Here is a 113393-nt window from a genome sequence, read left to right on the forward strand (position 1 = left end):
CGTCACCGGCCTGCCCGCCCAGCGCCCGGGCCTCCTGCGCCACCGCATCGGCGATACTCTCCCCGCGCCGCCCGGCCGCGGCGGCGGCACGCACGACCCGGGCGGCGTCCGGCTCCGTCGGGTGCCGTGACGGCGCCCCGGTTTTCGGTCCGGCGCCCGCGCCTGCGGGCTCGTCCGGCAGGAGATAGCCCCAGGCGGACACCGCGGACACCCCGGCGGACAGCAGCACCGCGAGGCGCTGGGTCACCGCCGCCACTTCTTCGATCGGCGGTTCGCCGCGCCTGCTCACGCGGGCTCCACGACCAGGTGGCCGCGCGCACCGAGGGCGAGGCGCCCGATCTGGGCAAGTCGCCTGGATCCGGCCGAGCGCTCGAGGTGCAGCACCAGTCCGATGGCGCTGACCGCCTGCCGGGCCACCGCCTCCGCGGTCATCCCGGCGAGCGCGCCGAGCGCCTCCAGCCGCGCCGGGACATCCTCCAGCGAGTTGGCATGCAGCGTGCCGGCGCCGCCGTCGTGACCGGTGTTCAGCGCGGCCAACAGCTCTCGGACCTCTTCGCCGCGGCATTCGCCGAGCACGAGGCGGTCCGGCCGCATCCGCAGCGCCTCGCGCAGGAGGCCCTGCAGGCCGATCCGGCCGGCGCCCTCGAGGTTCGCCTGCCGCGCCTCCAGCGCCACCACATGCGGGTGCGCGATCCTCAGCTCGGCGACGTCTTCGATCGCGACGATCCGTTCGTCCGGCGGAGCCTCGCCGAGCAACGCCGCCAGAAGCGTGGTCTTGCCGCTCCCGGCCGCGCCGGTGATCAGCAGGTTCTCCCGGTCGTGCACGGCGGCGCGGAGCCTGGCGACCTGCGCGGTTGCCTCTTCCCCGGCGCCGAACAGGCCGGCGGTCGCCAGCGCGGCGAGGCCAAGCCGCTCGGCACGGGGAAGCCGGATCGAGAGCAGGGTGCCCGTGCTCGAGACGGGCGGCAGCACGGCGTGCACGCGGATGCCGTCGGCCAGGCGCACATCGACGCAGGGCGTCGCCTCATCGAGGTGTCTCCCGCCGAGGGCGATCAGCCGAACGGCCAGCTCGCGCAGCGCATGCTCGTCGCAACGCCAGCCCGGCTGGTGGACCAGGCCGCGGCCCGAGTCCAGCCACAGGCCCGCTTCCCCGTTGACGAACAGGTCGGTGACCGGCCCGGATGCCGCGTACCCGGCCAGCGGGCCCAGCCCGGAAACATCCGCAGACGCAAGCTCCGAGGCATCCGCAGAAACAAGCCCCGACACGTCCGCCGAACCGCCAGCCACCGGATGCCGGGGTGCCGGCGCCGCGAACGACGGGACGGCGACGAAAGGGATGGACATGCGCCGAAGTTACGCCGTGTTACGCGGGAGCGGGGGCACCGGGACTCTTCACCGGGCGGCCGCGGCACGGCCCGGCTGGGGAGGAGGGGCCCCGGCCGGCGGGACGGCCGTCAAAAAGAGCCGTCAAAAAGAGCCGTTAAAAAGAGGGGGGCGGCACCTATTGGGGGGAACAGGTGCCGCCTCGGCAACGCGCTGATTGGGGGGAACCATGCGCGCTGCTGTTCAGAACTTTCGTTCAGACGCGTATCAGTTTACGCATTCTGGGAGGAAGCGCAAGTCCTCTGAGTCCCCATAAATGAGGACACGATTTGACCGGCTCCCAACAGTCATTGTGAGGGCCGCCGGAGACCTCGGGGTAGCCCCCCATCCGAGGGCACTGTCGGCGCGGTAGGGTACTTCCCGGGGGCCCCAACGCGCCTGAGTAACTTCCTCGCAAAGGAGCGACACCAGAACCATGAGCGTCCAGATCGATCATCTCCTCAACGAAACCCGCCACTTTCCGCCCACTCCCGAGTTCGCCGCGCAGTCGGTCTCGAAGCCTGAGTTGTATACGGATGCCGCCGCGGACCGCCTCGGATTCTGGGCCGACCAGGCCCGCGAGCTCCTGCACTGGCACAAGCCGTTCACCAAGACCCTCGACTGGACCAACCCGCCCTTCGCCAAGTGGTTCGAAGACGGCGAGCTGAATGTCGCGTACAACTGCCTCGACCGCCACGTTCTGGCCGGCAACGGCGACCGCGTCGCCCTGTACTGGGAAGGCGAGCCGGGCGAGACTCGCGCCATCACCTACGCCGAGCTGACCGCGGAGGTCAAGCGGGCGGCCAACGTGCTGATCAAGCTCGGCGTGACCGCGGGCGACCGCGTCGCCGTCTACCTGCCGATGATCCCGGAGGCCATCGTCGCCATGCTCGCGGTGGCCCGCGTCGGCGCCGTGCACTCCGTGATCTTCGGCGGCTTCAGCCCGGAGAGCATCAGCGCGCGCATCGACGACGCGGATGCCGTGCTCGTGATCACCGCCGACGGCGGCTACCGCAAGGGCAAGGTTTCGGCTCTCAAACCGGCCGTCGACGAGGCCCTGGCCAGCGGCGAGTCCTACGTGCGGAACGTGCTCGTGGTCAAGCGCACCGGGCAGGACGTGGACTGGACCGACCGCGACCTCTGGTGGCACGAGGAACTCGCCTCGGTCGAGGCCGAGCACGAGGCCCAGCCCTTCGCCGCCGAGAACCCGCTGTTCATCCTCTACACGTCGGGCACGACCGGCAAGCCCAAGGGCATCCTGCACACCACAGGCGGCTACCTCACCCAGGCCGCGTTCACCCACAAGAACGTGTTCGACCTGCGCCCGGAGACGGATGTCTACTGGTGCACCGCCGACATCGGCTGGATCACGGGCCACAGCTACGTCACCTACGGCCCGCTCGCCAACGGCGCCACCCAGGTGCTCTACGAGGGCACCCCCGACACGCCGCACCCCGGCCGCTGGTGGGAGCTGATCGAGAAGTACAAGGTGACCATCCTGTACACCGCGCCCACCGCCATCCGCACGTTCATGAAACTCGGCCGCCAGATCCCGCAGAAGTTCGACCTGTCGAGCCTGCGGGTGCTCGGGTCGGTGGGTGAGCCGATCAACCCGGAAGCCTGGATGTGGTACCGCGAGGTCATTGGCGGCAATAAGGCCCCGGTCGTCGACACCTGGTGGCAGACCGAGACCGGCGGGATCATGATCTCCGCGCTCCCGGGTCTCACGACCACCAAGCCGGGCGCGGCCCAGGTGCCGATCCCCGGCGTCACGATCGACGTGCTCGACGACGACGGAGCGCACGTCGGCCACGGCAACGGCGGCCTGCTCGTCGTGACCGAACCCTGGCCGGGGATGCTCCGCGGCATCTGGGGCGACCCGGAACGCTTCAAAGAAACCTACTGGGACAAGTTCGGCAACAAGTCCCTGTACTTCGCCGGCGACGGCGCCCGCCTCGACGACGAGGGCGACATCTGGCTGCTCGGCCGCGTCGACGACGTGATGAACGTGTCGGGCCACCGATTGTCCACGGCCGAGATCGAATCGTCGCTCGTGGCGCATCCGATGACGGCGGAGGCGGCCGTCGTAGGCGCCTCGGACGAGGTGACCGGCCAGGCCGTCGTGGCGTTCGTGATCATCAAGTTCAGCCACCTGGACGACACGTCGCACGCGGACATCGCGGCGACCCTGCGCGCCCACGTCTCCCAGCAGATCGGCGCGATCGCCCGCCCGAAGCACATCTTCATCGTGAAGGAGCTGCCGAAGACTCGTTCGGGCAAGATCATGCGCCGCTTGCTGCGCGATGTGGCCGAGGGCCGTGAGATCGGCGACGTGACCACGCTCGCCGACACCATGGTGATGCAGTCGATCAGCAACACGATGAAGTAACGACTCCGGGATCTCGATACTCCTGTTGAGGTCAGGCGGAGCTCGTTGATGTCAAGCGGAGCTCGGCCGTCCGGCGGATTCCCTGTGGCTAACTCAGGAGATTCGGGAGCGGCCCGCTCAGTGCCCGCGGACTAGTCCGGCGGCTGGCCCCGACGTTCCGGATTCTCCTGAGTTAGCCACACGCAGGCGGAGATCAGAGCGCTGACAGGCTCGATCACCGATCCGGTGGTCGAGCCTGCCCGGACCGGTCAGGCGAAGGCGACGACCAACTCGACCTCGACCGGGGCGTCCAGCGGCAGCACGGCGACGCCGACGGCCGACCGCGCGTGCCGGCCCAGGTCGCCGAAGATCTCGCCGAGCACCTCGGAGGCGCCGTTGATCACGCCGGGCTGGCCGGTGAACGACGGGTCGGATGCGACGAAACCGGTGACCTTCACGACCTGCGTGATCCGGTCAAGCGACCCGATGACCGCCTTGATCGCGGCGAGCCCGTTGAGCGCCGCGAGGCGCGCGTACTCCCTGGCGTCGGCTGCGGGGACGAGCCCGTGGCCGTCGCCGACCTTTCCGGTGGCCGACAGCGCGCCGGACACCATCGGCAGCTGGCCGGAGGTGAAGACCAGCGAACCGGCGATGACGGCCGGAACATACGTGGCCAGCGGCGGAACAACGGTGGGAAGGTCGATGCCCAGCTCGGCCAGGCGTGCCTCGATCTGCGACATGATCAGGCTCCGCTCACGGCGGCGGCGACCGGGCGCTTGAGGTAGGCGACGAGCCCGCCCTCCGGGCCGGTGACGACCTGCACGAGCTCCCAGCCATCAGAGCCCCAGTTGTTCAGGATTGCTGCTGTGTTGTGGATCATCAGCGGCGTTGTGAGGTACTCCCAGGCTGGCATGTGTCTCCGATTCAGGCGGTTTTTCAGTTTTGTCCCTTACGCTCAAGTGTATGTCTGCCAAAAAACGTACGGTTAGCGGGGCTCTCGGCGGCTTCATCGGTTTCGTCGCCATGAGTGCTGTCGCTGGGGTGCTCGTCACCGCCGCAATCACCCCCGCAATCGCCGTTTCCGGCATGGCCGCGACGAACACGATCAACGTCTTCGAGAACCTGCCCGACTACCTGGCCATCGACCAGCTGTCGCAGAAGAGCAACATCTACGCCACGAACAAGGAAAAAAAGACCGTGCTCCTGGCGTCGTTCTACGACCAGAACCGGGTCGAGGTCGAGTCGGATGCGATCAGCCAGTTCGCCAAGGACGCCGCGATCGCCGGTGAGGACCCCCGTTTCTACGAGCACAACGGCGTCGACCTGCAGGGCACCGTGCGCGCCACGGTGAAGACCGTCTCCGGCAGCGGAACCCAGGGTGGATCATCCATCACCCAGCAGTACGTCAAGAATGTGCTCGTGCAGAAGTGCGAGGTCATCGACGACAAGGAAAAGCACGACGCGTGCTACGACACCGCCACGAAGACGACGCCGGACCGCAAACTCAAGGAAATGCGCCTCGCCATCGGCGTTGAGAAGAAGTACGAGAAGGACGACATCCTTCGCCAGTACCTCAACATCACCGGCTTCGGCGGCACCGTCTACGGCATCGAAGCCGCATCGAACTACTACTTCGGCACCACCGCGGCAAAGCTCACCCTGCCGCAGGCGGCCAGCCTCGTCGCCATCGTGAACCACCCGGTCAAGTTCCAGCTCGACCGGCCGAAGAGCGAGACCAACGGCGCGGCGAACGGGTATGCGGCCAACAAGGACCGCCGCGACTACATCCTCGGCGAGATGCTCAAGCACAAGAAGATCAGCCAGAAGGATCACGACGCAGCCATCAAGACGGCGGTCGAGCCGAAGATCACCGAGCCGAGCACCGGATGCCAGACCGCGGGTTCCAGCGCCTACTTCTGTGACTACGTCGCGAAGAAGCTGCTCAACGACCCCACCTTCGGCGAAGACCGGGAGACCCGTCTGCTCAACTTCCGCCGCGGCGGATACAACGTCTACACGACCCTCGACCTGGACCTCCAGGTCGCCGCGATCGACACGATGAACAAGCACGTGCCCAAGGTCTGGAGCGGCGGCGACGTCGGCGGCGTCGTCTCGAGCGTGCAGGTGGGCACCGGACGCGTGCTCGCGATGGTGCAGAACAAGGACTACAGCCAGGACCCGGCCGTGCAGGCCACCGGCCGCAACTATTCCGGCCTGAACTACAACACCGACAAGACCGAGGGCGGCTCGCTCGGTTTCCAGCCCGGATCGACGTACAAGGTCTTCACGCTGGGCGAGTGGCTCAAGGAGGGGCACACGCTCAACGAGCGCGCCGATTCCCGCCGCAAGGCCGACTGGGGAACGTTCCAGGACAGCTGCGACGGCCCCATCAGCTTCCCCGGGTTCAACCCGCGCAACGACCAGAACGAGGGCGGCAGCAACTACAGCGCCCTCCAGTCGACGGTCGGCTCGATCAACACGGGCTTCATCGGGATGGCGAAGAAACTCGACCTCTGCGGCATCAAGAAGACCGCCGAGGCCTTCGGCGTGCACCGCGCCGACGGTAAGGACCTGGAGAAGGGCGCCAGCGCCGTGCTCGGAACCAACGAGGTCGCACCGCTGACCATGGCCGTCGCCTTCGCCGGGATCGCCAACAAGGGCAAGACCTGCTCCCCCGTTGTGATCGACCGGATCACCGGCCCGGGCGGCGATGAGCTGCCGGTGCCGAAGTCGAAGTGCACCCAGTCCGTCACCCCGGATGTCGCCGCGGGCATGACCTACGCCATGCAGCGCGTCATGACGGACGGAACCGGCCGGAGTTCCAACTACGGCACCTACCCGAACGTGCCGATGATCGGCAAGACCGGAACCACGGACGGCGCCAAGGACACCTGGATGAGCGGAGCCTCGTCCAAGGTGGCCACGGTGGTCGGCGTGGTCAGCGTCACCGGAACGCTCAGCCAGCGGAAGCAACACTTCGACAACGGCGAACAGGTCTCGCTTGCCCGCCACGAGATGTGGCCCGACATCATGTCGGTAGCCAACGCGAAGTACGGCGGAGAGTCCTTCCCCGAACCCACGTTCAAGCTCATCCAGGCGCCCCAGGCGACCGTGCCCGACGTGCGCGGCAAGTCGATGGACGAAGCACGTGCCATCCTCTCCGGCGCCGGGTTCGACGCCGTGGACGGCGGCGACGTCGACTCCGAGATGCCCGCCGGCACCGTGGCAGGCACCGACCCGGCCGGCGGAACCCGCACGGCCCGCGGCTCCACCATCACCATTTTCACGAGCAACGGCCAGCTGAAGATCCTGCCGGACGTCGTCGGTAAGACCGAGGCCGAGGCCACGGCCGCGCTGGCGGGATTCAAGGTCAATAAAAAGGAAGAGGCCGTCACCGATCCGTCGCAGGTGGGCAAGGTGATCTCGATGGATCCGGGTGCCGGCACCGGGATGAAGTCGGGCGGTGCTGTGACGATCGTCGTCGGCAAGCTCGGCGCCGAGCCAGGCAAGAAACCATGACCCGGGGACGCCTCGTCGGATCGGCCGCCGTCGCGCTAGGCGCGGCGGGCCTGGCCGCGCTCGCCTGGGGCGCCCTGGTCGAACGCAAGCGCTTCACCCTGCGCGAGATCTCGGTGCCCGTGCTCGCGCCCGGCTCCGACCCGATCAGGGTGCTGCACCTGTCCGACATGCACATGGCACCGTGGCAGTCCGAGAAGCAGGAGTGGGTGCGCGGGCTCGCCGAGCTGAAGCCCGACCTCATCGTCAACACCGGTGACAACCTCGGGCATGAAGACGGCATCCCGGGCGTCGAGTATGCCCTGGCGCCGTTCGCCGGCATCCCCGGCGTCTTCGTGAACGGCTCGAACGACTACGTCGGCCCGCGCCCGCTCAACCCGTTCACATACTTCGGCGGCCCGTCCGTCCGCAGCCAGTCGCAGCCGCGGGCACTCGACATCACCGGCCTGCACGGCGTCTTCGCCGCGCTCGGCTGGACCGACATCGACAACGCGGCCGTCGCGCTCGAGCTGAACGGGACCCGCCTGGAGTTCTTCGGCGTGGACGACCCGCACCACGGCCTGGACCGGCTCGACCTCATCACGCGGGCGATCGACGACCTGCGTGCGAACGACCCGCTGGCCGACGAGACGTGGCCGGACCCTGGGAAGGCGCCCGAACCGCGGCCCACCGTCACGATCGGCGTCAGCCACGCTCCGTACCAGCGGGTGCTCAACTCCTTCGTGAACCACGGCGCGCAACTGATCCTCGCCGGGCACACCCACGGCGGCCAGGTCTGCGTGCCCGGCTTCGGCGCGCTCGTCACCAACTGCGACATCCCGCGCGCCCAGGTCAAGGGCCTGAGCCTGTGGGACTCCGGCCTGCACACGTCTTACCTGCACGTGTCGGCCGGCCTCGGCACCTCGATCTACGCCCCCGTGCGGTTCGCCTGCCCGCCCGAGGCGACACTGCTCACCCTCATCGGCGCCTAGCCGATCCGCCGGGTCGCGAGCTCCGTCAGCGGACGCCCGATTTTCGATCTATACTTGTGGAGGCCCACGGGCCATCGGGGTATGGCGCAGCTTGGTAGCGCGCGTCGTTCGGGACGACGAGGTCGCAGGTTCAAATCCTGTTACCCCGACAGCAGTACAGAAGGGCCGCACATCGTGCGGCCCTTCTGCTTTCTCCCTGTGAGGGGTCGCAAATCGACCTTCGTTGGGCCTGGGAAGGTCGATTTGCGACCCCTCACCGGCGGGATACCGGCGGATGCAGGGCGAGGGTGTCCCGGATCAGGCGCAGCAGCATCCGTCGGTCGGCGAGCTCGTCGGCGGCGATCTCGACGACGTGCCAGCCCAGAGCCGTGAGCCGGGCGACCCGGGTGCGGTCCTTGCGCCACCGATCCGGCTCGCTGCGATGGTAATCGCCCTGGTACTCGAAGATGACCCGGTGCACGGGAAAGCAGAGGTCGGCCCGGGCGATGACCCGGCCGAACGCATCCGCGATCGGATGGTTGACCGCGAGGCCCAGGATGCCGGCGCGAACGATCGTCACGCGGATGACCGACTCGGGCGGCGACTCGGCACGGTCCTCCAGCAGCCCCAGCGCTTCCAGCAGGCGCGCTCGCCAGCGCCGGGCCGGGTGGCGGTCGGCGGCGGCCGCCAGGTCCGCGCGGCCGGCGAGCGGATGCCGGTGGTGGATGATGTAGTCCCCCGCGGCCACGAGGTCCTCGACGTCGAGGACGGCGGCGAGGTCGCACCACGTGCGCGCGGCCGTGGTCAGCCGAAGCCCCTGCCGCTCGCCAACGTCATCCGGGCCGAGTTGAAGCTTGTGGCCGATGGATCCGGCGGCCCGGCACGCGCGCATCGGCGCCGGCATGCCCACGTGGAGCTGCGGCGCCCGGGCCAGCCTCGGCGGGAGCGGGTTGCCCAGGATCAGGGCGGCCGTGACCGTGCAGAAGAACGCGTCGTCCGGCATCCGCAGCTGGAGCGCCCCCGCCCGCTCGTAGACCGAGAGCGGGGAGTCGGGCGAGCGGATGCCGTGGAACGGACGGGCGAGGTCCGGGCCTCGCAGCCGACCCTCGCCGATACCCCGGGCGGCGGCCGTTCGGGTGGTGAATGAGCCGTCGCGGAGCTCTGGCGGGAGCGGAAGTCGGGAGGCCACGCGCCCAGAGTGCCGCATCCGGAGCCTCGGGGTCGGGGTTATCCACAGGCGCCGCCGGCGGCCGGCGCGTGAGGGGTCGCAAATCGACCTTCGTTGGCGCCGGGAAGGTCGATTTGCGACCCCTCACGGGAAAAAAGGGTCAGGACACCCGGGCGAGCGCGGGGGCTGGCGCGGGAGCGGGGGCGCGGAGGGCGGCCACGATCTCGAGGGAGCGGATGCGGCCGGCGAGCGTCGAGGCCTGGGAGCTGAGCATCAGCTCGTCCGCGCCGGTCGACTCGAGCAGCGCGGTCAGTTTGGCGTCCACCTCGGCCGGGGTGCCGACGGCCTGGCGCCGGTTCCGGGCCTCGATGAAGTCCCGCTCCGGCGGCGAGAACTCGTAGGCGAGCGCCTCGGCGATCGACACCGGCTCGGGCTTGTGGCCCTGGCGCATCCGGAGGAAGGTGAGCAGCCCGGGCAGCGACTCCCGGCGCACCACCTCGGGGTCGTCGTCGCTGACCAGGCCGACGGCGATCATCGTGTGCGGCGCGGTGAGGAAGCGGCTCGGCTCGAACCGCTCGCGGTAGATGGCGAGGGCGGCCTCCGTGTTCTCGCCGGCGAAGTGGTGGGCGAAGGCGAACGGCAGTCCGAGGGCTGCGGCGACCTGCGCGCTGAAGCCGCTCGAGCCGAGCAGCCACATCTGCGGGGCGTCGCCGAGCCCGGGGTAGGCGGTGATGGTGCGCATCGGGTTGGCCTCGTCCATGCCGCCGTGGAAGAAGCCGATCAGGTCCACGAGCTGCTGGGGGAAGTCGTCGACGCCGAGGCCCTCGGTGCTGCGGCGCAGGGCCATCGCGGTGGCGCCATCCGTGCCGGGCGCCCGGCCGATCCCGAGGTCGATCCGGTCGCCGTACAGGGCGCGCAGGGTGCCGAACTGTTCGGCCACGACGAGCGGGGCGTGGTTGGGCAGCATGACGCCGCCGGAGCCGACCCGGATGCGCTCGGTGCGGGCCGCGATGCCCGCGATCAGCACCGGCGGGGCGCTCGAGGCGATCGCCGGCATGTTGTGGTGCTCGGCGACCCAGAACCGGTCGTAGCCGAGGTTTTCCGCGGCCTGGGCGAGGCGGATGCTGCCGGCCACGGCCTCCGCGTTGGTTCCGCCGGCGGGGCGGGCGGCCAGGTCGAGCACGTTGATCGGTAGCGTTTTCATCCCTCGGTGCAACCGGGGGCCCGGCCGGTTGATTCCCGCCCGTGACCAAATCGAAACGCCCGTTCCACCCCCGCGGCCCTCCCCTCCCGGGGGTAGGACGGTAAACTCGCCTTTGGCCAAGGAGGTCCACACGATGAGAAAAAAACTGTTCTCTGCCGCTGTCTGCGGTTCCGCATTATTGCTCGCCATCACCGGGTGCAGCACCACGTCCGGCAACGGAACGAAGGATGACGGCGCGACCGGATCCGGCACCGGAGCGGACTGCGTCATCAAGTCCGCCGTGCCGATCTCCGCGGCCTTCAGCCTGACCGGAGCGGCAGCGCAGTACGGCGCGAGCCAGAAGAACGCGCTCGAACTCGCCGTCGAAGACCTGAACAAGGTGGGCGGGGTCACCTACGAGCTCACCGTCGAGGACGACGCGACCGACCCCAAGCAGGCCATCCAGGTGTTCGACACCCTGATCGCTTCCGGCGCCGCCGTCATCATCGGCCCGACGCTGTCGAACACGGCCAAGCAGACGAACCCGATCGCCCAGGACGCCAAGGTCCCCGTGCTCGGTGTGTCCAACACCGCTGCCGGCATCACGGAAATCGGCGACTACATCTTCCGGGACTCCCTGACCGAGGATGCCGTCATTCCGCAGACCATCAAGGCGGCCGTCGAGACCCTCGACGTGAAGAAGGTCGTCGTGATGTACAGCAACGACGACGCCTTCACCGAATCCGGCTACCAGGCCTTTGCCGCGGCTCTCAAGGACGAGGGCGTCGACATCGCCGACACGCTGACCTTCTCCAAGGCCGACACCGACTTCCGCGCCCTGCTGAACAAGGCCAAGAAGTCCGACGCCGACGCGATCGTCGTCTCCGGCCTGATCGACGCGGCCGTGCCGCTGGTCACCCAGGCGCGCGAAATCGGCATCGACACCCCGATCATCGGCGGCAACGGCTTCAACTCCCCCGCCCTGATCAAGGGCGCCGGAAAAGCCGCCGAGGGCGTCATCGTGGGTGCCGCGTGGAACTCGGCCTCCGACAACGAGCAGAACGTGAAGTTCATCGAGGACTACACCGCGAAGTTCGATGCCGCCCCCGACCAGTTCTCGGCGCAGGCGTATGCCGGGCTGCAGATCATCGACCACGCGGTTCGCGCCGAGTGCTCGGCGGAGCGCGAGGCCATCAAGGCGGGGCTCGGTGACATCACCGACGTGCCCACCGTGCTGGGCGACGTGAGCCTGAACGAAAACCGCGACGCCGTGCACGACGCACTCGTGCAGGTGGTCAAGGACGGCAAGTTCGCCATCCTGGAGTAGCCTGACCCGCGCACCCCGCTCCGCCTCGCTCAGGTCGTGTGCCGCCCGGATTCCGGGCGGCACACGACCGATAACAGGGACGTCACCATGCAACTCTTTCTCGACGGGATCTTTCTCGGTTCGATCTATGCGCTGTTCGCCATCGGTTTCACGCTGGTGTTCGGCATCCTGGACCGGCTGAACCTGGCTCACGCCTCGGTCTTCACGGCCGGCGCGCTGGTGGGGATCGAGGTGGTGTCGCGGTTCGGGATTTCGATCTGGCTGGCCATCCCGCTGGTGCTCGTCCTGGGCGCCCTGCTGGGCGTCCTGATCGAACGGATCGCGTTCCGGCCGCTCGCCGGACGGCACGATGCGCACTTCGCGGGGCTGATCTCCTCGATCGCGTTCGGGGCGATCATCCTCTCGCTGCTCCAGGCGCTGTTCGGAGCGGACACCCGGCGCTTCCCGGCCGACGCGTTCCCGCAGGCCCGGTTTGAGATCCTCGGCGCCACCGTCTCCCTGCTGCAGGTGATCATCCTGGTCATCAGCGTGTCGCTGATGGTCGTGCTGACCTGGCTGGTCGCCAAATCCAAGCTGGGCCGCGGGATGCGCACGATCGCCGAGAACCCCCACGCCGCCGCCGTGCTGGGGCTGAACGTGGGCCGGATCAGCAGCACCACCTTCGCCATCTCCTCGGCGCTGGGCGCCGTGGCCGGTGTGCTGTTCACCCTCAACGTCAACGCCGCCCAGCTTGGAATCGGCCACGCGGTGGAGCTCAAGGCCCTGGCCGTGATCGTCGTCGGCGGGATGGGATCCCTGCCCGGCGCCCTGGTCGGCGGCCTGATCCTGGGCCTGTCCGAGGTGCTCGCCGTGAATTACATCGGCAGTTCCTGGCGGGACATGGTGGCGTTCGGGCTGCTGTTCCTGATCCTGATCCTGCGGCCCCAGGGCCTGTTCGGCGCACGCAAGACGCGGGAGGTCTGATCATGTTGGTGGAATACAGCTCACTGATCACGTTGATCGCGCTGACGGCCATCCTCGCCTTCAGCTTCTACGCCGTGCTGATCGCCGGCCAGCTCAGCCTGGCCCAGCTCGGGCTGGCGTCGCTCGCCGCCTTCACCTCCTCCCTCGTCGTGCCGGACGAGCCCCTGTTCGGGTTCATCCCGCCGCTGGCCGTCGGCATCGTCTTCGGCATGTGCGTGGGCATCCTCGCCGCGTTCATCCTCGGCCTGCCGGTGATCCGCCTGCGCGGCGTCTTCCTCGCCATCGCCACCCTCGCCTTCGGCGAAATGGTGCGGATCTTCCTGATCAACCAGACCTGGACCAACGGCGCCCAGGGGCTGGGCTTCCCCAAGCTCGTCGGCATCGAGGTCGCCTGGATCGCCCTGATCGTGGTGGCCTACTGGTTCTGGCGCCTGTCCGGATCCCGGATGGGGCGGGCCTTCGCGGCCATTCGCGAAGACGAGCTGGCCGCCACCACCATGGGGATCAACGTGGCCAGGTACCGGATGGCGTCCTTCGTCATCGCGGGGGCCGTGGCCGGCCTCTACGGCGTGCTCCTGGCCTACTTCTCCCGGTTCGCCGACCCCAACGAGTTCTCCTTCACCGCGGCCGTGGACGGCCTGGTCACCGCGGTGGTCGGCGGGGTGACGCTGTTCGTCGGCCCGCTGCTGGGCTCCGTCTTCCTCTCCGTGCTCCCCGAGCTGCAGCGCCTGCTCGGCATCAACGCCGGCTGGATCCGCCCCACCATCTCCGGGGTGCTGCTCCTGGTCGTGATCCTCTTCCTGCCCGGAGGCCTCTCCGGCCTCATCCCGCGGCGGAAGTCCGCCAAACGCCTGGTCGCCAACCCGGCCCTGCGGCCCGACCTGCCTGCCCTCCCCGCGCCCGGCACGGAACTGGTGAGCCTGCAGGGCATCGGCAAGTCCTACGGCGGGGTGCACGCCGTGCGCTCCGTCGACCTCAGCGTGCAGGCCGGGGAGGTCCTCGGCCTGATCGGTCCCAACGGCGCCGGCAAGACCACGCTGGTGAACATGGTCACCGGGCTGACTCCCCCGAGCACCGGCACCGGGGTCGTGCTCGGCGCGGCCCTGACCGCCGGCACCAAGGCTCACCGCCTGGCCCAGTCGGGAGTGGCCCGCACGTTCCAGCAGATCAAGCTCTTCAACCGGCTCTCGGCCCTGGAGAACGTGCTCGTCGGCGGCTACCGGATCACCCACGACACGCTGCTGCGGCGCCTGCTGTTCCTGCCGTCGGCCAGGCGGTTCGAGCGGGAGGCCGTGGCGATGGCATCCGCCCAGCTGATCCGGGTGGGGCTCGGCGACAAGGCGGCCAACGCCGCCGGAGACCTGTCCTACGGCGACCAGCGCCGGCTGGAGATCGCCCGCGCGCTGGCCTCGCATCCGTCGCTGCTGGTGCTCGATGAGCCGGCGGCCGGCATGAACCACGTCGAGGCCGGACGCCTGTCTGAGCTGATCAGGTCGCTGGCCGCCGACGGCATCGCCGTGCTGGTGATCGAGCACAATGTGCGGATGATGCTGGCCACCTGCGACCGGATCATGGTGCTGAACTTCGGCGAGGTCATCGCCTCGGGCAAGCCCGCCGACATCGCCCGCGACCCCAAGGTGCTGGAGGCGTACCTCGGGTCGGCCGGCAATGATGCCGACGTGGAAGCGGCATCCGTTCTCGCCGCAGAGAACCTGGCCGAGGTCGCCGTCGAACTGGCCAGGGAACACGAACAGGGTCCGGATGCCGTGATCGGCGACGACGCCGAACCGAACGGCGCGGCCGAACCGGAGGACAAACGATGAGCGACCCGATCCTGAGCGTGGAGGGCCTGCAGGTCAACTACGGGCGAGTGGAGGCGGTGCGCAACGTGTCCTTCGAGGTGGCGACCGGCGCGCTGGTCACCCTCGTGGGCGCCAACGGCGCCGGCAAGACCTCCATTCTCAATGCCGTTTCCGGGCTCATCCGCCCACGCCACGGTGTGATCAAGTTCAAGGGCCAGGACATCACCAAATGGCCGGCGCACCGGCTGGTGAAGGCCGGGCTGGTGCAGGTGCCCGAGGGGCGGGAGATCCTCGGCACGCTGACCGTGGCCGAGAACCTGAGCCTCGGCGGCTGGCACCGCGGCAGCACCCTGAACGCGAATGTGGCCCGCGTCTACGACCGCTTCCCGGTGCTCTTCGAACGACGCAGGCTCCACGCGGGGGCCCTCTCCGGCGGCGAGCAGCAGATGCTCTCGATCGCGCGGGCGCTCATCGCCGAGCCCGAGATCCTGCTGCTCGACGAACCGTCGATGGGACTCGCGCCAAAAATCGTGGATGAGGTCTTCTCCGTGATCGAGGAGATTCGGAGCACCGGAACCACGGTGGTCCTGGTCGAGCAGAACGCGCGGCGGGCCCTCGCGGCGGCGGACTTCGGTTACGTGCTGGAGACCGGGGAGATCACTCACTCGGGTCCCGCCCACGAACTGCTCGCCGACGAGAAGGTGATCGAGGCGTACCTGGGCCTCGACTAGCGAGCAGCCTCCGAGCGATCCCGGATCCGCGACCACTATGGCGCCGTCGACGGTTCTGCTAGGGTGCCGTCCAGGGTGATGCGGCCATGCTGCGGCACCGGAACGGGAGCAGCCCGCCCGCGGCGGTGGAGGTGACGGAGTGAGCGGTGTCGACACGGTGCAGCGCAGCGCGCTTCACCACAGAACGCTGTTCCTGACCTTCTCCTATCTGGTCGTGCTCGCGCTGATCGCGTTCTGGCCCAGCCGGGTCGACCGCGACGCCGGGGACCTGCTCGGCTCCGTCGTCGGCTGGCTCCATCGGCACGGGGCGCCCCGCTGGATGCACTACGACGTCATCGAATTCGGGGCGAACATCGCGCTGTTCGTGCCGGTGGGGCTCTTCGTGGTGATTCTGGCCGGTGCCAGCCGCTGGTGGCTCGGGCTGGTCGTCGGGTTCACCGCCAGTTGTGTGATCGAACTCGGTCAGCTCGCCTTCGTGCCGGCCCGATTCGCGACGGTGAACGACGTGGTCGCGAACACGGCCGGCGCCACCGCCGGGGCGGCCGCCGCCGTGCTGCTGCTGCTGGCCCTCGGCGTGCCCGCCGACCGCCGGCTGTAGCCGGGCACCCTCCGGGCCGCCGCTACTCGGCCGCTCTCGCACCAGATCCGTGGCCAACTCAGGAGAATCGGCACGCGGGCAGGCAGGTCCCCCGTGTTTCCGGGCGGCCGACGAGGCGCGGCACCGGATCTCCTGAGTTCGCCACGGCGGGAGCCTGACAGTGTCGGCTGGTGCCGGGGAGGCACGCGCTACGGACCGGTGAGGAGGCCCCGGAGCTGCACGGCGGTGGGGTTGGCGGGATCGAGCGAGAGCGCCCGGTCGGTCTCCGCCACGGCACCGGAGATGTCGCCGAGCAGGTAGCGCACGACGGCGTTCTGCACGGCAACCGCGGAATCCTTCGGGGCGAGTTCCGCCAGGGCCTCGAGCGTCCGTCCGGCCGCGGAGGTATCCCCCGAATTGAGCTGGCCGACGGAGAGCGCCCGCTCGGTGGAGACGGTGGCCAACGGCACCTCGGCGCTGAGCACGACCGCGAGCCAGAGGCCCCACGCGCCCAGGGCGATCGTGCGGACGCCGGACCACAGCGACCGGGTCACCCCCAGCCGCAACCGCAGCCGGCCCCCCACCCTATTGGCCGGGGCGCCGGCTCCGAGGGGGGTTTGCGCCCTCGCGCGCACCCAGACATGGGCCCCCAGAAATGAGGGCACTCCGCAGCGCCAGAGGGCGAAACCGGCGCGGAGAGCTGATACTAAGGGAATGGCCAACACGCGCGTCCGTCGAACGCTCGCGCGCGGGCGGCGCACCGTGCGGCACCACACCCCATCGGTGAGGTCGCGGATCGTGGTGTCGATCCTGGCCGTGGCCGCCCTGGGCCTCGCGGCGTCCGGGGTCGCGGCCTACCTCGTGCAGCGGGAGGGCGTCGTCGCCAGCATCGACGCGCGGCTCCTGCGCACGGTCCCCGACCTGAAGGCGATCGCCTCCGGCGCGACCACCGGCGGCGATACGACCACCGGCACCGGCACGGATACCGACACGGGCCCCGGCCCCGCTTCCGCAGGCGGCCCCGGCCCCACCGCGCTCGCCACCACGGGCGCCGCCGTGTCCTCGCCGCTGACCAGCGTGGATGCCATCCTGCGGGTGGCCATGAAGCAGGTCATCCCGGCCGCGAACGAGAGCGTCCTCGGACTGATCGACGGCAAGCCGGCACTGGTCCCGGCGGCGAACCTGCCCTTCCGGATGGACGAGGACGCCGCGTTCGTCGCGCGGATCCTGGCCGAGGCCGACCCGACCCAGGTGGTGATCGGCACGGCCACGGGCACGGAGCAGACACTTCGCTACCTGATCGTTCCGGTCAGCGCCGCCGGTGACCCGAGCTCGGGCCTCTACGTCGCCGCGTTCGACCTCGACGCCGAGCTCGGCCTGGTCGCCGAGTCCTTCCAGACCTTCGTGCGCGTGGCCCTGGCCGCCCTGATCGTCGTCGGGCTGGTCGCCTGGGTCGTTGCCGGCCGGCTGCTGCGCCCGATCCGGCTGCTGCGGGATGCCGCCGCGGGCAGCACCAACGCCGCCGACCTCACCGAGCGCATCCCGGTGACCGGCCACGATGACGTGTCCGAACTGGCCACGGCCATCAACGGCATGTTCGACCGCCTGCAGGCCTCCTCGCTGAGCCAGCGCCGGCTGCTGGATGACATCGGCCACGAACTCAAGACGCCGATCACGATCATCCGCGGCCACCTCGAACTGCTCGACATCGCGAATGTGGGAGAGGTCAGGGCCACCCGGGAACTCGCCATCGACGAACTCGACCGGATGTCCACGCTCGTCTCCGAGATCTCCCTGCTCGCGTCGTCGTCCGGGCCGAACTTCGTCGAACTCGCCGAGGTCGACATCGAGTCGCTGACCGCCTTCGTGGGCGCGAAGGCATCCGCGCTCGATCCGGCGCGCACCTGGCGCACCGAGTCGGTCAACGTGCTCGCGCAGATCGACTCCCGCCGGATCACCCAGGCCTGGCTGCAACTCGCCGACAACGCCGTCAAGTATTCGACCCCGGGGACCCCGATCACCATCCTCGGCGAGGTCGCCGAGACCCCGGCCGGACCGCATCTCAACCTGTCGGTTCAGGATGCCGGGCCCGGCATCGCCGTCGAGGTCCAGGAGCAGATCTTCGAGCGCTTCCGCCGGCTCGAATCGAGTCGGGGCGTCTACGGCTCCGGGCTCGGGCTGTCGATCGTGTCGGCGATCGCGGAGGCCCACGGCGGCTCCGTGCTGCTGCAGAGCGCGCAGGGTGCGGGATCCGTCTTCACCATCAGCATTCCCCTCGTCGCCGAGGCGGCCATCCCCGAGGCCCTCGTGGGCGCGGAAGCATAAGGAGCACCAGGTGACCAGGATTCTCATTGCCGAGGACGAGTCGCGCATTGCATCGTTCGTGGAGAAGGGGCTGCGCGCGGCCGGCTTCTCGGTGACGATCGCCGACGACGGCCGGGCCGCCGTCGCCGAGGCCGAGACCGGGCAGTACGACCTTCTGGTGCTCGACGTCGGCCTGCCCGGCCTCGACGGCTTCGACATCCTCGAAACACTGCGCGGCCAGGGCAACCGGATCGCCGTCATCATGCTCACGGCACGGGACTCGGCCGCCGACACCCTGCGCGGGCTCGAAGGCGGAGCCAACGACTACATGTCCAAGCCGTTCCGCTTCGACGAGCTGCTGGCCCGGGTGCGGCTTCGGCTGAGGGACGTCCGCCCCGACACCGCCGGCACCCTGGCATCCGGTGATCTCGAACTCGACCTGAAGACCCGGCGGATCCGTGTGGCCGGGCGCCCCGTCGACCTCTCCGCGCGCGAATTCGGCCTGGCCGAGGAGTTCATTCGCCACCCCGAGCAGGTGCTCAGCCGAGAACAGCTGCTCAGCCGGGTGTGGGGCCTCGACTACGACCCCGGCTCGAACGTGGTTGAGGTGTACGTGCGCTACCTGCGCGCCAAGATCGGCGCCGACCGGATCGAGACCGTTCGCGGCATGGGGTACCGCCTGAAATAGAAATGGCCGGGGAGCGTCCAACCCGATGGTCGCTCCCCGGCTCTGGCTACTGTCGGCGCGGTGCGCCGGCAGAGTGTGTGTGGCTAGTCGTCCGACTCGTCTGAATCGTGCGAGTCACCGGAGTCCTCTGAGTCCTCGGAGTCCTCGGAGTCTTTCGAGTCCTCTGCGTCCTCTGAGTGGGTCGCTTCGTCTTCGCGCTCGGCCTCGTCGGCGTCGTCCGACTCGTGGTCGACCTCGACCGCGTCATCCGGCTCGACGGCCTCGACGGAACCGGAGGAGTCGGATTCCTGCTCGTTCGCGTCGGCGTCATCGCCGTCGTCGTCCGAGGACGAGTGCTTCGTGCCGGCGTCTTTGGCTGCGTCCCTGGCTGCGTCCTCGGCGTCCTTGGCCGCATCTTTGGCTGCGTCCCTGGCGCTCTTGGCAGAGTCGCGGGCCTCGTCCCTGGCGTCCTTGGCCGCATCGCGGGCTTCGTCGCCGGCCGCGTCGTCATCCGCGCCGGATGCGTCGTCCTCCGGCGTATCGGTGGACTCCGTCGTCCAGCCGAACAGTCCGTGGGCGTTCGGGTTCGCGTGCTCGAGGGCGTTCTCGCTGGCGTGCTCGGAGGCGGGCCCGACGCCGCTCACGGGCATGACCTGGCCCGGGGCATCCACGGTCGTCAGGGATGCGGTCGTCGCATACGCGCCGCCGGTGGCGAGCGCCACTCCGAGCAGGCTCGCGGCCCCGGTCATGAACAGCTTCGTTGATTTCTTCATCGTGATGCGCTCCCGTTTCTTCCCGAACCCGATCGGGTCATTGGGGCAACTCTGGCGACGGGAGATGAGGCCACCCGGAGAGCGGGATGAGAGATTTCTCATCCTCGAGGCGGGCCTCGGCCGCCGGACCCGGGTGCCGGACCTGGGAGACGAATATAACCCGGCCTGTCTCGAGGCGCCAGAGGGGCTTACCCCGGCACTATGGGCGCGGCTTAGACTGGTGCCGGAAAATACTCGACGGCACGGGCACCCTGAAACCCGGCCGGGCTTGGGCGGTCGGAAGGCAATCGGTGGGGAAATTCATGCGCTGGGCGCTGGTGCCGCTCATGACGGCCTGGGCCGCGCGGACGGGCGCGAGCCTCGGGCATGTGCCCCGGCCGACGGATGCTCCCCAGGCGCGATCCGCGGGCGTCGATAGCGACCGCGTGCTCGTCTTCGGCAGCGGTCCGGCGGTCGGGTGGGGGGGTGCTCAGCCACGATCTCGCCCTGCCGGGTTCCCTCGCCCGGGCACTGTCGGCCCGCACCGGGCGCGGGGTCGACGTCGAGGCCCTCTTCAGCCCCCAGACGACCGCACGTTCGGCGGTGGCGGACCTCGACGACCGCGACCTGGGCCGCTACGACGCCATCGTCGTGACCCTCGGCGGCAATGACGCTCTCACCCTTACCTCGGTGCGGGCGTGGCGCCGCGAACTGTCCGCGTTCCTGAGGCTGCTCGTGCGCACCTCGGGGCGCAGCACGCAGGTCTTCATGCTGGGCGTGCAGCCCATTCGATCCGTGCCCGGGTTCGGCGGGCCGTTCGGCACCATCGCCGACCGGCACGCGGCGGTGCTCAACGAGGCGACGGCAGTGATGTGCCGGGCGCTTCCGCGCACGACATTCGTTCCGTTGACGGCTCGGCCCGGCGTCGCAGCAGACCGGTTCCGCACGGCAGAGGACTACCGCCACTGGGCGGGGATCCTGGCCGCGACCATGGCCGGCCCGCTCGACGCCGAGCATGCCAGGGGCGCACGCCCCGCAGCGGAGAGCCCGGGCGGCGACCACGCCCCGTGAGCCTCCGGCGAGCGCTCCGGCCAGGGCGGGACGCCGCCCGGGAACACGCGGCCCACGCCCAGCCCGGTCGGATTACCCTCGATACATGAGCAGGATTGCGGAGCGCTGGCGGTCGCACCTCCTCACGACTTTTTCCGGCAACTCCGAGGGTCGCCCGCACTGGGTCGGCCCGATCGAAGAGGGCGATGACGCCGGCTACTTCGGCCCGGGTTCGGCGGCCTGGGCCGTGCACGGCGGGATGGCGACGATGGTCGCCGGCATCCGTGCCCTGCTCATGCAGACGCTGCACCCGGGCGCAATGGCGGGCGTGCACGACTGGTCGCGGTACCGTGAGGACCCGCTCGGGCGGCTCGGCGGCACCATCCAATGGCTGATCACGGTGACCTTCGCCGACACGAAACTGGCGGGGCTCGAGTCCTCGCGGGTGGCGCGCTTCCACGACCGGGTCGCGGGCACCTACCTCGACGCGCGGGGTGTCGAACGGCCATATGCGGCGGGCGACCCTGAGCTGCTGTCCTGGGTGCATGTGGTGTTCACCGACGCGTTCCTCGCCTGCGAGCAGTTGTGGGGCGGCGACATCCCCGGCGGCGCGGATGCCTACGTGCGCGAATGGGCGATCGCCGGCGAGCTGGTGGGCGTGCCCACCCCGCCGCGCTCGGAGCGGGAGCTGCGGGCGCAACTAGCCGCCTTCTCCGAGGCCGGGACGCTCAAGAGCGACGAGCGCGTGGCCGAGGCGGTGCGCTTCATCCGCAATCCGCCGCTGCGTCGCTCGATGATGCCGGCCTACCGGGTGATGTTCGCCGGAGCGGTCGCGTCGCTGCCGGAGGAGTATCGCCGGATGCTCGGGCTCCGGCGGTCGAGGCTGCCTGCCGTGTGGGCGACGGGCGTGGTGCTCGGGGCGGTGCGGATGCTGCTCGGCAGCCGCTCGACCTCGGAGGATGCCGCGCGGAAGCGGATCGCCCGCCTGCAGACCCGCCGAGATTGACACTTGCGGTCGAGTTGCCCCCGCGCACCGGGCAAACTCGACCGGAACAGGCAAAGTCGGCGCATCCCCCGCTGCGCTGGAAGGGAACCGAGGCGGCGAAAACGCCTCACGAGGGCGCGATCGAGGCGTTTTGGTTGCGTCCCCGTGAGTGGTGTGGTTTCCCGCTCGTGAGCGTTGCTCCGGCAACGTGAAGAGCCACCGTGCGTGGGACGGCGTCCACCTCCGCGTAGCGATCAATAAGTTCCTCATTATCAAGGCTCCCCATTTGGACAACCAGGATGACGACGAATTGACCGAAACCGACACCGATTCTCTGGACGAGTATTACGCCATCTCAAACGGCACCGACCGGTGCGAGGCTGCCGGGCTCCGTGACGACGCCCCGACACACCATGCTCGCGCCCCTGACCCGACCGTCCCCCGGCAGACCAATGCGCCTATTGCAGGATTTGCAGAATAGAGCTCCAGCAAGAACGTCCACGGATTCACCCCCCACCTACGGCTGGTAGCCGCCGGCGTCCGCGTTGTGGCCCGGTGGGTTTCCGCTGATGAGCGTTCTCTCTTGTGAGCTGTTCACCATCGGGGTCGAGGCACGCAGGCGGCCTTGCGATCGTCAGCGGTCGCGAACTGGTCATCCGGTTTCTGCTTGGCGGGGTTGACCCCGGCGCCGTCACTCGTCTTCGCTGGGCTTCCTTTCGGCGACGTTTTCGGCAACTGCTGGCAGGTCTGCCTGTTCCATGTTTTCGATGTGAGTCAAGGACGGGTACGGACCTACTTCGGTTTCGCCCTCCACTGACATATCGCCAATCGGGGTGCCCACGGCCGGTTTGCCTGGCTTCGCGGACTGGGACGTCCCGCTTTCATCAGATACTGGTGTCGCCATTTCTTCGCTCATGGTGGACCTCCGCACGTCGCTTCGCGAACGCTTCGCGAACGCTTCGCTGCTGGTGAGAATATGCCTGCGGTCAGCGCGCGTCCAGTGCACGATTCAACGGTTGCCGCGGCGGGTGTGGGCATTGCGATCTGGACTGATGGTCCTGGCAATTCTGCGACTGGCACAACAGGAACGCGGATTTCAGCTCGGTCCTATCGAGCACCTGTGAGCCCAAACAGCAGCCGCAGGAACCAGGACCAGCCTTGCATCGTGGCTTCGGCGGGGTTCAGACGCCTGTTACGCGCCTCGGCGACCCGACATCGAGCGCACCAAGAACGCAATCACCGCTATCACCAGAAGGATCACACCCACCCACAATAGGAAGTTCAGGGACGGCACAAATCCTCCCGTCAGCAAGAGGACGAGCGCGATGATAGCCACGACGATGAGCAGCATGTTCATGGTGTTCCTTTCCGTTGTTCCCGGAAGGTCCGGGCAATGGAGTACCGGGTGCGTTCGCTATTTCTTGAACATGTCTTTCACCTGTTCGCCGGCCTGCTTCAGACTCGCCTTGGCCTGGTCGGTCTTGCCTTCAGCCTCGAGCGACTTGTCCCCCGCGATCTTGCCCGCGCTCTCCTTGATCTTTCCCGCGGCCTTCTCAGCCGCATTCTTGATCTTGTCAGCCTGACTCATAGTTTCCACCTCTCATCAGTCGAAGACAGTGAGGCCGCGCCGACAGATCGAATCTTCAGCGTTCTGGGCGAGCCCCTTTCCGGCGACGATACCCTCGCGTCAGGGTTGCAACAATGGGGCTGGACACCGGCTCCCGCTTCATCCACCGGCAATTCCGGGGAGCTGAAGGTGCCCTACGCCCGCGCGTTGGCGCCGGAGATGGTCGCGACGGCCCGCGCGCAACGCTGGGAACCGATCGAGGTCATCAAGGCCCTCTTCGTCGAGGAGGTCGCCGGTCGATCCCGGTCCATGCTCGCCACCCGTCGGAAGGCCGCCGGCTTCCCGACCGGGAAGACGTTCGACACCTGGGACGAGTCCGCGTCCTCGATCCCGGTGCCGACGCAGCACGTCCTGCGGACCCTGGAATGGATCGGTCGGAAGGAGAACGTCGTCGTTTGCGGGCCGAGCGGCACAGGGAAGACGTTCTTCCTCGAGGCCCTCGGCCAGCAAGTCGTGGAGGCCGGGATGCGCGTTGCGTGGTTCCGCCTCGAGGACCCAGGCGCGCTGGTCCGCGCGCACCGCTCCGACGACTCCGTCGGCCGCGTGGTCGCCCGGATCCTCCGCGCCGATTTGATCGTGGTCGATGACATCGGGCTGCTCGAAGTGGGTGCCGATGCGGCGGAAGGGCTCTATCGGCTCGTTGACGCCGCCTACGAGAAACGCTCCATCGCCGTGTCGTCGAACCTGCACCCGGGCGGCTTCGACGCCCTGATGCCCTGACGCCCTGATGCCCTGACGCACATGGTGGATTCAACCGGTCGTCGCAACACCTCGATTATGGAGGTATCGGATGGGTCGGCCAGCGGATTGGATGAAAGAGCTGACGGGCAGGTCGCCAATGAAGTCGCCGGGTGCTCCGTCGCTTCGTCGGGAGGTTGAGCGGAAGTTCTGGGGTCAGATAGCAGAAGGGCTAACCAGCGAGAACGCTGCGACTGCGGTCGGCGTGTCGCAGGCGGCTGGTAGCCGCTGGTTCCGGGAGCGTGGCGGTGTGCCGCCTTTTGAGGTGCCCAGGTAAACAAAGCGGTGGCCCGTCTTTGAAGACGGGCCACCGGCGGTTGTTGCCCAAGAAAGGTTCCTGGGTGTGTGCCTTATTCCAGGACGCCGCAGGCGGCCGGGTCCGTCGCTTCTGCAGGCAGGTTCGGGTCCAGTTCGCTTGCACCTCGGCTGAAGTCATAAGAGCCGTTGCCGTTGTAGTCGATGCCGTGGATCACGACGACGCCTTCGCCTTCGCGGATGGAATCTGCGATCTCTTTGGCCGTTCCGGTTCCGTTGGGGCCCGGGTAGCCCGTTCCCGCCACCTTGGTGATGCGGATGTTATCGCGGCTGTAGTGGTAACTGCCATCCGCAGACACCGGGAAACGGGTCACGTCCAGGAAGCTGGCGGGAGTCGTGTCGCCCGTCGTAGTCAGCGACACGACGACCGGTCCGTACGCCGGAATCCCTTCCACGGTGTTTAGGCGGCCATCACCGTTGCTGTCCAGTGCCAGGGTGGGGCACTCGTTCAGCGCTTGGTTGCCGTAGTGGATGTGCTGCGCGTGCGGAGCGTCTGGTGTTAGCCCGGAAGCGTGCACTTCTATGTGCTTGATCTTCTGGTTGCGAACTACTGCGGTAGCGGTGCCGGATGCCCCCGAGCCGTTTAGCTCCGTGAGATTGGCGGTCAGCGTTACCGTTTTGTCGGCACCTGTGGCTTGATCACTGTGCGCTTGAGCTGCGCCGGATCCGAGTGCAGCCGCAGCGAGTAACGCAACGGTTGAGGCTCCGAAAATCCCAATGGAATATCGTTTCACGATTGTCTCCTTGGTTAGCGGCCAACGAGGAGGTCCCGTTGGTCGTGGGTAGTTCGTAACAAACACTAATGAGGTTTGGTCATCTTAAGGGATTTTAGTGCTTTCCCGCCCACGGAGTCGGAGCAATGCTCGTTTGACGCCGAACCCCCTTGGAACTGGGCCATCCGCTCGCGCACAGCCATTGATACCGTGCACAAGAAGACACTCATTGAGTGTCACAATCGCGGACGATCGGTGGTCGGCCGTTGTCCAGGAGGGCAACTCTAGCTGTCGCCTGGCCAACCTCCCTACAGTCGGGATCGGCGAGAAACACCCTGTGATCACCATCTCCGTCCGGCGCAGGTCACGTCCCGCACGGTGTTGAGAAGCTCCACCACTCAGCGGGACGTGACCCGTTTTTGTTAGAATCGTCGGATGCCTTCAGCCGGTTCGACCCTCGCCTCCACGGTTTTCCGCTGGTTTCGCGACCGGTTTCGCCCATCCCGCGGCCCGTCCGACGGCGCATCCCGCGGCTCGTCCGACGGAGCATCCCACGGCCCATCCCACGGCCGGTCCCGACGGATCGCCCTCGGCCTGATCGTCGGCCTCGTCGGCCTCGCAGCCATCGGCGTCGTTGCCTCGACGCTCACCCTCGGCGCGGATCCGGAGAACGAAACCGTGCGCGTCACCCGTCCGGCGGAGGGGTCACTGCGGGTGCTGTTCGCCGGGGACTCGATCACGTACGGGCTGTCGGCCGAGGACAAGGACCTCGGGTACCGGCCGCTGATGGTCGATGCGCTGTCCGCGGGCGGGCCGGTCACCGAACTTCGGGCGAACAGGGCCGGCGCCGACACGGGCGTGGTGTCCGGCATCCTGAACGCGCCGGCCAACCTCGACCTGGCGATCATCGAACTCGGCACGAACGACGTGGTCGAGAAGACGCCGCTTCCCCGGTTCGAGACGGTCTACGGTGCGCTTCTGGACCGCATCCGTCACGAGTCGCCGGCCGTGCCGCTGCTCTGCGTCGGCACCTGGGGCAGCGAGGGCGGCGCCGACGGCTCGGATGCCTACAACGCGGTCATCGAGGACGAATGCGGCGAGCGCGGCGGCGCGTTCGTCAGCCTGTACGGGCTCTACCCGGTGGAGGCAAACCGTGGCCCGGCCGGACGGGACGTCTTCGGCGGCACCAGCGACAACTTCCACCCGAACGACCGCGGCTACCGCGCGATCGCCGAGCTGCTCCTCGCCCGCATCAGCGTCGACTGACCGGCCCCTCCCCCGCCGAGATTGGCACTTGCGGTCGAGTTGCCCCCGCGCACCAGGCAAACTCGACCGGAACAGGCAAACTCGGCGCATCCGGGGCGCATCCTTGGCGCACGCTCGGCCCCGCGCCGATCGGAACTCGGCGAGAGTGGGCGAGAGTCGCCGATCGTGCCGAGAATCGCCGGTGCAACGGGGACTCTCGGCAGGAACGGCGACACTCGGCGCATCCGGGGCGCGGGGTGGCGGGGGTTCAGCCGCCCAGCGCAGCCGTCCCGCCCAGCGCAGCGGCCGCGGCCCCGTCCGCCTTGCCGAGGACGGTGAGCACGTAGACGAGCATGATGGCCACCCAGACCCACATCGGCGCGAGGCTGGCGCCGGTCAGGCGCCGCACGGTGACCGAGCGCCCTACCACGTAGGCCCCGGGTGAGAGGATCGCCCAGGCCCAGTGGAACGGCCGGTCCAGGCCGTCGCGCAGCAGCTGCCGGTGGTCGAGGTAGGCCAGCACGACGCTGCCGATCGCGATGCCCCAGCCCAGCAGGGGCGACGACGTCTCGGCGGAGGTGAGCGCCAGGAACGACACCACGGGCAACAGGGCGATGGCCCAGATGTAGTTGTTGAAGACGGATGCCTGCGCCCCCGCCGCCAACGCGCCGTCGATCCCGTAGGCGTTCCGCTCGGGATCATGCAGGTGTTCGGTCCACTGGTCGCCGTCCCACCATCGCTTATGGGGCAGCCCGGCGGGATCGGCGTACCAGCCCCGCTGGGTGGGGACGTCTGGCGAGGCGTCGCTCACGATGGCTCCTTGCAGGTCGACTCCGGCAAGTCTACGTCGGCGGCTACTTGACGCTGCCCGCGGTCAGGCCGCCGATCAGCCGCTTCTCGATCAGCATGAACAGCACGACGACGGGGATGATCGCCACGACGGACACGCCGAAGACGTAGTGCCAGCTGGTTTCGTACTGACCCACGAACTTGGTCAGCGCCACGGCCAGGGGCTGGTTGCCCGCGGTCGACATGATCACCAGGCTCGCCGCGAACTCGTTCCAGCAGGCGACGAAGGTGAACACGATCGCGGTCACGATGCCGGGCCAGACGAGCGGCAGGTTGATCCTGAAGAGCACCGCGAGGCGCCCTGCCCCGTCGATCTGGGCCGCCTCGTCGATCTCCTTCGGCACCCCGGCGAAGAAGCTGTGCATGATCCACACGGCGAAGGAGAGGTTGAACGCGGCGTTGATCAGGATCATCGCCAGCCAGGTGTCCGAGATGCCGAAGAAACTGAACTGGCGGAAGAGCCCGGAGGTGAGCACGGCCGGCTGCAGCATCTGCGTGACGATGACCAGGAACATGAACACCATCCGCCCCGGGAAGTGGAACCGGGCCGTGTAATACGCGGCCGGGAGGGCCACCAGCAGCACCAGCAGCGTGGCGAAGACGGCGATGATGATGGTCGAGACGAGGTTCTGCACGAGCGGCGTCTCGGGCGTCGACCACATGGTGAGGTAGTTCTCCCAGCGCCACGCGGTGGGGAAGTAGGTGGGGTTCACGGATCGGATCTCGCTCTTGGACTTCACCGAGCCGAAGAACATGATCAGGTACGGGATGACGAAGATGGCCAGGACCACGGCCCCGGCGAGCATCCTGAGCAGCATGGTCCGAAGCGGAACCTGGTCGGCCGTGAACCGGCGCCTCCGGGCGCCATTCGGCGCCTGCGCGATGACGGTCACAATCACAGCTCCTTCATGGGCTTGACGAGCTTCACGTAGATCGCGACGATCACGATGACGATGAGGAACGCGATCACGCTGAGTGCGCTGGCGACGTCGATCTTGTGCTCGTTCTGGATGTACTTGAAGATCATGGTCATCACGGTGTCTGCGTCGTAGCCGGGGATCGACCCCGTCATGATCTTCAGGATCGGCAGCGAGTTGAAGACATTGATGATGTTGATGAGAACCGCCACCGACAGCGCCCCGCGCAGCTGCGGCAGCACAATGGCGACGTAGGTGCGGATGCGTCCGGCCCCGTCCATCTTCGCGGCCTCGAGCACGTCGGCCGGCACCGTTGCCAGGCCGGCGAGGATCGTATAGGTCGTGAACGGGAGGGAGACGAAGACCGCGATGCCGATCGACCAGACGAACGCGCTGGTCGCGTTCTTGGTCCAGCCGTAGGGAGCGTCGATCAGGTTGATGTCGACCAGGAACTTGTTGATGATGCCGATGTACCCCTCGAGCCCGTAGTACACGACGAGGGTGGTCATCACGACGCTCGCGGCCCAGGGGATGAGCACGGCCATGCGAACGATCTGGCGGCCGGGGAACGCCTTGTTGAGGAACTGGGCGAGGGCGAGGGAGGCGAGCACCGCGATCGTCACGACGGCGAAGACCCAGATCACGGTGCGCACCATGATCCCGCCGAGCGGCGCGAAGGCGAACAGGGTCTCGTAGTTCTCGAAACCCACCGAGCCCTTGTCGACGCCGCTCAGGCTGATGTCCCGGGTGGAGTTGTAGATCATCACGACGGCGGGGAACAGCACGACGCCGAAGATCAGGATGAGCGCCGGCCCGATCCAGGGCAGCGCGGAGAAAAGGTCGGTGAGGCGGGTTCCCGCCGCCGCACGTGCTCGCACGACCCCCGCGCGGGGACGGCCGTTGGCCGCCCCCGTGGGGACCGGTGTTTCGTGAATGCTCTGAGTCATGTCGTCAGGGGTCATTTCGTCAGTCACCGGTATTCGTTCGTCGTCGTGCAATGCGTTGTGCGTGGTGCGTTGTGCGGGACTGGCTAGCCGGCGTCGGCCTTGGCCTGGATCTCCGACAGCACCGCCTGGGCGTCCTTACCCTGGGCGAGCTGGCCGACCAAGCTCTTGAAGGCCGCGTTCGTCGCGTCCCACTTCGGGTTGGTGCTCGGGTAGAACTGCGCGTCCGGCAGCATCTCGAGGAACGGAAGGAGATCCTCGTTGCTGTCCATGGCGGACGAGCCCGACTTCGTGGTGGGGAGGAACTTCTCGGCCGTGACCCAGGGAACATACTGGTCTGCCGAGTAGAAGAAGTCGAGGAACTTCGTGATGGCGGCCTGCTTCTTGCCGTCATTCTGGAAGGCCATCAGGTGGTCAGCCACACCGAGGGTGAACGGCTTGCCGTCCATCGTCGGGATCGGGTTGACCGAGTACTTCATCTCCGGGTTTCCGTCGGCGATCTGGCCCACGGTGGGCGGGAGGCCGATGATCATGCCGATCTTGCCCTGCACGAAGACGTCCATCAGCGGGCTGCGGTCGGTCGCGCCGGCATCCGGCTGGGTTGCGCCGGCTTCGACCATCTTCTGGATGAACTCTGCGCCCTTGAGGTTCTCCGGGGTGTCGACCGTGATCTCCGTCGCGTCACCGAAGCCGCCGCCTGCGCCGTAGAACCAGATTGCGCTCTCGGCCTGGGCCTCTTCAGAGCCGAGCGGGAGTCCGTAGCCGGCCACCCCTCCGCCGATCTTGGACACCTTCGTTGCCGCGGCGAGCAGCTCGTCCCACGTCGCGGGAACCTTCGTGACGCCGGCCTGGGCCAGCAGGTCTTCGTTGACGAACAGGGCGCGCGCCGACGCGAGCAGCGGTGCTCCGTACTGCACGCCGTCCACCGATGCGCTCTCGACGAACGAGTCCTGGAAGTCGCCGAGGGTGTCGGCCGAGACGACGTCTTCGATCGGGTAGAGCAGCTCATCGGCCGCGAATCCGGCGAAGGGGCCGCCGTTCATGATGTCGGGGGCCTTGTTGCCCTGCACCTTCGTGGTGACGACGTCGTTGAGGTTGTCCCAGGACTGCACCTCGAGCTCGACCGTGATGTCCTTGTTGGCCGCTTCGAAGTCCTTGATGACGGTTTCCCACAGGCCCTGGGTGTTGTCGGAGTAGCTGGGGACCAGCAGGTTCAGGGTGGTGGCTTTTCCGTCGGCTCCATCGGATGCCGTGCCGCCGCCGAAGCCACAGCCCGCGAGCGACACTGCCGCCAGCGCCGCAGTGGCGACGATTCCTCCCATACGCAGAGACTTCTTCATCGTGGTGAGTTCCTAACCGTTTGTGATTGATAGTGAGCGTTTATTCAACTGATGAATCATTATCATTCAGAAGTAGCCACAGCCTGTCGGTTTCGGCCGGGCAAATCAATCCATGTTTTGTGATCGTTACACGTCGTTAATAATCAAGAATAGACTTTTAGTGATTATTAGTGGAGGTTTGTAGTCATTACCAATCACAAATCAGATTGTTCCGCAACCTTCGAGGAGTCCCGATGACCGCGACCGCCGAACACATGGCCGTCGAACTGGCCTCACAGCCCGAGACCTGGGCGCGTGCAGCCGGGATGACGCGCGAGCAGGCGTTGCTGCCCGCACCGGGCCTCCGGGTCGCCGTCGTGGGCTGCGGCACCTCCTGGTTCATGGCCCAGTCCTACGCGGCCCTGCGGGAGTCCGGCGGCCAGGGCGTGACCGACGCGTTCGCGGCATCCGAGGCCTTCGTCAACCGGGACTACGACGCCATCATCGCCCTGACCCGGTCCGGAACGACCACGGAAGTGCTCGAGCTGGTGCGCGCCCACCGCGGCGCGGCGCCCATCATCGGCATCGTCGGCGACACCTCCTCGCCGCTCGTCGACGAGGTGGACGAGGTCATCGCGCTGCCGTTCGCCGACGAGCAGTCGGTCGTGCAGACGCGTTTCGCCACGACCGCCCTGGCGCTGATGCGGTCCTCCCTGGGCGAAGACCTCAGCGGCGCCATCGCCGACGCGGAACTGGCCATCGCCGACGACCTGGACGACGCCCTGGTCAACGCGGAGCAGTACACGTTCCTCGGTCGCGGCTGGAGCGTCGGCCTGGCGCACGAGGCCGCCCTGAAGATGCGGGAAGCGACCCAGTCCTGGACCGAGTCCTACCCGGCGATGGAATACCGCCATGGTCCAATCAGCATCGCGGCCCCGGGTCGTGTGGTCTGGATGCTGGGGACGCCGCCCACCGGCCTCGTGCGGGATGTGGCGCAGACCGGCGCGCGTTATGTGTCCAGCGCGCTCGATCCGATGGCCGAACTCGTGCGGGTGCACAGGCTCGCCCTGCTCCTCGCCCGGGCCAGGGGACTCAACCCCGACCTCCCCCGCAACCTGACCCGATCTGTCATTCTCGACTCGTGACTCTGATCCCCTCTCCTGACCGGCCGCAGCAGGCTGACCGGCCGCAGCCGCTCGGCCCCGGAACGGCCGTCGCCGCGTTCGACGTGGGCGGCACGGACATGAAGGCCGCGCTGTTCGACTCGTCCGGGCGGATGCTCGGTCTGCGCCGCACGCCCACGCCGCACCGCGGCGCCGAGACCGCCGAAGCCGTGCTCGAGCGTGTCGAGGAGCTCCTGGCCGAGTTCGCGCACACCTTTCCGCACGTGCGGCCGGCCGGCATCGGCCTGATCGCGCCGGGCGTCGTCGACGACGACCAGGGAATCGTGCGAGAGTCCGTGAACCTGGACTGGAACGACGTGCCGTTCCGGCGGCTGCTGGAGGATCGGCTGCACCTGCCCGCGTCGTTCTCCCACGACGTGCGCGCCGCCGGCGAAGCCGAATTCCAGCTCGGCGCCGCCCGCGGGTTCGGCACGGTCGTCGTGATCATCGTCGGCACGGGCATCGCCGCGTCCCTCGTCGTCAACGGCCGGGCCCACGTCGCCGGCGGTTACGCCGGCGAGCTCGGGCACTCGATCGTCGACCCCCGGGGCGCACGGTGTGCCTGCGGGGCACGCGGATGCCTCGAAACCGTTGGCTCGGCCGGCGCCATCAGCCGGCGCTACGCCGAGGCGACCGGCCAGGAGCCGGTCGGAGCCCGGGAGGTGCTGGCGCTGGCCTCGACCGGCGATCCCGCCGCCCGCAGGATCTGGAACGAGGCCATCGACGCGCTCGCGCTCGGCATCGCCCAGGTCACCGCGATCCTGGCCCCGGAGGCCGTCGTCATCGGCGGCGGGCTCGCCGAGGCCGGCGACGCCCTGTTCGTCCCCCTCCGCGAACGGGTCGACGCGCTGCTCAGCTTCCACCGCCGGCCCCTGGTGTTGCCGGCCCTGATCGGCGAGAACGCCGGACTCATCGGCGCCGCCCTGCGCGCCCGGGCCGCGGCCGACCGCTCGGGGCAGGCGTCATGATCGTCACGGTCACGCCCAATCCGGCCCTCGACCTCACCTACCGCCTCTCCACGCTCACCCCCGGCGAAACGCATCGCGTGCCGGCGGCCGCCGTGCGCGCCGGCGGGAAGGGCCTGAACGTCGCCCGGGTGCTGCACCAGCAGGGCCACCCCGTGTTGGCCGTCTCCCCGGCCGGGGCCGCCTCCGGCGAGGAGTTCGCCGCGGAGCTCCGGGCCTCCGGGCTCCCGCACCGGCTCGTCCCCGTGCTCGCGCCCACCCGCCGCTCGGTCGCCCTCGTCGACGAGGGACAGGGCCGCACCACGATCCTCAACGAGTACGGCGAGAACCACACCCCGGCCGAATGGCTGGCCCTGGCCGACGCCACCGCGGCGGCGCTTCCGGGCGCCACCTGCCTGGTCTGCTCCGGCAGCCTCCCCCCGGGCGCCGACGTCGACTTCTTGCCGAACCTCGTGGCCCTGGCGAGCGCCCGCAGCCTGCCAAGCGTGATCGACACGTCCGGCCCCGCGCTCCTCGCCTCGGCCCGGGCCGGGGCGACCGCGCTCAAGCCGAACCGGCAGGAACTGGCCGAGGCCACCGGCGAGCCCGACCCGGTGCGCGGCGCGCGGATGCTGCTCGAGCACGGCGCCGGGATGGTCCTCGTCTCGCTCGGCGAAGAGGGCATGCTCCTGCTCACGGCCGCCGAACCCGGCCGGCTCTGGCGAGCGCGGCTGCCCCGCGTGCTGCCGGGCAACCCGACCGGGGCCGGCGACGCGGCCGTTGCGGCCATCGCGTTCTGCCTGGCCACCGGACTCACCGACCCGGCCCAGATCATCCGCCGGGCCACCGCGTGGTCGGCCGCGGCCGTGCTCATGCCCCTGGCCGGCGAAATCTCCCCCGACCACGCCGCGCTGGCCGATGAAATCCAGGTCGACGAACTCCCAGCCGACTTCCAGATCGCCGAACTCCCAGCCGGCGATATCCCGATCGAAGGACCCCGATGACCCTCACCCCCACCCGAGAGCTGATGCGCTCCGCCGCGACCGGCGGCACCGGGATCGGCGCCTTCAACGTCATCCACCTGGAGACGGCCGAGGCGCTCGTGGCCGCGGCCGAACAGGCAGCTCTCCCCGTCATCCTGCAGATCTCGCAGAACTGCGCGAGCTACCACGGCGGGCTGAGGCCGATTGCGGAGGCCACCCTGGCGATCGCGCGCGCCGCGGCGGTGCCCGTGGCCGTGCACCTCGATCACGCCGAGGACGAAGCGCTCGCCTGCCTGGCCGTGGACCTCGGCTTCGGTTCGGTCATGTACGACGGGGCGCACCTGGACTACGACGAGAATGTGGCCAGCACGGCCCGCGTGGTCGCCTACGCCCACGCGCGCGGCGTGTACGTGGAAGCCGAGCTGGGCACGATCGGCGGCAAGGGCGGCGCCCACGCGCCCGGGGTGCGCACCGATCCCCACGAGGCCGTCGCCTTCGTGCGGGCCACCAATGTCGACGCCCTCGCCGTGGCCGTCGGGTCGTCCCACGCGATGACCAGCCGCGTGGCCGCGCTGGACCTCGAACTCATCGCCCGGCTGCATGCCGCCGTTGCCGTGCCGCTCGTGCTGCACGGGTCATCCGGTGTCTCCGACGAGCAGATCGTCGGCGCGATCTCGGCCGGCATGACGAAGATCAACGTGTCGACCCACCTCAACGGCTTCTTCACCGCCGCAATCCGCGACTACCTGGGCGCCAATCCGACCGTTGTCGACTCGCGGAAGTACGTCGCGGCCGGTCGAGCGGCCCTCACCGGCGAGGCGGCAAGGATGCTGCGGCTGTTCTCGCTCTCACCGGCGATAGATTTACAGAAGCCATGAGGAAGAACAGGAACCCATGAACCGCGCCGAGCGACTCAACGCCGTGCTGGCCCTGCTCGCCGAATCCGGCCAGCTCGAGGTCGACGACATCATCACCCAGCTCGACGTCTCGGCCGCAACGGCCCGCCGCGACCTCGACACGCTGGCCGCCCAGCAGCTGCTCACCCGCACCAGGGGCGGCGCGATCGGGCAGACCGTCGCCTATGACCTCCCCCTCCGGTACAAGAAGGAGCAGCACGCGCCCGAGAAGCAGCAGATCGCCCTGGCCGCCAGCGCGCTCGTCTCCCCCGGCGACGTCGTCGGCCTGTGCGGGGGCACGACGAGCACGGCGATCGCGAGTGTGCTCGGCGCCCGCGCCGATATCATGGAGGCCTCCCCGAACGCCAACCTCACGATCGTCACAAACGCCCTGAACATCGCCGCCCAAATGGCCATGCGCCCGCAGGTGAAGACGGTCGTCACCGGCGGCGTGGTGCACTCCCGCTCCTACGAGCTGGTCGGGCCGTACTCCGACGTCGTGCTGCAGCAGGTCACCATGGACATCGCCTTCATCGGCGTCAACGGCATCGATCCGGCCGTCGGGGCGACCGTTCACGACGAGCGGGAGGCCGCGGTCAACTCGCTGATGGCGCGCCGGGCCACCCGGGCCGTCATCGTCGCCGACTCCAGCAAGATCGGCCGCACGGTTTTCGCCACGCTGGGCGACCTCGGGATCTTCAGCACGCTGATCACCGACGCCGGCATCACGCCCGAGCAGGTCGCCGCGTTCACCGACCGCGGCCTCGAGGTGATCGTCGCGTGAGCGCCCACATCATCCATTCGGCCCGTCTCGTCTCCGGCGGCAGCACCACCGCCGACGCCTGGGTCTCCTTCGAGGGCGACACCGTCGCCGCCGTCGGCACCGGCACCGCCTGGCGCGCGCTCGGCATCGACCCGGCATCGACCACGGATGCCCGCGGCCGCCTGCTCACCCCCGGCTTCATCGACATCCACTGCCACGGCGGGGGCGGGGCGTCGTTCGAGGATGGCGAGGAGGCGATTGAGACCGCGCTCGGCCTGCACCACCGTCATGGCACCACCCGGATCGTTTTGTCGCTCGTGACGGCGAGCCAGGCCGACCTCGAGTCGAGGCTCGCCGTGATCGCCGACGAGACCGAACGGAATCCGCTCGTTCTCGGCGCTCACCTCGAGGGGCCGTTCCTCGACGACGCCTTCCGGGGCGCGCACGATCCCGCCCTGCTGCGCGCGCCGGACCCGCAGTCGATCGACCGGCTGCTCGAGGCCGGGCGCGGGCACATCCGCCAGGTCACGCTCGCCCCCGAACTGCCCGGCGCGACCGCCGCGATCCGCACCCTTGTCGGCGCCGGGATCGCCGTTGCGGTCGGGCACAGCGCCGCGGACTACAGGGAGGCGATGGCCGCGTTCGACAGCGGCGCGTCGATCCTGACCCATGCCTTCAACGGAATGCGCGGCATCCACCACCGGGCTCCCGGCCCGGTCGCAGCGGCGACCCGATCGCCGCAGGTGACCCTCGAGGTGATCAACGACGGGGTGCACGTGCATCCCGAGGTCGTGCGGCTCGCCTTCGCCGCCGCGCCCGGGCGGATCGCGCTGATCACCGACGCCATGGCCGCGGCGGGGTCGTCCGACGGCCGGTACCGGCTCGGCACGCTCGCCGTGACCGTCACCGACGGCGTCGCCCGGGCCGACCGGGGCGGCTCGATCGCGGGGTCCACGCTCACCCTCGATGCGGCGCTGCGACGGGCCGTGACCGAGGTGGGTGTCACCCTGGAGGACGCGGTGACCGCCCTGACCGAGACCCCGGCCCGGGCGATCGGGCGCGCGCACGACCTCGGGCGGCTCGCCCCCGGCTACGCGGCCGACGCCGTGCTGCTGGGCGACGGCTTCGAGGTCGACGCCGTGTTCGCGGCCGGCCGCCGGCTGCACTGATCGGGCGTGCCGAGACGATGACGCTCGTCGAAATCTGCGTGGACGACCTGGCCGGCACCCTCGCGGCCGAAAGCGCCGGCGCCGACCGGGTGGAACTCTGCGCGAACCTCGCCGAGGGCGGGACAACGCCCAGTTTCGGCCTCATCGCCCGGGTGCTCGAGTCGGTGACGACCCTCGGCGTGCAGGTGATGATTCGACCGCGGGGCGGCGACTTCGTGCACTCGGCGAGCGAACTGTCGGTGATGCTCGCGGATGTTCGCGCCGTGCGGGACCTCGCCGCCCAGGCGCCCGCTCCGGTCGGGCTGGTCTTCGGCGTGCTGACCGCGGCCGGCGACATCGACATCCCGGCGATGCGGGAGCTGATCGCCGCGGCGGAGGGGGTGCCGGCGACCTGCCAGAAGGCCTTCGACGCGGCCCGGGACCTGTTCGCCGCGCACGACGCGCTCGCCGGGCTCGGCGTGGTGCGCATTCTCACCTCCGGGGGCGCGGCCACGGCCGCGGAGGGGGCCCCGGTGCTGCGCGAGCTGATGGCGAGGGAGCCCGGGGGTCCGGTCATCCTGGCCGGCGGCTCGGTGCGCGTGGCGAATGTCGCCCGGCTCGTCGCGGACACCGGGGTCACGGAGGTGCACCTGCGCGCCCAGGTCCCCGGACCGCGCGGTGACGGCGGGCTGGTCACCGACGCCGCCCTGGTACGCGCCGTCATAGCCGAGCTGGGCGCCACCCGGCCCTGACCCGGCGCGCGCAGCGATCCGCCGCCCACATCGATCCGGCGCCCACGACGCGCCGGGCGCGCACTCCCACGCGCCTGCGATTCACCGGCAACGGCCCCCTCCCTGCAGCATTCGCGCAGCCGGGAGCAGTACCGTTGAAGCCATGTTCGGCAGGGACCGGGTCGACCAGGACAGCGGCCGGGTGCACCACACCGATCAACCAGAAGGAGATTCAGTGTCGAATCACGATCATGAGCCATGCGCGGCAGAACACCTCGAGGTGCGTCATCTGTCCGACCACGAGTGGCGCGTGGGCGACCGGCGCCGAGACGAGCGGTCACCCAAAAAGGTGCTCGGCTACATCCGGCAGCGCGGTTTGAGTTTCGAGGTCATGAATATCGAGGCGCCGCGCCGGCACTACCTCTTCGACCGTTTGGATGCGGCGATCGCATCGTTCACCACTGTCTCGTCCCGCTGACGAGACCCCTGGGCGCGCCCGCGCACCTAGGCTGGACAACGTGGCGCCCTCACCGGGGCGCAAACGATCTGCAGAACGACCGGTGGGAACGACTGGGTGTCACGGCCCGAGCGAAGGAGCTTGCGTCATGGCAACAATCGGATGGATCGGCCTCGGCAACATGGGCGGCCCGATGACCGCAAACCTCGTGAAGGCCGGGCACGCCGTGCGTGGGTTCGACCTCAGCCCCGCCGCGCTCACTGCCGCCGCGGCATCCGGGCTCACCCCGGCCACGAGCATCGCGGATGCCGTCGCCGGCGCCGACGTGGTGTTCACCATGCTCCCCAGAGGCGAGCACGCTCTCGCCGTGTACCTGGGCGAGGGCGGCGTGCTCGAATCGGCCGCGCCGGGCACCCTGCTCGTGGACTCCTCCACCATCGACATGGACTCCGCCCGGAAGCTGCACGATGCGGCCGCCGAGGCCGGGTTCCGGTTCGTGGACGCCCCGGTGTCGGGCGGGATCAGCGGCGCGGAGGCCGGAACGCTCACGTTCATGATCGGCGGCGATCCCGCATCCGTGGCCGCTGCGAGCGTGTTCATCGAGCCGATGTCGGCCAACATCATCCCGACCGGGGCCGCGACGACCGGCCAGGCCGCCAAGATCTGCAACAACCTGATGCTGTTCATCAACCTCGCCGGGGCCGCAGAGGGCGCCGTGCTCGCCGATCGCCTTGGGCTCGACAAGCAGGTGTTCTGGGACATCGCGTCGGTGTCGTCCGGGGACAGCTGGGCGCTGCGCACCTGGTATCCCGTCGCCGGGGTGGTGCCGTCATCGGCGGCCAACCGCGACTTCGCGCCCACGTTCACGGCCGAGCTGGCCAACAAGGACATCAACCTGGCCGTCGCCGCGGCGAACGCCACCAACACCCCGCTGGAGATCGGCGAGCACGTGCAGCAGCTGATGCAGCGGCTGATCGACGCGGGCGAGGGAGCCCGGGACTGCTCCGCGATCGTGAAACTGGTCGACGGGACCCTCGGCGCGACTGCCGCGTCGCCGGCCGCTGCCACGGACCCTGCCCCGACACCGGCGCCTCACGCATGACCCTGCTCGAAAGCGCGATCATCCTGGTCGCCGGGGTCGCCGCGGGCATCATCAACGTGGTGGCCGGCGCCGGCACGCTGATCACCTTCCCGGTGCTGCTGGCGCTGGGTGTTCCGCCGATCACCGCGAACGTGTCGAACACCGTCGGCCTGATCCCCGGGTCGGTCGCCGGCGCCTACGGTTACCGTCGCGAGCTGGCCTCCCAGTGGCGCCCGGTCGCCTGGATGGCGCTGTTCTCCGCCATCGGCGGCATCAGCGGCGGGCTGCTGCTGCTCGTGCTCCCCGGGGACGTCTTCTCCGCCGTCGTGCCGTTCCTGCTGCTTCTGGCCGCGGTGCTCTCGGCCATCCAGCCGCGCGTGGCCCGGTGGGTGCGGCGCAAGGCACCGGCCGCTCCCGCCGGCTCGGTGCCGACCGAATCCTCGGTACTGACCAAAACGGATACCCGGCCGCTCACCCTCGGGCTCGTGCTCGGGGTGCTCGCCACGGGCGTGTACGGCGGCTACTTCGGCGCGGCGCAGGGCGTGGTGCTGCTCGCGCTGCTCGGCATCCTCTGGTCCACCGACATGCACCGCGCCAACGGCGCCAAGAACGTGCTGGCCGGGGTCGCGAACCTCGTCTCGGCGATCATCTTCATCACCAGCGGCACCGTCGACTGGCAGATCGCGATCCTGATCGGCATCGGCGCCGCCACGGGCGGCTGGCTGGGCTCGCACATCGGCCGCCGCCTGTCCGCGCCCGTGCTCCGCACCATCCTCGTGGCCGTCGCCGTCGTCGCCGCCGTAGTCCTCTTCGTGACCTGACCCGGCCTGACCCGGCCCGGCCTGACCGATCTCCCAGGCGCCCCGACTCGCGCCCCAGACCCGCTCGCCGAACTGTGACTTTGGCACCTTCCCACGCCCAACGAAGGTGCCAAACTCACAGTTCGGCGGAGGACGGGTGGGGTGAAAGAGGGCGAAACGGATGCCGGGTCGCGGCGGCCGGAGGAGGCGGGGCTAGATGCCCTGCCAGGCCGGCTTGTTCGCCCAGGCGTAGCGGTAGTAGTCGAGGTTCGCGAGCATGCTCGCCGCCGCCTCGTCGACGACGACCGTGACGTGCGGGTGCAGCTGGATGGCCGAGCCGGGCTGGCTGGCCGTGACCGGCCCCTCGACCGCCGCGGCGATCGCCGCGGCCTTGCCCTCGCCGACGGCCAGCAGCACGAGGTGGCGGGCACGCCGGATCGTGCCGAGCCCCTGGGTGATGCAGTGCACCGGCACGTCGTCGGCAGAGGCGAAGAAGCGGGCGTTGTCGGCCCGGGTCTGCGGGGTCAGGGTCTTCACCCGGGTGAGCGATTCGAACGACGAGCCGGGCTCGTTGAAGCCCAGGTGCCCGGTGCGGCCGATCCCGAGGATCTGCAGGTCCACTCCCCCGGCCCGCACGATGGCCCGCTCGTAGTCGGCGCCGGCGGCGGGCAGACCGGCCGGGTCGCCGCTGGGCACGTGGATGTTGCCCGGCGTGAGCCCGAGCGGGGTGACGACGTCGCGGGTGATGACCGAGCGGTAGCTTTCCGGATGCCCCGCCGGCAGGCCGACGTATTCGTCCAGGGAGAAGCCGCGCACCTGTGAAACGTCGAGCGGGCGATCGGCGAACGAGCGGGCCAGCGAGCGGTAGATCGGCAGCGGCGTCGACCCGGTGGCCAGGCCGAGGACCGCGTCGGGCCGGGCCTCGATCAGCGCGCGGATCGAGGCGGCGATGAGCTCACCGGCGGCATCCGCGTTCTCAACAACAATGACTTCGGCCATCGGACATCCGCCTTCGATCTTGATTACTTATGACCCCAGAATACTAGTTTGGATCACTTTCAAGCATCAACGGGTCCGTTCATGCTGCGTTTGCCAGACCAGCGCCACCAGTTCAGCCGGCGCCGATAGACCTAAGGCCGTTGCGCATTCGGACTGAACCGAACCAACTCGAACACGCAAGGAGCATGTCATGCGGTCAACTACTTCCCGACGGGGCGTTCTCGGCGGGACTGCCGCTTCGGCGCTCGTTGCCCTCGCCGCCGTCACCGGTGCGGCCGCACCCTCGCAGCCCGCCGCCTCGGCACAGGCGGCCGCACCATCACAGGCCAACGTCGTCCTCGGCGAACCGCAGGGTGCCGCCCACGCTCACAATGACTATGAGCATGACCGGCCGCTATTCGACGCCCTCGAACACGGATTCACCAGTGTCGAAGCCGATGTCTGGCTCGTCAATGGCGAGCTTCTCGTCGCTCACGACCTCGCGAATGTCCAGCCGGGGGTCACTCTCGAAAGCCTCTACCTAGATCCGCTTGACAGTCTCATCCGCGGGCAGGATCACAGCGTCTACCCCGGCTGGGATGGCACCTTCCAACTGCTGATCGACATCAAGAGCGACGGCGAGAGCACCTACGCTGCGATCGAGGAAGAGCTGGCAGAGCACCCGTCCATCATGACCCGGTACTCCAACGGCAAGACTAAAACCGGACCGGTTATCGCCGTGGTCAGCGGCAACCGGCCCCTGGAAACCATGCGGAACCGTGACTCGCGGTTTGCCTTCTACGACGGACGCTCCGGCGATCTGGCGTCCGGCATACCGGCCGATCTCATGCCGCTGGTCAGTGACAACTGGAACAAGCTTTTCGCCTGGCGGGGTGTCGGGGTGATGCCGGAGAGCGAGAAGGCCAGGTTGCGCGAATACGTGCGGGTGGCGCACGCCCAGGGCTACCGCGTGCGCTTCTGGGCGACCCTCGATGTGCCGGGGGAAGCCCGCGAAGCCATCTGGACCGAGCTGCACGAGGCCGGCGTAGACCACATAAATACCGATGACCTGGCCGCGCTGGAGGAGTTCCTTGGGAGCCGCAGCTAGCGACATCGCCCTCCACCCGCCCGCTCCCGCCATGAATCGCGCCCTACTTGCGTCCCGATCTTCCATTCTCCTGGGGCTGGTTTTCCTGTTCCTGCTCGCGGGAACGTTGCCGGCGTCCGCTCACGTGCGTGACACTGCCGGCTACTCGACAATTCATGGCGACGGCCGTGAAATCTCCTACGAGCTGAGCCTCGAATACGAGATCCTGGCCAAAGCGGTCGACCTGGGGCCGGATGCCCGGGGCGCAGTCGACGACGCCTCTCGCCTGGCGGCGCTCGAGGCCGGAAAGGCTAACCTTTCGGCATACCTGTCCGAACGGGTCGTCATTTATCTGGATGGCGCAGCGTGCGAGCCTCACCTCGATGGAGTCTCCACGACGACCCGTGACGAGAATCCGTACGTGCAGATGGACCTGACCTACACCTGCCCGGGCGAGTCGGGTCAGTACCAATTGACGTACGACGTCTTCTCCGACGTGGACGCGATCTCCGACGAGCACACAAACATCGTCGAGTACCAGATCGGTGCGGACAGCGGCCGCACCGTGATGGACGGCGGCCACAATGAACTTCTCATGGGTGAGAACTCAGTCATCGTCTCGAGTTCCAGATTCGCGCTGATGGGCGTCGAGCACCTCTTGTTCGGCCTGGACCACGTGCTCTTCGTCGTCGCGGTGATGCTCGGCGCGACGAGCCTGCGCAACCTCGTGGGCGTCGTGTCGATGTTCACCCTGGCCCACAGCGTGAGCCTGATCACCGCGCTCCTCGGCTGGGTGCAGGTGGGGGCATCCATCGTGGAGCCCCTGATTGCGCTGTCGATCACATTCGTGGCCATCGAGAATCTGTTGGGCGCCCCGCGCCGCAGACACCTGGTGGTGTTTCTGTTCGGCCTGCTGCACGGGCTGGGATTTGCCGGTTCCCTGAAAATCACCGACGACGTCAGCTGGAACCTGGTGGCCTCGCTGCTCAGTTTCAACATTGGAATCGAAGCGGCCCAGGTTCTGCTGCTGCTCGTGATCTTCCCCCTACTCCTCCTCGTGCGTCGGAGCCGTTTCTCGGCGCCGGTCGTGCGGGGGGCGACCATCGTGGTCGCAGTCTTCGGACTCATCTGGTTCCTAGAAAGGTTCTTCCTCGCATGAAACACCTGGCACCCAAACGGCTCCGCCGTTGGCTTTACGCGGTCACCGCGATCCTGGGCGGGCTCGTGGTCGCCGCGCCGCTGAGCTCGGCCGTCTCGCAGACGATCGACCCACCCAGCGCCGTGATTTCGGGAACCGTCTTCGAAGACGGCAACGGAAACGACGTGTTCGACGCCCGGGAAAAGGTGCTCCCCGGGGTCACCGTGTCGGATGGCGCCACGATCGTCGTGACGGATGCCGATGGTCGCTACAGTCTGGACACCCCCATCCAGCGGCGCACGACCGACCTCGTCTTCATCACCCAGCCCGCCGGGTATTCGGTCGGCACGGACAAGTTCAAGACCCCGCGTTTTTACCGCGATCTGGGTGAACTCGCCACGGGCGAAGCAAAGAGCGTCGACTTCGGGCTGACCAAGGATCCCAAATCCGCGGGCAGCAATTTCACCTTCGGAAACGTCGCAGACCCCCATGTGAACGCCCAGCTCACCGATCAGGTGAAGGAGATCAACTCCACCAAGGAGGATCTGGCCTTCATCCAGGTCAGCGGGGATTTGACCAACAACGCCACCAAGGCCGAGTTCGACTTCTACAAGGCGGCCACGGCCCTCTCCCCCGTTCCGGTCTGGCCTGCGGTCGGCAACCATGAATATGCAGCCGGCGTCGGCTACGCCGCGCGCATCAACAACTACCGCACCAATGTCGGGCCGGAGTGGTATTCCTTCGACTACGGGGACCGGCATTTCCTCGTTCTGGAAAACAACGGCGCGGCACCCTTCGAGGAACAGCTGGAGTGGGCCAAGCAGGATCTTGCCCAGAACGTCGGGGACAAGCGCCTGGTTGTGCTGACCCATCAGCCGATGAACGTGCCCTTCGGGTCGAACTCAATGTATGACCAGTACGGCGCGATCCTCGAGCAGTACGGCGCCGAACTCATCCTGGTCGGCCACGAACACTCCAACGACGTCGAGCCGAACAGTGCATTCGCCGGCTCGGCCAAGCACGTTCAGACCAGCTCCAGTTCGTACACGATTGACAATTCCCCGCGCGGTTTTCGATACGTGGAAATGACGGATGAGACCTTCAAGAATCCCTTCCGGATGTACGGGGCCCAGCAGGACCTCACCATCACCAGCCCGGCCGCAGGTTCGTCCGTTCCGCTGGACGGCTTCCCCGGAATCCAGGTGAATGCCTACGACACCTCGGACGCGCCGACCAAGGTGCAATTCAAGGTCGACGAGGGCAATTGGCGTCCGCTCAAGTCAAGCGGCGAATTCACCTGGCATTCGGCCCTGCCGGATGACGTTCGCGCCGGCGCACACACCGTCGAGGTGCGCGCGGTCGACGCTGCCGGGGCATCCTGGAGCACGTCGTCGAAATTCACCCTGACGAAGGAAAGCGCGATTCTGCCCAAGGCGGGCGCGAACTGGTCCCAGCACCACGGTGACCAGGGCCACACCGGCGTCGCGACCGACAAGATCGAGGCCGGGCAACGCCTGGCGTGGTCCTACCGCACCGAGGGGACGTTCCTCACCGGATCTCCGGTGATTGTCGGGGGCATTGTCTACGCCGGTACGCGGGATGAGAACGGCGACAGCAACAGTGCCGTGCACGCCGTCGACCAGGCCACCGGCAAGAAGCTGTGGAGCTACCCGGTTCCGTCCTCGGTGCACGGCAGCATCGCCGTGTCGGACGGCCTCGTGTTCGTTCCGACGTTGCGGGGCACCCTGTTCGCCGTGGACGCCGCCACCGGAAAGCTGAAGTGGCAGCACGACCCCGAGCCGGCACCGGAGGGCTACAACCAGCGCACCTACGGCTACTACGGCGTCACCGTGGCCGAGGGCAAGGTTCTGTACCCGTATCAGTCGCGGCACGGCGAGGCCAACCTGGGCCTGCTCATCGCCCTGGACGTGAAGACCGGCGAGCGGATCTGGGCATCCGCAATGAGCGGCGCCACCATGAGTGACGGCACTCCCGCCGTGGCCGACGGCCGCGTCTACGTGGGCAACCAGACCGCAGACCGCGTGATCGCCTACGACCTGACCACCGGCGCGAAGCTCTGGACCGGGGGCGCCCAGCTCGGCGGCTGGCAGGACGGTGTGCCGTCCGCCGCAAACGGGCGCGTCTACATCGGCTCCAACAACGGCATCATCGCCCGCGACGGTGTCACCGGCGCGACGCTGTGGACCTACAAGAGCCCGCATCCGTTGCTGGTGAACGGCGGCGCCACCCCGGCCGCCCCGACCATTGCCGGCGACGTGATTTACATGGGCTTCCCGAGCGGCGCAGTCACCGCCCTGGATGCCGCCACCGGTTCGGTGCTCTGGGATCGCCTTCTGCCCGGCGCACAGTACCGCGCCGGCATCCACAGCTCGCCTGCCCTCAGTGGTGACACGCTGTTCGTCGGCTCGAACAACGGCAGCTTCTACGCCCTCGATTCGAACACGGGCCGGTCATTGTGGGAGCACGAGATCGGCACCTGGGTGTCCGCGGGCCCGGCGGTCAGCGGCAACACCGTCGTCGTCGGCGCCTTCGACGGCAACCTCTACGCCTACACCCCCGATGGTGAGGCGGCGAAGCGGTCGGTACCGGGCAAGTGATCAACCGGCGCGTGAACGAGTAACCCGAGCCCCTGCAACCGCAACGGGGAGGGATGGCCACCATGCGGCCGCCCTCCCCGTTGGTCATGGCGGGGGCGGATGCCCAGCGCGGTGACGATGCGCGTGTCCCTCGGCCAGCGTCAGCCCCAGTTCGGTGACCTGTGCCGCCAGTCCAGTGTTGAGGGGGTCTGCTGAATAGGCTTTCAGCGCCTCAGAGAGGGCGGGGACGTTTGGGTCCACGCTGCCGTCGATGATGGCCGTCCACAGTTCCTCGACCGTGTCGCAGAGCTTCGTCGCACCAGTGGGGCCGGCCATGAGCCAGTTGTCAACTAGGGCGGTGACCCGGGGGACACCGGGAACATGTCGGCACACGGCATTGATGACCTGGGCCACGATGATCTGCTGGCGCATCGTTCGCACGTTGCCGAGGATTGGGTCCTGGACAGTCCTCCTGCCGCACGCACCGCACATATGATGTTCCCCTTCTTATGGCATCACGTCGCCGGAGTTGGGTCCGAGCGTCTGGCCCACGTACAGATTCCCGCCGGGTTCGCTGGCAAGCAGCAGTGCGGTGGGGGCCACTTCCGCCGGAACACCGAATCGCCCCAGGGGCAGTTCGGCGCGTTTAGCAGCCTTCCAGCTCTCCGAGATGCCTTCGACCAGCGGGGTCTCGATCGGGCCGGGTGCGATGCTGTTGACCAGCACATTGTCAGGGGCAAGCTCCAGGGCGAGTGCCTTGGTCAGTCCCACCACGCCGGCTTTCGCCGCGCTGTAGTGGCTGAGCCCCTTCCCCCCTTTTATCGCCAGCTGGGAGGCAATGTTGATGATGCGGCCCCACTTCTGGCTGCGCATCTCCCCCACCACCTCCCGGCAGCAGAGGAAGACACCGGTCAGGTCGACCGCTATCGTTTCGCTCCACATTGCGAGGGTCATTTCCTCCAACGGTGACTCCGTAAGCAACCCGGCGCTGTTGACGAGGATCTGGATTGGTCCGAGGCGCTCCCTGGCGAGGTCGAAGGCGCGGCGTACGCTGTCTTCGTCCGAGACGTCTACCCGGATGACGTCGCCTCCGCCGACCCGGTCCAGGACGGCCACCCGGTCACCGTTCGCCCTGAAGGCTTCAACGATTGCCAGGCCGATTCCGCTGCTGCCGCCGGTGACGACCACGGCCCGCCCGTGCCCGGCGTGAGGTTCGCTTTGCATGCTCATCAGGTCCTCCTGTTCTCAGGCACGCATTTTGACGGTCAGTCCGCCGTCGACGGTGAGCGACTGCCCGGTCACGTATCGGGCATCGTTCGAGGTGAGGAATGCGATGACGCTGGCAACCTCCTCCGGTTCCCCGACGCGACCCCAGGGGATGTCGTTCCCTGCTTGCTGGAGGCCGTCGGGGCCGAGCGAGTTGACCGGGTCAAGCGATTGGGGCGTCTTGATGAGTCCGGGAACGATGGCGTTGACGCGGATCTGGCGCGGGCCGAGTTCCACGGCCAAACTGCGAACGAGTCCGAGTACCCCTGCTTTCGCTGCGGCGTAATGGGCATGTCCCTCCCACCCGTAGACTGCGCCGGCAATCGAAGAGACGGCGACCATCGCCCCGCCGTCCGGCATTCTTCCGGCCCCGGCGCGTAGGGTCCGCAGCACTCCCGTGAGGTCGACGTCGAGCATCTCATTCCATCGATCGTCGGAGAGCTCCTCGAGGGCGGAGTTGCGGAGGATGCCGGCGTTCGCGACTACATAATCGAGTCGCCCGAATTCCGCCACCGCCCTTTGGGCGAACGCTTCCACCGATTCCGTCCTGCGAACATCCACCTCGTGGATTACGGCCCGGCCACCTGCTTCGATGACGAGGCGCAGGGTCTCCTCCGGGTCGTGGGGATCTGCAGGGAAAGTACCGATGATAGTGGTTACGCCCTGCCGCGCATAGTGGATCGCTAGGGAGCGGCCGATGCCGCTGGCCGCCCCCGTGATGATCGCTACTTTGGCTTCAGGCATTCGCGACCTGAGGAAGTGCCTCGGGCGGGCTTTCCAGGAGCGCTTCGACCGGTGGCTTGGCCGCGATCATCAGCAAGCCCGAGAAGAGGGTTCCCAACGCGCCCACCCAGAGGGCCGCGGTGCCGGTGTCTGCTCCGGCGGCGACGGCGGTGAACAGTGCCCCGCCGATGATGATGCCGGGCTGGCTCATGGCGCCGATGAACGTTGTTCCGGTTGCGCGGCAACTGACCGGGTAGCACTCCGCCATGAAGTACTGGATGGCAGCGTAGGGGCCGACGAGGAAGAACAGACCGGCGCCGTAGGTGAGGATGATCATTGCCGGGCTGACTGCCAGGGGGCTAAGCATGATGGCGAAGGAAATTCCGGACAAAATCCAGCCTCCGATGATGGTCCTCTTGCGCCCGATCTTGTCGCCGAGCCAGCCGTGGAAGATGTATCCGAAGTAGGCCAGGAGGTTGATGACGATCAACATCCAGAAGGCATCGGACAGCTCCACACCCTTGGCGTTCTTGAGGACGGAACTGCCAAGAATGCTGAAGATCATGATCCCGAAGAAGTTGAATATCCAGGCGAGAGAGAAGACAATCGTGTTCCGGCGCAGGTGAGGTTCCCAGATGCGCTTCAGCGGAGCCACCGACGAGTGCTCAACGCCGTAGGAACGAGCCAGTGCGTGTGCATCGTCTGAGCGCCCGTGCTTCTCCAGCCGGGTGAGTTCGTGGTGGAGTTCAAACTGTGGCGTCTCCTTGAGCTTCTTTGCAATGACCCAAACGATGATCACTGCGGGGACTGTTGCCATCAGGTACAGTGCTCGCCAGCCCAGCGTGGGCAGGAACGCAAGGGCCAGGGCGCTGGCCAGCAGGAAGCCCAGCGGCCAGCCTCCCTGGATGAAGGAGTAGTAGAAGCCGGGGCGCTTGCGCTTCTTCGCGTCCTCTGTGACCTGGTAGACCTCGTTCATGTAGGTCGCGTTGACGGCCTGTTCCGAGAATCCCAGTCCTCCGAAGGAGCGGATCAGTACGACGAGTCCGCTGCTGAGGAACGCGATCCCTGTGGGAATGATTGCGGTCAGTCCCGAGACGATCGCCGTGCCCCCGACCGTGACCATCATGCCCTTCCGGCGGCCCAGACGGTCGATCACCGGTCCGATTCCGAAGGCTACGATTGCCGTGCCAACAGCGATCCACGTGTTGATGGCATAGGATTCCGTCGCTGTCCAGCCGAAGGATTCCTGCATGGCCGGCAGCAGCGTGCCGAAGAGCCCGTAGTCGAAGACGGCGATTGTCCAAGCCAGCAAAGCCAGGGTGGTGGCAATGTTGGTGTCCCTCTTCGAGAAGGCGGGGAACCTGCGCTTCTCGTTCAGCTTCGGTGCCGTCAGATCGACGGCCGAGGACTGTGTGCTCATGAGTTGATTCCCTTTCGTGGTGCGCGGCTGATAAAGGAGTCGGCGATCTGGTCGAAGGTGAGCCAGTTCACGCCGTCGTGCGAGTTGATGTGCTCGATGAGTCGCTCGAGCATGAGGAGCACCTGCGGGCGGCCGGAGACATCCGGGTGGATGGTCATGGTGAACACCGCCTGGTCCATTTCGCGGTAGACCCAGTCGAACTGGTCACGCCACATCTGTTCAATGTCGCGGGGATTGACGAAGCCGTGCGAGTTCGGGGCGGCCTTGATGAACATCATGGGCGGAAGGTCATCCAGGTACCAGTTGGCTGGAATCTCCACGAGGTCGGTTTCGCGGCCGCGAACCAGCGGTTCCATCCAGGTTTCCGCCGCCTTGCTGTAATCGATCTTCTTCCAGCTGTCTCCGACACGGACGTAGTACGGCTCGAAATCACGGTGCATGAGTGAGTGGTCGTACTTGATGCCGCGCTCGAGCAAAATCTCGTTCGTGACAGGCGAGAACTCCCACCAGGGGGCGACGTAGCCGGTCGGGCGACGCCCCGATACCTTTTCAATCAGCTCGATGGATCGGTCCAGGATGGCAGTCTCCTGCTCCCGGGACATGGCGATGGGGTTTTCGTGGGAGTAGCCGTGGACCCCGATCTCATGGCCCGCATCGACGATCATCCGCGTGAGGTCAGGGAAGGTCTCGATGGAATGCCCGGGGACAAACCAGGTTGAGGGCAACTCATACTTCTCGAAGAGACGAAGGAGCCTGGGCCCGCCCACCTCGCCGCTGAAGAGTCCGCGTGAGATGTCACAGGGCGAGTCTTCTCCGCCGTAAGAGCCGAGCATTCCGGCGACGGCATCGACGTCGACGCCGAAGGCGACCTGTATGTCCTTTTTCATGAATCAGCCTTTCAGTATTGGTGTATTGACTGGGTACGTGGGGATTTCGAACCGGGCTGGGGATGCGCTCCGTGCCGGGCGAACGTTTGGGCGATCTGTTCGCGATCCATCCCCAGCCGGAGCAGGAGGCCGAGCAGAACCAGGGCTTGGGATGGCTTGAGCAGCCCTGACGGGATGGCGCCGGCGGTGGCTAGATCCTTGCCCCCACCGTGGCCGTACACCGGCAGAACGGGGCCGGCCTGCACGCGGGTGCTCGTCACGATCACAACGCCGGCGGCAGTGGCATCTGCAATGGCCTGGCACATCACCCGGTTGGCGTTACCACTGCCCGTCGCCTGCAACACCACGCCCGACGCGCCAGCGCCGCAGGACGCCAGCAACAGCAGGGAATCCGCGCCAGGATAGGCCGCCACGAGATCAACGCGCGGGTCGTCTCCGTCGCCGGCGGACGGCAAAGGCAACGGGTCCAGCCTGGGCAGCACGTCGTCCATCTGTATGTCGCCCGCCGCCGAAATGAATCCGGCCTGCCCGAAGTCAGGATTCGTGAACGCGTGGAGATCAAAGGTCTGAGCCTTCCGGACACCTCTGGCTGGGAAGATCTCGCCGGCAAAGCAGAGGAGCACCCCGCGTTCGCGCGCTGCGGCCGAGCCGGCGAGGGCGATCGCTCTGGAAAGGTTGCCTGGCCCGTCCGGTTCGGCCGAATCGGCGGGCCTTTGCGCCCCCGTGAATACGACCGGGCGCGGATCATCATGGGTGAGGTCCGCGAGGAATGCGGTTTCCTCCATGGTGTCGGTGCCGTGGGTGACGACGACACCCATGACCAGGGGATCGGAGAGAGCGTCTGCGATCTTCGCGCAAATGTCGGCCATGTCACCGAAGGTCAGAAGGTAGGAACCCTCATGGAAGAGATCGACGACCCGCACCGGATAGGGAGGCTGCGAGCGCAGGCTCCCCAGAATCTGCTCGCCGCGATCAATCGCGACTGTCGCGCCACCGAACGCCGGCTGCACTCGAGAAGATATCGTGCCGCCCGTTGCCAGTAGCACCACGTGGGCGCCTCCTGGGTCTTTCATGTTCACTCCGATGTGAGGCAACGCAATCGATTGGGTAATCGCGCCAGGCCAGTCCGCGGATATCTGGAGAACTGCGGGTGGACGACACGGGTGTCTGCAAGAACGGGTTCCGCAGGCCTTGTGGCCGATGTCACCCAATCGATTGGGTTGCGGTAGAGGAAACTATAGAATCTGTTGAAGGGGCACGTCAAGCAGCTGCTGAACATTGGTGTCGATCGCATGCGAGCACGCGCGAGATGAAGGGGTCCAGATGAACGACAACAGACCGCCCGAACGCGCCGTCACGTTGAAGGATCTGGCCAGCGAGCTCGGCCTGCACTCCTCGACGGTGTCCCGCATATTGCACTCGGGCACGGACGTCGCGCGGAGCGCAGCCTCTCCGGGGACGGCCGAGCGCGTGCGAGCACTGGCCCGCGAGATGGGCTATTCGCCGGACCCGCAAGCGACGAGCCTGCGAACCCGACGCACACACCTTCTGGGAGTGATCGTCCCCAGGCTCTCCGACCTGGTGCTGGCGATAATGTACGAGGGGATCGAAGAAGCGGCCGCCGAGGCCAACTACTCCACTTTTGTCATGAATTCCCGAGATGACCAGGAACTGCAGCGCCGTAAGACGGAGATCATGTTGGCCCGGCGGGTGGATGGCATGATCTTCGGGGACGCCCATCTCGACGGCAGTCTCCTGGCGGAGCTGTCCGACCGGGGGGTTCCGTTTGTTCTCATGAATCGGCGGGTTCCCGGTTATCCATCGGCCACCTGCGACGATGTTCGGGGAGGCGAGCTCGTCGCTGACCACCTGTGGAGTTCGGGGCACCGCACTGTCTCCGTGATCGCGGGGGAACCCTACGCAAGCACCGCCGTCGACCGGGTGGCGGGTTTTGTCCGCCGCTGGCGGGAGCTAGGCGGCGATATCCCGGACAGCGCGGTCGTGTGGTCTGGCTTCGATACAGTCGGAGGCAGGATCGCGGCGGAGAAGATACTTAAGAATGATGCGCGTCGACCCACCGCGTTGTTCGCAGTCAATGACTTCGCTGCCATCGGCGCTATGGGCGCTGTGCGCTCCCAGGGTTTGCAGGTTGGCCAGGACATGGCCCTTGTCGGATACAACGACACCTCTCTCGCGGCTCAACTTCCGATCTCTTTGTCTTCGGTACACTCCCCCATGCTCGAGATCGGACGCTCCGCGGTGCAGTTGCTTCTTCGTGTTCTCAATGGCGAGCAGGCTGAGTCGATCCGGCTGGAGCCGACGCTCTGCGTGCGTGAGAGCAGCGCATAAGGCGAACTCGAGCACACGACCGGCCAGACGGGCGAGCGCCGCCGACTCCGCCGCCGAGGTTGCCGGTTCCGGTCGAGTTTGCCCGGCGCACCAGGCAAAGTCGACCGGAACCGGCAAACACGCTCGGTCGACCGGCCAAGGTGCGACTGTCCAACCGGGAAACCCCCGCCCCGCGGCGCCGGGCGACGGCCGCGGCCAGGCACGGATGCGCCGGCCTTGTATCGTGAGGCCAGTGAAGTACTCCCTCGCCCTCGTGTTCGCCGCCCTCTTCTGGGCCGGCAATTACGTCGTCGGCGCCGTCGCCGTGCAGTCCATCTCGCCCCTCGACCTCAACTGGTGGCGCTGGACGCTCGCCTCCGTGCCGCTCCTCGTGCTCGCCCAGCTGATCGAGAAGCCCGACTGGCGGGCCGTGCTGCGGCACTGGCCGCGGCTGCTGCTGCTCGCGGCGCTCGGGCTCACCGGGTACACCCTCCTGCTCTACGGGGCGCTGCAGTTCACGACGCCGCAGTCGGCGTCGCTGGTCAACGCGGCCAACCCCGCGGTGATGGTCGTGCTCGCCGCCCTGCTGCTGCACGAGCGGATGGGCTGGCGCGGCATCCTCGGGCTGCTGGTCAGCCTGTTCGGGGTGCTGCTGGTGATCACCGACGGGGCGCTGGCATCCGTCCTGTCGCTGAGGTTCAACCTGGGCGACCTGCTCATGCTCGGCGCGATCGTGGTCTGGAGCCTGTACACGATCTTCGGCCGCGGCCTGAAGGTGCCGCCGATCACCGCGACGGCCGTTCAGGCCGGGATGGTGGCGGTGCTGATGGCGCCGGTAGCGGTGGCCGGCGGGGTGTCCTGGCCGGCCGAGGCGCCCATCGCCTGGGCGCTCGTGTACATCGTGGTCTTCCCGTCGATCGGCTCCTACCTGCTGTGGAACATCGGGGCGCACGGCATGCCGGCGGGCCGCGCCGGCCTCTACCTCAACCTGATCACCGTCTTCACCGTGGTCATCGCCGTCGCCCTGGGCGCGGTGCTCACCGTGCCCCAGCTGCTCGGCGGACTGATCGTCTTCGCGGGCGTCGCGCTGAGTTCGCTGCGCCCGGCCCGCACGGATGCGCCGGCGCCGCGGGATGCACCGATTGAGGTCTCCCCGCCCCTGCCTGGCGCGAAGAAACCCTAGCGAGCGCGCTCCACGTCTTCCCGGGAGTGAGCGGCGAGCAGCTGGCTTGCGCGCTGATGTGAGACCCCGAGAACCGTTCCAACGTCTGCCAGGGTTAGGCCCTGATGCCTCAGCGCTGCCGCGGCTGCGCGCAATTCCCTCGCCGCGTCCTGGCGCAGTCGCAATTCGTCACGCCGCAGGTCCGCTGCCCTTCGTCGATGAGCCTCAATTTCTAAAGGCAGAACATACTCGACTTCAAGATCGACGTTCGCCTCACCGGTCATGATTTCAACCAGGTCCCGAGCCATCGTGGGGATTTCAGATGCGTGTCTTGCTTGCGTGGCGCGAGAGATCTCGCGCACTTCGACATGCCAGAATCGCCCGACGGGTGAAGCCATGGCGTGATACGTGGTCACTTCCACCATCTCCTTCCAAGCTTTGGTTCGCACTCCTTGAAAATGCTTTCAGCGGTTAGCTCGTTTATCTCGGTGTGGCGCGGTATGGGAATGATGAGTCCGTCCAGGCTGTACACCTCGTGATTGGCACCCTGTCTGGCGAGCGTCCAGCTCAGATCTGCATCCCTGGCTGCGGCAGCGATTGCCTTCAGCAATTCCCGCCGTTTCATAAACGGTACTCTAGGCCGGGCTTGCAGGGAGCGCAAGACCGATATTGCAAGAGCACGGACGCGTGGCCATTAGCGAATGACAGCCGGCTCCGAGCAAGGGCGCGTCGTTGCGGCCGGTGACGCTCGGGACAACCCCTAACCCACCCGCGTGAGCACCGTGAACGACATCGTCTTGTTCGACCCGTTGATGCAGGTCTGGTAGAGCAGGTCGTACCCCCGCGGGATGTTGCCGGTGCCCTGCGTGTTCGCGTTGAGCACCGCGGCGACCCCGCCCACCCGGTAGGTGCCGGACAGCACGCCCGACAGCGTGATCAGGCCCGAGCTCGGGAAGCGGGACCCGCCGCAGCCCCAGTGCTCGCCGATCACGCGCACGCCGTAGCGCCCGGTGAGGTCGACCGCGCCGTTGCAGGCATCGATCTGGGCCTGCCAGCCCGCCGTCCAGACGTACGTGGTGAACCGGGGCGTGCCGGCAGGCTGCCCCGCCACGGCCGGCGCCTGACCTGCCGAGAATCGGCTGGTGATCCCCTCGGCCCGGATGCCGTCCGCCAGCGTCGCGCGCGGCGCCGGGCCATCCACCTCGCCCAGGTATTGGGCTTCCGCCACCGCCACAGCCCCGGCCGTGACGTGGTTGGCCCCGAAGGCGACGTTGCCCGCCGCCAGGGCCAGCGGCACGGCGAGCATCGCAATGGCCGCGAGTGCGCGGCGGCGCACCGGGTGGCGGCCGGGCAGGCGAAGCGGGCGGGACGAAGTACTCATCAGCAGTCCCCTTTCGGGAAGGGACGCGTGGCGGGTGGTTCGATGCCGCTCAGTCAACTCCGCAACAGCAGAACATGACAAGTGCTCAGGTATAAGGAAGCGCTGCGCGCCTACCCCCCGTTATGGTCACACGGGCACGCCGCCGCCGTGCGGAAAACCCGCACAGGGGCCAGCACAACGGCTCGGCTACACAGCGGCCGGCTACACAGAGGTCAGCTACACCGAGGTCAGAGGCTCCCGAGCCACATCGTCACGGCCGGCATCGAGTCCTCGATCTTGAGCGTGACCACGCCGTAGCTCACCACCCAGAGCAGCACCATGACGCCGATCGGCAGCAGACCGCGGCCGACGCGCCGGCGCACGACGATCGAGCGGCCGAGCACGTACAGCTCCACCGACAGGAAGGACCAGGCCCAGTGGAACGGACGATCGATGCCGTCGAACCGCAGCCCCCGCCAGTCGACGTACGCGAAGATGAGCGAGGCGATCCGCGCGGCGAGGGCGAGGGCATACAGGAAGTAGAAGTCCGGGTTGAGAAGGGCCAGCCACGATGTGACCGAGAGGTCGACCATGGTGGACAACCCCGACGTGAATCCGATCAGGAACCCGGTCAGGTCGAACGCCACGAGCGCGAACAGGGAGAGAAGGGGAAGCCCCACGATCATCCAGATGGATGCGCTGTAGACGGGCATCGCGGACTCCCGCAGCGACACGCGGGCGGCCGGGTTGTTCGCCGCCGCGGGGTCGATCAGGTGTTCGGTCCACCTCGCGCCGTCCCACCAGCGCTGTCGGGGGGCCCCTGACGGGTCCGGGTACCAGCCTGCTTGCGTGGAGATGGTTCCTGCCGTGTCGGTCACGAGGGCTCCTTGATGTTCGGGTGCGGCCAGCATAGAGGGCCGGCGGCACCGCGCCTCAGCCCCCTATTGGGGGATATCGGCAGTCCCGATCAGCGGTTACCCGCGCAGGATGTCGCGCCCCGCGAGCCTCTGCACGTCGCGGGCCGACCAGCCCCGCGTCGCCGGCTCGTCGAAGAGCGCCGGGCAGGAGGCAGGATTCATAGAATGAGCTCGTGGATGTGTACACGTGGGTCAATCTCGGGCTCGTGCTGCTTTTCGTGCTGATCGGCGGGGTGTTCGCCGCCACGGAGATTGCGTTGGTGTCCCTGAGGGAGAGCCAGCTGCACGGGCTGCGGAAGCAAGGAAGTCGCGGGGCCAAGGTTGCCTCGCTCGCGCGTGACCCCAACCGGTTCCTCGCGGCGGTCCAAATCGGCGTTACGGTGGCCGGCTTCCTCTCCGCCGCCTATGGGGCGTCAACGCTGGCCCCGGATGTCGCCCCGCTGCTGAAAGCGCTCGGCCTGTCCGCGGGGGCGGCGGACGTGCTGGCCCTGATCGGCATGACGCTGCTGATCGCGTACCTGTCGCTCGTGCTCGGCGAACTCGTGCCCAAGCGGCTTGCGCTGCAGAGCGCGGCCGGTTTCTCGCTCGCGCTTGCCCCGCCGCTTCTGGTCTTCGCTGCACTGATGCGACCGGTGATCTGGTTTCTTTCCGTGTCAACGAACGGCGTCGTGAGGATCTTCGGCGGAGACCCGCACGCCAGGAAGGAGGAAATGTCCGTCGAGGAGCTCCGAGATCTGCTCGGCGCCCACCCAGGGCTCGAAGTCGATGAACGAAAAATCCTCGGTGAAGTCCTCACGGCAGCGGATCGAACCGTCGGAGAAGTGATGCGCCATCGCGCGGATGTCGCCTTCCTGATCGGCACCCAGACGATCCCCGAGGCGATCGGCCAGGTACGGGCGATGCCGTACACGCGCTACCCGCTCATCGGCCAATCCGTTGACGACGTGATCGGTTTCGTGCACGTGCGCGATCTTCTCGACCCGGAGGGGAACCGCGGCGCGAGGACGGTCGCCGACCTCGCGCGGCCGATCGTGTTTCTTCCGGGCACGAACCGCATCCTGCCTGCCATGACCCAGCTGCGACGCGCCGGAATACACATGGCCGTCGTGATCGACGAATACGGGGGAACCGATGGCATCGTGACGCTCGAGGACCTCGTCGAAGAGCTCGTCGGCGAGATGCGGGATGAGCGTGACGCCCCCGAGGCGGCGGCCGTGCGCCGCTCCGACGAATCCGGTGCGGCGCTGATCGTGGATGGAAGCGTGAACATCGAGGACTTCGCGGAGCTCACCGGGATCGAACTCGAGGACGGCCCGTACGAGACTGCGGCCGGCTTCATCACGGCTCGCCTGGGCCGCCTGCCCGTCGTCGGCGACACGGTCACCGTCGGCGCGCGCCGGCTCAGGGTTGCCGCCATGGAGCGGCTCCGAATCACCACCATCGAGGTACTCGCTCCTTGAGGGGCGGGAGCCATTCAGGACCTGCAGGTCCCTGACCGGAAACCGGTCGCCTCGATGTTTATGACCTGTTCGGCTTTCAGGCCCCGGCCGAGGTGGTCGGCCAGGCCCAGCCGCGGGTGACGACGAGCTCGTGGATGGAGTTGGCGACGGTGGCCGCGTATCCGGCCACCTCGGGGCTGCCGGTCGTCCGGCCGGCCGCGTCGGCGAACGCTGCGGCCAGGTTCGACCGGATATAGGCGACCCGCTCGGCGGCCAGGTCGGCCGGGATACGGAGCCTGGTGGCCGCTTTGAGTAGCTCCGGCAGGCCGATGGCGTCAAGGGTGTACTCGTCGTCGAGCATCATCGCCGAGCGCAGCGGTTCCCGGGACGAGTACGTCGCGTGGGTGCCGACGTCGTAGAGCGGGGCGAGGGTGGCGCGTCGGCCGGAGAGGAGCATGGAGAAGTTCTTGGCGTGGGCGTCGGTGCAGGCGGCGGAGACGTTGAACACGAGGGCGTCGAAGAATCGGCGGCGGCTGTCGGCCGCGTCGCGGGGGTCGGCGAGGTTGTCGAACAGGGCCGCGACCTGGTTCACGCCGGGGCCGCCGTCCTGCTGGTATTTCCGGGCCGGGGCGACGGAGAGCGCCTGGCAGAGGTCCTCCTGGTGCAGCCGGGCCCACCGGCCCCTGAGCTTCCGCCGGTCGTAGCGGGTGGAGACAAACACCCGGTCGCCCCGGTCGGTGGTCATCAGCTCGTGCCTGGACACGGCCAGGCCGAGTATCTGGGCGGCGGCCATCGTTACATGCTCGTTCACGTCATGGTCGGTGTAGGGCGGGACGGCCGGTTTCAGGATGTGGGTGGTGGGGGTCGAGTCCCTCGGGGTGCCCCAGGTGCCGTCCTCGAACCGGAACAGGGCCACCTTGGGCTGGGCGCCGGGAAGGGACCAGTGCATTTCGGCGCGCTGCTGCCCCCAGGTGTCACGGTGCTCGATGAGGTCCGCGATGACCTCGCCCACCTCGGCGTCGGTCAGCGGGGTGACATCGCCCTGCCGGGTGGCGGCGTCGGGCGAGTCCTCCCCCGGCGGGAGCACCTGGACGGCGCCGGCGGCGTCCCGGCCCACATGGGCGAGGAGGCCGAAGGCGTTCCGGGCTGAGGTGTGGTGCTCGGCGGCGAGCTGGTCGAGCTTGGTGGGGCTGTCGGGGAGGAGGCCTTGGAGGAACGGCAGGACGACCCTGTTGGGGTGTTCCCGGCGGGTCAGCGGCATCGACAGGGACAGCGGGGTGGGACCGCGACGCTCGAGGCGGTAGGCGTCGTCGTACTGGAACGTGGTGTTGCCCTGGGCGCTCTGGTGCAGCGTCCCGGCGTGGGTGCCGTCGAGGTAGACGCTGAGCTCGCGTGCCATCAGCGGTCCAGGTCCCGGAACACGTCGTCGAGGGCGCTGTCGCTCTCGTCCTCCGGGGTGTCTGTAAGGTCGACGTGCAGGTGGAGGGTGTTCAGCACGGTGAAGACCCGGCCGAGGGACGAGCTGGGGTTGCCTGCCTCGAAGTCGAGCAGCCAGTCTCGGGTGACGCCGGCGGCGTCGGCCAGGGCCTGCTGGGTCATCCCGAGGGTTTCGCGTTTCTGGCGCGCTGCGGCGCCGAGGTCCCGGGCGGTGTACACGTCCATGCGGCTCCCTCCGATGTGGGCAACAACCCACATGACTCATTGTGGGTCATAGCCCACATCCCGTCAAGTGGGTTATAACCCACATTTTTGAATGTGGGGTATTTCCCACACAGTCGGTGCCACCCGGCGTCGGCGTCGCCGCGTCGCGACCGGCGTCCTGTTCCTCGAGGACATCATCGAGGAGCTCATCGGAGAGATCGAAGACGCCACCACCGTCTGACCTGCGCTGGGTGTCGCCTCATGCGTTGGTTGTGGACCAATGCGCGGGTAGTGCGCCGCTACGCGCGTGATGCGCCACCCGCGAAGCGGCGCGCCGCCCGCGCAACTCGAAATCTCCGGTGGCGCGGCCCCTGGCGGTCATATTCCGGCGCCAGATGAGGGCTAGCATCGCCGTGCCCCGCAGGACACGCGGCGATCTCCATGGGCGGGTCACCCGCAAACGGACAAGGAGCTAGCAATGAGCACCTCACAGAGTTCCGCTTCCGGGCGATCCAGCCTGGCTGGAGCCATGAGCGCCGCTTTCGGTCTCAGCGGGATTGCAGCGCTGGTGTGGTTGTGGGTGCTGACGGCGACGCCCCTCGACCCGGCGAACTGGGTACGAATCCTGGGGCTGGCCTTCCTCCCCGTCGGCGTCGTGGGCGCGGTCATCGCCGGGACAGCCGGCCTGCGCACTTCCGGCCGACGCTATGCGCTTGTCGGGCTCAGTGCGGCCGCCGTGACGGTGATCGGGTTTGTTCTCCTGATCACCATGTACGGCTAGCGGCTCCCCGGCCAGAGCGGCTCCGTCGCCGCATCCTCCACCGCACGCATCACGCGCAGGATGTTGCGCCCCGCGAGCTTCTGCAGGTCGCCGGCCGACCAGCCCCGGGTCGCCAGCTCGTCGAACAGCGCCGGGTAGGTGCTCACGTCTTCCAGGCCCTGCGGCTGCACCGGCGTGCCGTCATAGTCGCCGCCGATGCCGATGTGGTCGACCCCGGCCACTGCGCGGGCGTGCTCGACGTGGTCGGCCACGTCGGCCAGAGTGGCGTCCGGCCGAGCAGACACGAACCCCGGCACGAACGTGACCTGCAGCACGCCGCCGTTGTCGGCGAGCTTCTCCAGCACGCGGTCCGTCACGTTCCGCGGGTGATCGGTCACCGCCCGTGCCGAGGAGTGCGAGAAGATCACCGGGGCCGTCGTCGCCGCCAGCACGTCGAGCTGGGTGGATTCCGCCGTGTGCGAGAGGTCCACGATCATCCCGATCCGGTTCATCTCCGCCACGATCGCCCGGCCAGTGTCGTTCAGCCCGGTCGTCTGCCGCAGGCCGGTCGCCGAGGCCGCCCAGGCGGTGTCGTCGTTGTGGGTGAGGGTCATGTAGCGCACGCCCAGACGGGCGAACATCCGCAGCGCCCCGAGGGATTCGGCGATCGAGTGCCCGCCCTCGATGCCCATCAGCGAGGCGATCCGCCCCGACGCCCAGACCCGCTCCAGCTCGTACGCCGTGGCAGCGAAGCCGAAGACCTGCGGATACGCGGTGACGAGCCGGTAGACCGCGTCCACCTGCTCGAGGGTCGCGACGACCGCCGCCTGCTCGGGCAGATCCGACGGCACCCACACCGACCAGAACTGCGCGCCCACGTTGCCCTGCCGCAGCCGCGGGATATCCGTCTGCAACTCCGCCCGCACGGCGTCGAGGCCCGCCACCGAGTACCCGGCACTCACGCGCAGCGCGTCCGGCAGGTCATTGTGCCCGTCAATCAGGGGGACGCCGGCCAGTAACTCGTTCATCCGATCGCGCATCACCCAATTCTCCTGCACGGGGCTGCCGCTCGGGACGAACCGGGCACTCTCTAGTCCGCGGAGAAGAAGACCGCCCACACCGCAAGCGCGAACGCCGCGTAGACGGCGAAGATGGCGATGGGCCACGCGCACACGCCAGCCCTCAATCCATCAAGGAAATCCGCCGATTGGATAGGGTGAATTTCCGAGGGGGAACCATGCCGAACGCTTCCACTGCCGCATCGAAGGCGCCTCTGCGGCGCGCCCTCATTGGCGAGCTCGACAGCGTCGAGCAGTCGCACGCGTATGCCGGCGTGGGTGTGGCCGCTCAAACGATCGCCGAGGCCCGTATCCTCGGGATGATTCGCACCGGCGTGCTCCTGTCGGAAAACGTGCTCATCACCGACTCCATGCTCCTCGACGGCGTCTTCTTCCTCTCGGTCGGCCCGACGGAACTCGCGGCGCGGCTCGGGCGCACCGGCCTCCCCCTGCCCCTGATCCTCTCGACTCTCAGCGGATCCCTGCGAGCGGCGCTCGAGGCAAAGGAAGCCGACCCGACATTCACCTGGCAGCTGCGTAAGCACGGCTTCCTCGGCGGGGGCGACGGTGCTTGGCCGCCGCCGCGCGTCCGGGCGGCCTGGGACGCATGGATCGACGCCTCGGAGCGAGGTCTCCTCCCCCTGGATACCGATCACGTGCAGGGTCCGTTCGATCCCGCGATCAGGCGCGCCCTCCTCACCGGCGTCGACCGCCCGGCGAACCTCTCGGAGCCGGCGGCCGGCCTGTTGGCGGTCGGGACGACCCTGACCAGGCGCAGCACTTTCACAACCACCCACGACGCGGCCGTGCAACTCTCACCCCAGGTGACCGACTTCGATGCCGTGCACACCTGGTGGAATGACGCCTACCTCGACGCGCTCGCGCAGGTCACCAACGCGGACTGGATCCGGTTCAAGCCGCGCGCGACAGCAGATCCGCTCGACAAAGGGCGCGGCGACGCGTCCCGGCGCAGGTTCCATTTCTCCGGATCGGTCATCGACACCATGACGGCCGCCCCGCCCACCGTGTTCGCGAGCCTGCACTATGCCGTGAGCCCGCAGCGGGCCCGGCTGGCCAAGAGCCCCAGCCAATCGGCGGTCAACGGGATCGGGTATGCGGTGCGCCAGCACCTCGCGATCCCATCGCGACGCGAAGTGGTCACCAGCAGCGCCATCCGGTTCCTGCTTGCGGCAATCGCTCTCACTGTGGGGCTCCCTTTCGTTCCGGAGCGCTGGGACTGGATTGAGACCGCGTGGATCCTCGCGCTGGTCGCCCTCGCGTCGATGCCCTGGGGAACCCTGCTGACGATCTGGCAGACATCACGGCTCAGCCTGCGTGGCGTAATCTCCGTGAGCGCAGGCCGGCGATGAGCGAGCCCGAAACCGTCTACCTGTGGGAGGACTCCCCCCGACTCGAACTCACCCGGCAGCAGGTCACCCTGCCGTCGGGCCTCACTTTCACCTCGCACACACTGATCGCCCAGAACGGCAGGCCCGGTGTCGTGGTGATCGCCGGAGATGCCGAGCGCATTCTCCTGGTGCGCCAGTTCCGCCCCGGGCCGGGCGCGGAGCTTCTTGAGCTGCCCCGCGGGTTCGGCGAGAACGACCCGAGCGCGTTCGACTCGGCCGAGGCAGCCCAATGCGCCGATGCCGAGCGAGAGCTACTCGAGGAGACCGGGTACCGGGCAAGCGATTCCCGGGTGCTCGGCGGCTACGTCACCGACAGCGCCCTGCTGCCCGGCCGTGTCGCCGTCGTTACAGCGACAGTCGACCCCGCCCAGCACCCGGCCGCCCTCGACGGCGAGGTCAACGCCGTCGTCTGGGTGCAACGTACCGCCCTGAAACCGATGACGCGTCGCGGCGAGTTCTCGGATGCGCACACCCTCGCGGCGCTCGCGCTCCTCTTCGCTGACGAGTGACGCGCCGCCGGTCAGGAGCCGGATACCGCCAGCATCAGGGCCGGCATCGCCTCCTCGAACTTGACCCCGAGCACGACGATTTCCAGCACGATCAGCGCAGCCAGGGCGCCGATCGGCCACAGCCCGCGGCCGGCCTGCCGGTTCACCACAACCGAACGTCCGATCACATAGACCACCACTGAGAGGATGGCCCACGCCCAGCGGAATCGGCGCTCGAACGCGTCGGCGAGCAGTCTCCGCCAGTCGAGGAACGCGAAGATCACCGAGGCGACGTAGATGGCGAAGCCGAGGCCCTGCAGGAACACGTAGTCCAGGTTGACGACGGCCAGGCCTGACGTGGCGCCGATCAGGTACTCCGTCATGTCGAACGAGGCAACCGCGAACAGCGAGAGCAGGGGCAGCCCGATGATCATCCAGATCGAGGCGCTGTAGACGGGCGTGGCCGGCCCGACGACCGGCCTATGCACGGCCCCGTACTTCTCCAGCGCGGGGTCGTGCAGGTGTTCGGTCCACTTGGCCCCGTCCCACCACTGCTGCCGGAGCGCTCCGGAGGGGTCGGCGTACCAGCCGCCCGGTCTCCTGGCCCCTACGGCCTACCCGACGCGGCTCAGCACGGGCTCATCCGACACAGGGCCCCGGACTGGCGGTAACGCCGGCCCGTTCTCGGACTCGGGCTCGGGCTGCCTCTTGTTGATGAAGTAGAAGACCGCCCAAACGGCCAGGGCGAAAGCCGCGTAGCCAGCGAAGATGGCGATCCACAGCATCAGGGGTTCCGGCACCGTCTCCCATGATTTCGGCATGGGCACCAGCACGAAGGAGTACACGGCAAGCCCAGCCGCGTAGACGAGCGCCCACACCCAGCGCTTCCAGGCCCAGAGGGATGCCCCGCTCAGGAACGCGAGCGGCAGCAGGGCGATCGGCACGGTCGAGATGGCCTCCACGACGAGCACGCTCGCGAGCTCTCCGAGCGCGAGCCGAGCGTCGTAGAGGGCGCCGGAGATCGGCAAGATGAACGCGTCAGGGATCCCGCTGAGGCCGAAGGCCGATTTCAGCGTGGACCCGACTAATGCGCTGTAGCCGACCCACGCTCCGAGACCAATGACGATCAGGTAGGCGGCGCCGACCGTTGTGACCGCCGCGCTGCGCGCTTTGGACAGGCGGCTGCCGAAGTCGATCGCCAGCACCGTACCGAAGATCAGCGCCGGCTCGACGTGGAGGAATTTCGCAAACAGCACGGTCACGAGAATGAGGACAAGGAACAGCGGCCGCGCTGTCAACCGAGGGCGTTCCGCGCCGGTTCGCCGTCGCGTCACCAGCCAGGCAAAGAATGTGCCGCCCAAGTTGACGATGAGGAACGCGACGAACAAGGTAAGGATCAGCCTGAGCGACATCCAGTTCACCCCGAAATCAGGCTCGGCGAAGCTGGCGATGACTGCGCCCGCGACCAGCACGGGGACCGACCACCAGCCGGACACCCCGCCGAAGATTCGCTGCACCACGAGCGGCCTCTTGCGATCGGCCACGATGTCATCGACGGGCCGTGCCCCGCTCCGCTTGGCGCGACGCCCAGCGGGAAGCAGCCAGCGGAAGAAGCCGGCGATCCTCGAGTGCTTGTCCGAGACAACCGAGTTGAGCATCTCCGTAGGCAGGGCGATCAGGATGGCCAGCACGAGCGCCAGCGCGACTGTGAGGCCGACGTGGAGCGCCAAGGCTTCCGCATCCTCCGTCTGATCCAGTGGTTTGAGTGTGCTGAAGACTGAAGGGTCGAACGCGGACCCCTTCTCGACGTCCCGACTCTGCAACAACATTTCGCTGGCTGGAGGGGAAGGAACCGTCACTGTGAAGTAGACGGGGGCGGAGGCATCGTACGGGCAGCCGCCACCGGCCCATTTGCCGCCCTCCCAAACCTTCAGAGCGCATCCGGGATTGCGCACGGTGGGGTTTCCGCTCGCGGGAGTGGACAGTCCAATCACAAAAAGTTCGTGCGTGCCTGGTCCGACCACGTCCAGAGGAATGTCGATGACGCGGTAGCCCGCATTGTCGATCGAAGCACGCTCCACTTTCCATTCCGATGCGTCGCGGCAGGCGCGCACTTCGTCGTCGATCGTCGACGTCGACCACGAGTCCTGGTCGAGGGATTCGTTCGCAAGTTCGAACTCGGCATGAGTGGCGAATTGGTCCAGGAATCCCTTCATCGCCCCTTGCACGCATTCCCTGGACTGCCCGGCCGCAGCTTGGGCTTCTTCCGGGGACCCCCACACCCCGAGATCGCGTTCCCAGCTGCCGATATACGCTTCGGGCACATCCAGCGTTACCTGCCAGAACCAAGAACCGTCGATCGCCTGATCCAGCTCGACACCGCTCGCCGCTGGCGACACGACTACCGGCTCTTCCGCGCTTTGGGCGAAGGCCGGAGCGGCCGAGGCGATCGCACCGAGCACGAGGCTGGCTGCCACCGCCGATCGCACGGCAAAATGACGTCGACGAGACATGTACGAGTACCCCCATGAGCTTCAGCTCTTTTGTGCTGCCTCCCAGAGGCTAGTGAGAGCGTGAGACCTCACAGCGCCAGCGGCTGGCCCCAGTCAGGGGTGCACTTGTCGCTATGACGGGCCGGTGACCGGCTCGTGCCTACTGCTCCAGATCCTCGGAGAGCTGCTGCAGCTGCAGCGCGAGTACGCGGGCACGCTGGGCCAGTTCCGCGCGGTCGGAGACCTCAGCCTCCGGAGCCGCGCCAACGCCCGCCCCAGCGCCACCGGCACCAAACCCACCGGGCTCCACCGGGCGCTGCGCCGGGACGGGGCCCTCGTTCAGCACATCGATGTCGAAGACGACCCGATCGGCCCGGTGCCAGGTCGAAAAGACCTCGATCGGCAGCCCGTTCTCGTCGAGGCTGGTTCCCTCGAGCAGCAGCACCGGCGCCCCGACGGTCACGCCCAGGGCCTGCGCGAGCGCCGCCGAGGCGGGCACGGCGCGCACCTGGCGGCGGCCGGACACGATCGACGCGCCCAGCTTGTCCCGCATCACCGCGTGCAGGGATGCGTTCGTCAGATCTTCGGCGCTGAGCCGCCCGCCGAGCGACACCGGAAGCCAGGTGTGGATGAGCGCAATCGGCTCGTTCCCCACCGAACGCAGGCGCCGGATTCCGAGCACCGCTGAGGTCGCGAGCGCCGCTTCCGCATGGGCGTTCCGCTCCGGGGCGAGGTGCAGCACCTCCGTGGTCACCTGGGCGCCCTCCGCCGCGATCTGGGTGGAGAGGCCCGACATCCGCTGCACCAGGCGGTGATGCTCACCGCGGGGGGCGACGACGCTCCCCCGCCCGCGACCGCGCTTGATCAGCCCCTCGGCCGTCAGCGCGGCGAGCGCCTGCCGCACGACCGACCGGGAGATCCCGAACCGGTCCTGCAACTCGGCCTCGGTCGGTAGGCTCGACCCGGGCGGGAGCTCACCGTCGGCGATGCGGGAACGGATGATCGCGCTCACCTGGCTGTGCATCGGCGTGCGGCTGGTCGAGTCGACCGCCCCGGGCGATACCTCGTTTAGCCACATGGTGCCATCGTATATTCCAGCCGCGGCGGCCCCGGACGCCCCCGCGCTACGCGGCCTGGGCTGCTTGCCAGACATGATCCCAGCCCGGGGCCAGCTCGGCTGCTCGCTCGAGATCTCGAGCTGCGCGGGCCCAACGCCGCTGCGCGGGTGGCGCATCGCCGGCGAAGCGGCGTAGTACCCGCGCATCGACCCGACACGAACGAATGGGGAGACCCGCGCTACGCGGCCTGGGCTGCTTGCCAGACATGGTCCCAGCCCGGGGCGAGCTCGGCCGCGCGCTCGAGCGACAGCACCAGGCTCGCCTCCCGGGCGATGCCCTTGCCCGCGATGTCGAAGGCCGTGCCGTGGTCGACGGATACCCGCACGACCGGCAGGCCGACCGTGATGTTCACGCCGTCATCGCCGTAGACCGCCTTGAAGGGCGCGTGACCCTGGTCGTGGTAGCAGACCACGGCCAGGTTGTACTTGCCCCGCACGGCCGCCGGGATGAGGGCGTCGCCGGGCAGCGGGCCGACGACATTGAGCCCCCGGGCCCTGGCCGCCGCGACGGCGGGAGCCAGGATGTCGGCGTCCTCGTCGCCGAAGAGGCGGTTCTCCCCGGCGTGGGGGTTGAGCCCGGCCAGTCCGATCAGCTCGTTGGGCTTGCCCATGGACCGGGCGAAGGCGCCGGCGAGTTCGAGCACGTTGAGGGTGCGGTCGAAGGTGATGCCCTCGATGGCCTGGCGCATCGAAACGTGCGTGGTCAGGTGGAAGAAGTAGAGGTCCCCCGCGGAGAGCACGAGCGAGAAGTTCTTCACCCCGAACTCGTGCGCCAGAAGCTCGGTGTGGCCGGGCCAGTTGTGGCCACCCGCGTGCATGGCCGCCTTGTTCAGCGGAGCGGTGACGATGCCGTCCACTTCTCCCTCGCGGGCGAGGCGGCAGGCCTCCACCACGAAGCGGTAGGCGCCGTCCCCGGCGGCCGCGCTGAGCAAGCCGAGCGGAACGTCCGCCAGCGACGGGCCGGTCTGCAGCAGCTCGATCGTGCCGGGCAGGTTCTTCGCCTCGGAGACGCTGGTGATCACGCGGATGGCGCTCGGGTCGCCGCCCACGTTGAGAACGCCGCGGCGCATGGCGGCTTCGTCGCCCACGACAACGGGAATGCACCTGGTGCGCAGGTCGTCGTGGTTGAGCAGAGCCTTGGCCGTGATTTCGGGGCCGATGCCGGCCACGTCGCCAATGGTGACGGCGAGTCTGGGAAGCGTCATGGGGTTTCTCCTAGGTTGAGCAGTTGGCCGCGCACGCGGGCGGCCGAGGAATCGGGGTGCACGAGTTCGGGCAGGATGTCAGCGACCGAGCGCACGTCGCCGAACCCACCGGCCTTGGTGACAACGGTGAGCCCGTGCGCCCGCCCACCCTCGACCACGCCAATGGGGATGCCTTCGCGGATGGCGTCGGTCACGAGCACGGAATCGGCGCCCAGTCGGTCGAGCACGGCTCGAGCGCCCTCCCCGCCCATGAGCACGAGGGCTCCGACGCTGCCGTGGTCGAAGACGGCCGCGGTGATCGTGGCTAGACCGGCGGCAATCGCCATCGAGGGAGTGCCCCCGGCGGAGAGGCCGGCTTCCGTGCCGGGCCGCTCGCTCGGCGCGGTGATCGTGATGACACGGGGCAGGCCGGGGGCGGAGGCCAGCTCCCGGCCGATCCAGTCGTCGACGCAATCCGGGCTGAGGAACTCGGCCAGTGTCGGCGCGAACGCGCGATGCTGGTCGGCCGGCAGCGACTCGACCATGGTCGAATGCTGGGCGCGGGAAACCTCGTGCAGCGAGCTGACCACTACGACCACCCGGTCGACGCCCGGCGGGCGATCGACCGGGGACGCGTCATTCGTCGCTCCCGCCCAGACCTCGGCCATGGCCACGGCCAGACCGGCCGAGCCGACCGGAACGGCCCGCGGGCCGAGCTCGGCGACCGCGGCGGCGATCTCGGCGAGTTCGGTGTCGGTACTCGCATCCAGGGTCACGACCCGGGCACCCGAGGCCACGACCGCTGTGATGCGGGCGACGCAGGCGACCGCCCCCTGCCCGGGAGCCACCGCGGTGCTCCCCGGCAGAAGATCGCTCAGGGCGCTCGTTGTGACCGGCGTCACCGGGTCCAGGCCGATCGCGGTGGCCTCCACGCCGTCGCCGTTGACCAGCACTCGGCCGTGCGCCACGGTGCGGCCCATGGCCGGGTAGGCCGGGCACACGACGGCGAAGGCGCCCGGGTGGTGAGCCTCCCAGGCCTCCAGGGCGCCGAGCACCTGGTGGGCGACCGATCCCCGCATGGTGGAGTCGATCTTGAGGAACAGGCGCGTGGCGCCGGCCCGGCCGAGGGCGGTCACCGCGGCTGCGGTGCCTTCCCGGGCGGCCTGGTCCGGCTGGGCGCGGGAGTCCGTGACGACGGCCAGAACCGAGCCGGGCAGCAGGGCATCCAGGCTCGGCGTGCCCAGGGTGAGCCGGGCGCGCCAGCCTCGACGGGCGAACTGCACGGCCGAATCGCCCGCGCCGGTCAGGTCATCGGCGGCTATGCCGATGGCCACCGCTGCCTGGCGGCGCGCCTCGCTCATCGAGCGTCGGTCCGGCCGCCCTGAGCGATCGGCTCGCCGGCTGTCGGCTCCGGCTGGGGCTCGGCGATTGCGGCGGCATCCACGAGCCCGCCTTCGCGCTTGAGCACCCAGGCCGCGAGCAGCGGGGCGAGCACGGCGCTCACGAGCACGGCGGATGCGACCTGTGCGGTGGCAATCTCGACGAACGGCGCGAAGCTGGGGTCGGCGGCCGCGATTATGGCGGGGGTCGCGATGGCGTTGCCGGCGGTCGTGCCCACGGCGATTCCGATACCCGACTTGTTGCCGCGGCGCAGCACGAAGCGGTAGCCGATGTAGGCGAGCCCTCCGGTGACCAGCGTGGCGATTGCGCCGACCACGAGGCCGGACAGGCCGCCGTTGAGCACGTTGCCCAGGTTGATGCCGGTGCCGAGGGCGAACGCGAAGAAGGGGATGACCATGTTCGGGATCGGGCGCATGATCTCGGTCCAGCGCTGGTCGAGGTTGCCGACGATGATGCCGAGCACGAGGGGGATGACGGCGGCGAGCAGCAGCTGGAACGGGATGTCGGCGAGGCCGGCGACGCCGAGGAAGAGCATGGAGAAGAACGGGCCGTCGTTGATGGCGGAGGCCATGTACGCGCCGCGGTCGCGGGCGTCGCCGTAGCGGCCGGTGAACGCGAGCCAGAGGCCGCCGTTGCTGTTGTCGACGATCACGAGCAGGGCGAGGATCGAGACGCCGAGGATTCCGTTGATGCCCACCAGCTGGGCGATGAGCACGACGATGGTGGCCGGGATGATCGACTTGAAGAGCAGGATGACGCCGGTCGTGGCGAGAACCGGCCCGGAGGTCTTCAGCGTGATCTGCATGCCCGTTGCGAAGATCAGCAGGCCGATCAGGGGCAGCGCGCTGCCCTGGAAGAGTGCGGTGGTGAAGTTGCCCATGGCCAGGACGCCGGGAGCGAAGGTTCCGACAACGGATCCCAGGATGAGCGGAATGAGCATCAACCCGCCGGGGATCCTGTTCATGCCGTCGAACAGGGGAACTCGGCTCTTGATTCTGGATTCGGCTTCCATGGCGAATCTCCTTAACTGAAGGGGCGTCGATGCCCGCGAGGTGTGTACGTACATAGTGTACCTACACTCAAGCGAATATCGCCACTTCAATTCTGCGTCATGGCTTACGTAGCGGACTTCGGGCGGAGCGCAGCCCGAAGGCCTAACCGATCGTCTGCACCTTCGGCTCATAGGTGTCGAGGGTGTCGGTCTGGAACCCTTTCTGCACAGCCTTGAGCTCTTCCCAGTCGATGTTCACGATCGACTGCCCGTCGGGTGAAGTGCCGGTGCCGAGCGTCGGCATGGTGAAGAACGTGACGTTTCCCACCCGCACGTCGCGCATCTCCACTCCCAGGCTGGCGACGTAGCCGGAGGTGAGGCCCTGATCGACCGCGAGGAACGGGGCGACCGCGCCGACAAGGCCGCTGATCTTGCCCGGGTTGGTCAGGGTTTCCGCGCTCAGCGTTTTCGTCAGAACCGCCTTGATGAAGGCCTGCTGGTTGCGCGCGCGCTGAAAGTCGCCGTCATTGAACGATTTACGCTCCCGCACGAATGAGAGGGCCTGCTCACCATCGACGTGCTGAACGCCCTGGGAGAACTGGTGGCCGCCCGCCTTGAAGGGGACCTGGCTGTCGATGTCCACGCCGCCGAGCGCGTCGGTGATGCCTTTGAAGCCGGTGAAGTCGACGATGGCCACGTGATCGATCCGCGCGCCCAGCACACCTTCGATGGTCTCCACCGCCAGTGGCACTCCCCCGTAAGCCAGGGCCGCGTTGATCTTCGCCTGGCCGCGCCCGGGGATGTCGAGCCAGCTGTCGCGCAGGATCGACATGACGTAGATGTTCTTCCGGTCGGCCGGGATGTGCGCGATCATGATCGTGTCGGAGCGCTGCTCCTTCATGTCCGCGAGTGAACCGTTGTTCGAACCGTGCGTGTCGGAGCCGAGCAGCAGGATGTTTTGCGCCTCGCCCGCGTCGCCCGTGAGCGCCAGCGGCCGCCTGCTGTCGTCCGTGGGGAAGGCGCCGGCGATCTTCTCCGTGCCGTCGAAAGTACTGCTGAGCGTCCACGCGTAGACGCCGACGATGCCGCCGACCAGCAGCAGGACCGCGCCGATGGCGATCAGTGCGATTCGCCCTCGCTTGCGCTTGGAGGCTCGCGTGCGCGCAGGCTTTGGCTTGAGGCCCGGGCCTGAAAAGATGTCAGTCACTAAGGTCGTCCCAATCCAAGGTAGGTCCACCCGGCGGCACGCCAAGCGGCCGCGTCGAGCGTATTGCGTCCATCCACAATTGTGGGGGTGCGCACGAGGGTCGCCGCCCACACCGGGTCAAGCTCCCGAAACTCGGGCCACTCGGTGACCAGGACTACGGCGTCCGCGTCACGCAGGGTCTCTTCGAGGTCGGTCGAGTAGGTGAGTTGCGGATGCCGCGCCCGCGAATTGTCGATGGCCTGCGGATCGGTGGCGACCACGTCGGCGCCGAGGCCGCGCAGCTGCACCGCCACGTCCAGCGCCGGGGAATCGCGCACGTCGTCGGAGTCGGGTTTGAAGCTGAGCCCAAGCACCGCGACCTTCGAGTGGTAGACGGGACCGGCCAGCGCCGAGACCGCGAGCTCGACGACCCGCTGGCGGCGGCGCAGGTTGATCGCGTCGACCTCCTTGAGGAAGGCCACCGACTCGCCCCGGCCGAGTTCCTCGGCGCGGGCGGTGAAGGCGCGGATGTCCTTGGGAAGACAACCGCCGCCGAAGCCGACGCCGGCGTTGAGGAACCGGCGCCCAATGCGGTCGTCGAAGCCGATCGCGTCCGCGAGCTGGGTGACGTCGGCGCCCGAGACCTCGGCAATCTCCGCCATCGCGTTGATGAAGCTGATCTTCGTGGCGAGGAACGCGTTCGCTGCGGCCTTCACGAGCTCGGATGTCGCGTAGTCGGTGACCACAGTCGGGGTGCCGGCGGCGATCGCCGCCGCGTAGACCTCGTTCAGAAGGCCCGTCGCGTGCTCGCCGGCCTCGCCCGCCGGCACGCCGTAGACCAGGCGGTCGGGGCTGACCGTGTCCTGCACGGCGAATCCTTCGCGCAGGAACTCGGGGTTCCAGGCGAGAGTGGCGCCGCTGCCGGATGCCGTGATCAGGTCGGCGAGACGCGCCGCCGTGCCCACGGGAACCGTGCTCTTGCCGACAACGAGGTCGCCCACGGCGAGGTGCGGCAGCAGCGACTGCACCGCGGCGTCGACGTAACGGAGGTCGGCGGCATGGCTTCCCTGCTTCTGCGGGGTGCCGACCGCGATGAAGTGCACCTGCGCGCCCGCGGCGTCCGCGATGTCGGTGCTGAAGCGCAGTCGGCCAGAGCCGATGGCCGAGGTGAGTACTTCGGCCAGACCCGGCTCGAAGAAGACCGGCCGGCCCTGGGACAGCCTGGTGATCTTGTCGGTGTCGACGTCGATCCCGACGACGTCGTGGCCGAGTTCGGCCATGGCCGACGCGTGCACAGCGCCCAGGTAGCCACAGCCGATAACGGAAATTCTCATGCGCTTCTCCACATATCCCCCGAGCCTACCGGTGCATCCCTGAGCGATTCCCCGCATGAATCCTGCGCCCAAAAGCCCCCGTTCTGGGGATAGTACGACCGGTCTAGCAGGGCTTTGCGCCGATAGGATGCAGTAATGACGAAAATCCGGCCGGAACAGATGGGCCATAAGGCCATACTTCGGCGGGGACGCAGCCACAAATGGCTGCAGTACACGCTGCTGACGCTGTGCGCGGCCGCCGCGGGTTTCGGCGGTTACGCCGCCTTCACGATGTAGCTGGCGAATGACCTCTATCCCGGCGCTACGGCGCCTCGCACACAACGTACGGGCCCGCAGCTAGCAGTAGAGACCCGCAGGGCAAGCCCGCGTGGTGCCGGATTCTCGGCAGGTCGGCGACATCCGGCGCGTCAACGAGCGCGGCATGGGCGCCCGACATCACCGTCACGCTGACGGTGCCGCCCCAGACACCCGCCAACCAGTCCACGCGAAGTGCCGCGATCTCGGCCGCCACCCGGCGCTGATCGGTGAGCGTCTCGCCTGTGTGACTGCGCACCTCACCCACATGCCCGGCCATTTGCACGGCCAGGACCGCCGTGAGCGCCGCGGCCCCGGCGATCGCCACCGCGCGCACCCGGAATTGGCGTTCGCGGGCCACGACCCGCAACGCCAGCACGACGAACGCGGCCAGCACAGGCACGAAGGCGAACAGCCCGGGCGAGGGGTGCCGAATCCACACGGGCGTGTGCGCGGAGGCGAGCCACCAGCCGAGCCAGGTGAGCAGCCCGAGGGCTGAGGCGGCCAGGAGCACGACGAGGTCACGCCGCGGCGTGCGGGCGACGACGTCGGCGGGCAGCTCGCCACCGCGACGGAGCACCATCACCGCGGCGAGTCCGTGCGCGAGTGCGCCGAGCGCGACCAGTGCGGTGACCGCGAGGGGAAGGCGCCAGTCCGACTGCAGCGCGGTGAGTTTCTCGAACGGCGACCACGTTCCGGTCTGGCCGCCGGAGAGAAGGAATCCGACGAAGTGGCGTGTGGTCACCGCGAAGCCCGCCGGTCCGAGCTCGATCAGCTGCCACAGGGCGAACAGCGCCGTCGGGACCGCAGCCATGCCGACGAAGGGAAGGAGCCGGCGCAGCCGCTGCCGCACAGTCTGCCCCGGCTCGCTGAGGAACACCGCGAGCACGAGGGCCGGCGCGGCCAGGAGCGCAATGGTCTTGGACTGAACGGCCAGGCCGAGGAAGAGCCCGGCGAGCCACGGCCGAGAGCGGAGGACGGCGAGGGCGAACACCAGGAGCGCGGCCGCGGGGATCTCACCGAGGATGTCGGCGGGGCCCTGCAACGGCGACGGCGACGCGTTCGCGTCCAGTCCGAGCGGCACGGCCACGGCCGCCAGGCCGGCCCATTTGCCGCCGATGCGGCTCCCCACAAGCCAGAGCCCCACTAGCAGGGCCGCAAAGAAAAGAAGTATGACGCTGCGCCCCGCCAGCACCATGTCGGCGCCCGTGGCGAGCGCCGCGGCGACCGGCAGAAGCACGACCGGGCCGGTGGAGATCCTCGGGTCGAACGGCGTGAGTTGGCTTCCGGACAAGGTGCCGTCGCTCGTGTAACCCAGGCCGCGGAGCAGATTGAGCGGCACGGTCAGGTTGAACGCCTCGTCTTCCCAGAGGCGCAGTTCGACCAGGCTGGGAACGGCGACGAGCAGGTGCGCGAGCACGACCGCCGCCAGGGCCAGCGGGAACACCGCCCGGCGCAAGAGCGTCACGGCCGGGGCGCACCCGACGCGGCCGCCGCCTCCACCCGGTGGTCGAGCTTGTCGAGACCCGGCCGCAGCGAGTACTGCCACACCTCCAGCGCGGCCCGGCGACTGAAATCGCGCAGCCGGGGCGGCGGAAGCATCGGCTGCTTCGCCTGCTCCCCCCACATGCTGCCGGTCGCCACGCTCCCGCGGCGCGGGATACTGCGCACGGGCACATGGCGCACGCGCAAGCCGAGCCGGCGCTCGGCGACCGAGAAGTGCACGTGCGGCACGAGGGCGGCCTCGGGAACCAGGTCAACGAGACGTGCCAGCACGTCGGGCCGGTAGGCGCGCAGTGGCGTGTTGACGTCGGGGATACGAGCCCCCGTCGCCAGCGCAACCACGAGGCCGACCGATCCCGTCAACACCCGCCGATACCAGGGTTCGGTGCGCTGCTCGCGCACCCCGTGCACGACGTCGGCGCCGTCGAGGGCATGCACGAGCGCGGGAAAGTCCTTCCCCTCGAACTGGCCGTCGCCGTCGACGTGCACGATCGCATCCGGCTCGAGCGCGAGCCCGGCACGGTAGGCGGCGAGGGCCGTGGGGCCGTGCCCCCGGTTGATCGCGGCGGTGATCACGGTGAGGCCAGGTGAGGTCTCCAGGAGGGCCGCCAGCACCTTTGCCGTCGAATCAGTCGACACGTCGTTGACCACGACGATGCTCACCAGGTCGGCGAGCGGGGCGACATGCTCGGCGATTTCGGCGAGGAAGCCGGGGAGCCCTTCGGCCTCGTTGTGGGCCGGCATGACCACGGCAAGATGGTGCAACTGCACGCGGACTCCTAGAGCTGGCCGCCCAAAACGTGATTCCCGGGCTCTCGTAGTAGCGTAGTGCAGCCATGATGAGTCGATCCCGAGTGAAAGGCCTGGCCGGACTGGGCGCCCGGTTCCTCCTGGTCGGCGGGATCAGCACGCTTATCGAAATCGGCGTCTTCAACGTGATCTACCTCATGTTGGGCTGGGACGTCTTGGCGGCGAAGGTGGTCGCGTCACTCGTGGCCCTGGTCAACGCCTACTTCGGCAACCGCGAGTGGACCTTCCGCGACCGGGGCCGGCACCACCGCACTCTGGAGACGGCGCTGTTCATCGTCGTCAACGCAGCCTGCACCGGCCTCGGCGCCGCACTCGTCATCGCCGGGGTCTGGCTGGCCGAGCGGCTGCTGCACACCGCGCCCGGCCCGCTACTGGTTAACATCGTCAACCTGGGCAGCATCGTGCTGGTCGTGCTGGTGCGCTTCCTGCTCTACCACTTCGTGGTTTTCCGCGGCGTGCGCGCGGCGCCGGCGGCCGCTCCGAGCCCGGCCGCTCTCCGCTGAGGCGTGCCTACTGCATGCATCCCGGCGTGGACAGCGTGACCGGCGTCGGGCGCACCATGGGGGTGCCGTGCACCTCGAGCGGGCCGTACTTGCCCGGGGCGCCGGTCATCGTGTAACTGATCTTCCGCACGGCACCAGGGACATTGAAGACCCTGACCTTGACCGCAGGTCGGCCCAAGTGCTGGCCACTGTATGACGGCTTGACCTTGTGCCCGTTCACTTGAACGGAGTCAATGGTCGCCCCAACCGGCCCGTAGAGCACGACGTCGGTGCTGATGTCTCCCGGCCGGAAGTTCACTCCGGCAATGTACGCGGGTAAGTGTCGCGCGTCGGCAGCGTTGATGGTCGAGGTGAGGGTGACGCTTCCGGTCAGGACGGGTTTCCTGGCCTGGCACTGCGTAGACGTCACGTCGTTGGTCACGTCAAGGTAGTAGTCCATCTTGGAGCCGGTGTTGTCGTTGATGTACGCGCCAACGACAGTGGCGTTCGCGTTATCCGTGGGGAGAGTGCCTGTGAGTCGTGTGCCGGCGAGGATCTTGCTCTGGGACTTGTCGTCCGTCCAGTACATGAGCCGGCCTTCATCCGTCGCCCTCGTCAGCTGCTGGACGAGCGCTCCGGTGTCTCCGACGCCGGAGGTGATGGCATCGAAAACCGACGCGGCGGCGGCGGCGAAGAAGACATCCTGGACCTTCGGATCCTCATAGCGGAAGTAGACCTCGTTGAGGAGCAATGGCACAGCATTTTCCGCGGTCAGTGTGTCTCCCGTTGCGAGCGTGACCGGGCCGGTGGCACCCAACAGGTAGCTGAGCGCGACTGGGTCGAAGGAGATGACGCCGTCAACCCTGGTGCCGAATGATTCCGCCCAGTAGGCCTTCGCGAGTTTGACGGTAAACGGGAAGTCGGGGGTGAGGGTCATGTCAGGAATCCAGCGCCCGATCTTGTCGCCGTAGAGCGCCTCCGTCTCACGGTCCAGCGGAATGATCGGTTTGGGCCGCGCATTGACGAAGTCGGTACTGGATGCTTGCTGGGAGATTGAGATCTTCCCGTCCTCGGCAGTGAGAAGCACCATGGCGGCCGGGTTTCCTCCGGTGCCGCGTGATTCCGCATTGCTCTGGAACAACATGAGGTAGTTGCGCGGCCCCTCCGCGCCCAACGCACCGGGGAGAACCTTAACGGTTTTCTCAAGGCCATCGAGCAGCCCCCCGACCTGGCCCAGCCCGCTGTCAAGGCGGGCAATGCCCGCCTCGACTGGGCCGAAGAGCCCCGCCCGATCCACTCGGGCCAACTGCGCGCTCGCTCGATTGGCTGACGCGTTCGCCGCCTGAACGGTTCCTTCCATGGCTGCGAGAGCCTCAAGGTTGATCCGACCATGAACAGGCTTGAGCTGGTCGATACTGAGTCCCGTGGCGGGAACGACCGCATTGACCGCAAGGTCGTTGACCGCAACGGCTGCCACCCGCACTGCGGCCAGGTTGGGGCCCGCGACCGGAACCCATTCGAGCGCACGCCACAGACGACCGCCCGTTGCGCCAGCCGCCTTTTTCGTGTGAGATTCGAGCTTTCGGGCGCTGAGGGCGGCTGCTTCGTTGTCACCGGCAACCAATTGCTTCTGTACGGCCGCTGCCATCGGAATCGCCGCTTCAAGTTCGCCTTTGGCTTGCACCATGTGGGTCGTCATCACGAGCGCCACTCCGCCGAAAACCAGCAGCGCCGCTCCAAAACTGCCCAAAACCCAAGCCTTCGCGCGTTTGTTCAGTGGCTCTCTGGACAAAGCACGTTTTCCCATATTTGGTAAACACTAGCCCGGGACCGCGACCTGTTGCCGCGGCCGGGCGGATTACCCTCCGGTCCCACCGCTCCCCGGCCAGCTTCTCCCTAATGACAGTCTCGTGTTGCTAGCGGGCCCCGACGTGCGGGATCTGCGTCACCTAGCGCATGGCCCGGGCGCAGAACAAATGACGCCGACCGATCTGGCTGGTCAATAGAACCGGCGGAACACAATCGCGTTCAACGAAGTGGACAATGCGATTGGCGCAGACGTCAAGTTAGCGAAGATGACTGTGACCGTGTCCCTGACCGACACGTACGCGTGTGAGAGAACTAGTCCCGGGACATGGGACAGCATGGTGACGAGGACGTGGTCAAGAACGGATGCACCGACAAGGGCGAACGTCATTGTTTTCGTAGTTCGCGCCGGGCAGGAGAGAGCACTAACGACGATCAGGCGGGGCGACCTTCGAACCGATGCGATCTCATAGCTCGCCGGGTCATCGGGTCGCTTGTAGGTCAGTATCCCTAGGGTGTTGCCGATCGTCCCGGTCTCTTCCTCGTTGGCCGCGAAAAGGAGTCCCCGGTCGGACAATGCGGCCGTCCACCCTCTTGGGTTTTCGACAGGATTCTGTGCCGCAGGGTAGGCGGCGAAAAGCGGACGGACGGCCGGCGCATAGGCACTGTTTCGCGCGCGGATTGGGGGCAAGTCGTCCGCGGCGTAGACATCGGCAGTCGTGCTTCCGCCCATCTGGACGGAGTTGTCCGTCGCCCCCGCAACGAATATCTGTTCAAGCACGCTAAACGCTGTTTGCGGGTGCTGTATGACGTTTCGTGAGCAGTTGCCCCCCGTCCCGTCGTATCGAATCGTGGGCGGGCGAAAATACGCAAGCGAAGTTCCAGACGAGCCGAACGCGATCGCGGCGCCTCCCCGCTTGCGCGAGACCGAGAATTTGTCCTGGCTATGCACAGTGACCACGTAGTACGGACTTAGCTGGTACATCTTTGTGGGCGCCACGGCTGCGGTGAACGTGACGACATTACCGACCTTGAGGCCATGTGCCACCGACGTGACCGTCGAGCCAGAAACTGAGGCCGCACGGCCGCGAGTGCCCTGCTCGAAGCGGCAGCCGAGCCACAGGTTCTGCAGCGCGTTATGTAACGAAATTGTGTACTCGGAAACGTCCCCCTCGAACGATGTCCCAACGAAGGTATTCCCATTCACCGAGTTGATGGTAAGGCCGTCCATGACCAGGTGCCGCCACTCGCTTCGGCGCGTACCTCCACCGCCGAAACCTGACGACTGCTGGATGCCGCCACCAACAAACGTATTCTGATTGACCCACCCGCCAAGGTCCGGGACCAGTCTCACTGCAACCTTGGCGTAAGACACCCAGCCAATAAAGATTCGGTTATAGACAGTGCCGTTCCCGAGCCCGGTGAAGTGGATGCCCGTCTCGAAGTAGGCAGTGCGCCCAAAATTCAGGTTGCTGTTGTAGAGGTTCTGCACGCGAATGCCGACGCTTCCCGGCGTCAAAGATGTAGACCCCACTTTGACGACGTCCGGCAAAACAATGTCGGCGTTCTGCAGAATGCTCCCGAATGCGGGATGCCCGACAAGGAGGACCGTGCCTCCGTATGCCCGGGGTGCGATCAGAACGGCAGCCGAGCCGCGCACATTGCAGGTAACATCAATCGCCCCAGTCAGGGTCGCTAAGTTATACTCCCCTTCGAGCACGACGACTGCGCCCGGGTGAAATATTGTAGAAACGACGCCAACTCGCGCTGAGGCCGCTGCGGCCGTGAATGCAGCGACCACTGCCGCGGTGTCATCGGCCAGGCCATCTCCCACAGCGCCATGCGCCTCCGGCTTGAACACGCGCTCAAAGGCAGTCGATAGAGAAACCTCAGTCCGAGCGGCGCGGCTGTCGAGCAGCGCCGCGAAGGCCTCGTCCGAGGGAGTGACCAACGGCGCTGCGGCGCCTCCTGCGATGCCCGCGGCTGCGATGCCAGTGACCCTCAGGAACGACCGCCGCGACGCGACCGGCACGTCAGCGTGACCGGGAGAAACCCCGCTCACGTCCACTGACTGGTTGCCCGGATCACATTCAAGTGCCCGCGCTTGAGCCAGCTCAACACCGGAGGCGCTGGCAGTGACGTCCGGAAGATATTCTGTCGGTGCGGACCCAATCGGCCGACCCAAACGTGTTCTCATGTTTCTCCCAAATATGAGGATCACTCGTGTTTGTCGACACTATGCCCTGAACTGCGGGAGGCTGTCACCCTACAGGCACCCCCAAAGCGCGGGACAAACAGGCGACCGCGTCATTCGGGCGAGGGTCACATCGGCCGACTAAGCCTCGGCCTTTTTGTATCGATGGCAAGGTGCGAGACAAAGAGGACGCGGGCGATGAGGCTCCGGCGGAACCCCGTAGTCTTGACCTGTGAAACTGGGAACGCGCGCAACGAGCGTGACTATCGCTGGCCGTGGCAAGGATTCAGGCGCCCCTCGCTGGACGGATTGGCGCGCGGTTGCGCTCGCGATCGTCGCTTCCTTGGCGGCCGCCAGTCCAGAGATTGTCCTCCGCTGGGGAGCGGTGGCGTGTGTCGCGATTCTGGCAACGAGGCTGCTGTCGATGAAGGTGGACGCCACAAACTTGTTTGCCATCGCATTCACGCTCTGGTGCGTTATCTCCCAGACGTGGGCGCTCAATACTGAAGCGACCGGGCTCGCTATTCAGAACCACCTGGCTGTCCTCGCGATCTTCCTCGCGATTCGAACTTCGATCTTCACCCGTCGGGGACTTCTGCTGATCGCCTGGGGATACCTAGCGGGATGCCTTGTTGCAACCTATCAACTCTTCCGCCAGAACCCATCCGCAAGCGTCAGCTCGGAATTCTCGAATGCACGCTTGGGCATCGAGGGTCTCAATATCAACTACGTCGCCTACGCACTTGCTGTCGGCTTGGCCGTGATCATCCTTCTCTGGGCAGACTTGCGCGACAAGAGGGTTCGCGCCCTGCTCGCCGTTTCCGCCGTCCCGATTTGCATGGCCATCTGGTTCAGCGGAACACGTGGAGCCTTCCTTGCCGCAGCTTTGCTCGTCGTGTGGCTCGTCATATATCGGATGAGGCCTCCGCTAACGCTGGGCCTAGCTTGGGTCGCCGTCGGTATTACCGGCGGGGCAATTGCCACGGGGCTAGCGGATGCGGTCCTGAAAGTGGTAGACGCGGATTCGGCACGGAGTACCGGGGACTTGGCAGGCCGCCTCACCGTCTGGCCGGCCGCACGGGAGGTACTCGGAGACAATATTCTCACAGGCGTGGGTGCTGGTGGGTTCCGCACAGTGAGCGACCTGGGGATCGGCGCACACAACGTCATTCTTGAAATCGGCACCGGCACGGGACTCGTTGGCATAGTTCTCTTTCTAGGCGTGTACATCAGCGCACTGACGTCTGCCACCGCAGGCGCTCCCATTCGCCTTCGCTCGCTGCTGGTCGGCTCGATTCTTCTTGTGAGCGCGCCGATGTACCTCTCGGGCCACTGGGAGCTATCAGCCGCGGGGTGGATAGTCTTGGCCTTGTACTCCCGCATTTCAGTTTTACAGGGCCAGCCGTATTCAGCCGAGCCCGAGCGCCCAGGGGAGGAGCGGCGCGCAGCAGCGAGATCGCGCTTCTGATAACTTCGACAGGGGTCCGCGACTGAGGCCTGTCGATCGCACGACACTGCAGGACATGGGGAAATGGCAAGTAAAGACCGCAAAGTCGTCATTGTTGGACAAGGGTACGTCGGCCTCCCCGTCGCCATGCGAGCTGTCGAAGTCGGGTACACCGTCGTCGGCATCGACCTGGACGAGAAACGCGTCAACAGCCTACTGGAAGGCAAGTCTTACGTCGACGATATCTCGGATGCGCAACTCAGGACCGCGATCGATTCGGGCCGATACCTGGCCACGACGAGCTACGTCGACACTGCAGACTTCGGAATCGCCGTCATCACGGTGCCAACCCCCCTTCGCGAAAGCCTTCCCGACCTCACATTCATCGAGGAGTCCAGCAAGTCGCTTGCAGCCCACCTGTCGCTTGGCGCCACGGTGATCCTGGAGTCAACGACCTACCCCGGGACAACGGAGGAGCTTCTCGTCCCGCTTCTGGAGGAGCGGTCCGGGTTGATTGCGGGGACGGATTTCTACGTCGGCTACAGCCCCGAACGCATTGATCCGGGCAACAAGACGTGGGGATTTGTCGAGACCCCCAAAGTCGTCTCGGGCGTGAATGCGGCCTCACTTGCCCACGTACAGAGCTTTTACGACGACTTGGTCAACCAAACCGTAGCGGTCAGCTCGCCCAAGGAAGCTGAGCTCACGAAGCTCCTTGAAAACACGTTCCGGCACGTGAACATCGCGCTGGTGAATGAGTTGGCAATCTTCGGGCATCAGCTGGGCGTGAACGTCTGGGAGTCGATCGAGGCGGCAAGCACGAAGCCCTTCGGATACATGAAGTTCACCCCCGGGCCGGGCGTCGGCGGACACTGCCTCCCGGTCGATCCGAGCTACCTGTCCTGGCAGGTGCGACGCAAACTCGGCCAGAACTTCCGGTTCGTGGAACTTGCCAACGACGTCAACGACAACATGCCGCAGTACGTGGTGCAGCGAATGATGGAACTCCTGAACGAGGACGGTAAGGCGATGAAGGACTCACGGGTTCTTCTTGTCGGGTTGGCGTACAAGAAGAACACCGGAGACATCCGTGAGGCGCCTTCACTGCGCATCGCCGAGCTCATTCGAGGCTACGGGGCGATCGTGAGCGCGGTCGATGACCACGTGGAGAGTTACCGCTGGCCAGAGGGCATAACGAAGTCGGACCTCACGGCTGAGTCCGTGGCCCACGCGGATGTCGTACTCCTCATCACTGATCACGATGAATTCGATCTCGATGTTCTCGCCGCGAGCGATACCCCGGTGCTCGACACCAAGAACCGCGTGCGCTCTCCGAACGTGCGCACCCTCTAAGCAAGCCCTGACTGACCGAGCTCGACGTACAACTTTCAGGTCTAGGAGACACATGGAAATCCTCATTACCGGCGGTTGCGGCTTCATCGGAACCAACCTCGTTGACCGGATGCTGCAGCAGCCCGAGATCGATCGGGTTCGCACTCTCGATAACTACGTAACGGGCCTCCGCCGGGCGGTGCAGTCCTCACGTGTCCAGGAGATAGAAGGAGACCTCCGCAATTACGATGACGTGCTGCGTGCGAGTGACGGGGTCGATGCGATCGTTCATCTCGGCGCTCTGCCATCGGTGCCCCGGTCGATCAAGGATCCATTCTCCACGAATGCGGTCAATATCAACGGGACGTTGAACGTCCTCGAGGCTGCGCGGGCGAACAACGTCGGGCATGTCAGCGTCGCTTCCTCCTCATCGGTTTACGGCGCCAACCCGACACTGCCCAAGGTCGAGTCGCTGGCCACGCTGCCTCTCAGCCCCTACGCAGTGACTAAGCTCGCGACCGAGGCGTATACGAACGCCTACTCCACGACTTATGGGCTGGCCACTGTCGCCTTCCGCTTCTTCAACATTTTCGGCCCCCTTCAGCGCGCCGACCACGTGTATGCAGCGGTGATTCCCAAATTCCTGGCCGCCCTCAAGGAGGACGCCCCCCTCACGATCTTCGGAGATGGCGACCAATCTCGGGACTTCACCTCCATCCATGCCGTGACGGATGCCCTCACGAAATCGGCCCTGCGGACGGTGACAAACGGCACGCCCGTGAACCTCGCGTTTGGCGGCCGTACGTCACTGAATACTGTTGTCGATCTTCTTCAGGAGATGCACCCCAAGAAGATAAGTGTGGAGTACGTCGAGCGACGGGCGGGCGACGTGACTCATTCGCAAGCATCGTCGACTCTGCTCGAATCGTTACTCCCCGACGTCGAGCGACCTGAGTTTGTCGAAGCGCTCCGCGAAGTCTACGACTGGTACATGGGGCAATAAGCGCTTGCTAACACCTGCTAGTCAAGCCCGTGCGCGGAGAGTGTCTTGAGCGGGCCAACGGCTTCCTCCGTTGCAGATGGACCCGAGATCCACGGCAAGGCACGAACGAAGGCGCTCGCGCTTGGGATAGCGACTGGCCTGGGGTCTCGCCTACTGACGCTCGCCGCTCCGCTCCTGACGATTCCAGTCACTTTAAGATACCTGGGGGCGGACTTATTCGGCTTTTGGATGATCGTTACCTCGATCACGGCAATGGCGATGTTCGCAGATCTCGGATTAGGAAACGGGCTACTCACACGTCTCGCCGCGGCGGCGGCGACACGTGACTTCGCGAAGGCAAAGTCCCTAATTAGCACGGCCTACGTGGCGCTGGGCGGGATTGCCCTCCTCCTCTTGGCTATCATTTGGTTAGTGCTCCCGGCCCTCGACTGGACCCACTTCACGCGGGCGAGCAATGACCTCGATCCAGGCGCCATCGAACTTGTTGCCGGCCTCTGTCTGTCTGCATTTGCGATAACGATTCCACTTTCCCTCGTTCAGCGCGTGCAATACGCCTTCCAAGAGGCGTGGAAAAGTAACGTCTGGCAAGTCGCGGGCTCTGCTCTCACAGTCCTTACCGTTTATGCTGCTGCATTCCTTGGCTTGGGTTATGGGGCCATCATTGCCGCAGCGGTGTTCTCCAGTCCCGCAGTGATTCTGATAAACAATGTTATCTACTACGCGCTCGAACACCGGGAACTCACCCCCACATTCCGCGACGCTTCTTCCGGCACCGTGGCCTCCCTCCTGCGAGTTGGCCTTGCGTTCTTTTTTCTCTCTATTCTGACTTCTCTTTCACTTAACGTTGACAACCTCATCCTCGCGAACGTCAGCGACCTTGAAACAGTGAGCGAGTTTTCGGTGACTACGAAACTATTCTCGTTACTCGCACTCGCCATCACGCTCGTGGCGTTGCCGCTGTGGCCTGCAAATGGCGATGCTCTCGCCCGAGGGGATACCGACTGGGTCAGACGCGCGACCAAAACAATGATGCTCCTCTCCGTGGGTGCGGTAGGCATCGGCGGTGTGATTCTTGTGTTCGGACGGGATTTCATCACCTCCCTCTGGTTGGGCAACGGACACACTATCTCGCTGACTCTGGCTGTCAGTTTGGTGTTGTGGTCGATAGTGATGGCATTCGCGTCACCCTATTTCAGCGTGCAAAACAGCGCCGGACTCCTTCGCTATCAGTTCGTCGGCTGGACGCTCTTCGCGCTTCTGTCGGTACCACTCAAGTTCATGTCGTACTCGCTGTTCGGATTGCCTGGCATCCCCCTCGCGGGAGTAGTCGCTTACGTGACCTTCATCGTTCCGGCAGCGCTGCTCGGCTACAGAGCCACGATGCGACGGGCGGCGACAAGTGGAAGAGCATGAATCACCCTCCCCGCGCCGACCGTTACATGTCGCGTATGTCGGCCCGGTCGATTTTCCGTCAGCTTCAGCCGATGCGCAGCGCATGGCCGGGATCATTCACGCGCTGAATGGGGCCGGGGACCGAGTGAGCGTTGGATCCGCTGGACGCGGTCACGCCTTGACTCAAGACCACGATATCCCCGGCACGTCCGTCACCCGGCTGGCTGAGGTGCCAGATCCCAGTTGGCCGAAAGTCCAACGAATCTGGCGAGGCCTTACCTGGGGCGCGGCCACCCGCGCGTGGATTCAGGAAATGGACCCAGCCCCAGATGTCATCCTCACTTACGGCACATCACTCGGCTATCTGATGCGCCTGATTCCGCTGGCACGCCGCCGACGGATTCCACTCGTCATTGACGCTGTCGAGTGGTACCAGTCGTCGCATCTCCCGGGCGGGAGGCTCGGGCCCTTCGCCGCTGCGAATGCCGTGTCAATGCGCCTTGCCGCGTTTCGGGCAGACGGCGTGATTGTGATCAGCCGCTTCCTTGAACAGCATTTCAATCGAAACCGGCTTCCTACCCTGCGAGTTCCCCCTCTGTTCACGCTGCCAAGGGACGCGGACAGCCCCGCGTTGCGCGATCGCCCCATGCGGCTGTGCTACGTAGGCTCACCCGGGAGGAAGGACCAACAATCGCTTCGGAACCTCGTTCGCTTGCCGGGCGAACTCGCGCTGGACGCTACGCAGCTGAGTATCAAGATCGTCGGGTTAAGCAATAGCGCTGCGAAAACCCTACTTGGGGCAGATCTTGCTGATTCGATCGACAACGAATGCGTAGAGTTCCTGGGGCGCCTCCCATCAGGAGAGGCCCGCCGAATAATTGCAGGTAGTCACTTCTCAGTCCTGCAGAGACGGGAACAACGGTACGCTCAAGCCGGTTTCCCCTCAAAGGTCCCAGAGAGCTTGCTACTGGGCACTCCAGTCATGGCGAACATAACAAGTGACTTGGCGGACTTCTTGGTCGATAGGAGCAACGCAAGAGTGGTTCCTTCCGCGGAACTCCCCTCGCTAGTTCGAACTGTGTCTGAGGTACTGCGGGAGCCGTACAGCTTCGACCGCGGCTCTATTGCACGCGAAGCCAGCGAGAAGTTTTCACCTGAGCGATACGCCGGTTCCATTCATGACTTCCTGATCCGCTGTTTGGCACAGCGAGAAGCAAGTGGGCGAAGCTAATGCGCGGAGCAGGAAGCGAACCATCCTCGCCGAGTGAGAAACCTCACTTCCGTCCGAACATAAACGGCTTGCGAGCGCTTGCCATTGTGCCGGTGGTTGCTTTTCATACCGCGCTTCCTGGCTTCGAAGGGGGATTCACCGGCGTCGATGTTTTCTTCATCATTTCGGGTGATTTCGGCCAACCTTCTGCGTGAAGTCGACCGGCCCGGAAGACTTGACCTTCGTGCTCTCTGGGCAGCGCGACTTCGCCGCCTGACCCCCGCGCTCTCAGTATTGATTGTGGCTACTGTTTTAGCCGGGCTCGTCATTCTCTCGCCACTCGAGTGGAAGTCGCTGGCGCAGCAGGCTGGCGCATCTGTTCTATACCTGTCGAATGTTTTGTTCGCTGCACAGGCGTCCGATTACTTTGGCAACAGCATCGACCAACAGCCCCTGCTGCACAAAAAGCAGCACTTGTGTTAACGCCAACCGAAAATAGGGCCATTTCTGCCAACTGAAAATAGGGCCACTCTCGTGTGGTTCTAGTGTGCCGTAGTCGCGGCGGGTTGGTGTTGCTTGAGCCGGTAACTGTTGCCCTTGAGGCTGATCACGTCGGCATGGTGAACGATGCGGTCGATCATGGCGGAAGCGATGGTGAGGTCTCCGAACACGTCGCCCCAGCGGGCGAACGGCAGGTTGCTCGTCATGATCAGTGACGCGTGTTCGTAGCGGGATGACACGAGCTGGAAGAACAAGTTCGCGGCGTCCTGGTCAAAGGGGATGTAGCCGACCTCGTCGACGATCAGCAGACTGTAGCGGAGCAACCGGATCAGTTCGGCGGCGAGTTTCCCCCGCGAGTGGGCCTCTTGCAGACGACTCACCCAGCCGGTCGCGGTGTCGAAGAGGACCCGGTGGCCGGCTTTGGCGGCCTTGATCCCGATGCCGACGGCGAGGTGCGTTTTCCCGGTCCCGGGTGGGCCGAGCAGGACCACGTTCTTCGCTTCGGTGAGGAACACGCTCGTGCCCAGGTGCGCGACCAGGTTCCGATCCGCTGAGGGCTGGTGGTCGAAGTTGAAGTCCTCGAGCGTCTTATGGCCGGGGAACCGGGCGGCCTTGATCCGCAGCCCGGCGCCGGAGGCTTCGCGTTCGGAGACCTCCTTGGAGAGCACCGCGGCCAAGTACTCCTCGTGAGACCAGCCCGCGTCCCGGGCCTGTTCGCCCAGCCGCCGGAACGCTTCGCTGATCCGGGGAGCCCGCAGCGCGCGGGCGTAGTACTCGATCTGCGATGCCGCTTCCGGACCGATCACGACGCGACCGCCAACTCGGTCGGGGCGGTCTCAATGTCAACCCGGAACAGCTCGTCGTAACGGGCCAGCGACGCCGTCTCGACGACCGCCGTGACGGTGGGCCGGCGGGCGCGTTGGGCTTGGAACTGGGCGCGCAACTCGGCCGCGCGGGCAACGTGCGCGGGGTCGGTCACGGTCAGTTGACGAGCCCACTTCCGGCGATGTTCGGCGATGAGGACGCCGTCGTGGTGAACAGAGACGGTGTCCAGGCTCGCGCTGACGTCCACGACGCGGCCGATCATGGTCGGGTCGACGGAGTAGTCGTTGCTGAACGCGCGAACGTAGTAGTCCCGCGGCAACCGGACGCTGTTACGGAACACGACCTCCGGCGCCATCGGCGGCAAGCCCCGCATCGCGGCTCGATCGATGCTGATCAGGTCGTTGGGCCGGCCTCTGCGGGACCGGGAGAGCCGGTTGTTCGCGACCGGCAGCCAGGCGGCGAGCTGCTCGTTGAAGTCGTCGGGCGAGGTGAATGCCCGGCCTGACATGAAGCGGCTGCGGAAGAACTGCTTCATCCGCTCGACCATGCCCTTGGACTCGGGGTCCCGGGCTTTCAACAGCTTGATCTGGGTGCCGAGGGTGCCGGCGAACGCGGAGGCGGGCTCGGTCAGTTTGCCGCGCCCGATGCCCGACTCGTTGTCCCAGGTCAACCGGGTCGGAACCGCCCCAGCTTCCTGCACCAACGACCACATTCCGCCGAGCAGATCCGGCGTCGTCCGGGTCGGCAACATGCGCCCCTGAATGAACCCGGAAAACGTCGACGTCATCACCAACACCGGTGGCGTGTCGATCTGGTCATGGCCGAGCGGCAGGTCCTCGTGCGGGAACCACAGGTCGCACTGGACCTGGAACCCGGGCGGGTGCACGAGCCGGTCCGCGGGGTCCGGCACGACGTAGTCCGGTCGGAGCTCGGCGACCTTGGCCCGGAAGAGCGACGGAGACCCTGACCAGCCCACCCGCTCGGCCGCGGTCGCGGCCGGCATCGTCGGCGTCGCCGCGAGCAACCCCCGCACCTGGGCGGCGAACGCGTCGAAGCTCGACCCGGTCGGCTCCCGTTGATACGTCGGTGCCCGGTCCACGGCCAGCGCTCGATCCACCGTTCCCCGGGACACCCCGACCAGCCGGGCTATCTCCCGCTTCGAGTGCTTCCCCGTCGAATGCAGGTGGCGAATCTTTGCCCAATCATCCAATTTGATCACCTTCCATAATGGTTGGTGGCCCTATTTTCAGTTGGCGTTTCTGGCCCTGTTTTCAGTCGGCGTTAACACACTTGAGTCAATCGCTGCATTGCGCGGCGCGCGACTCACTTGGGGGACCCACCTGTTCAACACAATTGACAAGCTTTGCGATCGCCAGTTTTGCGCCGTGAAGATTGGATCGATTCCGGTATATGCAGACCCGGGTCATTTGTCTTTCGCGTGGACGCAATCACAGGAATCCAACGTGCGTGAATTTCTTCGGTCCGCAATGGCCGACACCCCACGGCTTTAGTCACGGCGAGCGAGTGACGCCACGCCGTCGCCGCCATATTCGCCGATCACCCATCGGTTCCTTAAGAAAGGCGCGCGCGAGAAAGACACTCGACTAGACCGACTCGCTAAGCGTCCGATCTGGCTGTCTTGGCGCGTTGAGGCTTTGAAGGAAGATTGCGATGCGCTTCCCTTGGGCATGTAGAGACTTCTCGCTCATCACAAAGCGCTGGCCGAGGACTGCGCGATCACTTGCGGCAGAGCGATCGGCTCGGACCGCGCAGATTGCAGCGCTGAGCGCTTCCGTGGAATCGTCCACAGGGAACTCTAGATACGAATAGTAACGGTCCGGAATACCCGACAGTCTGGTCGTTACCACAGGCACTCCAAGAGCGAGATACTCCAGCAGCTTCGACGGAAACGAGTATCTCACGAAGCCTTGGGATGCCGGTCTCGGGTTCACAAGCAGCGACGCTCCTCGAAGGAACGGCATGAGATCACTGTGTGGAACGACGCCGTGATGACAAATCCGCTCGTCCAGTCGGCTCTGTTCCAGAACCCACAAGTCCAAGGGTCCCCTGCCATATAGATCGAGACGCATGTTGGGGTCAGCGAAGCTTCGGAACGCGCTGACGAGGTTGCTGACGCCGTACTCGGCGCTGATTCCGCCAGCGTAGGCGACGCGAAACACGCTGGACGGAGTGCCGGAAGGCCTAGGGACCTTCGAAATTTCAGGATCTGCGAACCCCTCCATGACCAACTTGTTCACTCCGGGGGCGAAGTCATCAGCCAACGCAGAGGTGAGGGCGATTACCCCGTCAAAGCCGGAAGCGAGCTTCCTCACGATTCCTTGGTCGAAGCGCTTGAGTAGTCGAGTCAAACGGCCATCGACTGCCCTCACCAAACCCGGCGGATCGGTCATGACGAGGCAGATCTTCAGCCCGAGTGCCCGCCTCAACAGCCTGGCGAGGAGCAGGAAGGGGGTGTGAACTCCGTGGACAACCATGGTCCCAGCGTGCTGGCTCACGATGAACGGAATTCCTTGGACAGTACCTGCGCACAGTCGAGTCAGGTGTTTCAGTACGAGTAGATTGACGAAACCCAAGGTGACCCCGTTGACGCCATGTTCGGCAAAGCGCCGGGAACGGATGATGATCTCCGGATACTCGGGGTAGTTAGGCACAGGAAGCGCCGAAACCAGACTGACGCGCATGCCTGCCGACTGAATTCCTCTCACAAGGTTCCACGCAAACTTGTGTGTCTGCGTCGGCAATACTGCGCTCCGCTCCGCGATGGTTTCCAGGATGTCGTCGCGCACCGTGAAGCCGAGGAGCACGACATCGCTTCGCGAAGGATTGTCCATTGTGTGTGGTCAACTTTCCAGTATCAGATTATAGATCTCCGAGAGGCGGGTGGTCATGTGGCCTGTTGTGTATCTCGATTCGAAAACCGTCCGCGCCTCGACTCCAAGAGCTTCTCTCAGTGCGACGTCAACGAGAAGACGGCGAATCGCCTCCGCGAGGGCTCTCTCGTCGGAGGGCGGCACAAGGAGGCCTCCCCCCTGCGCGAGAACCTCTGTGTTACCTCCCACGCTCGTTACCACCACCGGTAGGCCAGCGGCCATGGCCTCGAGCAGGGCATTCGACATGTTTTCGTGCCAACTCGGCATCACAGCGATATCGGCCGCGGCTAGCAGCGCCGCCACGTCATGTCGGCGGCCCAGTAAGTGCACATGAAAGCGGGTCAACAATCGCGCCTGCCGCGATATTTCTGCGGAGTCGGGTCCATCCCCAACGACGACCAAGTGAACCTTCGCATCAGCGTCCAGCGGGCCGGACTCAATCGTCATGAGCGCTTGAAGCAAGTCCAAGTGGCCCTTGTCTCGCACGAGTCTCGCCACGATTATCAAGACGATGTCATCGTCTCCGATGGCTAAACTCCGTCGCGACGCCGCACGATCACTCGCTGAGGCTGTCACTGGGTCAACACCGTTTGGCACTACCCCGATGATCTTCTGTGCGACTGGCCGAAGAATCGGTTTCCTTAGTGCGTCCTCACAAACAGTTGATACGTGGGACGCCATCCGCAAGGTCAATGGTTCCAGTCCGCGAAAAACAATCTGCTGCCGTAGCCCCCCCGCGCCATACACCAAGTCGCCAACAGAGCCGTGAACGGAAACGAGTATCCGCGGCACACCCGCCATCCTCGCCGCAAGAACGCCGTGAAATCCCTCATTCCCCAAGCCACGAACGTGGGCGAGGTCGGGACGAAACTCGCGCATTTGGCGTGACATTTCGCGCACGAGCCCCAAGTTGATTCCCCCCGCGGGGCGTGGTTGGGCCACGTGTCGAAACTCAAACGTATTCGTCAGGTCAGAGTTCAGGATTCTGTTGAGTGCGCCAATCGGCCCACCCGAGCCCGGTGATCCGAACGAGTGTTGCACTATCCGCGGTCTAGTCATTGCGGGTGCGCCTAGGACATGCGAATGCCGGTTCGGGCATTGTGACTGTGCACCGTTGACCTCAGGAAGGCGAGTACCCGTCTTGACGTGTCTGCGATTGCATATTCCCCAGGCGGCGGTGTCGGACCGTCGATGCGGAATTCCTCCAGGGCGATACGGACCCCGTCAGAAATGGCGCGGGACGAAACGCCTACTGTGATGATTCCCCCCGCGTCGAGCGCCTCAGGCCGCTCAATGGAGTCACGAAGCGTGACTGCTGGGAAGCCGAGAATGGTTGATTCCTCGCTGATTGTCCCGCTGTCGGAGAGAACGAGCTTCGCTGACTGCTGCAACCGGACATAGTCGTTGAATCCAAACGGAGGGTGGAACGTCAGCCCGCCCTTCAACGCCTCCGGTTGAGCTGCAAGGCGGTTGCGCGTGCGGGGATGAGTCGAGACAAGTACGGGCAGAGAGTATTCGGCGGCGAGTTTGCTCAGCGCATCCAGCACAGATGTCAGACGATCCGGATTATCGACGTTCTCCTCGCGGTGCAGACTGACCAGGAAATACCCTCCGGCCGTGAGCCCTTGGCGGTCAAGCACGTCGCTCGCTGCGATCTCGGTCGCGTTGGCGTTGAGCACCTCCTTCATCGGCGATCCAGTGAGCAAGATCCTCGACGGATGAATGCCTTCAGCGAGAAGATTCCGTCGGGCGTGTTCGGTGTAGACAAGGTTGTAATCCGCGACATGATCGACCAGTCGGCGATTGACTTCTTCCGGAACGTTTTCATCGAAACAGCGGTTGCCCGCCTCCATGTGGAAGACGGGGATCTTCATTCTCCGAGCCATGAGGGCCGAGATGCAGCTGTTCGTGTCGCCAAGGACGACCATCGCGTCGGGCTTCTCTGCGGCCAAGACGGCCTCGACTTTCGTCAAGATTGAACCCAGTACGGCCCCCAGCGAAGTCGTATCGGCAGCGAGGAAATGGTCGGGACGACGCAACCCTAGGTCTTCAAAGAAAACCTCGTTGAGCTCGTAATCATAATTTTGGCCGGTGTGAACGAGCACGTGATCCGTGTGCTTGTCCAGCCTCTTGATCGTCGCTGCGAGGCGGATAATCTCGGGACGGGTACCCACCACAGTGAGCACTTTGAGTCTTTTGGTCATTTTCTTACGGTCTCCGCAATCGTGTCAGGACTTTCAGGGCTGAATATTTCATTTGACCAGAAGGACGTGTACAGCACGCCGGGTCCGGTGTTGATGATGTTGTGCGCCCACATCGTGGGCATGTCGACTGCAACGGGTTCGGCGCCTGTCACGTGGAATTCGTGGACTTCGTCAGTGAAAAGTCGACGCAGGGCAATTGTTGCCGTGCCGGCTAGTACCGTGAATCGCTCAATTTTGCGTCGGTGGTAGTGGTCGCCCCGACTGATGCCCGGGGCCGTCGTTGAGAATGAGGACTGACCGCACCCGCCGTGCGATCGCACAATCTCGAAGAACGAACCTCGGGAGTCTGCGTGCCGAGTCAGTCGAACGGGCGCCTGGCGGGGGAAGGTGTGGGAACGATAGGTATTGAAAAGGTCGCGGTCAAATCTGCTCGAGACGTCCGGAATCTCCCCATGAGCGTATAAGGACGCCATGCCTTCGAGCCTGCGAAGGAGGCCGGTCACAGTCTCGCGGACCTCGAGTGATCCGGCAACCTCGCTCGTCGCGTACCCGGTCAGCAAGTCCGCAGCATCCTGCGCGTGGAGCAGCGTCAGTTCGTTGTCTTGCTGCACGACGGGTCGATCCCCCTGCGCGAGCATGTGACAAAAGGTCGCGGTAACGGCGTTGTAGAACGGCCGGCCATGCTCGCCAAACAGGTTGGGGAGTTGGACATCCTCAAACTCAGCACCAGCCACCTCCGCAGCCTTGCGTACGATAGTCGCCGCGGCCGCTTTAGCGGCGCCGTAGACGCTGCCGTTTGTCGACTGGATCGAGTTGGCGAAAACGATGGTGGAAGGCGGCTTGCTCGCACCGGAAATCGTCTCCGCGACCTGCTGGGCGAACCGCACGTTACCTTCGCGCACCTCGTCGTCGGTCCCCCGATTCACACCTGCGATGTGTATCAGTCGGGTCGCCCCGTCGACCGCGTGAATGGCGCTCTCGCGATCGAACGCATCGCCAACCGAGAATGCGGCGAAGGTCGTCCCCTGCTCATGAAGAGCCGCACGGACGTGCCAGCCCAAGAAACCATTGGCACCCGTGAGGGCCACTTTATCCATCGCGGGCTAGCTCTCGCGCTCGGTCGGGAGCCCCGCAAGTGCGAGTTCGGTGCGCACTTCAGGAAGAGTGAGCAGCAAATCCTCGACATCGGATACGGACATCCGCTCGACGGTGTGCGAGTCATAGTCGGTGTATTCGCTCAGTGCGACATCGCCTTGTTCGACGTAAATGCTGTAGTTGAGGTCGCGGTTATCGGCCTGAATACGGAAGTAGTCGCCCATATCCTGTGACCTTGCGAGTTCTTCGCGGCTCGCCAGTGCCTCGGAGAGCTTCTCCGCATGCCGAGTCCCAATGACCTCCACGTGGGAAGGAGACCTAAACAGATTGATCGTCGCCTGTGCCAAGTCGCCGACGGTGCAGGCCTGCGCCTTGCGGATGAAGAGGTCACCCTGCTTAGCCTCGTGGAAGGCGAATTCGACCAGCTCCACGGAATCCGAAAGCGACATCATGAACCGCGTCATCTCAGGATTCGTAACGGTGAGATTCTTGCCGTCCTTGAGCTGACGGATGAACAGTGGAATTACGGAACCTCGTGAGTACATAACGTTTCCGTAGCGCACGCACGAGACTGTGGTTTCCGCATTTGGGTTGTTGAGGCCGTGCGACTGGGCCACCTTCTCCATGATCGCCTTGCTCATGCCCATCGCGTTGACCGGGTATACAGCCTTGTCCGTGCTCAGGCACACGACCGACTGCACCCCTGAGAACTCCGCAGCCCTGACCACGTTTTCGCTTCCGACGATGTTGGTGCGCACGGCCTCCATCGGGAAGAACTCACATGACGGGACCTGCTTGAGTGCGGCCGCATGGAAGACGAAATCGACATCTCGCGAGGCCCGCTCAACGCTTAGATAATCCCTGATGTCACCGACGTAGAACCGCACCCGAGGGTCAGCGATCTCGTGTCGCATGAGGTCCTGCTTCGCCTCATCCCGGCTCAGAATGCGAATCTCTTCGACATCACGCGTCAGGAGCTTTTCGGTCACGGTGTGGCCGAAAGATCCGGTCCCTCCGGTGATCAGAATTCGCTTGCCCTGGTAATCGTTTTGGTTATTCACTCATCGATCCTTTCAATGCTTCAACAATTGTGTGCGCGGCGACCTGCGCCGAAAGATTCAAGTTATAGAATTGGCGACCGCTCGCAGCCATGCGATTTCGATCCAGTACGGACAGGCCTGCCATTTCTTCAACCGCTGCGGCCAGGGCGTCGGCATCTCCGGGCTCGACATTGATGGCGGCGCCGGAGGCCTGCAACAGCTTGGCCCCATCTCCCGCTATGTGCCCGATGATCGGTACTTCCGATGCGAGCAGCGAAGCAATCTTGCTTGGAGTCGTGTGTCTCAGAAACTCTGAACCAGACAGGGACACTAATTGCGCGTCGGCCGAGGCCATCACGGAAGGAACGGAATGCTTTGAGATACGACCCGCGAATGTGACGTTGGTGAGCCCTCGTCCGCGCACGTCGCGCTCCAGCCTCGACCGCGCAATACCATCGCCCACGATCGAAAACCGGATATGCGTTAGAGACTTGAGTTTCTCAGCGGCGTCAAGGAGCGTTTCCAAGCCCTGGACATCCCCAATCGCGCCGACATACATCAGCGTGAACTGCCCTTGTGGGCCGTGCTGAGCGGCCCCATTCCGGAACTCAGAGACCGGACGGAACAGCGACTCATCCGTCGGATTCGGTACGTACACGATTTTCGATGGTGAGATTTCGGGATGCCGCGTGAGAATGAGGTCTCGAACACTCGGAGAGATGACGCCTACAACGGCAGAGCGTTTCTCCGTGACCCGGACGATTCGTCGCATGAGTGCTCCGGCCACGGCGCCAGCTTTGCCACCGGGGAACATGCCGCTCTCCATGAGTGAGTCAGGCCACAGGTCTTGAACGTGAAGGAAAATTGGTACGCGGCCGAGTTTCGTGTGCGTGAGCAGCGGCAAACTGACCGTGATGGGTGAGTTGTATACCCATACCGCGTCAACTCCTCGCAAGGCATCGCCGCCAAGAACAGTTGCCGAAGCGGCGAAACTTGCGTAATTCAGGATGCGGCCGGCTCTAGACGAGCTGTGGTTTGGATAGAGGGGCACACGCGTGAGCCTCATGTTGCCGTCCCGCGTGACGGCACGCATTCGCTGACGGTACCCGGGATAGAGATTCCCATCGGGATAGTTGGGGAAACCGGTCAAGACGCTCACGTCGTGCCCCGAACGCATGAATTCGCGGGCGAAAACACCCGGGAGCGCTGCCGGCCCGGGCTCAGGATCGAACCACTGAGAGAGAATGCCGAGCTTCAACTGGACCTCTCCGGCGCGCCAGCCAGGACATCCGCCACGTAGGAATTCTGTTCAAGGCCAACGGTGCGAGCCCACTGCGCATCCTGCTCCTGACCGAGCCACATCAATTCCACGCGACGCACGAGCCCGTTCACGGGAGGTAACACGTGTCCGATCGCATAGCCCAAGGTCACCAATGACCTGCAAACAGCTGCGGGGACTGCCACGGGCGGCCGGGTTCCCGCGCTCTCGAGCACTGACGAAGTCGTCATCCCTTCCCACGGCTGCAGTACGATGCCTGGTACGGTGCCCGGGTACGCGCCCACGCGCGCCACGAATTCGACAAGACCGCGCAACGAGCTGACGACCGTCGGCGCATCCCCCGGCCGCGCAACCGAAGCCAAGGGCGAGCGGGCGAGACGTCGAAGCTGCCTGGTCGTCGCGCGCCCTAGCCCTTGAACAGACGTAGCGCGAACAATAACCAGGTCCAAGGTTTGGATATCCGCTACTTTCGCCACGTAGGCCAGAAGTGCCGACTCGCCGAGCGCTTTGGACTGCGAGTACGGGGAGAAGGGGCTCGTGTCCACCGACTCGTCCAGCATCTGTCGCCGGCCCTGCACGGCGGCGGAACTCAGGTGCACGACCCGTGTTGCGTGCGCTTGCTCGGCGGCACGGAGGACCACAAGTGGGAGCAGAGCGTTCGCCCCTGAAAGGGAAGCGCTCGCTGCGGAACCGGGCAAAGCGAGCCCAGCCGCGTTTACAACTACGTCAGCTCCAGCGAGGGCGGTTGCCATCGAATTCACTGCCTCAGAGCTGAATTCAAGGCCTTCCAATACTTCGTCAGCCGTGGCTGCGGAGTCCAAGAACAGACGCGGCGCAATCACGTCGACCACGTCACAGCCCTGGGCTCGGAGTTCCTTCGCGAGAGCTTTCCCAATGAACCCACTCGCACCGACGACAGCCCACCTTCCCCGAGCCGAAATGGCCAGAGGACGGGTGGAAATCGCGGAGGGAAACGTTGCGGTTGGCGGAGTGAAGGACGGTGCTCCCCAACCCCGCAGTCGGGGCAGAGCCAAGTAGGCCGCCGACGATGCGGCGATGGCAAGAAACGCAAGCAAAGATCCGGACTCGGCAAGTGCGAGCAGGCCCAAAGCGGAGGTCACAAAGGTGGCGCAGGTAACGATCAGGGCAACGCTCAAATGAGAAAGGCCAGTATCGGTGAGTCTCTGGTACACGTGCGAACGATGCGCTCGCTGCCAATCATCACCGCGCAGTATGCGGCGGAGGAGCGTGGCACAGGTGTCGACCAGATAGATAGACAGCGGAGCCACCATTGCGACTAGTGGCGCCCCCTGGAGAACAGCCGCGATCACGATGACGGCAATAGTCCCACCGAGCAGATAGCTGCCCACATCCCCAAGGAAAACCCGATTGCGCATAAGGTTCCACGGTAAGAATGCAGCGAACGAGGCTGCGAGAACCAGGCCGGCCGGAAGGAGCCAACGAATGTCGGTCATGACGCTGATCGCGACAAATGCCAGACCGACCGCAACACCATGGAGACTGGAAATAGCGTTGATGCCGTCCATGAAATTTGCCACATTGGTGTAACCGGCGAAAGCGATTGCGCCGATCGGCACCCACCACCAATCCGAACCGGAAGCAGCAGCAAGCGCCGACGTCGCGAAAGCGCCAATGAGGAGTTGCGTGCCCGCCCTCACCGCGATCCTCACGCCCTTGAGGTCTTCGAGTACGCCGACGAAACTAACCGCGCCGCTCGTTAGAAGCACGATCAGGAGTTGCTGCTTCCCACCTTCCGGACCCAGGCCGACGAGTATCCCGACCCCGCCCAGAACGCCCAGCATCGGCGCTAGACCCACACCGCGCAATACGGGTGATGTGTGCGACGAACGGTGGTTCGGCACATCAATCACGCGCAGTCTTTGCAGGAATGGCTTAATTGCGTAGGGCGCGACAAGACTTATGCACAGCGCTGCAACTATGGCGACCCACTCAATAAATGTCATGCGGTAGCGGCTTCAGCGCATCGCTCTTTCCAGCGGGCCTTGTTGAGCCTCTCCGGCGAAATCGGGTCGATCGACGCGTGCGAGATCTTGGGGTGGATGGGGCGCTCGCCGGACTCGTTGTCGCCGATGAGTTCCTCGTGCAGCTTCTCCCCAGGGCGCAGGCCCGTGTACACGATCGCGATGTCCTTGCCGGACATGTCGATCATGCGACGGGCTACGTCGAGGATCTTCACCGGTTCACCCATGTCGAGGATGAGCACCTCGGCGGGGCGGCCGATGCCGCCAGCCTGCACGACGAGCTGGCAGGCCTCCGGGATGGTCATGAAGAACCGGGTGACGTCGGGGTGGGTGATCGTGAGCGGGCCGCCCGCCTCGATCAGCGAGGTGAACGTTGGCAGCATCGAGCCACGGCTGCCAATTACGTTACCGAAGCGCACCGAGAGGTAGGTCAGCCCGGTCTCCTGCGCGGCCCAGGCCGTGAGCTTCTCGGCGACCCGCTTGGAGTGGCCGAGCACGCTCGTGGGGTTTGCCGCCTTGTCGGTGGAGATGTTCACGAACGTCGTGACGCCGACCGCGCGAGCGGCGTCGAGCACGTTGAGCGTGCCGAGCACGTTTGTCTTCCACGCTTCGTCGGGGTACTGCTCGAGCATGGGCAGGTGCTTGAGGGCTGCCGCGTGGAACACGACCTCGGGCCTGCGTTCGCTGAAGATGGCCTCCAGGGCCTCAGCGTCGCGGATGTCGGCCAGCACGACGTCTTTGGTGTCGAGCAGGCCGTGGCCGAGGATCGAGATCTGCGCCGACTGCAGGCCCGTCTCGTCGCGGTCGAGCATCATCAGCTCGCTCGGGGCGAACTTCTTGATCTGCCGGCAGAGTTCGGAGCCGATCGAGCCCCCGGCCCCGGTGACGAGAACCCGCTTACCGGCGAGGTAGCCGGCGATCGAGGCGACCTCGGTGTCGACCGGGTGTCGGCCGATCAGGTCTGCGATCGAGAGATCGCGGAGATCTTTGAGGCGCGACTTGCCCTCGAGCACGTCTTCCAGGGGCGGGAGCACCTTGACCTGGAGCCCCGCGGCCTTCGCCGCGTCGTATATTTCGCGCAGCAGAGCGGCGTCCGCCTTGGCGATGGTCACCACCAGGGTCGTAGCTTCGGTCGTGCGGGCCGCGTCAGCTAGCGCGTCTCGTGAGCCGAGCACGCGCACTCCGTCAAGCCAGACGTTGCGCTTGCGCGTGTCGTCGTCGATCAGGCCGACCGGAAGGAAAGGAGACTTGCTGTCGGTCTTCATGCGTCGCACGATTTCAGCGCCCAGGTAGCCCGCCCCGTAGATGAGCGCGTTCTGAGTGCCGGCAACCGGCCCCAGAGAGCGCTCGACCAGCAGACGTTTGATCCAGCGCACGCCCCCCATGAGGATGAACGCGGCCGGCAGGGCGATCATGACCGTGCTTCGCGGGATCCCCACGGAATGGCCGAGGAGGAAGACCGGAATGCCGAGCACGAGCGTTGCAACAAGCACAGCGCCCAGCAGGGCACGAAGCTCGGCAAAGCTGCCGTATGGGTGCCGGCCCTGATAGAGGAAGAACATCCAGCCGGCGAAGAACTGGACCGCGAGCGCGGCTGCGCACAAGACCAAGAGCGGCACCCAGGACACGCGGGACAACACGAACTCGTAGCGCAGGATCTCGGCCACGACGAGGGCGACCGCCCAGGCCCCGGCATCGAAGGCGTACTGCGTGCCGAATCGGATGAGCGGTGCCGAGCCGTAGATGGCCTGCATCCGGCGAGTCGCAATATCACTTATTGCCATGAGGCACCCCCGTCATTTGATTTGCTCAGTGCGTTGCCGGCCCAGAGCCACACGACGCCGTCGGCACTCGATAGCGCGACTTCTCCCGGTTTGAACGCGGCGTCGCGACAGCCGGTGGGCGTAATGGCGCCGTCGAGGGCCTCCGGTGTGGAGAGAACCTGCACGCCCGCACAGTCCTTCTGGTCGGCCGCGGCCAGGATATAGCCGTCGCTCGTGGCGCTCAGGTTGACGGCGCCCGGAAGCGACGCTACCTTGCCCCAAGCCTCGCCGCCGTTGCTCGTCCGGGCGAACGCACCGTCGGCGCAGAGGACGCCGCCGTCGGCGTCACCGCGTGGCGCGAGCGCGATCACCAAGGAGCAGGGTGCCGCAAAAGTCCCGGCCGGGCTGTGCACGGTGGCGCGATCGGCGGGGTCGACGTACCAGTTGCCGCTGAGTCGGTCCGGGAAGTCGGCCCACTCGGCACCGGCGACGAAGGTGCCCACGAGTTGTGGAGCGCATCCCTCGGCGGCGAGGGTCACCATCGACGCCTGCTTCGCGTTGATGGCGTTGATCGAGAGGATCGACGAGGCGCCGGTGTTGATGGAGGCGTTCGAGCCGGACCAGGTTGCACCGGAGTCGGTGGTGAGCTCGGGGCTCGCTTGTGCGGCGGGGCAGGGGCCGGTGCCGGCGCGCCAGGCGGTGGAGCCGTCGAGGGCCGCGAGCATGCGGGTGGGGGGCACGGTCTCGACAGGCTCGACCACCGGGGGCTGGGTCTCGACAGGCTCGACCGCCGGGGGCTGGGTCTCGAGGGGCTCGACCAACGGGTGAGATTTGGCTGCGGACTCGGTGGGCGCGGGGCCGGCAAGGGCGAAGTAGACCAGGGCGATGTCGAACAGAACAAAGGCGACGAGCCCGACGACAATCCAGGCGCGGCGAGCCCGGCTGTTGCGACCCCTCTTCCTGAACGGCGCCATGGTGTCGCCTAGTGACGCACGACCGTCGCGGCACGCTGGAACAGCGACACGACAGCATCGACGGCGGGCACCAGCTGCCGAGCGGACTCGGCGTAGGTGTCGTCGCTTCGGCGGTACGGGTCGACAACATCATCGTCATCGGCGGAAACGGGCGGGGCTGCGATCCCCCGCTGGGAGGCTGCGACCTCGACCAGCGTGGCGAATCTGCCCGAGATGTCATCGACGGGCAGCCCGGCAGCCTCGTCGAGGTCGAGGTCGGTGACGCCGCTGATCAGGCGAGCGAACTCGCGGATGGTGAAGGTGTAACGGATGGCGCGCGGCGCGAGCTCGGCGATTGCGCGGCGGTGCTCGCGGGACATGGCGAACACGAGGTTCGCGTCGGCGAGGTGCTGCGCGGACAGTTCCCGCGCAACATGGGCCACTGGGTCTGCGCCGAACTGGCGGGACAGCGCTGCGGCCTGGTCGGTCATTGGATGCCCGGTCATGCCGATCGTGCCGGCGCTGGCAAGCGACACCTGCGGCCAGGGCGCCAGCCCCGACCGCAACAGCTGTTCGGCCAGCGGCGAACGGCAGATGTTTCCGGAGCACACGGTGAGAATCGAGAAGGTCTGCATTAGGCGGTCTTCACCTTGCGCCGCAGTTTGCGCACTGCGCGGCTCTCGGCGGGCGCCTCGGGATTGTCCAGGGTCTCGTCGTGAACGGTTCCGTAGCTGTACTGCCCGTAGCCGTAGGAGTCGGGGCCCTTCGTGGGCAGCATGGTGATGACCACGCCGACCAGCCGGCTGCCGACCCGCTCGAGCGCCTTCACCGCGGCGGCGAGTTCGTTGCGCTTGGTGCGGCCGGAGGCGACCACCATCAGGGCGCCGCCACAAAGTTTGCTCAGCACCGCGGCATCCGTCACCAGGAGAAGCGGTGGTGCGTCGATGAGCACGATGTCGAACTGCTCGGTGAGCGATGCGAGCAGGCGGGCCATGGCCGCAGAGCCGAGCAGCTCGCTCGGGTTCGGTGGAACGCGGCCGCTGGGTAGCACGAACAGTTTGCCGCGGCCCCACTTCTGCAGCACGTCGGCGAGTTCGGCGCGGCCGATGAGCACGTCGGTGAGGCCCACGCCCCCCTCGATGCCCAGGTACTCGGCCAGGCGGGGCAGGCGCAGGTCGCCGTCGATGAGAGCGACACGGGCGCCGGTTTCGGCCAGGGCGATGGCCAGGTTGGCCGTGGTCGTGCTCTTGCCCTCACCGGGAACCGAGCTAGTGACGACAAAGCTGCGCGGGCCGCCCTCGACGTTCACGAACTGCAGGTTGGTGCGCAGGCTGCGGAACGACTCGGCGCGCGGGTTCTTCGGGTCGGCGTGCACGACCAGGGGACGCTTCTTCGCCTCCGGGTCGAAGGTAATGCCACCGAGCATCGGCGATTCGGTGACGAGTTCGATGTCGCGCAGGCTGTGAATGCGCGTGTCGAGCACGCTGCGCAGCACGGCGAAACCGATGCCGAGCGCCAGGCCGACGAGCAGTCCGAGCGCGATGTTCAGGGGCACGTTCGGGCTGGCCGGCTTCGTCGGCGCGATCGCGGGCTGGATCGTTTCGATCTTGACCGGGCTGACGGCGTCCTCGCCGTCGGGCTTCTCGAGCTTCTCAACGACGATCTTGCTGAAGTTCTGGCCCACGGAGTTCGCAATTTTGGCCGCGAGTTCCGGATCGCTGTTGGTCACCGAAATGTCGATGAGCACGGTGTTCAGCGGGGAGCTGGACGCGACCATCGAGGCGAGCTGGCCCGCGGTGAGATCGAGCTTGAGCTCGGCGATGACTTCGTCGAGCACGATGGCACTGTTGACGACGTCGACGTAGGAGGTAACGGCCTGGCGGGCGAAGCTCGTGCCCTGCACGAGGTCTCCGGTGGCGGCGCCGGCGGCGGACTGCACCGAGATGTAGAGCTGGGTGCTGGCGACGTACTTGGGCGTGGTGGCGATGGAGGATGCCGCCGCACCGGCGATTCCGAGGAGCATGCAGGCGAGGATCAGGATCCAACTCTTGTGGAATATCCTGACGTAGTCCTTCAATTCCACGCGACAGCCTCCAATGTAGTAACTCAAGGAAACTGCCGAACGTGGGAATTTCTGTTCTCCATACTTGCACACGCCTCGAGCTGTCTACCCCTTTTAGCGAGGTAGCGCTGTGCCTTCTTTGGGTGCCGATGGGAAGAGCGTGCCCGGCGCTGACAGGGTTGCTCGCTGGCCTGGCCGTCGAAAGGGAGCAGGACGATACCCCTCGCTCTGGGAGTGATGCGAGACAGCGGCCGCCCCTAGTATTTGGATCTCCCCCATAACTGTGAACGGACATCCATGCGCACGATAACCGCGATTGTTGGCTTGACGGCATTGTTGATGACCGGGGGCGCGGTCGTTGCCCCCAGCGCGAGCGCGGCCACGTCCCTGAACGGGAAGACTTGCACCATCGTCGGCACCTCCGGGAACAACACGTTGCGTGGGACCAGCCGCAACGACGTGATCTGTGGTTTGGGTGGCAACGACGTCATTTACGGCGGCAGCGGAAACGACACCCTCGACGGCGGTTTCGGCAATGACGCTCTCTTCGGCCAGGGCGGCGGCGACACTCTCATCGGCGGCGCCGGCAGCGACACCGTGTCCTATTCAGGAACGACTCTCGCAGTGACAGCGGACCTGGACGGCGTCATCGGTGATGATGGCGTGTTGGGGGAGAAAGACACCATCCGGACAGACGTCGAACACATCGCCGGCGGCTCGGGCAGCGACCGCCTCACCGGGAACAGCGGGAACAACACGATGAGCGGCGGGACCGGCAACGACACGATCAGTGGCGGGTACGGCAACGACACCATGGTCGGCCAAGGCGGTGCTGACGTGTTCTATGGCGGCGCCGGGACTGACACGGTCTCCTACGCCAAGGCCACCACTCGAGTCGTCGCGGACCTCGACGGCATCACCGGGGACGACGGCGTGACCGGCGAACGAGACACAATCAAGACAGATGTTGAAAACCTTGTTGGCGGCGCCGCGGGCGACGTCCTGGCGGGGAACAACGGTGCGAATGCATTGGTGGGAGGTGCGGGAAGCGACACTCTGGGCGGCGGTGCAGGCAACGACACTCTCACCGGCGGGTTGGGAACTGACACGAGTCGAGGCGGTAGCGGAACAAACACCTGCGAGATTGAGACGGGTGAGACGCGTGACTGGACATGCTCCCTGATCAGCAATCTCAGTCACCTGCTGAGCACCGTTGCAGGCTCGGTCTCCTCGCCCGGGGACTACATGGCTGGTTGCTTTGTCGGGGTCGCCTCACCCAGCGGCGGCGGTTTCGATGCCGGCTCATACATCACGCCAGGGGGAAGCTTCGCCTTTTCTTCACCCAGAGGGCCAAAGCAAGGCCTCATTCTCAAGGCAAATGGTTCGACCTCGTGCCCCTTCCATTTCCACCTCGGCGTGTTTTCGGTATCAAATGAGATGGGGCCCCTCAAGTACGTCTTGCCGGAACTGGTCACGGTGAAGGTGGTTGTGAAGAATGACCTTGGAGCAGTCATCCCAGGAGTAAATGTCCTCATCACGCCGCTCTACAATTCCCTCTCCATTGCAGGCACCGGAGGCAGCGGGACTGCCAGTTTCGGCATGATTCAAGTCGTCGGTATTTCGAACTCACAAGGAGAGTTCCAGTTCAAGGTTCCCCGTGGAGCCGGCGTGACGGTCAATGCCACGGCGAGCTTTGCGGGGATAACGATGGAGGCCAACCCTGTGAGTATTGAGACCGAGAAGACCCTGGTTGCAAACGTCGTCTTTGGCTGACGATTCAGGGCGTTGTGCATAGTCTCGCCCCGTCGCCCGGTAGTGGCGGGCGCGGGGCGGGGCTACCGAAGATCCAGGACGTCTGGGGCCTGACCCTTGCTCAGTTCACCGTGGCCGGCGCCCACGCGCGGGTCAGCACCTCTGCCGTAGCCGGGCGGCCGAGGAAATATCCCTGGGCGAGGTCGCAGCCGAGGAGTCGGAGGTGCTCGAGCTGTTCGGGAGTCTCGACTCCTTCCGCGACGCAGGTCATCCCGAACTCGTGGGCGAGACGCACGACCGCCGCGACCAGTGCCGCGTCACGGGGGTTGGTCGTCAGGCCGGCGACGAAGGAGCGGTCGACCTTGAGTTGCTTGGCGGGGAGGTAGCGAAGGTAGGAGAGGGAGGAGTATCCGGTGCCGAAGTCATCGATCGAGAGCGAGGCGCCGGTCTCGGCAAGGGCGCTGACGGTGTCCATCATCGTCGAGCGGTCCAGGATGAGCGCGGTCTCGGTCATCTCCAGCACGAGGTCGTCATGGGTGAGACCGTGTTCGGCGATCGTTGCATCGATCAGGTCGACGAGGCCCGCGTGCAGCAGCTGAACCGGAGAGAGATTGACCGAAATCGTGAAATCGGCCGGCACCACTCCGGCTCGCTTCCAGTCGCTGAGTTGCCGCAGGGCCTCGTTCAGTACCCACTCGCCCAGCGGCACGATCAGGCCGGTGTCTTCGGCGATCGGGATGAAGTCGTCCGGCGGAACGAGACCGTGCTCTGGGCGATTCCATCGCACCAACGCCTCGACGCCCTTGAGTGACCCGTCGGCAAGGGTATGGATCGGCTGGTAGTGCAGCACCAGCTCGTCTCGTTCGAGACCCTCGCGGAGAGCGGTTTCGATGTCGAGCAGGCGCCCTGCCTCCCCGCCCACCCGGAGGTCGAACAGGGTTGTCTGGTTGCCCCCGCGGCTCTTCGAGAGCCGCATCGCCGCGCTCGCTTCCCGGAGCAGGTCGGTGGGGCCGTGGCGCTGGGCGGCGGCGGCGATTCCAATGGAACCGGTCACTCGCGCCTCGGCGCCGTACCCGTCGGCGGGCAGCTGGATGGCGTGCAGGATGCGCTCGGCGACCATGCCCGCTCCCGCGGCATCCGTGTTCTCACACAGCACCAGGAACTCGTCGCCGCCCAGCCTGGCCACCGTGTCCTGGGCACGGGTCGCCGCGACCAGCCGCTGCGCGGCCTGCAGGAGCACCGCGTCGCCGGTGTCGTGGCCCAGGGACTCGTTGATGAACTTGAAATTGTCGAGGTCGATGAGCAGGAGGGCGACGGGACCATTTGGCACACGCCGGGCCAGGACCCGCTCGAGGGTCTGAGTGAGCAGGAGCCTCGTCGGCAGCCCGGTGAGCGCGTCGTGGTGTGCGCGGCGGGCGAGCTCGGCGTCTTCGGCGCGGCGCAACAGATCTGCGACGGAGGGATGGACGGTCACGATTGCACCTCGCTGGGAGCGGTGCCTCTTCGGGGATCCCGTGTGCGCGATGGTGCAAGGTGGTTCATGGGGCCCAGTTTCATTGGTCGAGCTCGCGTCGCGGCGAGTGTGCCTCTGGAAACCTTAACACCCCCGTTGCCGGCGGGACGACCGTCCTACCCCCCAAGCGGGGAACTGGGACGCGTGGCGCTCATGTGTCGGCTGCGCGGCGGCTATGCCGCGCCTGCGCGGTGGGATTTAGCCGAGCCGAATTCGGCTAACGTGAATCAACGATATGGGGGCCGCCATGGTGGCGATCGCAGAAGCGGCTCAGGCCGAACAGGTACGGGCCGGCGCACGATTCGGCTCGTGGCCGAGCTGGGTCATGGCGCTCGTGCTGGCGCTGTACCTGGCCGGCATCTCGTTCGGCAGCGACGACGGGTTCAGCCCCCTGGTGGACGGCTGGCTCGGGTTGCTCAGCGTGTGGGTTCCCGTCTTCGTGGGCGGGCTGGCGCTGTACCGCGCACGATTCCGGCAGCTGGAGCTGGTGCTCGCCTCGGTCGCCATGGCGTCGTTCGCGGCCGGAGACACCTACTACGTGCTCGCCAGCGCCGGCGGCGTGACGCTGCCGTATCCGTCGCTGGCCGACATCGGGTACCTGGGCTTCTACCCCCTGATGCTCGCCGCGCTGGCGGTGCTGGTGGGCCGCAACGCGCGGAAAATGGCCTGGCCCGTGGTGCTGGACGGCGCCCTCGGATGCCTCACCGCCGCCGCCGTGCTGGCCGTGCTGCTCGACCCGATTCTGGGCTCCGCCGTCGAGGGCCCGGCCTCGCTGGCCACGGTGGTCGCCGTCGCCTATCCCCTGTTCGACCTGCTGCTCGTGGCCGCGTTCGTCGGCATCGGCGCCTCCCAGGGCCGAAGCGTGGGTTCCCGGTGGATTCTGCTCGTGCTCGGCCTGATGATCTCCGCCGCCGCCGACGTCGGCTATGCCCTGCTGGAACTCACCGGCCTGTATGTTCTCGGCACCCCCCTCGACATGGGCTGGGCCACCGGTCTCGCCCTGATCGCCTGGTGGATCGCCGGCTCAGCGCGCGGAGGCAGCACGCGCGCGGTCTCGGCGCGGTCGATCCCGGCCCAGACCGTACCGGTGCTCGCCACCGTCAGTGCGCTCACGGTGCTCATCCTGGCCAGCGAGCTCGACGTCCCACCCCTGGCCGTGGCGCTCGCCAGCCTGGCCCTCGTGCTGGCGGCCGCTCCCCTGGTGTTCCGGCAGCGCATCCGGCTCGCCGACATGCACCGCCAGGCCATGACCGACGAGCTCACCGGGCTGCCGAATCGACGAGCGCTGTACACCGAGGTGCCGCCTCGGCTGGCCGCGGACCAGCGGCGCCGGAGCGCGCTGCTGCTGCTCGACCTCGACAAGTTCAAGGAGGTCAACGACAGCCTCGGCCACGACGTCGGCGACCGGCTGCTGGAGCAGGTCGCCGCTCGGCTGCTGGGTCAGCTGCGCGCCGCTGACCTGCTGGCCCGGCTGGGCGGGGACGAATTCGCGATCCACCTCGACGGATGCGACATCGGCCAGGCCGAAACCGTTGCCCTGAAGCTGCGCGCGGCGCTGGCCGAGCCGTTCACCCTCGCCGGGATCACCCTGCAGGCCAGTGCCAGCATCGGGATCGCCATGTACCCGGAGCAGGGCGAGGACCTTACCGTGCTGCTGCGAAAGGCCGACATGGCGATGTACAAGGCGAAGTCGACCCGGAGCGGGCACCACGTCTACCTCGACGACGACGACGACAGCCACGGCGGGGAGCGGCTGCGCACCCTGGATGAGCTGCGCAGGGCGCTGCTCGACGACCAGCTCGTGCTGCACTACCAGCCCAAGGTCGACCTCTCCACCGGCGCCGTGCGCGGCGTGGAGGCCCTCGTGCGCTGGGAGCATCCGGGGCGCGGCCTGCTCTACCCGGATGCGTTCCTCGTGCTCGTCGAGGAGGCCGGCCTGATGCCGGCGATGACCCAGATCGTGTTCGAGAAGGCCCTCGACCGGGCCGCGACCTGGCAGGCGCAGGGCCGGGCGCTGTCTGTGGCGGTCAACCTGTCGGCCAGCTCGCTCGTGGACGCGGACCTGCCCGATCGGATCGGTGCGATGGTGGCCGAACGCGGGCTGGCGCCATCCGTTCTCGTGCTCGAGATTACCGAGGACTTCTTGATGGCGGACCGGGACCGGGCGCACGCCATCCTCACCCGGCTTCGCGCCATCGGCGTTCGGATCGCCGTTGACGATTTCGGCACCGGTTACAGTTCGCTGGCCTACCTGCGCGAGCTGCCCATCGACGAGCTGAAGCTGGACAAGTCGTTCGTGATGCCGATGGCCGACAACCCGCGTGCGACGGCGCTGGTGGCCTCGACCATCGCCCTCGCGCACAGTCTCGGCCTGCGGATGGTCGCCGAAGGGGTCGAAGACAGCGTCGCCTACGCCGACCTCGCCGGCTACGGGTGCGACGTCGCGCAGGGTTTCTACATGTCGCGGCCGATCCCGGCGGCCGAGCTGGACGCCTGGTTGGCGAGCCGCGATCCGGCGGGTGTGCGGCCTGAACCGGCGGCCTACTCGTAAACTGCGAGGCGCGCCTCAGGCCGCCTGCGCTCTTTCCTCTCTTAGACGATCACGGCGCGGAGTTCGGCGGCAGCGGCACCCACGTCGGGGGCGCCGTAGATGGCGCCACCGGCGACGGCGACCTGTGCGCCCGACTGCTGCACAGACGCGATGGTGGAGGCGTTGATGCCGCCGGCCACCGAGAAGGGCACGCCCGATGCTTCGCCGTCGCGAAGCAGCGTCGAGAAGGTGAAGCCCTCTTCGGCCTGCTCGTCGAGGCCGGCGTGCATCTCGACGAACAGGGCGCCGAGCGCCACGACCTCCTTGGCACGCTTGGGCTTGTTGCTGACGCCGATCAGGTCGACCACAATGCCCTTGCCGTGCTTCTTCGCGGCTTTGACCGCGCCGGCGATGGTGCTGTCGCCAGCCAAGCCGAGCACGGTCACCAGGTCGGCACCGGCGGTGAAGGCGATGTCGGCTTCGAGCTCGCCGGCATCCATGGTCTTCAGGTCGGCGAAGACGATCTTGTCGGGGTGGGCGGCCTTCACTGCGGTGATGGCCGAAAGGCCTGCGCTCTTGATCAGCGGGGTGCCGAGCTCAAGAATGTCGACATGCGGTGCCGCGGCGGCGGCGAGTTGAAGTGCGGCCTCGGTGGTGAGGGTGTCCATGGCGAACTGGAGTTTCATTGTTCTTCCTTTGTTTCGGGTGGATAGACAGGGAAAAGGGGACGCCGATTACTCGATGTTTGCGTGGCGAGGCCAAAGTTGGTCCGCGTTCTGTCCACTTCGGCGCCAGAGCGCGTGGAAAAGTGCGTCCCCGACGATCACGACAGTCTGTTCGAAAAGGCTGCCCGCGTACTGCGCGGAGGCGTTTCCGGATCTGTCGCGCTTGTCGGCGGCAGGCACGATGACAGTCGCTACGGAAAGCTGCGCCAGTGGTGATTGTGACGCGGTGGTGATCGACGCCACGAGCGCTCCAGCACGCACTGCGGTGGTTGCCGCGCGAACAATTCCGGCGGTCGTGCCCGAGCCACTTGCGGTTAGTAGCACATCCCCTTTTCCGATGGCCGGGGATGTCACTTCTCCGACCACGTGAACGTCGAGGCCGAGGTGCATGAGGCGCATCGCGGTCATGCGCAGGGCTAGCCCCGACCGGCCGGCGCCGAGCACGAAGACGCGCGGAGCCTCGGCGACTAAATCGGCGAGAACCCCGAGCGCGTACGGATCGTCGTGAACCAGTCGTTCGATGACGGAGTCGAGTTCACGCACGATGCGCGTCAGCGAGGAATCAGCGCCGGTGTTCAATACGTCCATGCCTCCATGCTCGCGCAGCGCCCCAGATGAGGCCCCCACCTGACAGACCAGTATTACTACCCGATTGGGTAGGTAGGGCAAGATGGGTGGGTGACCACTCGAATCGAAGACTCGTCGATCCCCTCCCCCGCGTCGCGTCGGCTGCTTCTCGAGCACGCCCGAACTGTCTCCGAACAAGCCGACCGCCACGCAGTGACACTCGAGTCCCTCTTGGCTGTCCTTCGATCCTCGCGGGTGGACGACAAGGCGGCTCGCACAATGACCATAGATATCGCCGCCACCGCTCTGGTGGAGATTCGGATGACCACAGATCAACAGCGCGGAACAATGCTCGAACCGGTCGTGGGTGCATTTGCCCGCCTACGGAATGACCTGCGCCCTCTCGAACGGTTTGGGGACCTGGAGGTCCAGTTTGTGGAACCGCCGGCCACGGGCAGGGCGTTGCCGGGCGAAGTAGCTCACGCGGCACGCGCGATCGTGCGGAGTGCAGTGCTCGCCTTCGTGGATAGTGGCGCTGCCCGCCGCGTGAGGATCCAATGGGACTGCGACGGACTCAATCTTTTGATCGGCATTCGCGACGACGGTGCGGGAGATCTGTCGCACCACGATGATTCCCTCCGCCCGATTGCGGAGCGGGTGAGTGCCTTAGATGGTGAGTTCGCGGTGTCGTCGACTCCGGGCTGGGGGTCGTTGCTAGAGGTGCGTCTGCCGCTGGATCCCCCGAACGAACCCGAGCCGCTCGAAGACGTCGTCGCCCTGTCGCACAGGGAGAGGGAGGTGCTGCGACTTGTCGTTTCGGGTGCACGAAACAGCGAGATCGGGTCGCAACTGGATATCAGCAACAACACTGTGAAGTTCCATGTGTCGAACTTGTTGCGGAAAGCGGGCGCACGTTCTCGCGCAGAACTCGGCGCGCTTACGCGCTGACAGGTGGTCGTGACCACCGCTACCGGCCGCATCGCTGCCGAGTCCGCTGGGATCAGCGCTCCGGATGAAGTTCCTTACTCCAGACCACCGCACCGTTGGCGTTGCGCAAACTCACAGAAAACACGTCCTCTTCACCAAGATCCACGTGGCCGAAGTACTGGTTCTCGCCGCTGCGAGGTGACTCGTTGGCGTAGCTGCCGGCCTTGGAGAACTCCACGCTGGGGCCAAAGGTTCCATCCATCTGGTTGGGACCGAAGCTGCCGGCGTTGATAGGCCCAGCCACGAACTCCCAGAACGGGTCGAAGTCCTGGAACACCGCCCGTTCCGGCGAGTAGTGGTGCGCCGCGCAATAGTGGACATCCGCGGTGAGCCACACGACGTTCCTCACCCGGTGGCGCTTGAAGGCGGAAAGCACGCCCGCAATCTCCAGCTCCTTGCCCAGCGGAGCACCGTTGTCCCGGTTGGCCAGAGACTCCTGGTTCACCGGGCCGTCCGAAACGATGAGGCCAAGCGGCAGGTCCGCCGCGATCACCTTCCAGGTGGCCGTGGACTGGCGCACCTCCCGGATGAGCCAGTCGACCTGTTCCTGGCCGAGGATGTTGGTCTGCTGGGCCTCCTTGCCATCGGTGTTGGGGTCCTTGAAGGTGCGCATATCCAGGCAGAAGATGTCCAGCTGTGGTCCCCGGGAGATCTTGCGGTAAATGCGCGCCGGTTCAAACCCGGTGCTGCCGTCGGTCAGCTGGGCAATGGGCTGGTTCTCCTGCCAGGCCTGGCGGGCGCGGGCGGCCAAAACATCAACGCGCCGCTCGGTGTAGCGGGCATCGGTCAGGATCTGGCCGGCGTACCAGTTGTTATGCGTCTCATGGTCATCCCATTGGGCGATCACCGGAACATCCGCGTACATGGCCCGGAGATTGGCGTCCAGATGGTTGTAGCGGTGCCGCCCCCGGTACTCCTTCAGCGTCTCGGCCACCTTGGACACCTCCTCGGTGACGATGTTCCGCCACAGCTTCCCGTCCCGTTCGGTCACCTGGGCCTGGATGGGGCCGTCTGCGTAGATGGTGTCCCCCGAGTGAATGAAAAAATCCGGTCGTGTAGCGTGCATCGCGGCGTAACCACGCATGCCACCGATCTCCTCATTGATGCCCCACCCCTGACCAGCGGTGTCGCCAGTCCACACAAAGCTCTGGCGCCGCGGGGCGGAACCGCTGCCGTGCCGGCCCTGGCCCGGTGCCGTGCTGAAAGAGCCCTGCGCAGCCTCACCGAGGTTCCCGTCCACATCCTCAAACTGGAGACTGAGGGCAAAATGCGTTCCCGAAGGAAGGTCCCGAGAGTTGATCCTGGACGTAAAATCGGTGGCTTCACTGGCAGGACTGCCTCGTAGGACGCGCTCAAAGGCACGGCCGCCGCCCAGCGGAGACCCGCCGTCGTCTACCGCGCGCAGGGTAGCGACCAGCAGACCCTGTCCGGACCCGCGGGACCAAAGGACTCCGGAATCGGTGGTCACGTCGCCCGTGGATATCCCGCTCGGCAAGGTCAAACGGTTCCGAACCAGGGGAATGGCCGCGGGACGGGCAGCCTGGGCGGCCCCGGCGGCACCAGGTGCGGCGACGGCGAGACCGGCCGCGGCAATGGCAACGGTGAACATGGAGCGGCGGGTGAATTCTGTCATCGTTCCACCCTTGCCGCACTACATAAACCCCCAGTGACTCCAGCATGAACTTGGAGGCAAGCCAAGGTGCCCTGCCTTGCGGTCAGGGATGCGATTGGATCCGGCCGTCAGGCCGCCGCGGGCTCAGGCCGCCGCGGCGCCTTCGACCCAGACGGCATCGGAGGCCACGCTGCCGAGGTGAATCTGCCCGGCCTGACCCCGGACCTGGATCGTCATGACCGCGGAGTTCGAGCGATGCTTCCGCACCGTGAGTCGCGTTCCGGCGGCCAGGCCCAGCTCGGCCAGATAGGCGAGCAGGGTCGGCACGGCGTCGGAAACGCGCACGATGGCCATCTCCCCGCCGGCCGTGGCATCGGTGAGCTTCATCACGACGGGGCGCACCGGGCGAGCCTGCGTCGGGGGCGAGGTCGGGGTTGCGGGGGCGGATGCCCGGAGGTGGTTGTCCATGCGCTCCACGATCGCGTCGGAGACGCTGCGCTCCAGATTCTCCACCTCACCGCGCGCGTCGTCGCCGGTGTAGCCGAGGGTCTGGATCAGGAAGGCCTGCAGGATCCGGCGCCGACCCGCCGTGCCGATCGGGCGAGCGCGTGCGGCAGCCGTGATGTCGGCCGGCCTGGTATCCGCCGGCCTGGTGTCGGCTGGGCTGATGTTGGCCGGTCTGGTGGGCGCTGCGAACAAGGCCTGAGCAGTCATCCGGGTCGATCCATCCAATTCGGTGGGCCGGCTAACCCGAAGGTCCCGTGCCTTTGCGACCCCGCCTTACGACGAGTGTGCCATTTCGTTTGGCGTAGAGAACCGCCGCGGTGATCCAGTGATCGCCCCTCCTGAACCTAACAGTGCGGCACGGCCCGGGGGAAGCCCCACAACGGGGAGTCTGTCCCCCGTTTTCGGTCTTGCGCGCCGCACGGTTTCTGCATCGTTCGGCTGGTGACATTCGCTCGGAATCGGCGTACCGTTTTGGGTGAGGGTCATCGCGGAGTCATCCCGGGCCCGCAGTTAGGGAGCACGAAATGCCTGACAAATCACCGCACCGGCACCATGACAAGAAGCCGGGAAGGTCCATCAAAGAGAAGCGCGCCGAGAAGCGGGCCAAGGGCATGACCGAAACCACAACGGATGCCGTTTCGCACATCAAGAAGCACTAGCGGCTGCTGACGGGCTCGGTGCTGCCGGGCTCGGTCCTTGGTGCGCCCTCGGACATGCTGATGATTTCGCTCGCCGGGCCGCGCTCGCGAGGCGCAGGTCTTCCCTGGTTGCCCACCGCTTCTGGTCGAAGACGTTCTTCTGCAGTAGCGCGAAGAACGACTCCATCGCGGCCTTGTCACCGCAGGCTCCGACGAGGCCCATCGCGTCGTGGTTGGCCGAATAATCCACGAGGAGCAGCACCCCGAGGGCTCGTCCTCGGAGGGCGCACGTGTCGATCCGGCCCCTGTTTGGCGTGAGTGGAACCGGGCAAGCGGGTGGCCGCGGTATCCGCGTTCGTGTGAGGGCGTGGCTTCATGGAGCCGACGTGCTCCACGTCAATCAGAACATCAAGCAGGCCGATGGGCCTCCGATGCTCAGTAGCTTCCGGGACGACAGCGGGTAGCCGCTGTATTCACGGCACCTGGGGGCGCCGTGATGATTGAGGGATATGTTGGGTCGAGCCGGGAGCGGCATCGGAGCCGGTCGAGGCAGCGCCGGTCCGTATTACTCCCCACGAAGGAGATTCAGTGTCGAATCAGTGGCATGAACCGTGCGCAGCGGCAGATCTCGAGGTCTGCAGTCTGTCCGATCATGAGTGGCGTGTGGGTGATCGCCGGCGGAATGAAAGGTCGCCCGAGAAGGTGCTCGGTTACATTGAGAAACGTGGTCCTGTTTTTGAAGTCATGAACATGGAGGCGCCACGACGGCATC

The 113393-nt window shown here is 66.5% G+C and carries 105 protein-coding genes, 1 tRNA gene, 3 pseudogenes and 1 riboswitch; of the genes and pseudogenes, 48 read left to right on the forward strand and 61 right to left on the reverse strand.

Annotated features, from left to right (window positions below):
- Together E3T33_RS11010 and E3T33_RS11015 are read right to left on the reverse strand one after the other, a co-directional pair.
- Window positions 1-289, reverse strand: a pseudogene (locus E3T33_RS11010) (hypothetical protein); the annotation flags it as partial.
- On the reverse strand, window positions 286-1344 hold the full coding sequence (locus tag E3T33_RS11015) for a TadA family conjugal transfer-associated ATPase (RefSeq protein ID WP_092322940.1): 1059 nt from the start codon (window positions 1342-1344) through the stop codon (window positions 286-288). The pseudogene E3T33_RS11010 and the gene E3T33_RS11015, both read right to left, overlap by 4 nt.
- 454 nt (window positions 1345-1798) lie before the next feature.
- On the opposite strand from E3T33_RS11015, the gene acs reads away from it, so the two are divergent.
- Window positions 1799-3751 (forward strand): acetate--CoA ligase, encoded by a 1953-nt coding sequence (gene acs, locus E3T33_RS11020; RefSeq protein WP_134575308.1) that lies wholly within the window; start codon window positions 1799-1801, stop codon window positions 3749-3751.
- A gap of 248 nt (window positions 3752-3999) precedes the next feature.
- Here acs and E3T33_RS11025 read toward each other — a convergent pair whose 3' ends face one another.
- Both E3T33_RS11025 and E3T33_RS15275 read right to left on the reverse strand, forming a co-directional pair.
- Window positions 4000-4470, reverse strand: a complete 471-nt coding sequence (locus tag E3T33_RS11025) for a RidA family protein (RefSeq protein WP_092322937.1) — start codon at window positions 4468-4470, stop codon at window positions 4000-4002.
- A 2-nt stretch (window positions 4471-4472) separates the two neighbouring features.
- Window positions 4473-4643, reverse strand: a complete 171-nt coding sequence (locus tag E3T33_RS15275) for a hypothetical protein (protein WP_166784470.1) — start codon at window positions 4641-4643, stop codon at window positions 4473-4475.
- A gap of 50 nt (window positions 4644-4693) precedes the next feature.
- Here E3T33_RS15275 and E3T33_RS11030 point away from each other — a divergent pair, with 50 nt between their 5' ends.
- The 3 genes from E3T33_RS11030 to E3T33_RS11040 all read left to right on the forward strand — a co-directional run bounded on the left by E3T33_RS11030 (window position 4694) and on the right by E3T33_RS11040 (window position 8366).
- The gene (locus E3T33_RS11030) at window positions 4694-7249 is read left to right on the forward strand and encodes a transglycosylase domain-containing protein (protein WP_092322936.1); all 2556 of its coding nucleotides are present in this window, start codon (window positions 4694-4696) and stop codon (window positions 7247-7249) included.
- Window positions 7246-8217, forward strand: a complete 972-nt coding sequence (locus tag E3T33_RS11035) for a metallophosphoesterase (protein WP_092322934.1) — start codon at window positions 7246-7248, stop codon at window positions 8215-8217. The genes E3T33_RS11030 and E3T33_RS11035 overlap by 4 nt, the downstream gene beginning before the upstream one ends.
- 75 nt (window positions 8218-8292) lie before the next feature.
- Window positions 8293-8366: transfer RNA gene (locus tag E3T33_RS11040), tRNA-Pro, on the forward strand.
- Window positions 8367-8470: 104 nt separating this feature from the next.
- Here the strand turns inward: E3T33_RS11040 and E3T33_RS11045 are convergent.
- Window positions 8471-9385: a hypothetical protein gene (locus E3T33_RS11045; RefSeq protein ID WP_134575309.1), complete on the reverse strand. Its 915-nt coding sequence runs from the start codon at window positions 9383-9385 to the stop codon at window positions 8471-8473.
- A gap of 139 nt (window positions 9386-9524) precedes the next feature.
- Window positions 9525-10568: an LLM class flavin-dependent oxidoreductase gene (locus E3T33_RS11050; protein ID WP_134474869.1), complete on the reverse strand. Its 1044-nt coding sequence runs from the start codon at window positions 10566-10568 to the stop codon at window positions 9525-9527.
- Between the two features lie 133 nt (window positions 10569-10701).
- Here E3T33_RS11050 and E3T33_RS11055 point away from each other — a divergent pair, with 133 nt between their 5' ends.
- The 5 genes from E3T33_RS11055 to E3T33_RS11075 all read left to right on the forward strand — a co-directional run bounded on the left by E3T33_RS11055 (window position 10702) and on the right by E3T33_RS11075 (window position 15968).
- Window positions 10702-11874 carry an ABC transporter substrate-binding protein gene (locus tag E3T33_RS11055; RefSeq protein ID WP_092322929.1) on the forward strand — a complete coding sequence of 391 codons (1173 nt, stop codon included), beginning with the start codon at window positions 10702-10704 and terminating at the stop codon, window positions 11872-11874.
- A gap of 87 nt (window positions 11875-11961) precedes the next feature.
- Window positions 11962-12837 (forward strand): branched-chain amino acid ABC transporter permease, encoded by an 876-nt coding sequence (locus E3T33_RS11060; RefSeq protein ID WP_092322927.1) that lies wholly within the window; start codon window positions 11962-11964, stop codon window positions 12835-12837.
- Window positions 12838-12839: 2 nt separating this feature from the next.
- On the forward strand, window positions 12840-14660 hold the full coding sequence (locus tag E3T33_RS11065; protein WP_092322926.1) for a branched-chain amino acid ABC transporter ATP-binding protein/permease: 1821 nt from the start codon (window positions 12840-12842) through the stop codon (window positions 14658-14660).
- Complete coding sequence (locus tag E3T33_RS11070) at window positions 14657-15370, forward strand: ABC transporter ATP-binding protein (RefSeq protein WP_092322924.1); 714 nt, start codon at window positions 14657-14659, stop codon at window positions 15368-15370. Before E3T33_RS11065 ends, E3T33_RS11070 begins: the two co-directional genes overlap by 4 nt.
- A gap of 139 nt (window positions 15371-15509) precedes the next feature.
- Window positions 15510-15968 (forward strand): VanZ family protein, encoded by a 459-nt coding sequence (locus tag E3T33_RS11075; protein ID WP_092322923.1) that lies wholly within the window; start codon window positions 15510-15512, stop codon window positions 15966-15968.
- Window positions 15969-16156: 188 nt separating this feature from the next.
- Here E3T33_RS11075 and E3T33_RS11080 read toward each other — a convergent pair whose 3' ends face one another.
- Window positions 16157-16501 carry a hypothetical protein gene (locus E3T33_RS11080; RefSeq protein ID WP_134575310.1) on the reverse strand — a complete coding sequence of 115 codons (345 nt, stop codon included), beginning with the start codon at window positions 16499-16501 and terminating at the stop codon, window positions 16157-16159.
- Window positions 16502-16661: 160 nt separating this feature from the next.
- On the opposite strand from E3T33_RS11080, the gene E3T33_RS11085 reads away from it, so the two are divergent.
- The gene (locus E3T33_RS11085) at window positions 16662-18272 is read left to right on the forward strand and encodes a HAMP domain-containing sensor histidine kinase (protein WP_092322920.1); all 1611 of its coding nucleotides are present in this window, start codon (window positions 16662-16664) and stop codon (window positions 18270-18272) included.
- Between the two features lie 10 nt (window positions 18273-18282).
- A complete protein-coding gene (locus E3T33_RS11090; RefSeq protein ID WP_092322918.1) occupies window positions 18283-18939 on the forward strand; it encodes a response regulator transcription factor in 657 nt (218 codons plus the stop codon).
- 83 nt (window positions 18940-19022) lie between these two features.
- Here the strand turns inward: E3T33_RS11090 and E3T33_RS11095 are convergent, their stop codons facing one another.
- A complete protein-coding gene (locus E3T33_RS11095) occupies window positions 19023-19691 on the reverse strand; it encodes a hypothetical protein (protein WP_134575311.1) in 669 nt (222 codons plus the stop codon).
- A 465-nt stretch (window positions 19692-20156) separates the two neighbouring features.
- On the opposite strand from E3T33_RS11095, the gene E3T33_RS11100 reads away from it, so the two are divergent.
- The 3 genes from E3T33_RS11100 to E3T33_RS11110 all read left to right on the forward strand — a co-directional run bounded on the left by E3T33_RS11100 (window position 20157) and on the right by E3T33_RS11110 (window position 22186).
- Window positions 20157-20741, forward strand: a complete 585-nt coding sequence (locus E3T33_RS11100) for a GDSL-type esterase/lipase family protein (protein ID WP_166784471.1) — start codon at window positions 20157-20159, stop codon at window positions 20739-20741.
- Window positions 20742-20826: 85 nt separating this feature from the next.
- A complete protein-coding gene (locus tag E3T33_RS11105; protein ID WP_134575313.1) occupies window positions 20827-21726 on the forward strand; it encodes an oxygenase MpaB family protein in 900 nt (299 codons plus the stop codon).
- A 265-nt stretch (window positions 21727-21991) separates the two neighbouring features.
- Entirely contained in the window at window positions 21992-22186 is a 195-nt protein-coding gene (locus tag E3T33_RS11110; RefSeq protein ID WP_134575314.1) for a hypothetical protein, read from the forward strand.
- Window positions 22187-22396: 210 nt separating this feature from the next.
- Here E3T33_RS11110 and E3T33_RS11115 read toward each other — a convergent pair whose 3' ends face one another.
- From E3T33_RS11115 to E3T33_RS11120, 3 genes are all read right to left on the reverse strand, one after another.
- The gene (locus E3T33_RS11115) at window positions 22397-22621 is read right to left on the reverse strand and encodes a hypothetical protein (protein ID WP_134575315.1); all 225 of its coding nucleotides are present in this window, start codon (window positions 22619-22621) and stop codon (window positions 22397-22399) included.
- 276 nt (window positions 22622-22897) lie between these two features.
- Window positions 22898-23062: a DUF2207 domain-containing protein gene (locus tag E3T33_RS15280; protein ID WP_143006462.1), complete on the reverse strand. Its 165-nt coding sequence runs from the start codon at window positions 23060-23062 to the stop codon at window positions 22898-22900.
- 57 nt (window positions 23063-23119) lie between these two features.
- On the reverse strand, window positions 23120-23293 hold the full coding sequence (locus E3T33_RS11120) for a CsbD family protein (RefSeq protein WP_092322911.1): 174 nt from the start codon (window positions 23291-23293) through the stop codon (window positions 23120-23122).
- 168 nt (window positions 23294-23461) lie between these two features.
- Here E3T33_RS11120 and E3T33_RS11125 point away from each other — a divergent pair, with 168 nt between their 5' ends.
- Both E3T33_RS11125 and E3T33_RS15585 read left to right on the forward strand, forming a co-directional pair.
- On the forward strand, window positions 23462-24052 hold the full coding sequence (locus E3T33_RS11125; protein ID WP_277870637.1) for an ATP-binding protein: 591 nt from the start codon (window positions 23462-23464) through the stop codon (window positions 24050-24052).
- A 91-nt stretch (window positions 24053-24143) separates the two neighbouring features.
- Window positions 24144-24332: pseudogene (locus E3T33_RS15585) on the forward strand (IS30 family transposase); the annotation flags it as partial.
- Between the two features lie 88 nt (window positions 24333-24420).
- Here the strand turns inward: E3T33_RS15585 and E3T33_RS11135 are convergent.
- A complete protein-coding gene (locus E3T33_RS11135; protein WP_134575316.1) occupies window positions 24421-25119 on the reverse strand; it encodes a hypothetical protein in 699 nt (232 codons plus the stop codon).
- A gap of 414 nt (window positions 25120-25533) precedes the next feature.
- Between E3T33_RS11135 and E3T33_RS11140 the strand changes: the two genes are divergently transcribed.
- Window positions 25534-26364, forward strand: coding sequence for an SGNH/GDSL hydrolase family protein (locus E3T33_RS11140; RefSeq protein WP_092322906.1), 831 nt, complete (start codon window positions 25534-25536; stop codon window positions 26362-26364).
- Window positions 26365-26611: 247 nt separating this feature from the next.
- Here E3T33_RS11140 and E3T33_RS11145 read toward each other — a convergent pair whose 3' ends face one another.
- The 4 genes from E3T33_RS11145 to E3T33_RS11160 all read right to left on the reverse strand — a co-directional run bounded on the left by E3T33_RS11145 (window position 26612) and on the right by E3T33_RS11160 (window position 30375).
- The gene (locus tag E3T33_RS11145) at window positions 26612-27154 is read right to left on the reverse strand and encodes a DUF2510 domain-containing protein (RefSeq protein WP_166784472.1); all 543 of its coding nucleotides are present in this window, start codon (window positions 27152-27154) and stop codon (window positions 26612-26614) included.
- A 43-nt stretch (window positions 27155-27197) separates the two neighbouring features.
- The gene (locus E3T33_RS11150; RefSeq protein ID WP_241977018.1) at window positions 27198-28085 is read right to left on the reverse strand and encodes a carbohydrate ABC transporter permease; all 888 of its coding nucleotides are present in this window, start codon (window positions 28083-28085) and stop codon (window positions 27198-27200) included.
- Between the two features lie 2 nt (window positions 28086-28087).
- Window positions 28088-29056: a sugar ABC transporter permease gene (locus tag E3T33_RS11155; RefSeq protein WP_092323005.1), complete on the reverse strand. Its 969-nt coding sequence runs from the start codon at window positions 29054-29056 to the stop codon at window positions 28088-28090.
- A gap of 83 nt (window positions 29057-29139) precedes the next feature.
- Window positions 29140-30375: an extracellular solute-binding protein gene (locus E3T33_RS11160; RefSeq protein WP_241982918.1), complete on the reverse strand. Its 1236-nt coding sequence runs from the start codon at window positions 30373-30375 to the stop codon at window positions 29140-29142.
- A 251-nt stretch (window positions 30376-30626) separates the two neighbouring features.
- Here E3T33_RS11160 and E3T33_RS11165 point away from each other — a divergent pair, with 251 nt between their 5' ends.
- The 10 genes from E3T33_RS11165 (at window position 30627) to E3T33_RS11210 (ending at window position 39359) form a co-directional block, all read left to right on the forward strand.
- Window positions 30627-31517 carry an SIS domain-containing protein gene (locus E3T33_RS11165; protein WP_092322902.1) on the forward strand — a complete coding sequence of 297 codons (891 nt, stop codon included), beginning with the start codon at window positions 30627-30629 and terminating at the stop codon, window positions 31515-31517.
- Window positions 31514-32503, forward strand: coding sequence for an ROK family protein (locus E3T33_RS11170; RefSeq protein WP_241982919.1), 990 nt, complete (start codon window positions 31514-31516; stop codon window positions 32501-32503). The genes E3T33_RS11165 and E3T33_RS11170 overlap by 4 nt, the downstream gene beginning before the upstream one ends.
- Window positions 32500-33483 carry a 1-phosphofructokinase family hexose kinase gene (locus tag E3T33_RS11175; protein ID WP_134575318.1) on the forward strand — a complete coding sequence of 328 codons (984 nt, stop codon included), beginning with the start codon at window positions 32500-32502 and terminating at the stop codon, window positions 33481-33483. The genes E3T33_RS11170 and E3T33_RS11175 overlap by 4 nt, the downstream gene beginning before the upstream one ends.
- Window positions 33480-34340: a class II fructose-bisphosphate aldolase gene (locus E3T33_RS11180; RefSeq protein ID WP_092322899.1), complete on the forward strand. Its 861-nt coding sequence runs from the start codon at window positions 33480-33482 to the stop codon at window positions 34338-34340. Before E3T33_RS11175 ends, E3T33_RS11180 begins: the two co-directional genes overlap by 4 nt.
- A gap of 16 nt (window positions 34341-34356) precedes the next feature.
- Window positions 34357-35142: a DeoR/GlpR family DNA-binding transcription regulator gene (locus E3T33_RS11185; RefSeq protein WP_092322898.1), complete on the forward strand. Its 786-nt coding sequence runs from the start codon at window positions 34357-34359 to the stop codon at window positions 35140-35142.
- Window positions 35139-36290, forward strand: a complete 1152-nt coding sequence (nagA, locus tag E3T33_RS11190) for an N-acetylglucosamine-6-phosphate deacetylase (RefSeq protein ID WP_092322897.1) — start codon at window positions 35139-35141, stop codon at window positions 36288-36290. Before E3T33_RS11185 ends, nagA begins: the two co-directional genes overlap by 4 nt.
- A 17-nt stretch (window positions 36291-36307) precedes the next feature.
- Complete coding sequence (locus E3T33_RS11195) at window positions 36308-37021, forward strand: copper homeostasis protein CutC (RefSeq protein ID WP_134575319.1); 714 nt, start codon at window positions 36308-36310, stop codon at window positions 37019-37021.
- Between the two features lie 142 nt (window positions 37022-37163).
- Window positions 37164-37478, forward strand: a complete 315-nt coding sequence (locus E3T33_RS11200; RefSeq protein ID WP_092322894.1) for a hypothetical protein — start codon at window positions 37164-37166, stop codon at window positions 37476-37478.
- 127 nt (window positions 37479-37605) lie between these two features.
- On the forward strand, window positions 37606-38559 hold the full coding sequence (gene mmsB / locus E3T33_RS11205; RefSeq protein ID WP_134575320.1) for a 3-hydroxyisobutyrate dehydrogenase: 954 nt from the start codon (window positions 37606-37608) through the stop codon (window positions 38557-38559).
- The gene (locus E3T33_RS11210) at window positions 38556-39359 is read left to right on the forward strand and encodes a sulfite exporter TauE/SafE family protein (protein WP_134575321.1); all 804 of its coding nucleotides are present in this window, start codon (window positions 38556-38558) and stop codon (window positions 39357-39359) included. The genes mmsB and E3T33_RS11210 overlap by 4 nt, the downstream gene beginning before the upstream one ends.
- A gap of 192 nt (window positions 39360-39551) precedes the next feature.
- Here the strand turns inward: E3T33_RS11210 and E3T33_RS11215 are convergent, their stop codons facing one another.
- Window positions 39552-40337, reverse strand: coding sequence for a glucosamine-6-phosphate deaminase (locus E3T33_RS11215; RefSeq protein ID WP_092322889.1), 786 nt, complete (start codon window positions 40335-40337; stop codon window positions 39552-39554).
- A gap of 190 nt (window positions 40338-40527) precedes the next feature.
- Between E3T33_RS11215 and E3T33_RS11220 the strand changes: the two genes are divergently transcribed.
- From E3T33_RS11220 to E3T33_RS11230, 3 genes are read left to right on the forward strand one after another with little or no spacing between them, the layout of a single operon-like run.
- Window positions 40528-41424, forward strand: coding sequence for a phosphatidylinositol-specific phospholipase C/glycerophosphodiester phosphodiesterase family protein (locus E3T33_RS11220; protein ID WP_092322888.1), 897 nt, complete (start codon window positions 40528-40530; stop codon window positions 41422-41424).
- 31 nt (window positions 41425-41455) lie between these two features.
- Window positions 41456-42562, forward strand: coding sequence for a HupE/UreJ family protein (locus tag E3T33_RS11225; RefSeq protein ID WP_166784473.1), 1107 nt, complete (start codon window positions 41456-41458; stop codon window positions 42560-42562).
- Window positions 42559-45159, forward strand: a complete 2601-nt coding sequence (locus E3T33_RS11230; RefSeq protein WP_092322884.1) for a PQQ-binding-like beta-propeller repeat protein — start codon at window positions 42559-42561, stop codon at window positions 45157-45159. Before E3T33_RS11225 ends, E3T33_RS11230 begins: the two co-directional genes overlap by 4 nt.
- An 84-nt stretch (window positions 45160-45243) precedes the next feature.
- Here E3T33_RS11230 and E3T33_RS11235 read toward each other — a convergent pair whose 3' ends face one another.
- The 6 genes from E3T33_RS11235 to E3T33_RS11260 form a co-directional block, all read right to left on the reverse strand.
- Window positions 45244-45570, reverse strand: a complete 327-nt coding sequence (locus tag E3T33_RS11235; RefSeq protein WP_134575322.1) for a hypothetical protein — start codon at window positions 45568-45570, stop codon at window positions 45244-45246.
- 75 nt (window positions 45571-45645) lie between these two features.
- Window positions 45646-46368: an SDR family NAD(P)-dependent oxidoreductase gene (locus E3T33_RS11240; protein ID WP_198414496.1), complete on the reverse strand. Its 723-nt coding sequence runs from the start codon at window positions 46366-46368 to the stop codon at window positions 45646-45648.
- Window positions 46369-46383: 15 nt separating this feature from the next.
- Window positions 46384-47148 (reverse strand): SDR family oxidoreductase, encoded by a 765-nt coding sequence (locus E3T33_RS11245; RefSeq protein WP_092322880.1) that lies wholly within the window; start codon window positions 47146-47148, stop codon window positions 46384-46386.
- Window positions 47141-48547, reverse strand: a complete 1407-nt coding sequence (locus E3T33_RS11250; protein WP_092322879.1) for an MFS transporter — start codon at window positions 48545-48547, stop codon at window positions 47141-47143. Before E3T33_RS11250 ends, E3T33_RS11245 begins: the two co-directional genes overlap by 8 nt.
- Window positions 48544-49434, reverse strand: coding sequence for a polysaccharide deacetylase (locus E3T33_RS11255; RefSeq protein ID WP_092322877.1), 891 nt, complete (start codon window positions 49432-49434; stop codon window positions 48544-48546). Before E3T33_RS11255 ends, E3T33_RS11250 begins: the two co-directional genes overlap by 4 nt.
- A gap of 11 nt (window positions 49435-49445) precedes the next feature.
- Window positions 49446-50483, reverse strand: a complete 1038-nt coding sequence (locus E3T33_RS11260) for an asparaginase (protein ID WP_092322875.1) — start codon at window positions 50481-50483, stop codon at window positions 49446-49448.
- 274 nt (window positions 50484-50757) lie between these two features.
- On the opposite strand from E3T33_RS11260, the gene E3T33_RS11265 reads away from it, so the two are divergent.
- Together E3T33_RS11265 and E3T33_RS11270 are read left to right on the forward strand one after the other, a co-directional pair.
- On the forward strand, window positions 50758-51783 hold the full coding sequence (locus E3T33_RS11265; RefSeq protein ID WP_092322874.1) for a LacI family DNA-binding transcriptional regulator: 1026 nt from the start codon (window positions 50758-50760) through the stop codon (window positions 51781-51783).
- Between the two features lie 232 nt (window positions 51784-52015).
- Window positions 52016-52945: a DMT family transporter gene (locus tag E3T33_RS11270; RefSeq protein WP_092322872.1), complete on the forward strand. Its 930-nt coding sequence runs from the start codon at window positions 52016-52018 to the stop codon at window positions 52943-52945.
- Here the strand turns inward: E3T33_RS11270 and E3T33_RS11275 are convergent.
- From E3T33_RS11275 to E3T33_RS11290, 4 genes are all read right to left on the reverse strand, one after another.
- Complete coding sequence (locus E3T33_RS11275) at window positions 52942-53340, reverse strand: hypothetical protein (RefSeq protein WP_134575323.1); 399 nt, start codon at window positions 53338-53340, stop codon at window positions 52942-52944. The genes E3T33_RS11270 and E3T33_RS11275 overlap by 4 nt on opposite strands.
- On the reverse strand, window positions 53337-53549 hold the full coding sequence (locus tag E3T33_RS11280) for a hypothetical protein (protein ID WP_134575324.1): 213 nt from the start codon (window positions 53547-53549) through the stop codon (window positions 53337-53339). The genes E3T33_RS11275 and E3T33_RS11280 overlap by 4 nt, the downstream gene beginning before the upstream one ends.
- A gap of 135 nt (window positions 53550-53684) precedes the next feature.
- Complete coding sequence (locus E3T33_RS11285) at window positions 53685-54305, reverse strand: hypothetical protein (protein WP_092322869.1); 621 nt, start codon at window positions 54303-54305, stop codon at window positions 53685-53687.
- 227 nt (window positions 54306-54532) lie between these two features.
- Window positions 54533-55162, reverse strand: coding sequence for a DUF2510 domain-containing protein (locus E3T33_RS11290; protein WP_166784474.1), 630 nt, complete (start codon window positions 55160-55162; stop codon window positions 54533-54535).
- A gap of 212 nt (window positions 55163-55374) precedes the next feature.
- On the opposite strand from E3T33_RS11290, the gene E3T33_RS11295 reads away from it, so the two are divergent.
- Window positions 55375-56661 carry a hemolysin family protein gene (locus tag E3T33_RS11295; protein ID WP_134575325.1) on the forward strand — a complete coding sequence of 429 codons (1287 nt, stop codon included), beginning with the start codon at window positions 55375-55377 and terminating at the stop codon, window positions 56659-56661.
- A gap of 76 nt (window positions 56662-56737) precedes the next feature.
- Here the strand turns inward: E3T33_RS11295 and E3T33_RS11300 are convergent, their stop codons facing one another.
- Window positions 56738-58039 carry a HipA domain-containing protein gene (locus E3T33_RS11300; RefSeq protein ID WP_134575326.1) on the reverse strand — a complete coding sequence of 434 codons (1302 nt, stop codon included), beginning with the start codon at window positions 58037-58039 and terminating at the stop codon, window positions 56738-56740.
- Window positions 58039-58302, reverse strand: coding sequence for a helix-turn-helix domain-containing protein (locus tag E3T33_RS11305; RefSeq protein WP_166784475.1), 264 nt, complete (start codon window positions 58300-58302; stop codon window positions 58039-58041). The genes E3T33_RS11300 and E3T33_RS11305 overlap by 1 nt, the downstream gene beginning before the upstream one ends.
- Before the next feature lie 91 nt (window positions 58303-58393).
- Here E3T33_RS11305 and E3T33_RS15685 point away from each other — a divergent pair, with 91 nt between their 5' ends.
- Together E3T33_RS15685 and E3T33_RS11310 are read left to right on the forward strand one after the other, a co-directional pair.
- A complete protein-coding gene (locus E3T33_RS15685) occupies window positions 58394-58522 on the forward strand; it encodes a hypothetical protein (protein WP_255452816.1) in 129 nt (42 codons plus the stop codon).
- A gap of 237 nt (window positions 58523-58759) precedes the next feature.
- A complete protein-coding gene (locus E3T33_RS11310; protein ID WP_134575327.1) occupies window positions 58760-59062 on the forward strand; it encodes a hypothetical protein in 303 nt (100 codons plus the stop codon).
- Here the strand turns inward: E3T33_RS11310 and E3T33_RS11315 are convergent.
- Window positions 59059-60069, reverse strand: a complete 1011-nt coding sequence (locus tag E3T33_RS11315) for a dipeptidase (protein WP_241982920.1) — start codon at window positions 60067-60069, stop codon at window positions 59059-59061. The two genes, E3T33_RS11310 and E3T33_RS11315, sit on opposite strands and share 4 nt — an antisense overlap.
- A gap of 209 nt (window positions 60070-60278) precedes the next feature.
- Here E3T33_RS11315 and E3T33_RS11320 point away from each other — a divergent pair, with 209 nt between their 5' ends.
- Together E3T33_RS11320 and E3T33_RS11325 are read left to right on the forward strand one after the other, a co-directional pair.
- A complete protein-coding gene (locus tag E3T33_RS11320; RefSeq protein WP_092322858.1) occupies window positions 60279-61469 on the forward strand; it encodes a hypothetical protein in 1191 nt (396 codons plus the stop codon).
- The gene (locus E3T33_RS11325; RefSeq protein ID WP_092322857.1) at window positions 61466-62017 is read left to right on the forward strand and encodes an NUDIX hydrolase; all 552 of its coding nucleotides are present in this window, start codon (window positions 61466-61468) and stop codon (window positions 62015-62017) included. Before E3T33_RS11320 ends, E3T33_RS11325 begins: the two co-directional genes overlap by 4 nt.
- A gap of 11 nt (window positions 62018-62028) precedes the next feature.
- On the opposite strand, the gene E3T33_RS11330 is transcribed toward E3T33_RS11325, so the two are convergent.
- The 8 genes from E3T33_RS11330 to E3T33_RS11365 form a co-directional block, all read right to left on the reverse strand.
- Window positions 62029-62484 (reverse strand): hypothetical protein, encoded by a 456-nt coding sequence (locus E3T33_RS11330; RefSeq protein WP_241982921.1) that lies wholly within the window; start codon window positions 62482-62484, stop codon window positions 62029-62031.
- 126 nt (window positions 62485-62610) lie between these two features.
- Window positions 62611-64473, reverse strand: a complete 1863-nt coding sequence (locus tag E3T33_RS11335; protein ID WP_134575328.1) for a hypothetical protein — start codon at window positions 64471-64473, stop codon at window positions 62611-62613.
- A gap of 175 nt (window positions 64474-64648) precedes the next feature.
- Entirely contained in the window at window positions 64649-65566 is a 918-nt protein-coding gene (locus E3T33_RS11340; protein WP_166784476.1) for a GntR family transcriptional regulator, read from the reverse strand.
- A 218-nt stretch (window positions 65567-65784) separates the two neighbouring features.
- A complete protein-coding gene (gene pdxA / locus E3T33_RS11345) occupies window positions 65785-66810 on the reverse strand; it encodes a 4-hydroxythreonine-4-phosphate dehydrogenase PdxA (RefSeq protein ID WP_092322852.1) in 1026 nt (341 codons plus the stop codon).
- The gene (locus E3T33_RS11350; RefSeq protein WP_092322850.1) at window positions 66807-68150 is read right to left on the reverse strand and encodes a four-carbon acid sugar kinase family protein; all 1344 of its coding nucleotides are present in this window, start codon (window positions 68148-68150) and stop codon (window positions 66807-66809) included. The genes pdxA and E3T33_RS11350 overlap by 4 nt, the downstream gene beginning before the upstream one ends.
- Window positions 68147-69202 (reverse strand): 2-keto-3-deoxygluconate permease, encoded by a 1056-nt coding sequence (locus E3T33_RS11355; RefSeq protein ID WP_134575329.1) that lies wholly within the window; start codon window positions 69200-69202, stop codon window positions 68147-68149. Before E3T33_RS11355 ends, E3T33_RS11350 begins: the two co-directional genes overlap by 4 nt.
- Window positions 69203-69344: 142 nt before the next feature.
- Entirely contained in the window at window positions 69345-70388 is a 1044-nt protein-coding gene (locus E3T33_RS11360; protein WP_134575330.1) for an LCP family protein, read from the reverse strand.
- Window positions 70388-71701, reverse strand: coding sequence for a UDP-glucose/GDP-mannose dehydrogenase family protein (locus tag E3T33_RS11365; RefSeq protein WP_092322846.1), 1314 nt, complete (start codon window positions 71699-71701; stop codon window positions 70388-70390). Before E3T33_RS11365 ends, E3T33_RS11360 begins: the two co-directional genes overlap by 1 nt.
- A 135-nt stretch (window positions 71702-71836) precedes the next feature.
- Between E3T33_RS11365 and E3T33_RS15285 the strand changes: the two genes are divergently transcribed.
- Window positions 71837-71977: a hypothetical protein gene (locus tag E3T33_RS15285; RefSeq protein WP_166784477.1), complete on the forward strand. Its 141-nt coding sequence runs from the start codon at window positions 71837-71839 to the stop codon at window positions 71975-71977.
- 25 nt (window positions 71978-72002) lie between these two features.
- On the opposite strand, the gene E3T33_RS11370 is transcribed toward E3T33_RS15285, so the two are convergent.
- Both E3T33_RS11370 and E3T33_RS11375 read right to left on the reverse strand, forming a co-directional pair.
- Window positions 72003-73463: a hypothetical protein gene (locus E3T33_RS11370; protein ID WP_092322844.1), complete on the reverse strand. Its 1461-nt coding sequence runs from the start codon at window positions 73461-73463 to the stop codon at window positions 72003-72005.
- Window positions 73460-74269, reverse strand: a complete 810-nt coding sequence (locus E3T33_RS11375) for a glycosyltransferase family 2 protein (protein WP_134575331.1) — start codon at window positions 74267-74269, stop codon at window positions 73460-73462. Before E3T33_RS11375 ends, E3T33_RS11370 begins: the two co-directional genes overlap by 4 nt.
- 65 nt (window positions 74270-74334) lie before the next feature.
- On the opposite strand from E3T33_RS11375, the gene E3T33_RS11380 reads away from it, so the two are divergent.
- Window positions 74335-74811 carry a GtrA family protein gene (locus E3T33_RS11380; RefSeq protein ID WP_092322841.1) on the forward strand — a complete coding sequence of 159 codons (477 nt, stop codon included), beginning with the start codon at window positions 74335-74337 and terminating at the stop codon, window positions 74809-74811.
- A gap of 7 nt (window positions 74812-74818) precedes the next feature.
- On the opposite strand, the gene E3T33_RS11385 is transcribed toward E3T33_RS11380, so the two are convergent.
- Window positions 74819-76540, reverse strand: coding sequence for a DUF4012 domain-containing protein (locus E3T33_RS11385; RefSeq protein ID WP_166784478.1), 1722 nt, complete (start codon window positions 76538-76540; stop codon window positions 74819-74821).
- 249 nt (window positions 76541-76789) lie between these two features.
- Complete coding sequence (locus E3T33_RS11390; RefSeq protein WP_134575332.1) at window positions 76790-78658, reverse strand: hypothetical protein; 1869 nt, start codon at window positions 78656-78658, stop codon at window positions 76790-76792.
- Between the two features lie 364 nt (window positions 78659-79022).
- Here E3T33_RS11390 and E3T33_RS11395 point away from each other — a divergent pair, with 364 nt between their 5' ends.
- From E3T33_RS11395 to E3T33_RS11420, 5 genes are all read left to right on the forward strand, one after another.
- Window positions 79023-80258: an O-antigen ligase family protein gene (locus E3T33_RS11395; RefSeq protein ID WP_134575333.1), complete on the forward strand. Its 1236-nt coding sequence runs from the start codon at window positions 79023-79025 to the stop codon at window positions 80256-80258.
- A gap of 63 nt (window positions 80259-80321) precedes the next feature.
- Window positions 80322-81590, forward strand: a complete 1269-nt coding sequence (locus tag E3T33_RS11400; RefSeq protein ID WP_092322836.1) for a nucleotide sugar dehydrogenase — start codon at window positions 80322-80324, stop codon at window positions 81588-81590.
- A gap of 52 nt (window positions 81591-81642) precedes the next feature.
- On the forward strand, window positions 81643-82572 hold the full coding sequence (locus E3T33_RS11405) for an NAD-dependent epimerase/dehydratase family protein (RefSeq protein WP_092322834.1): 930 nt from the start codon (window positions 81643-81645) through the stop codon (window positions 82570-82572).
- Between the two features lie 45 nt (window positions 82573-82617).
- Window positions 82618-83985: an MATE family efflux transporter gene (locus tag E3T33_RS11410; protein ID WP_092322833.1), complete on the forward strand. Its 1368-nt coding sequence runs from the start codon at window positions 82618-82620 to the stop codon at window positions 83983-83985.
- A 1357-nt stretch (window positions 83986-85342) separates the two neighbouring features.
- Window positions 85343-85657 (forward strand): hypothetical protein, encoded by a 315-nt coding sequence (locus E3T33_RS11420; protein ID WP_134575334.1) that lies wholly within the window; start codon window positions 85343-85345, stop codon window positions 85655-85657.
- A 59-nt stretch (window positions 85658-85716) separates the two neighbouring features.
- Here E3T33_RS11420 and istB read toward each other — a convergent pair whose 3' ends face one another.
- The 13 genes from istB to E3T33_RS11485 form a co-directional block, all read right to left on the reverse strand.
- A complete protein-coding gene (gene istB / locus E3T33_RS11425; RefSeq protein WP_092322828.1) occupies window positions 85717-86481 on the reverse strand; it encodes an IS21-like element helper ATPase IstB in 765 nt (254 codons plus the stop codon).
- Entirely contained in the window at window positions 86478-87719 is a 1242-nt protein-coding gene (locus tag E3T33_RS11430) for a helix-turn-helix domain-containing protein (RefSeq protein WP_134575335.1), read from the reverse strand. The genes istB and E3T33_RS11430 overlap by 4 nt, the downstream gene beginning before the upstream one ends.
- A gap of 385 nt (window positions 87720-88104) precedes the next feature.
- The gene (locus E3T33_RS11435) at window positions 88105-89352 is read right to left on the reverse strand and encodes a glycosyltransferase (protein ID WP_134575336.1); all 1248 of its coding nucleotides are present in this window, start codon (window positions 89350-89352) and stop codon (window positions 88105-88107) included.
- 9 nt (window positions 89353-89361) lie between these two features.
- Window positions 89362-90450, reverse strand: a complete 1089-nt coding sequence (locus E3T33_RS11440; RefSeq protein ID WP_092322824.1) for a glycosyltransferase — start codon at window positions 90448-90450, stop codon at window positions 89362-89364.
- Window positions 90451-90461: 11 nt separating this feature from the next.
- Window positions 90462-91595 (reverse strand): UDP-N-acetylglucosamine 2-epimerase (non-hydrolyzing), encoded by a 1134-nt coding sequence (gene wecB, locus E3T33_RS11445; protein ID WP_092322822.1) that lies wholly within the window; start codon window positions 91593-91595, stop codon window positions 90462-90464.
- Entirely contained in the window at window positions 91592-92692 is a 1101-nt protein-coding gene (locus E3T33_RS11450; protein WP_092322821.1) for an NAD-dependent epimerase/dehydratase family protein, read from the reverse strand. Before E3T33_RS11450 ends, wecB begins: the two co-directional genes overlap by 4 nt.
- A 6-nt stretch (window positions 92693-92698) precedes the next feature.
- Window positions 92699-93751, reverse strand: a complete 1053-nt coding sequence (locus E3T33_RS11455; RefSeq protein WP_092322819.1) for a polysaccharide biosynthesis protein — start codon at window positions 93749-93751, stop codon at window positions 92699-92701.
- Window positions 93744-94988: a glycosyltransferase family 4 protein gene (locus E3T33_RS11460; protein WP_092322818.1), complete on the reverse strand. Its 1245-nt coding sequence runs from the start codon at window positions 94986-94988 to the stop codon at window positions 93744-93746. The genes E3T33_RS11455 and E3T33_RS11460 overlap by 8 nt, the downstream gene beginning before the upstream one ends.
- Window positions 94985-96994 carry an NAD-dependent epimerase/dehydratase family protein gene (locus E3T33_RS11465; protein ID WP_092322816.1) on the reverse strand — a complete coding sequence of 670 codons (2010 nt, stop codon included), beginning with the start codon at window positions 96992-96994 and terminating at the stop codon, window positions 94985-94987. The genes E3T33_RS11460 and E3T33_RS11465 overlap by 4 nt, the downstream gene beginning before the upstream one ends.
- Complete coding sequence (locus E3T33_RS11470) at window positions 96991-98796, reverse strand: nucleoside-diphosphate sugar epimerase/dehydratase (protein ID WP_241982923.1); 1806 nt, start codon at window positions 98794-98796, stop codon at window positions 96991-96993. The genes E3T33_RS11465 and E3T33_RS11470 overlap by 4 nt, the downstream gene beginning before the upstream one ends.
- Window positions 98787-99749 (reverse strand): hypothetical protein, encoded by a 963-nt coding sequence (locus E3T33_RS11475; RefSeq protein ID WP_134575337.1) that lies wholly within the window; start codon window positions 99747-99749, stop codon window positions 98787-98789. The genes E3T33_RS11470 and E3T33_RS11475 overlap by 10 nt, the downstream gene beginning before the upstream one ends.
- Before the next feature lie 8 nt (window positions 99750-99757).
- The gene (locus E3T33_RS11480; protein WP_092322811.1) at window positions 99758-100363 is read right to left on the reverse strand and encodes a hypothetical protein; all 606 of its coding nucleotides are present in this window, start codon (window positions 100361-100363) and stop codon (window positions 99758-99760) included.
- A complete protein-coding gene (locus E3T33_RS11485) occupies window positions 100363-101811 on the reverse strand; it encodes a polysaccharide biosynthesis tyrosine autokinase (RefSeq protein ID WP_092322809.1) in 1449 nt (482 codons plus the stop codon). The genes E3T33_RS11480 and E3T33_RS11485 overlap by 1 nt, the downstream gene beginning before the upstream one ends.
- 276 nt (window positions 101812-102087) lie before the next feature.
- On the opposite strand from E3T33_RS11485, the gene E3T33_RS11490 reads away from it, so the two are divergent.
- On the forward strand, window positions 102088-103563 hold the full coding sequence (locus E3T33_RS11490) for a calcium-binding protein (RefSeq protein WP_092322808.1): 1476 nt from the start codon (window positions 102088-102090) through the stop codon (window positions 103561-103563).
- 100 nt (window positions 103564-103663) lie between these two features.
- On the opposite strand, the gene E3T33_RS11495 is transcribed toward E3T33_RS11490, so the two are convergent.
- Window positions 103664-105016: a bifunctional diguanylate cyclase/phosphodiesterase gene (locus E3T33_RS11495; protein WP_092322806.1), complete on the reverse strand. Its 1353-nt coding sequence runs from the start codon at window positions 105014-105016 to the stop codon at window positions 103664-103666.
- A gap of 286 nt (window positions 105017-105302) precedes the next feature.
- On the opposite strand from E3T33_RS11495, the gene E3T33_RS11500 reads away from it, so the two are divergent.
- Complete coding sequence (locus E3T33_RS11500; protein ID WP_166784480.1) at window positions 105303-107606, forward strand: EAL domain-containing protein; 2304 nt, start codon at window positions 105303-105305, stop codon at window positions 107604-107606.
- Window positions 107607-107647: 41 nt separating this feature from the next.
- Here E3T33_RS11500 and hxlA read toward each other — a convergent pair whose 3' ends face one another.
- Window positions 107648-108271 (reverse strand): 3-hexulose-6-phosphate synthase, encoded by a 624-nt coding sequence (gene hxlA, locus E3T33_RS11505; RefSeq protein WP_092322802.1) that lies wholly within the window; start codon window positions 108269-108271, stop codon window positions 107648-107650.
- A gap of 48 nt (window positions 108272-108319) precedes the next feature.
- Window positions 108320-108979 carry a 6-phospho-3-hexuloisomerase gene (gene hxlB, locus E3T33_RS11510; RefSeq protein ID WP_241982924.1) on the reverse strand — a complete coding sequence of 220 codons (660 nt, stop codon included), beginning with the start codon at window positions 108977-108979 and terminating at the stop codon, window positions 108320-108322.
- A 177-nt stretch (window positions 108980-109156) separates the two neighbouring features.
- Here hxlB and E3T33_RS11515 point away from each other — a divergent pair, with 177 nt between their 5' ends.
- Complete coding sequence (locus E3T33_RS11515; RefSeq protein WP_241982925.1) at window positions 109157-109825, forward strand: LuxR C-terminal-related transcriptional regulator; 669 nt, start codon at window positions 109157-109159, stop codon at window positions 109823-109825.
- 52 nt (window positions 109826-109877) lie between these two features.
- Here E3T33_RS11515 and E3T33_RS11520 read toward each other — a convergent pair whose 3' ends face one another.
- The gene (locus E3T33_RS11520; RefSeq protein WP_134575339.1) at window positions 109878-111497 is read right to left on the reverse strand and encodes an alkaline phosphatase D family protein; all 1620 of its coding nucleotides are present in this window, start codon (window positions 111495-111497) and stop codon (window positions 109878-109880) included.
- Window positions 111498-111620: 123 nt separating this feature from the next.
- Window positions 111621-112190: a metal-dependent transcriptional regulator gene (locus tag E3T33_RS11525; protein WP_092322796.1), complete on the reverse strand. Its 570-nt coding sequence runs from the start codon at window positions 112188-112190 to the stop codon at window positions 111621-111623.
- 18 nt (window positions 112191-112208) lie between these two features.
- A riboswitch (cyclic di-GMP riboswitch) is annotated at window positions 112209-112282 on the reverse strand.
- 225 nt (window positions 112283-112507) lie between these two features.
- On the opposite strand from E3T33_RS11525, the gene E3T33_RS15690 reads away from it, so the two are divergent.
- Window positions 112508-112642 carry a hypothetical protein gene (locus E3T33_RS15690; RefSeq protein WP_256332716.1) on the forward strand — a complete coding sequence of 45 codons (135 nt, stop codon included), beginning with the start codon at window positions 112508-112510 and terminating at the stop codon, window positions 112640-112642.
- Between the two features lie 85 nt (window positions 112643-112727).
- On the opposite strand, the pseudogene E3T33_RS11530 reads toward E3T33_RS15690, so the two are convergent.
- A pseudogene (locus E3T33_RS11530) lies at window positions 112728-112847 on the reverse strand (IS3 family transposase); the annotation flags it as partial.
- Window positions 112848-113393: the final 546 nt, after the last annotated feature.

Origin of the sequence: Cryobacterium sp. TMT1-2-1, assembly GCF_004403955.1 — a bacterium.
GTDB lineage: Bacteria > Actinomycetota > Actinomycetes > Actinomycetales > Microbacteriaceae > Cryobacterium > Cryobacterium psychrotolerans.

Bases quoted from the DNA above. Each gene is read 5' to 3' on its own strand.
- E3T33_RS11095 (WP_134575311.1), bottom strand. From the start codon at position 19,691: ATGAAGAAATCAACGAAGCTGTTCATGACCGGGGCCGCGAGCCTGCTC.
- E3T33_RS11315 (WP_241982920.1), bottom strand. From the start codon at position 60,069: ATGAACGAGTTACTGGCCGGCGTCCCCCTGATTGACGGGCACAATGAC.
- E3T33_RS11365 (WP_092322846.1), bottom strand. From the start codon at position 71,701: ATGAGAATTTCCGTTATCGGCTGTGGCTACCTGGGCGCTGTGCACGCG.
- E3T33_RS11340 (WP_166784476.1), bottom strand. From the start codon at position 65,566: ATGTGGCTAAACGAGGTATCGCCCGGGGCGGTCGACTCGACCAGCCGC.
- E3T33_RS11055 (WP_092322929.1), top strand. From the start codon at position 10,702: ATGAGAAAAAAACTGTTCTCTGCCGCTGTCTGCGGTTCCGCATTATTG.
- E3T33_RS11230 (WP_092322884.1), top strand. From the start codon at position 42,559: ATGAAACACCTGGCACCCAAACGGCTCCGCCGTTGGCTTTACGCGGTC.
- E3T33_RS11250 (WP_092322879.1), bottom strand. From the start codon at position 48,547: ATGAGCACACAGTCCTCGGCCGTCGATCTGACGGCACCGAAGCTGAAC.
- E3T33_RS11025 (WP_092322937.1), bottom strand. From the start codon at position 4,470: ATGTCGCAGATCGAGGCACGCCTGGCCGAGCTGGGCATCGACCTTCCC.
- E3T33_RS11155 (WP_092323005.1), bottom strand. From the start codon at position 29,056: ATGACTCAGAGCATTCACGAAACACCGGTCCCCACGGGGGCGGCCAAC.
- E3T33_RS11215 (WP_092322889.1), bottom strand. From the start codon at position 40,337: ATGGCCGAAGTCATTGTTGTTGAGAACGCGGATGCCGCCGGTGAGCTC.
- E3T33_RS11200 (WP_092322894.1), top strand. From the start codon at position 37,164: ATGTTCGGCAGGGACCGGGTCGACCAGGACAGCGGCCGGGTGCACCAC.
- E3T33_RS11515 (WP_241982925.1), top strand. From the start codon at position 109,157: ATGACCATAGATATCGCCGCCACCGCTCTGGTGGAGATTCGGATGACC.
- E3T33_RS11435 (WP_134575336.1), bottom strand. From the start codon at position 89,352: ATGGACAATCCTTCGCGAAGCGATGTCGTGCTCCTCGGCTTCACGGTG.
- E3T33_RS11245 (WP_092322880.1), bottom strand. From the start codon at position 47,148: ATGCCTGAAGCCAAAGTAGCGATCATCACGGGGGCGGCCAGCGGCATC.
- E3T33_RS15690 (WP_256332716.1), top strand. From the start codon at position 112,508: ATGCCTGACAAATCACCGCACCGGCACCATGACAAGAAGCCGGGAAGG.
- E3T33_RS11500 (WP_166784480.1), top strand. From the start codon at position 105,303: ATGGTGGCGATCGCAGAAGCGGCTCAGGCCGAACAGGTACGGGCCGGC.
- E3T33_RS11085 (WP_092322920.1), top strand. From the start codon at position 16,662: ATGGCCAACACGCGCGTCCGTCGAACGCTCGCGCGCGGGCGGCGCACC.
- E3T33_RS11225 (WP_166784473.1), top strand. From the start codon at position 41,456: ATGAATCGCGCCCTACTTGCGTCCCGATCTTCCATTCTCCTGGGGCTG.
- E3T33_RS11065 (WP_092322926.1), top strand. From the start codon at position 12,840: ATGTTGGTGGAATACAGCTCACTGATCACGTTGATCGCGCTGACGGCC.
- E3T33_RS15285 (WP_166784477.1), top strand. From the start codon at position 71,837: ATGACGAAAATCCGGCCGGAACAGATGGGCCATAAGGCCATACTTCGG.
- hxlA (WP_092322802.1), bottom strand. From the start codon at position 108,271: ATGAAACTCCAGTTCGCCATGGACACCCTCACCACCGAGGCCGCACTT.
- E3T33_RS11490 (WP_092322808.1), top strand. From the start codon at position 102,088: ATGCGCACGATAACCGCGATTGTTGGCTTGACGGCATTGTTGATGACC.
- E3T33_RS11185 (WP_092322898.1), top strand. From the start codon at position 34,357: ATGAACCGCGCCGAGCGACTCAACGCCGTGCTGGCCCTGCTCGCCGAA.
- E3T33_RS11235 (WP_134575322.1), bottom strand. From the start codon at position 45,570: ATGCGCCAGCAGATCATCGTGGCCCAGGTCATCAATGCCGTGTGCCGA.
- wecB (WP_092322822.1), bottom strand. From the start codon at position 91,595: ATGACCAAAAGACTCAAAGTGCTCACTGTGGTGGGTACCCGTCCCGAG.
- E3T33_RS11180 (WP_092322899.1), top strand. From the start codon at position 33,480: ATGACCCTCACCCCCACCCGAGAGCTGATGCGCTCCGCCGCGACCGGC.
- E3T33_RS11220 (WP_092322888.1), top strand. From the start codon at position 40,528: ATGCGGTCAACTACTTCCCGACGGGGCGTTCTCGGCGGGACTGCCGCT.
- E3T33_RS11140 (WP_092322906.1), top strand. From the start codon at position 25,534: ATGCCTTCAGCCGGTTCGACCCTCGCCTCCACGGTTTTCCGCTGGTTT.
- E3T33_RS11195 (WP_134575319.1), top strand. From the start codon at position 36,308: ATGACGCTCGTCGAAATCTGCGTGGACGACCTGGCCGGCACCCTCGCG.
- mmsB (WP_134575320.1), top strand. From the start codon at position 37,606: ATGGCAACAATCGGATGGATCGGCCTCGGCAACATGGGCGGCCCGATG.
- E3T33_RS11405 (WP_092322834.1), top strand. From the start codon at position 81,643: ATGGAAATCCTCATTACCGGCGGTTGCGGCTTCATCGGAACCAACCTC.
- E3T33_RS11035 (WP_092322934.1), top strand. From the start codon at position 7,246: ATGACCCGGGGACGCCTCGTCGGATCGGCCGCCGTCGCGCTAGGCGCG.
- E3T33_RS11325 (WP_092322857.1), top strand. From the start codon at position 61,466: ATGAGCGAGCCCGAAACCGTCTACCTGTGGGAGGACTCCCCCCGACTC.
- E3T33_RS11265 (WP_092322874.1), top strand. From the start codon at position 50,758: ATGAACGACAACAGACCGCCCGAACGCGCCGTCACGTTGAAGGATCTG.
- E3T33_RS11420 (WP_134575334.1), top strand. From the start codon at position 85,343: ATGTTTTCTTCATCATTTCGGGTGATTTCGGCCAACCTTCTGCGTGAA.
- E3T33_RS11070 (WP_092322924.1), top strand. From the start codon at position 14,657: ATGAGCGACCCGATCCTGAGCGTGGAGGGCCTGCAGGTCAACTACGGG.
- E3T33_RS11320 (WP_092322858.1), top strand. From the start codon at position 60,279: ATGCCGAACGCTTCCACTGCCGCATCGAAGGCGCCTCTGCGGCGCGCC.
- E3T33_RS11305 (WP_166784475.1), bottom strand. From the start codon at position 58,302: ATGGACGTGTACACCGCCCGGGACCTCGGCGCCGCAGCGCGCCAGAAA.
- E3T33_RS11210 (WP_134575321.1), top strand. From the start codon at position 38,556: ATGACCCTGCTCGAAAGCGCGATCATCCTGGTCGCCGGGGTCGCCGCG.
- E3T33_RS11440 (WP_092322824.1), bottom strand. From the start codon at position 90,450: ATGACTAGACCGCGGATAGTGCAACACTCGTTCGGATCACCGGGCTCG.
- E3T33_RS15280 (WP_143006462.1), bottom strand. From the start codon at position 23,062: ATGAACATGCTGCTCATCGTCGTGGCTATCATCGCGCTCGTCCTCTTG.
- E3T33_RS11480 (WP_092322811.1), bottom strand. From the start codon at position 100,363: ATGCAGACCTTCTCGATTCTCACCGTGTGCTCCGGAAACATCTGCCGT.
- E3T33_RS11355 (WP_134575329.1), bottom strand. From the start codon at position 69,202: ATGGAAGCCGAATCCAGAATCAAGAGCCGAGTTCCCCTGTTCGACGGC.
- E3T33_RS11105 (WP_134575313.1), top strand. From the start codon at position 20,827: ATGAGCAGGATTGCGGAGCGCTGGCGGTCGCACCTCCTCACGACTTTT.
- E3T33_RS11050 (WP_134474869.1), bottom strand. From the start codon at position 10,568: ATGAAAACGCTACCGATCAACGTGCTCGACCTGGCCGCCCGCCCCGCC.
- E3T33_RS15685 (WP_255452816.1), top strand. From the start codon at position 58,394: ATGTGGGGTATTTCCCACACAGTCGGTGCCACCCGGCGTCGGCGTCGC.
- E3T33_RS15275 (WP_166784470.1), bottom strand. From the start codon at position 4,643: ATGCCAGCCTGGGAGTACCTCACAACGCCGCTGATGATCCACAACACA.
- E3T33_RS11465 (WP_092322816.1), bottom strand. From the start codon at position 96,994: ATGACATTTATTGAGTGGGTCGCCATAGTTGCAGCGCTGTGCATAAGT.
- E3T33_RS11175 (WP_134575318.1), top strand. From the start codon at position 32,500: ATGATCGTCACGGTCACGCCCAATCCGGCCCTCGACCTCACCTACCGC.
- E3T33_RS11525 (WP_092322796.1), bottom strand. From the start codon at position 112,190: ATGACTGCTCAGGCCTTGTTCGCAGCGCCCACCAGACCGGCCAACATC.
- E3T33_RS11475 (WP_134575337.1), bottom strand. From the start codon at position 99,749: ATGGCGCCGTTCAGGAAGAGGGGTCGCAACAGCCGGGCTCGCCGCGCC.
- E3T33_RS11285 (WP_092322869.1), bottom strand. From the start codon at position 54,305: ATGAGTACTTCGTCCCGCCCGCTTCGCCTGCCCGGCCGCCACCCGGTG.
- E3T33_RS11255 (WP_092322877.1), bottom strand. From the start codon at position 49,434: ATGAAAAAGGACATACAGGTCGCCTTCGGCGTCGACGTCGATGCCGTC.
- E3T33_RS11160 (WP_241982918.1), bottom strand. From the start codon at position 30,375: ATGGGAGGAATCGTCGCCACTGCGGCGCTGGCGGCAGTGTCGCTCGCG.
- E3T33_RS11450 (WP_092322821.1), bottom strand. From the start codon at position 92,692: ATGGATAAAGTGGCCCTCACGGGTGCCAATGGTTTCTTGGGCTGGCAC.
- E3T33_RS11380 (WP_092322841.1), top strand. From the start codon at position 74,335: ATGATGAGTCGATCCCGAGTGAAAGGCCTGGCCGGACTGGGCGCCCGG.
- E3T33_RS11030 (WP_092322936.1), top strand. From the start codon at position 4,694: ATGTCTGCCAAAAAACGTACGGTTAGCGGGGCTCTCGGCGGCTTCATC.
- E3T33_RS11060 (WP_092322927.1), top strand. From the start codon at position 11,962: ATGCAACTCTTTCTCGACGGGATCTTTCTCGGTTCGATCTATGCGCTG.
- E3T33_RS11470 (WP_241982923.1), bottom strand. From the start codon at position 98,796: ATGGCAATAAGTGATATTGCGACTCGCCGGATGCAGGCCATCTACGGC.
- E3T33_RS11350 (WP_092322850.1), bottom strand. From the start codon at position 68,150: ATGAGCGAGGCGCGCCGCCAGGCAGCGGTGGCCATCGGCATAGCCGCC.
- E3T33_RS11120 (WP_092322911.1), bottom strand. From the start codon at position 23,293: ATGAGTCAGGCTGACAAGATCAAGAATGCGGCTGAGAAGGCCGCGGGA.
- E3T33_RS11300 (WP_134575326.1), bottom strand. From the start codon at position 58,039: ATGGCACGCGAGCTCAGCGTCTACCTCGACGGCACCCACGCCGGGACG.
- E3T33_RS11015 (WP_092322940.1), bottom strand. From the start codon at position 1,344: ATGTCCATCCCTTTCGTCGCCGTCCCGTCGTTCGCGGCGCCGGCACCC.
- E3T33_RS11520 (WP_134575339.1), bottom strand. From the start codon at position 111,497: ATGACAGAATTCACCCGCCGCTCCATGTTCACCGTTGCCATTGCCGCG.
- E3T33_RS11165 (WP_092322902.1), top strand. From the start codon at position 30,627: ATGACCGCGACCGCCGAACACATGGCCGTCGAACTGGCCTCACAGCCC.
- E3T33_RS11240 (WP_198414496.1), bottom strand. From the start codon at position 46,368: ATGAGCATGCAAAGCGAACCTCACGCCGGGCACGGGCGGGCCGTGGTC.
- E3T33_RS11400 (WP_092322836.1), top strand. From the start codon at position 80,322: ATGGCAAGTAAAGACCGCAAAGTCGTCATTGTTGGACAAGGGTACGTC.
- acs (WP_134575308.1), top strand. From the start codon at position 1,799: ATGAGCGTCCAGATCGATCATCTCCTCAACGAAACCCGCCACTTTCCG.
- E3T33_RS11115 (WP_134575315.1), bottom strand. From the start codon at position 22,621: ATGAGCGAAGAAATGGCGACACCAGTATCTGATGAAAGCGGGACGTCC.
- E3T33_RS11310 (WP_134575327.1), top strand. From the start codon at position 58,760: ATGAGCACCTCACAGAGTTCCGCTTCCGGGCGATCCAGCCTGGCTGGA.
- pdxA (WP_092322852.1), bottom strand. From the start codon at position 66,810: ATGACGCTTCCCAGACTCGCCGTCACCATTGGCGACGTGGCCGGCATC.
- E3T33_RS11280 (WP_134575324.1), bottom strand. From the start codon at position 53,549: ATGAAACGGCGGGAATTGCTGAAGGCAATCGCTGCCGCAGCCAGGGAT.